Source organism: Paraburkholderia sp. J94 (assembly GCF_905220285.1).
GTDB classification, from domain to species: domain Bacteria; phylum Pseudomonadota; class Gammaproteobacteria; order Burkholderiales; family Burkholderiaceae; genus Paraburkholderia; species Paraburkholderia tropica_A.
The window spans coordinates 288,358-403,700 of record NZ_CAJMZH010000001.1 but is presented as its reverse complement, the minus strand read 5'-3'; the positions used below and the strand labels follow the sequence as shown (position 1 = coordinate 403,700).

The following is a 115,343-nucleotide window of genomic DNA, read 5'->3' as shown; positions in this document are numbered from 1 at the left end:
CCGGCTTCGGCCAGGCCTGCGTGGTGCTCTCGCTGCTGATGATGGCGACCAACGCGCTCGTGCCGCAGGAAGGGCCGTTCGCCTCGTCGCTCGTGAACATGCCGCGCGGCTTGAGCGAAGTGATCGGCGCGTGTTTGCTCACGCTGATGGCGCGTTTTCGCGGCCAGCTGCACGCGACGCGTCTGCTCGAAAGCGCCGGCACGCATCGCTTTTCGACCGTGCAGGCAACGGGCGGGCTCGATCCGCAGCATCTGCCGCCGCTGCTCGCCGATGGCGCGCAACGCGGCGCGGACAGTCTCGCGGGCTTCGCGCACGCCATCGACGTGCAGCGCGCCGTGATGGTCGTCAGCGACGACTATCTGCTGCTCGCGGGCGTCGCCACGCTGATTTTCGTCGTGCTGCTGGTGCTGCCCGAACGCACGTGGCCGCCGCGCATCGCACTCCTGAAGAAATAACGACGAGTCGAACCCGCTCGTTACACGCTACCGATTTGCTTATGAACGATATGACCCAACCCGCCGCCGCAGCCGCGGCCAAGCCGTCCGCACCGCAGCCCGTGCACAAAGCAACCCCGCCGAAAAAGAGCCGTGTGCCGCTCGTCATCGGCATCGCCGTCGTGGTGCTGTTTGCCGGTGTCGCCGGCTGGAAGATCTACGCGCCGAGCGCCAACGTCTGGACCGACGACGCGCGCATCACCGCGCACTACACGACGATCGCGCCGCGCGTGTCCGGTCAGATCGCGAGCGTGAACGTCGAAGATAACCAGACCGTGCACGCGGGCCAGTTGCTCGCGACGCTCGACGACCGCGATTACCGCACCGCCGTCGAGCGCGCGCAATCGCAACTCGACCGCGACCGCGCGCAGGTCGACGACGCGTCGGCATCGGTCGCGCGTCAGCCCGACGTGATCGCGCAGAACAGCGCGCAAGTCCAGCAGATCGAGGCGCGCCTCGCGCTCGCGCAATCGAATGCCACGCGTTACCGCAACCTCGCGGCGTTCGGCTCGGGCTCGAAGCAGGACACCGAAGCCGCCGACGCGACCTTGCGCGAACAAAGCGCGCAACTGGCGCAGGCACGCGCGGCCGTGAGCGCGGCGCAGCATCAACTCGATCTGCTCAAGGCGCAGCACGAAGCGGCCATCGCCACCGTGCACGCCGACGAAGCCGCGCTCGCGCAGGCGCAACTGAATCTGAGCTACACGCGCATCGTCGCGCCGATGGACGGCGTGGTGGGCGAGCGCGCCGTCGAGCCCGGCAATTACGTGAGCCCCGGCGCGGCGCTGATGGCGCTCGTGCCCGCGAAGGGCATGTACGTGGAGGCGCAGTATCGCGAGGTCGCGCTCAAGCATATGCAGCCGGGCCAGCACGTGCGCGTGCATGTCGATGCCTACGATATCGACCTCGATGGCGTGGTCGACAGCGTGCCGCCTTCGACGGGCGCCGTGTTCGCACCCATCGCGCCCGACAACGCCACCGGCAACTTCACGAAGATCGTGCAGCGTCTGCCCGTGAAGATCGTGTTCGCGGCGGATCAGCCGAAGGCGTCGCTGCTGCGTCTGGGCATGTCGGTGGAGACCACCGTGCTGACCGGTAACGCGGATGTCGTGGGCAAGCTGCGCGATACCTATCACGCAGGCAACGCGAGCAACGCGGGCAACGCGGACGGAGCGGGAGCATGAGCATGGCGTTCGACAAGCTCAAGACGCGCGCGCGGCCGATTGCGCGCGTGATGGGTGGGATCGGCATGATCGCGATGATCGGCGCGCTCGTCAGCGGCTGCACGGTCGGTCCGCGCTTCGAGCCGCCCAAACCGGCCACGCCCTCGCCCTCGGTCTGGCACGGCACGCCCGGCGACGGCACGAGCGACGTGACCACGGGCGCCATCGACGAAACCTGGTGGACGCGCTTCCAGGACCCCGAACTCGACAGCCTCGTGCAGCGTCTCGTCAAGCAGAACCTCGACCTCGCGAGCGCGAGCGAACGCGTGATCGAGGCGCAGGCAGCGCGGCGCGTGACGGCGTCGGCGGGCATGCCGAGCGTGGGCGCGTCGGTATCGCAGTCGCACGAGCGCATCAGTTCGACGGGCACCTCGACGCTCGTCACGCATCCGCCCGGCGCGCCGCTCGAATACGACGACTGGGGCGCGGGCCTCTCCGCGTCGTGGGAACTCGATCTGTTCGGCCGCGTGCGCCGCGCCGTGGAAGCCGCCGACGCGGGCACCGCCGCCGCCGAGGAAGCGCGACGCGGCGTGGCGCTCGATGCGCTCGCCGAACTCGCGTCCGACTACATGACGCTGCGCGGCGCGCAACAACGCGAAGCCATCGCGCGACGCAATCTCGACAGCGCCACGCACGCGCTCTCGCTGGTCGAAAACCAGTACGAGAACGGCATCGGCAACACGCTCGACGTGGCGCGCGCGAAAGCCACGCGCGAATCGATCGCCGCGCGTTTGCCCGATCTGCAAACCACCGAGCAGCAGAGCATCAACGCCATCGGCCTGCTGCTCGCGCAGCCGCCGCGCGCGTTGCAGGACGAACTCGCACCGGTCGCGGCCCTGCCGCTGCTGCCGCCGCAAGTGCCTGCGGGTTTGCCGTCGGCCTTGCTGCGCCGCCGCCCGGACATCCGCGAAGCCGAGGCGCGTCTGCATCAGGCGACCGCCGAAACGGGCGTGGCCGTCGCGTCGTTTTATCCCGATGTGAGCCTCACCGGCAGCGTGGGCACCGAAGGACTGCAATTCGGCAATCTGTTCAGCCTCGCGAGCCGCGCGTTCTCGATCGGACCGAGCGTCGATATTCCGATCTTCGAAGGCGGACGCCTGCGCGGCACGCTCAAGCTGCGCCGCGCGCAACAGCGCGAAGCCGCCATCGCGTATCAGAAGACCGTGCTGCAAGCATGGCGCGACGTCGATAACGCGATGACCGCCTACGGCAACACGCAGCGCCGCCGCAACGAACTCGCGCAGGCCGTCGATCACGAACGCGCCGCGCTCACGGCCGCGACGCAGCGTTATCAGCAAGGCAGTTCGAGCTATCTGCAAGTGGATACCGCGCAGGACGCGCTGCTCGGCGGCGAGGACGCGCTCGCGCAGGCCGATATGGCGCTGCGCGAGCAACTCGTGGCGCTGTACAAGGCGCTGGGCGGCGGGTGGTCGGCAGTGGGCTGACCCGTCAACCGACACTTCAAGCGAGACGAAAGACTTCACACACCCAGGTGTGATAGCCGAGGCGCCAGCCTCGTTTTCAGCCCCGGCGACCGGAACCCGCCGGGGCTTTTTTTTCGATGCCGTATCGATGCCTTATCGATGTCGTGGCGATGCCTTATCCATGCGATTCAGCTTTCAGGTAACGAATCGAAAGCATTATTTTCAAAAAAATCTGAATAATCTTTCAATGACGGGGTACATTCCCGAATTCACGCGCGTGCCCGAAAATAGCAGGCTGCTATGAATACGCGCGATGAATTCACGCTCATCGCATGCTCACTCTTTCTCTCTTCGTCACGCCAATCAACAAGAATGAAAGTGCTTCGACAATTCATGCCGCTGGCCCTTGTGGCAGCTTTCGCCGTTTCCGCCAGCCACCCCGCATTCGCTGAGGACAGCGCGGCAGCATCCAGCGCCGCCGATACGCAGGACGGCCCCGTGTACGGCTCCGAGCTTCAAGGCTTCGACTACCCTTATCCGGTCAAGACCTTCACGTTCACCTCGCAGCGCCAGACGCTCAATATGGCCTATATGGACGTGCCGCCCAACGCGGGCAAAGCCAATGGCCGCACCGCCGTCCTGCTGCATGGCAAGAACTATTGCGCGGCCACCTGGGCGCCGACCATCAAGGTGCTCAGCGAAGCGGGCTATCGCGTGATTGCCGTCGATCAGATCGGTTTCTGCAAATCGAGCAAGCCGCAGAGTTATCAATTCACGTTCCAGCAACTCGCGCTCAATACGCACGCGCTGCTGGAATCGCTGGGCATCGAACACGCGATCATGATCGGCCATTCCACGGGCGGCATGCTGGCGATCCGCTATGCGCTCACGTGGCCGAAACAGACGCAGCAACTCGTGCTCGTCGATCCGATCGGTCTCGAAGACTGGCGCGCGAAAGGCGTGCCGCCCGTTTCCGTCGATCAATGGTACGAGCGCGAATTGCATACCTCGGCCGCGCGCATTCGGAACTACGAGAAAAGCACCTATTTCGCGGGCCAATGGAAAGACGCTTACGAGCCTTCGGTGCAGATGCTCGCAGGCATGTATCGCGGCCCGCAACGCGCGGAAGTCGCGTGGGATTCGGCGCTGCTTTACGACATGATTCTCACGCAGCCTGTGGTTTACGAACTCTCGCAAATCCAGCCGCCTACGCTGCTGATGATCGGCGATAAGGACACCACGGCGATCGGCAAGGAATACGCGCCGGCGGAGATTCGTCCGACACTCGGCAATTACCCCGCGCTCGCGCATCACGCGGCGAGCGTAATTCCGCATGTTCAGCTCGTGGAATTTCCCGACGCCGGTCACGCGCCGCAAATGCAGATTCCCGATCGCTTTCACGCCGCCCTGTTGCGCGGACTCAGCGAAGCCAACGCAGCCAATTGATATCGATGATTTTCTGGCACCGGAAGTTGCGGTGCCAGCCTGAAATACACTGGATTCCCGTACGTCAATGAAATTCACCTTATTTGCCGCTATTTCCTCGGTGGCGGCTGTCGCGATCTATTCGAATGCCGCGTGCGCCACGCAAACCGGTACGCACACAAGCGATGCCATTTACGCCGTCGTTCACGTCGATATCGAACCGCCCAAGGTGCCTGAAGCGCTGCCCGCGCTCCGCGCTTTCGAAGCGCAGGCAAAACAGGACCCGGCCGTGGCAAGCATCGAAGTGCTCCAGCAGATCGGCGCGGAAAACCACTTCACGCTCGTGGAAGTGCTGAAGTCGAAAGCGGCTTATGATGCCTTCGTTTCGCGGCCTTACGTGCGCAGCCTGCGCGAAACGCTGCAACCGATTCTTGGCGGTCCGTTCGACGAGCGTCTGCATCATGCGATGCCGTGAGTTGCGCCATGCTCAGTGAGATCAAACGATGAACGCTTATCAAGCTGCTGGCTTAGTTCGTTCGCGCGCGCGTTTCAGATGGATCGGCGGCGCGTCGTTGATCGCCGGGCTACTCGGCTTCGGCAACACGATGGCCGTCGCGGCATCGGACAACGCGAGCGTTTGCCCGGCCGCCGCCAGCACATTGGCACCCGACGGCATCTTGCGCGCCTCGATCAACATCGGCAATCCGGTGCTCGCCTCGCTCGACGCGAGCACGCATGAACCGGTCGGCGTATCCGTCGATCTGGCGACCGAACTCGCGCGGCGTCTGGGCGCGCGCATGCAACTCGTCACGGCGACGAGCGCGGCGGCGTCGCTCGACAACGTCGTGAACGGACGCGCCAATCTGGGCTTCTTCGCCGTCGATCCCAAACGCGGCGAGGACGTCCGCTTCACCGCGCCCTACGTGCTGATCGAAGGCGCGTATGCGGTGCGCGACGGCTCGCCCATCGCGCGCCGCGACGACGTCGACCAACCCGGCGTGAGCATCGCGGTCAGCCGGGGCAGCGCCTACGACCTCTATCTCTCGCGCACGCTGAAGCACGCGACGCTCGTGCGCATCTCGCCTTCGTCAGCGGTCTTCGACGCGTTTCAGAAGCAGCATATCGACGTGCTCGCGGGCGTGAAGCCGCAACTCGCCCAACAAGCCTCGCCGGGCAGCGGACTGCATCTGCTCGACGGCCGCTTCATGGTCATCCGCCAGGCGATGGGCGTGCGCAAGAACGAAGGCGATACCGTCGCGAACTGCGTCGCGCAGTTCGCGGGCGAGATGATCCAGTCGGGTTTCGTGGCCGACGCGCTCGCGCGGCATCACATCGATGGCGCGATCGTCGCGCAGCCGGGCGACTAGGCGCATCGCGTCTTGTTTGCGTCCTGAGCGAGTTTTGAAGCAGCGCGAACGGCTAAAAACCGTCGCGCTGTTTTCTCATCGACGCACGCTCAATGGCCGAACACGTCGGCGTCGAGCATGTCGTTCTCGCCGCGCTTGAGCGCGCTCACCGCCGTCATTTCCTCGTCGCTCAGGCGGAAATCGAAGATGTCGAGATTCTGCGCCTGACGCGCCGGGTCCGCCGATTTCGGCACCGGCACGAAGCCGCGCTGCGTATGCCAGCGCAGCACGATCTGCGCAGGCGTGCGTCCATATTGCCGCGCGATGGAAACGATCGCCTCTTCGGCCAGCAGGTCGCCGCCTCGCCCGATCGGGCTCCACGTTTCCGTGACGATGCCGCGCTCCGCGTGGATCGCCACGACATCGTCGCGCGCGTGCCAGGGATCGAGCTGGATCTGATTCACGTGCGGCACGAAGCCCGCGTCGAACAGACGCTGCAAATGCTCGGGCTTGAAGTTCGAGGTGCCGATCGCGCGCACCTTGCCCGCCTCCAGCAGCCGCGCGAGTCCTTCGAACGCCTCCACATAGCGATTCTGATCAGGATTCGGCCAATGCACGAGCAGCAGGTCCAGATAGTCGAGCCCGAGCCGCTTGAGACTCGCCTCGCAGGCTTCGCGCGCGCCCTCCACGCTATGCCATTGGCGATTGAACTTGCTGGTGACGAAGATCGATTCGCGCGCGACGCCCGACGCGCGGATGCCCGCGCCCACGCCCGCTTCGTTGCCGTAGTTCTCCGCCGTATCGATGAGCCGATAGCCGGTTTGGAGCGCGCTCGCCACGGCTTGCGCCGCGCCGGCGTCGTCGAGCGGCCAGGTGCCGAGGCCGGTTTGCGGCATCTCCACGCCGTTGGCCAGTTTGATGAGAGGCGCCGGATTGACAGTCATGAAAGTTCCTCGAAATGTTCTGGGTAAAATACGCGCAGCCAGCCGCGCGGACCGCACGTCTCGCGTGCCGAAAACAAAACCGCTACCGTGATGCCCGATGGTATGCGGATACTAATCAGTATCTGCATACCGGTCCAACGAGCGAACCCGCGAAGGAATCCGCCCATGCCCCGCATGACCCGTGAAGCCAGCCAGGCGCAGACGCGCGAAAAGCTCATCGACGTCGCGCAGACGCTGTTCGCGCGCGACGGCTACGCCGCCACGTCGCTCGAACGCATCGCCGACGAAGCCGGCTTCAGCAAAGGCGCCGTCTACTCGAATTTCGACGGCAAGGAAGCCCTGTTTCTCGACGTGCTCGACGCGCACGGCAAGACCAGCCTCGCCACGATCCTCGCGGCGCTGCACGACGCGCAGAGCCTCGGCGACGCCATCGAGTGCCTCGCGCGCTGGTCCGACAAGCATTCGCGCACCGGCAACTGGCCCTCGCTGATCGTCGAATACGCGCGCCACGCCAAACCGGGCAGCGCCTTCCGCAAGGCTCAGGAAAAAGTGTTGCGGACGCAATGGCGCGCGCTCGGCGAACGTCTGCTCGCCCTCGTGCCCGACACTCCGGCCGCCACGCTCTCGCCCGAGACCGTCGGTGCGCTCGTGTTCGAGTTGACCTACGCGCCCGCGATGAGTTTCGTCAGCCAGCCCACCTCGGGCGATTTGCTGCGCGTGGCGCTGCAAGGCGTGTTCGGCGCAAGCGCCGCGCCCGCTCCGGCGCGCAAGCGCGCGAAGCGCTGAACGGTGGAACGCGGAACGCGGAACGCGCAGGCTAAACAGAAACTCAGGAAACGAGCGTCACGCCTCCGTCGACGGCAATCGTCTGGCCCGTCACGAAGTCGTTGCTCATGAGGAACAGATAGGCGGCGGCCACTTCCTCCACCTTCGCGGTGCGGCCGAGCGGAATCAGCGCATTGAAGCGCTGCTCGATCGCGTCCACATCGCTCGCGGGCATCGCGCGCCATAGCGGCGTGCGCGTCCACGTAGGCGCGACCGCATTCACGCGCGCACGCGGCGCGAGTTCCACCGCGAGCCCTTCGACCAGCGTGCGGATCGCATCGTTGCCGACGATCGCACCCGAAGCGTTATGCGGACGTCCGCCCGATCCCGCCGTGAACACGAGACTGCCGCCTTCGCGCACGTGAGGCGCGGCCTGCCGCGCGAGCCGCAGGTTGGCGAAAAACTTCTCTTCCACGGCCTGGCGAATGGTCTCGAGCGGCGCTTCGAGAAAGCCGCCGCCCATCGCGCCGCCCGCCATCGAGACGAGGTGATCGAACGGTCCGATGTGCGCGAAAAAGTCCGTTAGCGCGGCTTCGTCGGCGATATCGAGCGCGAGCGCGCTCACCGCGTTAGTCGTCACTTCGCCCGCCGCCTTATCCACCGCGCCGAGCGCGGCCAGCGCTGCGTCGCGCCGCTGCGCATCGCGGCCCGTGATGACGACTTGCGCGCCCGCGTCGCGCGCCATGCGCGCCACTTCGAAACCAAAGCCCGATGTGCCGCCGACGATCACCACCCGCCGGCCCTTGAGTTCCGCTGCCATATTCCACTCCCGATTCAGGCCGCGTGCCCGCATTGCGCGAGCACGCGTTCATTTCAGATTCCAATGAGTATCTGAATACTACACCGAATTCCAGAACCGGATCGGACGCCAAACCCGCGCAACGTTACGGCTCGACACCGCGTATCAGCTTGTCCAGCAGATGATCGAGCTGCTCGCGCTCGCGCACGCTCAGCGGCTTGAGCACGTCCTGCTCGTTGGCGATGTGATGCGGAAGAATCTCGTCGATCAGATCCGCGCCTTTCTGCGTCAGGCACACGTCCACGCTGCGCCGGTCTTTCGCCGACGCGCACCGCTCGATCAGCCCCGAGCGCTCCAGCCGGTCGAGCCGGCTCGTCATCGCGCCCGACGACAGCATCAGCGCCTCGTAGAGTTCGGTGGGCGTGAGCTGATACGGCGCACCGGCGCGGCGCAGCGCCGCGATCACGTCGAATTCGCCGGTCTGCAAGCCGAATTGCGCCGCCAGCGGCATCAGCCGCGTGCGCTCGATCAGATGCGTTGCTTCCAGCAGGCGGCCGACCGTGGCCATCACGTTCGCATCGATGTCCGGCCGCTCCTTGCGCCATTGTTCGGCCGCGCGTCGGGCTCGTCCCATGTCCTTGACTCCCTGATGAATTTTCTCGACGTCAAGATATCAGCTTGCGTCTGCACTCTAACCAGGCTAGTTTACTCGACATCAAGATACTTTGTATCGAGCTAAATTCCCCACCCACGTTCGACGCGAGAAACCTCAGATGGCTTATTACGTTCACGCACAACGCCGCAACTATTACGTCGAATTCGGCGCGGGCCGCCCGGTCGTGCTGCTGCACGGCATCGGCAACTCGGGCCGCGCCTGGTGTCCGCAGATCGCTCCGCTCGTCGCGGCCGGTTATCGTGTGATCGTGCCCGACCATGCGGGTCACGGCGCATCGGCGCGGATCAGCGCGCCGCTCGGCATTGCCGATCTCGCGCGCGACGTCGTCGCGCTGCTCGATCATCTCGACATCGAACGCGCCGATTTCGTGGGCCTGTCGCTGGGCGGTCTGATCGCGATCGAACTCGCGCTCGGCGCGAGCGCGCGGGTCGGGCGGCTCGTGCTCGCCCACAGTTTTCCCTCGACGGCCACCGATGCGTTCCGCGCCCTCGCCGATCAATGGGCCAGGACGTTTCGCTCCGAAGACGGTCCGGTCGTGCGTTTCGAAGGCGCCTGGCCGTTCAACGTGAGCGCGGCTTTTCGCGCGAGCGACGAAGGCATGCGCACGTGGCAGGCGTGGCACGCGATTGCGGCCATGTCGGATGGCGCGTCGCTCGCGTGGGTCGCGCAAGGTGTGGTGGGTTATGACGCGAGCGCCCGGCTCGCGGAGATCGCGCAGCCGACGCTGATCGTCGCGGGCAGCGAGGACCGTGTTTCGCCGCCCGCGCTCGGTCAGGCGATGTGCGCGCAGATTCGCGGCGCGCGATTCGTGGAGATTTCAGGCGCCGCGCATATCGGCAATGTCGATTCGGCGGCCGCTTTCAACGAGGCGTTGATGGGTTTTCTGGCCACCTGACGCGCGTTCTACGCCTCGCTCTGTGCGCGCGCATCGAAGGCCGCGCGCGCCACATCGACGGCTTCGAGGTTGTGCAGCGTCCACGCATAAAGCGCCCTGAACGGCCCTTGCAGCGAGCGCCCCAATTGCGTGATCTCGTACTCGACCGCAACGGGCGACACGGGAATCACCTTGCGCGACACGAGGCCATTGCGCTCCAGACGGCGCAGACATTGCGTCAGCGCCTTTTGCGTGACGCCTTCCAGATGACGCTTGATCGCGTTGAAGCGCATCGGGCCCGCGTCGAGCACGGTCAGGATCATCATCGACCACTTGTCCGCGATCTGATCGATCAGCAAGCGGCTCGGGCAATCGACGGAAAAATGTTGGCGGCAATCGAGCTTCGAAGGCAGGGGCATGGTTTCCTCGAGGATACCTAGGCGAAACAAAGTGCGTTCTTGACGCCAGGTATCCAGAATATACCATTCGGGTTCGGCGAAATTCAGCCGCGCGCTCACGGCGGTCGGTCCGGACTTCGGTCTGACACCCGGTCCGGCATTCGGATCGTCCTGAGCATGCCTTTGATTACTACGGAGCCCCACCCGATGTCTTCGTCTGCAACCGATATCCTGTTTCAACCTTTCTCGGTCGGCTCGCTGTCGCTGCCGAACCGCATCGTCATGGCGCCGATGACGCGCTCGTTCACGGCCGGCGGCATTCCCGGCGAGGCGAACGCGGCCTACTACCGCCGCCGCGCGGAAGGCGGCGTGGGCCTGATCCTCTCGGAAGGCACCGTCGTGAACCGGCCCGCGTCGCGCAACGATCCCGGCATTCCGTTCTTCCACGGCGAGGCGGCGCTGTCGGGCTGGCAGCACGTGATCGACGAAGTGCACGCAGCCGGCGGCCGCATGGGTCCGCAGCTCTGGCACACGGGCGCGGTCAAGAGCTTCCTCTCCGACTGGACGCCGGACGCGCCGGTCGAGAGCCCGTCGGGACTCGATGCGCCGGGCGTGGAACGCGGTGTCGCCATGACGGACGCCGATATCGCCGATACCATCGCCGCGTTCGCGCAGGCGGCCGCCGATGCCAAACGGCTCGGCTTCGACACGGTCGAACTGCATGGCGCGCACGGCTATCTGATCGACCAGTTCTTCTGGTCCGGCACGAACCGCCGCGACGACCGTTACGGCGGCCCGGGCATTGGCGAGCGCGCGCGCTTCGCGGCGGAGATCATCGCCGCCGTGCGCGCCGCCGTCGGCCCCGACTATCCGATCGTGATCCGCCTGAGCCAGTGGAAACAGCAGGACTACAAGGCGCGTCTCGCGCCGACGCCGCAGGAAATGGCGCTATGGCTCGAACCGCTTGTCGCGGCGGGCGCGAACGTGCTGCATTGCTCGCAGCGCCGCTTCTGGGAGCCGGAGTTTCCTGAAATCGACGGCGAAAACGGCCTGAATTTCGCGGGCTGGGCCAAGAAGCTCACGGGCGCGGCGACTATCAGCGTCGGCTCGGTCGGCCTCTCGGGCGACTTCATGGCAGCGTTCGGCGGCGAAGGTTCGACGAGCGTCGGACTCGACCGTCTGATCGAGCGGATGGAGCGCGACGAGTTCGATCTGATCGCCGTGGGCCGCGCGCTGATCACCGATGCGGCCTGGGCCGAGAAAGTGCGCTCGGGCGATAGCGACAGTCTGCGCGGTTTCGAACCGGCTTCGCTGCGCGAACTGGTTTAAGTCGCGGGTTTCAGTCCCAGCGATGAGCGTGCGTCCGCGTTGCCGAAATACGGGCGATTGCGGGCGCACGCCATCGGCATCACGCCCTTTCACAGATAGAACGCCGACGGCGCCATGCCGAAACGGCGCTTGAACATCGCGGCAAACGCGCTCTGGCTCGTTTAGCCGTGATCGAGCGCCACCGCGACGATCTTTTCGCCGCTCGCGAGACGCTCCAGCGCAAGAAAACACCGCGCATGCTGCCGCCAGCGTCGCGCGTTTAAAGCCCCGTTTTCAAAGCCCAACCCCCATCTGCGCGCGGCCCAGTTCGCTAAGATCGTCGAGCGTCGCGCGCCCGGCGAAATCCACTTCGAAATGGTCGGCCGGAAAATCGGGCGGACTCTTGCCGTCGATAAAGCTCGGCAATTGCCTCCGCAAATAGGCGTCGTTTTTCGCACACGCGGGCAGCGAGGCGATATACATGACGTTGCTGTAACCGTTGCCGCGATGCGCGTCCTCGACCGCGTGAATCACATCGCTGTGCCAGAACACCGTATCGCCCGGCTGCATCAACGGTATCGACGAGAGCGCCCGGAACAGCGGCGCGTGATACGCCTCCTTGATCGACAGCGCGCGACCCGGCATGGCGCCGCATAAGTCGTCGTCGGCGATATCGTCCTGCAGCGCGCGCAGCAGGATATACACCATCGCGTTGGCGATCGGCACGAGTTGCAGCGTGCCGTCGCCCGGACCTTGCTGTGTCAGCGCGGTCCAGCCCTGGAAGGTGCGGAACATCGAGCAGACCGCGGGCGAGCCGATTTCCTCGACCTCCGTGCGCCACGCCGCGTCGAACGGATCGTAGGCGCGCCAGTTGCCGGAAAACACCTCGCGGTAGACCTTGCGGAAATTCGCCTCGATCCAGCGCTCCACCGAGCCGCCATCGCAATGTGCCGACAGGCCGAGCGACGCCGAACCCGGCGGACGCCGCCGCAGACGATCCGCATAAACGGGCACGCGCTCGGGATCGAAATGCACGCGCCCTTCGCTTTCGCTGCGCCAGAGCCGGTTCAGAAACACGCGCGCCTGCGTGAGTTCCCGCGACTGGCGCGCGAGCACTTGCGGCTTCGACCAGTACACGCCGTAAATCTGAGGCTTGCTGGAATCCAGTTGTCCGAAGTATTTATCCTCGGCGCGGTTTTCGAGTTTCCGGTCGAGCCGGTTGCGCTCGACATAGTCGGCGATATCGCGGTCCCATTGCTCGACGCGCGCGCGATCGAACACGCTGCGGATCACGCACGCGCCACGCGCTTTCACGGCCGCGATCTGCTGCGCGCTCACGCGATTCGCCGCGATATCGTCGAAGCGGATTTCGGGGATCACCGGCTCGCCGCGCTCGCGCAGCGCCGCGATGTGCTCCGCCTGCGCGATCATGTCCGCCTCGACTTCCGCGCATATCTCGCGATAGTTGGGCAGCCGCTCGCGCAACTCGCGCTTCGCCGCGCGGATGGCGGCAGGAAGGTCGTCGATCTGCAGGGACATGCGCGTCTCCGTGTTGTGTCTTTGATCCCATCAGATTAGGCGAGGCGCGCGTGGCGCGAAAGTCCGCCACGGTCAGCGATCGGATGTCAGCAATCGTCCGCCCGCGCCATGCCGCGACGATCGTCGGCGTTCTCGCCGTTCGACTGCGCGCGCGGTAGGATCACGGACCGACGAAGTACCGCGAATCGGCGTCCGATGAGCGGCGCACTCAACGATGAGAGATAACATGACCACGACATTCGACGCGGCCACCACGGCGGCGATTGCCGCATTTGCCCAACTGGATATCTACACGGCCGTGCAGGCGATGCGCGCCGAGGCCGACTACGACCGCGAGCGCGACCAATGGATCACGCGCTACATCGACGAGCACGGCGGCGGCGCGGACGATGCCGAATACGACGCCTTGCACGCGCAGGCCCAGGCAAGCCCGGAGTACGCGCAGTTCATCGATGCGGTGCGCCAGGAACTCCAGGACTATTTCGGCGTGACCGGCGATCAGCTGGACGGGATCATCGTGCTGCGCGACGACGACAGCGACGAACTCTGGGCCGAGGTCAACCGCCAGCGCAACGCGCTGGGCACGGGCGAAGTGCGCGGCGATCTCTGAACCTCGCTGGCCTCCCCAAACGCGGCCGCATTGCACCCCACATCGCATCCCACATCGTGAAATAACATGCCCGCGCGGTAAATATCCTTTCTGGATTCCGATCTTGAATCGCGCGCAAACCCCTTCACGACGGGCGCTCCGCGTTCATCGCCATTCATCCAGATCGCAAAAAACACCTTATACAACAACGCCCTACCCCAACCTGGCCGTTTCCCTCAAGATCACCCGGCGATTCAGCAGACTTCATCGCGCCCGACTGCTCCGCCGTCCAACTCTTATATAAGACATAAGACATTTGACGATAGACGGCTCAAGGATTAGAATCGCGGTCAAAGTAGTGGTAGTGCCCGGAATAGCCTCGGCGTGTCTGGAACGCCTTCCCCTGAAACGCAATACAGCAGGTCCCCCATGCTTGAAAACTTTCGTGCTCACGTAGCCGCACGCGCCGCGCTCGGCATCCCCCCCCTGCCTCTCACGGCTCAGCAAACCGCCGAGCTGGTGGAACTGCTGACGAATCCGCCCGCAGGCGAAGAAGAGACGCTGGTCGATCTGATCACCAACCGCGTGCCGGCTGGCGTGGACGAAGCAGCGCGCGTGAAGGCCGGCTTCCTGGCCGCCGTCGCCAAGGGTGAAACCGCCTGCGCGCTGATCTCGCGCGAGCGCGCCACCGAACTGCTCGGCACGATGCTCGGCGGCTACAACATCGCCCCGCTGATCGAACTGCTGGCCGACGCCGCCGTGGGCACCGTCGCTGCCGACGCGCTCAAGAAAACCCTGCTGATGTTCGACCAGTTCCACGACGTCAAGGAACTCGCCGACAAGGGCAACGCCAACGCAAAGTCCGTCCTGCAAAGCTGGGCCGACGCCGAGTGGTTCACGAGCCGCCCGGAAGTCCCGCAAAGCCTGACCATCACGGTCTTCAAGGTCACGGGCGAAACCAACACCGACGACCTGTCGCCGGCTCCCGACGCCACCACGCGCCCGGACATCCCGCTGCACGCGCTCGCGATGCTCAAGAACGCGCGTCCCGGCATCACGCCGGAAGAAGACGGCAAGCGCGGCCCGGTCAAGTTCATCGAATCGCTGAAGGAAAAGGGTCACCTGGTCGCCTACGTCGGCGACGTGGTCGGCACGGGTTCGTCGCGTAAATCGGCCACCAACTCGGTGCTCTGGTTCACGGGCGAAGACATCCCCTTCATCCCGAACAAGCGCTTCGGCGGCGTGTGCCTCGGCGGCAAGATCGCTCCGATTTTCTACAACACGATGGAAGACGCCGGCGCGCTGCCGATCGAACTCGACGTGTCGCAGATGGAAATGGGCGACGTGGTCGAACTGCGTCCGTACGAAGGCAAGGCACTGAAGAACGGCGCCGTGATCGCCGAATTCCAGGTCAAGTCCGACGTGCTGTTCGACGAAGTGCGCGCCGGCGGCCGCATTCCGCTGATCATCGGCCGCGGCCTGACCGCCAAGGCGCGTGAAGCGCTCGGCCTCGCGCCGTCGACGCTGTTCCGCCTGCCGCAACAACCGGCCGACAGCGGCCGTGGCTTCTCGCTCGCGCAGAAGATGGTTGGCCGCGCGTGCGGTCTGCCGGAAGGCCAGGGCGTGCGCCCGGGCACGTACTGCGAACCGAAGATGACCTCGGTCGGCTCGCAGGACACCACGGGCCCGATGACCCGCGACGAACTGAAGGATCTGGCGTGCCTCGGCTTCTCGGCCGACCTCGTCATGCAATCGTTCTGCCACACGGCCGCTTATCCGAAGCCCGTCGACGTCAAGACGCACCAGACGCTGCCGAACTTCATCAGCACGCGCGGCGGTATCGCGCTGCGTCCGGGCGACGGCGTGATCCACTCGTGGCTGAACCGCATGCTGCTGCCCGACACCGTCGGCACCGGCGGCGACTCGCACACGCGTTTCCCGATCGGCATCAGCTTCCCGGCAGGTTCGGGTCTGGTCGCCTTCGCGGCCGCCACCGGCACGATGCCGCTGGACATGCCGGAATCGGTGCTGGTCCGCTTCAAGGGCAAGATGCAGCCGGGCGTCACGCTGCGCGACCTCGTCAACGCGATTCCGCTGTGGGCCATCAAGGAAGGCACGCTGACGGTCGCCAAGCAAGGCAAGAAGAACATTTTCTCGGGCCGTATCCTCGAAATCGAAGGCCTGCCCGACCTGAAGGTCGAGCAAGCGTTCGAACTGTCGGATGCGTCGGCTGAGCGTTCGGCTGCCGGTTGCACGGTGCACCTGAACAAGGAACCGATCATCGAGTACCTCAACAGCAACATCACGCTGCTGAAGTGGATGATCGCGCAAGGCTATCAAGACCCGCGCAGCCTCGAACGCCGTATCAAGGCGATGGAAGCCTGGCTGGCCGACCCGCAACTGCTCCAGCCGGACGCAGACGCGGAATACGCCGCCGTCATCGAAATCGATCTGGCCGACGTGCATGAGCCGATCGTGGCCTGCCCGAACGACCCGGACGACGTGAAGACGCTGTCGGACGTCGCCGGCGCGAAGATCGACGAAGTGTTCATCGGTTCGTGCATGACCAACATCGGTCACTTCCGCGCCGCATCGAAGCTGCTCGAAGGCAAGCGTGACATCCCCGTGAAGCTGTGGGTTGCGCCGCCGACCAAGATGGACCAGAAGCAGCTGACCGAAGAAGGCCACTACGGCGTGTTCGGCACGGCTGGCGCGCGTACCGAAATGCCGGGCTGCTCGCTGTGCATGGGTAACCAGGCACAGGTGCGCGAAGGCGCGACGGTCATGTCGACGTCGACGCGTAACTTCCCGAACCGTCTGGGCAAGAACACGAACGTGTATCTCGGCTCGGCGGAACTGGCGGCGATCTGCTCGCGTCTGGGCAAGATCCCGACCAAGGAAGAGTACATGGCCGACATGGGCGTGCTCACCGCCAACGGCGACAAGATCTATCAGTACATGAACTTCGACAAGATCGAAGACTTCAAGGAAGTCGCCGACAGCGTGCAGATCTAAGCGCGATGAGCGGAAACGGCGCGATCGCGGCAACGTAGATTCGCGCCGTTGTTCTGCTTCCAGCTTCGCGTTTTAGCGGCATGCCCATAGCGCCGCAGGCTCCATGCCTGCGGCGCTATTTTTTTATGCCTCGCGTCCATCAAGCGACGCATTACGCCCGTTCGCGCGCGACCGCCGCGTGCGCGTTCGCCGACGGCATCAGCAGCATCGCCACGACGAGCGAAATGAAGCATCCGGCCAGCACTTCCTCGATGCGCAAGCGCGCCAGCGGCACGATCGCGAAACCCAGTTGCCCATACACGAGGCCCACCAGCATCGTGATGAAAAACACGCCGCGCGCGTAGGCGTGAAGAATGTAATACGCCCAGCCGAACACCGATAAAGCCATCGCGGCCACGAGCAGCCAGGGCGCGTGCCCGCATGCGCCGATGAGCAGCACGCTCGCCGCCGCGCCCGTGAGCGTGCCCGCGATGCGCTTCATCACGCGCGCGCGCGTGCCCTGATGCGAGGTCGTGCCGAGAAACACCACGAACGTGCTGATGACCGCCCACATCGCGCGGTCCTCCGAGAGTTCGCTGCCCGCCAGCATCGCGAGCAGCGCCGCGACGGTTGCTACCAGCGCCGGACGCCACGCGAGCCGGTGCAGCCGATGCGCGAGCAATTCGCCGAGCGGCCGTTGCGAGGGCCGCCCGGTGACGATCACATCGGCGGCGAGACGCAGCGCAGCTTCGATCCGCGCTTGCACCGCCGCGACGCTCGCGGGCAAGCCGCGCACGAACGATGAGGTCGGCGACGAAGGCAACGGCCGCTCCCCGGCACGCTCCACCGGAAACACCACCCGCCCCACGAACGTCACGACGAGCGACGCCAGCGCCATGCCGCCCAGCATCTCGACGAGCCGCGCATCCACGGGATGCAGATACAAGCCGAGATAGAACGCCACCAGCGTGAGCAGCGCCGCGCCCACCGCGCGCGCGCCGAGCGTCTGGCACAACATCCCGAAGAACACGACGAGCAGCGAGCCCGCATCGCGCAGCATCGGCTGCGAAGCGACCGTCGCCGCGGCGGCGAAGGCCGCGCAGGCGCAGAACTCCAGCATCAGCAGCGACACCAGCCAGCCGGACAGGCCCGCCTCGCGCAGAAATAGCGGCGCAATCATCGCGAATAGCGCGGCGGGCACGGCGAGCGTTGCCGTCTGATGATGCTGGAGCGCCCACGGCACGCCGAGGCCGGCCGTGAGCAGGCTCGCGAGCGTCGAGCGCGCGGCGCCGCGCAGGCGCGCGAATTCGGGGTCGTGGAGCAGCGCGCGATTGAAGGCGCGTGAACAGGCGGCGGCGATCATGGTCGACGATATCCGTGCGTGTCGGCATCCGGCTTGTGGCCGTATCCGACGTCCGGGCGCGAAGCCCGGCAATGAGAGGACGCCGGATGCGCCGCCATGCCGGGATCTCCGGTCCAGCGTGCGCCCGGCGAGGCGTACGTCCGGGCCGCGTCAGCCAGCGTCGAGGGTACGACGCGCGGCGAACGGCCCGGGTTTTCCCGGATGATAGCTGGTCAAAATTACAGCGACGTCATTTCACGATGGCAGTGCGCCGCCGCCCACGGGACGCACACGGGACGCGCACGGGACGCGCACGGGACACACACGGGACGCATTTGCCGCAGCCCCATCCTTTAACCGACTTGCGCGAGATCATCGGGCAAGCGGCGCCGCCTTGCTATCTTGATAATTTCCCCGAGACAGCCGTAGCGCTCGCTTCGCCGCACTTCATGACCCCGCCCGTCGCGCCCACTCCCACGCTTTTGCCTCCCGAGCTGCAACTCGGCGAGCCCGTCACCGACGCCATGCACACCGAATTCGTGCGCCTGCTCGACCTCGCGCACGACGCGCCCGACCCTGAACTCGTCGCCGCGCTCGACGTCTGGATCGACCACACGCGCGAGCACTTTGCGCAGGAAGAACGCTGGATGGAGGCGCTCGATTTCGGGCCGCGCCATTGCCATGCGGGCCAGCATCGCCACGTGTTGCAGATCGCGGGCCTCGTGCGCGCGGAAATCGCCGACAACGCCCGCTTCGATCTCGGCCGCCGCCTGATCGGCGAATTGCGCGAGTGGTTCGCGTTTCACGTCAAGACGATGGATTCGATGATGATCGGCCATATGCGCGAGACCGGCGTCGCGCCGGTCGTCTGAAGCGCCGTTGCGCCCTCGTTGCCGGTTTCCCTTCCACGTTTTCCGCTCACTCCCTCCGCACAACAGGTCCATGAATCACGACGTCATCATCGTCGGGGGCGGCCCCGCCGGTCTGTGTCTCGCGCGTGCGCTCAGCGGGCGCGGCTTGCGCATCGCCCTCGTCGAGCAACAGCCGCTCGACGCCATCGCGGCGCCCGCGTTCGACGGCCGCGAAATCGCGCTCACGCAAAAATCCGTGCGCCTGCTGCGCGAACTCGGCCTGTGGGAGCGCATCGACGCCGACGCGCGCTCGCCGATGCGCGCCGCGAAAATCTTCAACGGCCTCTCCACGCATGCGCTCGAAATCGGCAGCGACTCGCGCGAGCACGCGGAACTGGGCTGGCTCGTCGCCAATCAGGTGATCCGCCAGGCGGCCTTCGACGCGCTCCAGGCGAGCATTGCCACGCACGGCGACGTCACGCTGATCGCGGGCGAAACGGTCGGCGCCGTGCAGACCGACGCCGAATCGGCGCGCGTGACGCTCGACAGCGGCGCGGTCTTGACGGGCGCGCTGGCCGTGGCCGCCGACAGCCGCTTTTCGCCGACGCGCCGCATGATGGGCATCGCCGCCGATCTGCACGACTTCGGCAAGACCATGCTCGTGTGCCGCATGACGCACGAGTTGCCGCATCGCGAGGCCGCGTGGGAATGGTTCGGCTACGGCCAGACGCTCGCGCTGCTGCCGATGAACGCGCATGCGCCGAGCGGCGCGCATCAGTCGTCGGTGGTGCTCACGCTGCCCGCGCACGAGATCGGCGCACTCGCGGCGCTGAGCCCGGAGGCGTTCGGCGTGAACCTCGAACGGCGTTTCTCGCGGCGGCTCGGCGCGATGCGGCTCGTGAGCACGCGGCATCTGTATCCGCTCGTTTCGGTGTACGCGGAGCGCTTCGCGGCGACGCGCTTCGCCACGGTCGGCGACGCCGCGGTGGGCATGCATCCGGTCACGGCGCACGGCTTCAACTTCGGCCTCGCAAGCGTCGAAACGCTGCGCGAGTGCATCATGGCCGCGCAGCGTCAGGGCGGCGATATCGGCGCGTTCGACGTCTTGCGCGGCTACGAGAACCGCCATCGGCGCGCGACGCGGCCACTCTTCATGGCGACGCGCCTGATCACCGAGATCTACACCAACGGCACGCTGCCCGCGCGGCTCGCGCGCAACGTCATGCTGCGCGCGGCCTCGCATCTCGCGCCATTCCGCAAGGCCGTCGCCGCGTCGCTGACCGGATAGGCTGAGCACTGGATAACAAAAAATTACCGGCGCTCACGCACGCGCCGGTTTCAAAACCGGCAATGGTCCGCGCGCATCAAAAGCGCAATGAAATCCATCAGAAACGCAATTGAAATATTTCAATCAATTAATAACAGAATTTTTACGATTTATTTCAGCATCGGATTAGTCAATTCGGACAGTTATATCAAAGAGTTAATTCCCGATCGAACGACCATCGTTCATCGAATCGTGTTTTTCACGCTGTAAACCCCGCCTCTCAAGCCTTCCGCCGCCTGCTTTCAATTCCCTGCGCCATGCCCGGCGCAAGCCACGCCCATTACCTTTATCGCGCGCAATAATCGCCGAAATCCGCCTACAGGATATTCGGAATTCTTTATAAAAGTTTCACACTCGAATGTTTCAATGCGGCCACTTTGACGGCGCCTCAAAGCATTTCGATTGCGATTATTGCAATTGACCCACTCTCTGCTTTCAACCCAATAAGACGAAGCGCCATACTAAAATCCAGGAGCGCGCGATATGCATCCCAGAAAAGCCTTGCTGTCCATTTCGTTCGCAGCGGCGGTCGCCACGATCGCGGCCTGCGGCAGCAGCAACAACACGCCGTCCAGCTCGACGACGGCCGCGTCGCCGCAAGATGCGCTTGCGACGGCCACGCCGATCAAGCACCTCGTGGTGATCTTCGGCGAGAACGAGTCCTTCGACCATTACTTCGGCACCTATCCGAACGCGCAGAACCCCGAAGGCGAGCCGACGTTCACCGCGGCGGCGGGCACGCCGACCGTCAACGGTCTGACGTCCGCCCTGCTGACGAACAACCCGACGGTGGCGAACACGAAGAACGCAACGGGCACCAACATCAACCCGTTCCGTCTCGACCGTTCGCAGGCCGCCACGGAAAGCCAGAACCACAACTACACGCCGGAACAGCTCGCCGCCGACGACGGCAAGATGGACCTGTATCCGCTGAACACCGGCAATAACGCGGTGGGTTCGGCGAACACGTTCGGCGAGCCGGGCCTCGTGATGGGCTATTTCGACGGCAACACCGTGACCGCGCTGTGGAACTACGCGCAGCACTTCGCGATGAGCGACAACGCCTACACGGACACCTACGGTCCGTCGACGCCGGGCGCGATCTCGGTGGTCTCGGGCCAGCACAACGGCGCCGTGGTGACGTCGAGCGGCGCGGTGGTCACGGGCAGCGCGACGACGAGCCCGTCGACCGACGTGGTGTACGACCTGCAAGGCGGCTGGACGCTGGTGGGCGACCTCGACCCGACCGGCGACGCCTGCACGCTCGCGGCCGGTTCGAGCACGACGGCGGCGATGACCTCGAAGAACATCGGCGATCTGCTGAATTCGAGCGGCGTCACGTGGGGCGGCTTCATGGGCGGCTTCAATCTGCAGACCGTGAACGCAAACGGCACGACGGGCTGCAGCCGCTCGACGTATTCGTCGGTGCTCGGCGCGAGCGAAAACGACTACGTGCAGCATCACGCCTGGTTCCAGTACTACACGACTACGCAGAACCTCGCGCATACGCGTCCGTCGTCGGTGGCGGCGATCGGCTACACCGATCCGCTCGACAACACGGCCACGCCGGTGCATCACCAGTACGACGTGAACGACTTCTTCACGGCGGTCAAGGCGGGCAACTTCCCGTCGGTGAGCTTCCTGAAGGCACCGGCGGTCGCCGACGCCCACCCGGGCAACTCCGATCCGCTCGACGAGCAGTCGTTCGTCACCAGCGTCGTGAACTTCCTCCAGCAGCAGCCCGACTGGAAGAACACCGCGGTCATCGTGACCTACGACGACTCGGACGGCTGGTACGACCACCAGTACATCGCGCCGACCACGTCCTCGTTCGACTCGACCTCGGCGGAAACGACGGGCCAGACGACCAAGACGGCCGTGACGGGCGCCGACCAGCTCAACGGCGCGGGCGTCTGCAACGCCACGGGCGCGGTGCAGGGCGCGGGCGTGAACGGCGGCGCCGTCAACGGCCGCTGCGGTCCGGGCACGCGCATTCCGTTCCTCGTGATCTCGCCGTACGCCAAGGCGAACTTCGTCGACGGCACCACCGTGGTCACGCAGTCCTCGGTCGTGCGCTTCATCGAGGACAACTGGCTCGGCGGCGCGCGTATCGGCCAGGGCTCGAACGACGCCAACGCGGGCAGCATCATGAACCTGTTCAACTTCGCGAGCACGTCGCCGATCGCGCCGCTGTATCTCGACTCGAACAAGGGCACGCAGCTCTCGTCGGCGCCCGCCGCCATCACGGGGCCGTCGCTCTAAGCGCGCAGCACGTCTTACCTCGCGCAACGTTCGACCATCGACGCGCGTCCCGGCATTCCTGCATCGCCTGAAGCAGCGTTGGGACGCGCTTGCGCATCGGTCCGGCCACGGTCGGACCGATGCTTTTTTACCCGATTCATCGCCCGGCTTTCGCTTCAACTCGCAGCAACTTGCAGCAACTCGCCGGGCCTCGCGGGCATCGCTCATCACTCGCCAATGTCGACGCAATCAACGCAACCGTACCGACCGTCCCCTTCCGCCGATTCCCCCGCGCCCAAGGGGCCGCCAGGAGCCAACCACTCGCGCGTGCGCCGACGCCTGCTGGCCGGCTGCGCGGTCGTGCTCGCCGCGACGGGCACGATCGCCGGTTATGCCCTCGCTTATCCCGAACGCATGCCCGCCGCCGTGGGCGACGCCGTGGAAGACCTCACCGGCGCCAATCCGCATCCCGTGCAACTCGTCTTGCCGCCGCAGGCGCCGCTGAGCGCGGTCGCGAAACTCGGCAAGCAGATCTTTTACGACACGTCGCTGTCCGCGTCGGGCAAGCAGTCGTGCGCGTCCTGCCATAGCGCGACGCGCGGCTATGGTCCGCCGAACGATCTCGACACGCAGCTCGGCGGCCCGAATCTCGATCGCCAGAGCTACCGTCCGCCGCCCTCGCTCGCCTATCTGTATCGCCAGGCGCCGTTCAGCATCGGTCCCGATGCCGCCGACGCCGCCGCGCCGCCCGACTTCAACGCGCTCGCGCAAGCCGCGAAGGGCACGCAGCGCGCCGACAAGGTCGCGGGCGCGACGCCCGCGACCGTCGCGATGGTGCCGGTGGGCGGCCTGTTCTGGGACGGCCGCGCGGATTCGTACCAGCGCCAGGCGCTCGGGCCGCTGCTCAATCCGACCGAAATGGCGAATCCCGATGCCGCCACGGTCGCCGACAAGCTCGCGCACGCGTCCTACTCGGACGTGTTCCGCAAGCTGTTCGGCCCGCGCATTTTCGACAATCCGAGCCTGCTGACCGCCGAAGCGATGTTCGCGGTCGGCCGCTACGAATTCGAGGAGCCGGACTTCCACGCCTTCACCAGCAAGTACGACGACTGGCTGCAAGGCAAGGCGCGCCTCACGCACGCCGAACTGCGCGGGCTGCGCCTGTTCAACGATCCGAAAAAGGCCAATTGCGCCGGCTGCCACCTGAGCCAGCCGACCTCCGACGGCCTGCCGCCGCTCTTTACCGACACGCAATACGAAGCGCTCGGCGTGCCGCGCAATCCGCGTCTGGAGGTCAATCGCGATCCGAAGTTCTTCGACCTCGGGCTGTGCGGGCCGATCCGCCAGGACCTCGCGAAGCAGACGCAATACTGCGGCATGTTCCTCACGCCGACGCTGCGCAACAGCGCGAATCGCCACGTGTACTTCCACAACGGCGTCTATCACGATCTCAAGCAGGTGATGGACTTCTACAACCTGCGCAATACCGATCCGGGCAAGATCTATCCGCGCGATGCGTCGGGCAAGGTGCAGGTCTACAACGACATTCCGAAGGCGTGGCAAGGCAACGTCGATTACGCCGATGCGCCGTTCGACCGCAAGCCCACCGATCCGCCCGCGATGTCCGATCAGGATATTCAGGACATCATCGCGTTCATCGGCACGCTCACGGACGGCTACAAGGCGAAGTAGACGCGGCAATTGCGTTTGGACGAGACGAAAAAAAACGCGCGGAGCGATCCGCGCGTTTTTCGTCGATGAGCGAGTTACCGCCTCACGATCATGCCGTTGCGTTCTCGGCGTTCAGCTTCGTGACCGTGCCCGTCGATGCGTCGTAGCGATAGCCCTGCGCCTCAAGCTGCGCGCTGATCGCCTCGACGATCACGCGCTGCTGGAACTCCTTGCGCAGCAGTTCGTGCTCGGGCTTGAACTGGCTGAGTTCGCCGGCAAGACGGCGGCTCAGCGACGCTTCGCCCACGCCGCGCGCGTGAATCAGCATCATCTGCTCGTTCGACTGGATCAGCTGCTGCTTCAGGCCGTTCGCGTAGTCGGCCCACTTCTTCAGGTTGTCGCGCGCTTCGTTGATCGCGGTGGCGTGCGTTTGCGCTTCCTGCGCGACCTGCGCCTTCAGCGTTTCGAGCGCCTCGACCGCTGCCGTGTCCTGCTGCGCCGCCGATGCGGCTTCCTGCACTTCCTGTTCGGCCTTGACGATCGCAGCCGCGTTGGCCGCCGCTTCGGCTGCCGCGGATTCCGCGAGCTGCGAGAGTTCGGCCGCGCGCTCTTGCGCTTCCGTCACGCTCGCCGACAGACGCGCGATTTCGGTCGCGCCCGCGTCGCGTTCTTCGGTCAGGCTCGCGACCTGCGTCTGCACGTTGTGCAGTTCGCTGGCGGCGGCATCGCGCTCGGCTTGTGCGCTGCTGACTTCGTCGCGGCGCGCGGCGTGCGCATCCTGCTCGGCTTGCAGCGCGGCGCGGATCGATTCGAGTTCGCTTTCCAGACGCGCGACCTTTTCCGCATGCTCCGCTTCCAGCGCCGCACGTTCGGCTTCGTGATCGACGGCGGGTTCGGCTGCGGCCTGTTCCGCTGCTTGCTCCGCTGCGGCCTGTTCGGCTGCGGCTTGCGCGGCGGCTTCTTCCGCTGCGGCCTGCTCGGCTGCTGCCTGCTCCGCTTCGGCCTGCGCCGCGGCTTGTTCCGCCGCCGCTTGCTCAGCTGCGGCCTGCTCAGCGGCTTGTTCGGCTGCCGCTTGTTCCGCTGCTGCCTGCTCGGCTGCGGCCTGTTCTGCCGCCGCCTGGTCCGCTGCGGCCTTTTCCGCTGCCTGTTCCGCCGCCGCTTGCGCCGCAGCCTGCTCAGCCGCCGCGCGTTCCGCTGCCGCTGCGTGTTCCGCCACGATCTGCTGCGCAGCGGCCGTAGCGGCTGCGGCGATCTCGGCCTGGCGCACGGCCTCGGCCTCGGCGGCTTCGCGCGCCGCGCGCTCCGCCGACAACTCCGAAACGGCCTGCTCCAGCTCGGCTTCGAGCGTCGTGACGCGCTCTGTCAGTTCCTGCACGCGCTTTTCGGCGGCATCGGTGCGTTGCACGGCCAGTGCGATGTCTTCGTCCAGACCGCTGCCGGCGTCGACCTTCGCTTCGTAGGCGCTCGTCATCCGATCCAGCTGGACTTGCAGCGAATCCAGTTCCTGCACGGTGTTCTGCAATTCGGCCAGCGCGTCGTCGCGCTCGCTGCACGCATCCTCGACGCGCTCGCGCATCGACACCAGACGGCGCGCCACCGCGCGCTCCGCTTCATCCTGCGCCGACGTCCACAGACGGTCGAGCGCGTCGCGCATCGTTTCGGTGACGGCATCGGGCAAGGTCGGACGCTCGCTGACCTGCGGCACGCGCGGCGCACGCGCCTCGCGCCACTTGCGCAGCGACGCGGCGACAGAGACCACCGAACCGGTATGCACTTCCGACCAGATGGCCACGGGCGACACCGTCTGGCCATCTTCAGCCATCCGGTCCGCGATTTCAGCGACGAGTTCGTCGGTGATCGCAATGCTGCTGCTAGACATATCCGCCTCGATAACGCTAAGAAAAGTTGACGATCGACGAAGACCGCTCGCCGATCGGTGGTGAGCCGAGCTCCCCGCAATATGAAAATTGTCGGCGCTCGACCCCAAAGTTAATTGGCGGAAAAGCCGGGGGAACGGGGACGTATTCACGCAATTGAATGACGTCGCCGCAGATAGTGGGGCCGCATTTTATAAAGCGCTCCCGCGATCTTCAAGGCGTAATTTCGACGCGTTTGACGTGCCGGCCGGCCCGCTTTTGTCTGCCGAATCGACGACAAAAACGCCATCCGGCGCGTGCCCGACTCGCTATCATGAATCATCGCTGCCCCGATTTTTACGCCCGCGTTATCCCGCTTTACCCCGCTTCCTCGCGCCTCGCCGCATTACTCCACTTCGCCGTGCCCTGCATGGCAGCGGCACGCAGGCCGGCGCGCGATCCCCGGAAGCATACCGGACTCACGCAGCCCATGAACTCGACCTTCGCGCGCAAACGGCCCGCGCCACCCGAACGGCCCGGGCTGCGCCAACGCGCGCCGCGCCTGCCGGGCGCCGTCGGCACCATCGCCATCGCGCAGCTGTTCGGCACCTCGCTGTGGTTCAGCGCGAACAGCACCGCGGCCGACCTCATGCGCATCTGGCATGCCACTGCCGCCGATATCGGCTGGCTCACGAGCGCGGTGCAGATCGGCTTCATCCTCGGCACGCTGACGATCTCCTCGACCGGCGCGGCCGACCGCTACCCCGCCAGCCGCATCTTCGTGCTGAGCGCGGTGGCCGGCGCGGGCTTCAATCTCGCGTTCGCGTGGCTCGCGGGCGGACTCCTGAGCGGCGGCGCGCTGCGCTTTTGCGTGGGCGTGTGCCTCGCGGGCATCTACCCGATGGGCATGAAGCTGATCGTGAGCTGGGCGCCCGACAAAACCGGCCAGGCGCTCGCGCAACTCGTCGCCATGCTGACGCTCGGCACGGCGCTGCCGCACGCGATGCGCCTCGTCGGCGCGGGCTTTCCGTGGCAGCTGGTGATCACGGCGTCGTCGGCGCTTGCGCTGCTCGGCGCGGCGCTCGTCGGCTCGCTCGGCGACGGGCCGCACACGCGCGTACGCGCACACGCTTCGTCCTCCCATGACCATGCGGCCCGCGCGCCTGTCGCTGCGAGCGCGTGGTCGATGTTCCGCATTCGCCCGTTTCGCGCGGCGACGTTCGGCTATTTCGGCCACATGTGGGAGCTTTACGCGTTCTGGACGACAGTGCCGCTGCTGGTCTCGCGCACCGCGCTCGCGGCGGCATTTCCCCGGCTCGGCGTGTCGGGCGTGGCGTTCTGCATCATCGGTATCGGGTCGATCGGCACGTTGATCGGCGGATCGTTATCGAGGCGCGCGGGCAGCGCGCGGATCGCCCTGGGCGCGCTCGCGATTTCGGGTTCGTGCGCGCTGACGTTCTCGCTCGCGTGGCGTCATCTGCCGCCCGCCGCGCTCGGCGCGCTGCTGCTGTTGTGGGGCGCGACGGTGGTAGCCGACTCGCCGCAGTTCTCGGCGCTCGCCGCGAAGGCGTGCCCGCCCGGCTCCGTGGGCGGCGCGCTGGCGATCCAGAATTCCATCGGCTTCGCGATCACGGTCGTGTCCATCGCGGCCACGACCGCGCTGTTCGGCCATATCGGACTCGACGCGACCTGGCTGCTCGTGCCCGGCCCCGTGCTGGGCCTGCTCGGTTATACGGCGACGATACGTGGAGGACGCGGCGAGCGCGGCTGATCGCAAGTCTTGCACGACACTCAGCATGGCTAAATAATTTCACGCGCCGCGACCGTCGCCGTTGCGCCGAAGGTTCGATTCCAACTGTAGACATCGACCGCGCCTTCGCGTTGTGTACGGCAACTCGTTGGCCGCAAGCGAAGGATTCTGTTCAAGATCCGCCAGCGTCACGACCGCGACAATTTTTTCGCGCGCTAGAGAAAATATTGCACGCACGCCTTCGCGCATTGCCTGCATTGCCTGCATTGCCTGCATTGCCTGCATTGCCTGCATCACCCGCGCCGCATTCGGGGATGCCATGCTTTCTGCTTATCCTGTCATCGATTGTCATGATCGGGCCGCCGAACCCGCGCCATCGAAACGAAAAAGATGCTAAGAACACGGTTCCGAAATCGCGGCGGGCCGTCCGCCGCGCCCGCTTTTTTTCCCGCTTTTTTCCCGTCTCTTTCGATGAACGCCATGTCCTTACCTTTACTTACCCGTCGCACGGCCGCGTTCGCCGTTGCGCTCGTCCTGCTCGCGGGGCTCGCGCTGCTGCGCGCGGCGCCCGCCCTCGCCGATCCCGGCACGGCATTGCCCGTCGTCGCGCCGGTGCTGAGCTGCGAAGCGCTCGCCCAAACGAAGCTCGATGCCGCGGTCGGCGCCGCCGTCGCGATCGAAACGAAACGCGTGAACACCGCGCAAGGCGAGTTCTGCGAAGTGAGCGGCACGATCGCGCCGTCGATCGGCTTCAAGCTCGACCTGCCGACGCAGAAGTGGACGCAACGCTATCTCCAGGCCGGCTGCGGCGGCCTGTGCGGCCAGATCAACGCGAGCATCGGCAATGCGGGCGATTGCCGCCCCGCGCTCGACGGCGAGTTCGCCGTCGCCGCCACCGACATGGGCCACACGGGCCGCATGGGTTCGCCCGACGAAAGCGCGTTCGCCGCCGATCCGCAAAAGCGCATCGATTTCGCTTATCGCGCGAATCACGTGACGGCGCTGGCGTCGAAAGCGCTGATGCGCGCGTTTTACGGCGTCGCGCCGCGTTATGCGTATTTCTCCGGCTGTTCCGATGGCGGCCGCGAAGCGCTGATGGAAGCGCAGCGTTATCCCGAGGACTTCGACGGCATTTCGGCGGGCGCGCCCGCGATGCTGTTCCAGATCCAGAATTCGTTCTTCCACGCGTGGACCGTGGCGGCCAATCGCGACCGCAACGGCAAGCCGATCCTGCTCGCGCCGAAGCTGCGCGTGCTGCACGACGCGGTGATCGCGCATTGCGACACGCTCGACGGTGTCAAGGACGGCCTGCTGAGCGATCCGCGCGCGTGCCGCGTTCAACAAAGCTGGGTCGCGTGCAAGAGCGGCGCGGCCGATACCGCGCACTGCCTCACGCCCGCCGAATGGTCGGTGGCCCAGAAGATCTACGCGGGACCGACCGACGCCGCCGGTCATCGCTTCCTGCCGGGCGGCCTCGAACCCGGCTCGGAACTCATGTGGGGCTCGTTCGTGCCGCGCGACGCCAACGCGCACGTGATGTCCGAAGCGCTCTACACGAGCATGGTGCCGGTGGTCAATCTCGCGCCCTCGCAGGCCGAATCGAGCGCCACGACCTTCCCGTTCACGACGGCGCAATTCACGCGCATGCAGGAACTGCATCCGCTCAACGACGCGACCAATCCCGATCTGCGGGCGTTCTCCGCGCGCGGCGGCAAGCTCATCATGTGGCACGGCTGGGCCGACTTCTCGATCGCGCCGATGATCTCCATCGCCTACTATCGCGCCGTGCAGGCCGAGCTGGGCACCGCCGCGACCGACCGTTTCCTGCGCCTCTTCATGATTCCGGGCGTGGGCCATTGCGGCGGCGGCGACGGCTTCGCGCAAGTCGATACGCTGAGCCCGCTGATGTCGTGGGTCGAGCGCGGCACCGCGCCCGCGAGTTTGCACGCGGATCGCATCGCGTCGAGCGCGGGCGGCTTCGGGCCGCCGCCGGGTGCCTCTGGTGCCTCTCGTGCCGCTGGTGCTGCCAGTGCGAGCGCCGCGCACGGCGCGCCGCCGATGGACGGCCCGCAAGGCGGCAGTGACGGACGCGGTAGCGGCATGGGTCCGCACGCGGCGCTGCCGCCCGTGGCGATCCCGAATCAGCCGGCGCTCGCGAGCCGCCCGATCTATCCGTTCCCGCAGATCGCGCACTATCTCGGCAAGGGCGATCCGAAGCTCGCGTCGAGCTACGGCCCGGCCGCGAGCCCCGTGAAGGAACCCGCGTCGATCGACTGGTACGGCGCGTTCATGCTGCGCCCCGGCTTCCAGAAACAATACGTCGTGCGCGACGACACGCTGTTCCCGTTGCCGCAGCAATAAAGCCATGACAGTACGCGACGTGCACGGCTTGCACGTCGCGCGACATCATTTATCCTCGAAGGAAAACATCACCATGACGCAACCCGCTTCCGCCACGCCCGCCTGGCGCGCCGATCCGCTCACCTGGGGCCACGGCCCGCGCGTGTTCGAAGTCTTTCTCGAACCGACCTGCCCGTATTCGGTGCGCGCATTCGGCAAGCTCGACGCCCTGCTCGAAGCGGCCGGCGCTGACAACATCACCGTCAAGATCCGCCTGCAATCGCAGCCGTGGCACATGTATTCGGGTGTGATCGTGCGCTGCATCCTGGCGGCGTCGACGCTGCCGGGCGGCAAGGAAAACGCGAAAGCCGTGCTGGCCGCAGTGGCCGCGCATCGCGAGGAATTCGAATTCGAGCGTCATTGCGGCGGCCCGAACATGGACGCGACGCCCAACGACATCATCGCGCGTATCGAACGCTATAGCGGCCTTGCGCTGCGCGAAGCGTTCGCGATTCCCGGACTCGACAGCGAAGTGAAATGGCACGCGAAATACGCGCGTCAGAACGGCATCCACGTGTCGCCGACTTTCATGATCGACGGGCTCGTCGATCCGAAGATCAGCAGCGGCGATGAGGTTGCCGCGTGGGCCGAGCGTCTGCGTTAAGGCGCTGAGGCTTCAACGCAATGTGAACATCGACCGCGCTCGCGGTCGATTTCGAACACACTGAAGGCACCGCTGTTGCTTGCCGTGCGTTCGGCAAACCTGTCGGTTGACGTCGGTTCCAATTGGGCAATGCTGGCCGCGCTAGGCAGTTAGTTGCAGATGTAGCGCAAAAAAATCGGCGACCGACTTGAATCGATCGCCGATCTTCGTGTCGCCCGTCACGGTGCACCGAGACGCGCGAGCTTCAGAAAGCGGTAATAGACGGTTTCGGCGTTATACACCGCGATCACGAGCCCCGCGCGGCCGTCGAGAAAACCCCGGCGCAGCAGATACGTGCGGACGAACGCCCACAGGCCACGCCCGAGCGCCTTGCTCACGCTGCTGCGCTTCGCGCTCGCGCGGCGCTGCTCCGCGCCGAGCGTCGAGTACAGATCCATCTTGCGCAGCACGGTCCCGACGTCGTCGTACGAGTAGTGCATCAGCTTGCCCGTGAGGCGGCGCGACGGTGCGTCGTAGACCACGCGCTCGTGCACGAGGTCGGTCGAAAAACGCGCCACGTCGCGCGGAAACAGGCGCGGAATCCAGTCGGGATACCAGCCCGAGTGATAGATCCACTGGCCGCAAAAACTCGATAGCCGGTCGACGGCATAGACCACTTGATCGGGCTGGGCGATCGCCTCGCGAATCGATTGCGCGAGTTCGGGCGACACCTCTTCATCGGCGTCGATGGACAAGATCCACGGCGTGGACAAGGCCTCGATCGCGCGATTCTTCTGCGCGCCGAAACCGGGCCAGTCGGTTTCGATCACGCGCGCGCCATACTGCCGCGCGATGTCCAGAGTGTCGTCGGTGCTGCCGCTGTCGAGCACGACGATTTCGTCGGCGAAGCGCACGGATTGCAGGCATTTCGCCAGATGCTTTCCGGCGTTCAGGGTGATGATCGCTACGCCTAGCTGCGATGCTTTCAAGTTGTCCTCAACATCCTGCGTGACTGCAACATCGGAGGATGCGCGCACGGCGAACCGCCACGTTTGCGTGGCCGGTTCGCCGTGCGCGCGTCAGGTCGATCAGGCGACGCGGTTCGCGTTCGGCACGACGATCGCGCCGTGCGGGCCACCACCGCCGCCAGGGCCGCCGCCGAAACCACCACCACCACCGCCACCAGGACCACCGCCAGGACCCCAGGCACCCGGGCCACAAAACGGCCACACGCAGCAACCGCCGAGCGCGGCCGCCACTGCAATCGCGCCTGCCAGCGCCAGCAACTTCTTCATGGAAACTCTCTTCATCAGGCAATCAAACAAAAACAACAAGCTGATTCCTATGCTTCCAGAATTCATCCGCAGCTTGTTTACGCAGCGTTACGGGTTCTTTCCGCATCTGACTCTGAAGATTTGTAATACCAGGGAAGTTATGGAAAGCATTCTCCTGAACGCGCATGCAGTCGCGCGCCGCGCACGCCGAAGCGGTACGGCTGGCCTGAAAACCCAGCCGCCGACCTCAAAACAATCGATAAGCATGCCGAATCATATTGAAGTCGATACCGCATTCATCATACGTATTGCAGCCCAACTCTCCGTTACACGAATCGCGCTTCGTCGAGATCGGCGATCAGCGTCGGGCCGACCGGCTGCCAGCCGAGCCGCGCGCGCGTGAGGGCACTCGACGCAGGCATGTCCATGCCGACGAACATCCCCATCCAGCCGAAATGCGCCGCCGCCTCGGCGGGCGCGATCGACACAGCCGGCAGTCCGAGCGCGCGCGACAGCGACTCGGCGATCGCGCGGCTCGTCACGCCCTCTTCGCCCACGGCGTGATAGCGCGCGCCCGGCGCGCCTTTTTCGAGCGCGAGCCGATACAGGCGCACCACGTCGGAAAGATGACCGGCCGGCCAGCGGTTCTGGCCCTCGCCCACATAGCCGCACACGCCCTTCTCGCGCGCCACGGCGACGAGCGGCGTGATGAGCCCTTGCCGATACGGGTTGTGAACCTGCGGCAGACGCAGCACGCGCACGTCGAGGCCCGCGTCGAGCAGTTCCTGCCCCGTCATTTCGGATGCGATGCGCGGATTCGGATGGCTCGTGTTGTAGACGTCCTCGCTGGCCGGCTCGCCATGATGACCGCCGCCGATGCCCGTGCCCGAGGTGATGATGAGCGGACGGTTCGAGCCCGCGAGCGCCGAGCCGAGCGCGCGGATCGCGAGACGATCCTTCTCGCAGTTCTCGACGAAGCGCGAAAAATCGTGATCGAACGCCGTGTGAATCACCGCGTCCGCATGCGCCGCGCCGTTGCGCAGGCTATCCAGATCCTCGAGCGTGCCGCGATGCACCTGCGCGCCCGCTTCGACGAGCGCTTGTGCGCCCGCATCGGAACGCGTCATGCCGAGCACGTCGTGGCCCGCGTCGATGAGTTCACGCGTGAGCGCCGAGCCGATGAAACCGGTCGCGCCGGTCAGAAAGATACGCATGTGCTACTCCTTGGTCGTGGAGCGCGTACTATCTGCCGTTTCGCTATACCGTTAAAGTAGTGAGATCATCATATTAAGATGATTAACAGGATAGCCCCCAAAGGATAGCCCCAGGATAGCCCGAATGCCTTCCACCGCTGCCTCGGTCGCCTCGCTCGGCGACTTTCTCAAGCGCTGCCGCACGCGGCTCGATCCCGCGAGCTTCGGCTTCAGCGGCCGCCGCCGCACGCCCGGCCTGCGCCGCGAGGAAGTCGCGCAGCGCGCCCATATCAGCCCCACCTGGTACACGTGGCTCGAACAAGGGCGCGGCGGCGCGCCTTCGCCCGAGGTGCTCGATCGCATCGCGGGCGCGCTGATGCTCACCGATCCCGAACGCGAACACCTCTTCATGCTCGGTCTCGGACGGCCGCCGGAAGTGCGTTACCGGCCCGTCGAGGGCGTCAATCCGCGCCTGCAACGGCTGCTCGATTCGCTGCAATACAGCCCGGCCATCATCAAGACGGCCACCTGGGACGTGGTCGCGTGGAACCGCGCCGCCGCCATCGTGCTGACCGATTACAGCAAGTTGCCGCCCGGCCAGCGCAACATCCTGCGCTTCCTGTTCTGCAATCCCGACGTGCGCGCCAAGCAGCACGACTGGGACGCGGTGGCGCGTTTCGTGGTCGGTGCGTTCCGGGCCGATGTCGCGCGCGCCGGGCTCGTCTCCGCCGTCGGCGAACTGGTTGACGAGCTTTGCAGCCTGAGCCCGGAATTCGACGCGCTGTGGCGCAGCCATGAAGTGCACGATCATGGCGAGGCACACGGCGTGAAGCGGCTGCATCATCCCACGCTCGGGCTGGTGGAACTGGAGCAGTCGGCGTTTTCCGTCGATGGCCGCCCGGACCTGCATATGCTCGTGTACAACCCGCTCGGCGCGGAAACGGCCGCGCGCATCCGGGTGCTGATCGAGGCGGCGGCGTCGGACGATTCAGCGGGCGGTTCAGTGGGCGATTCAGCGGACGATTCAGAGATTGAACGCGTCGCGCACGAGCCCGCCGTGCGATAAGCTAGGCCTATGGATATCCGGCAACTCAAGTACTTCGTCGCCATCGTCGATTGCGGCAGTCTCTCCAAAGCGGCCGAGCGGCTGTGCGTCGCGCAGCCGTCGCTGAGCCAGCAGGTCGCGAACCTCGAAGGCGAGCTCAAGAGCCAGTTGCTGCTGCGCAGCCATCAGGGCGTGCAGCCCACCGAGGCGGGCCGCGCGCTCTATCTGCGCGCGCGCGACGTGCTGCGCCAGGTCGAGGAAATCCCGCTCGCCGTGCAGGTGAAGGGCACCGAATCGGGCCAGGTCGCCATCGGCCTGCCGACCAGCGTCGCCGTGGTGTTCGCGCTGCCGCTCTACGACTACGTGCGGCGTCACTACCCGGGCATCCGCCTGCATATCGTCGAGGGCATGAGCGGCTATCTCGCCGAGCTGATGGCGAACGGCCGCCTCGACATGGCGATCCTGTTTCGCGAAGCCGAAACGCGCGGCATCGCCGTGCGGCCGTTATTCGAGGAAAACCTGTACGCGTTCGGTGACATCGAAGGCATCGACGCGGGCGCCGACGTGCCATTGCGGCGACTCGCCGACGTCCCGCTGGTGCTGCCGAGCGCCGCGAACGGCCTGCGCCTGCTGATCGAACGCGCCTTCGCGCGCGAAGGCATCGAGCCCAAAGTGGTCGCCGATATCGACTCGCTGCCCACCATGCTCGCCATCGCGCGCCAGGGCGGCGGCGTCACGCTGGTCTCGTCCGACGCGTTCGGCCATTCCGCCGACCAGCATCTGATCCACCGCCTCGTCGAGCCCGAGATCTCGCGGGCCGTGGCGCTGTGCGTGCCCAACGCGCTGCCGACCAGCGCGGCCTCGCTGGCGATCCAGAAAGTGGTCGAGCAACTCGTTGCCGAACTCGTGGAAAGCGGCGTCTGGGCGGGCGTGCTGCCCGGCCGTTCCTCCCCGCGCGCGCGGCGCTGAACGCGCCCCTGACAGAAACGCTATAGGTTCCACCTATACCCGATAGCCGCAATCGGTATTTCACGGCGCGCGCGCCGCCGGTTAGATTGTCTCCTTCGATTCGATAGAAAACGTCCGTGAGGCGTTCGAAGGAGACGCATGTACACCCAGATATTCGATCCGGTCGCGCATTCCGTCGCGGCTTCCGCCGCGTTCGCGGCCCTCCCGCTGCTCACCCTGTTCGTGCTGCTCGGCGTGCTGCGCCTGCCCGCGCGCTGGGCCGCGCTCGCCTCGCTGATCGTTTCGATGATCGTCGCCGCGTTCGTCTACGGCATGCCCGGCGGCCAGGTCGTGAGCGGCGCGCTCGAAGGCGCGGCCATCGGCTTCTTCCCGATCATCTGGATCGGCATCAACGCGATCTGGCTGTTCAAGCTCACCCAGGCGAGCGGCCACGCCGACGTGCTGCGCCGCGCGCTCGCCCATGTGAGCCCCGACCAGCGCGTGCAGGCCGTGCTGATCGCGTTCTGCTTCGGCGCACTGCTCGAAGCGCTCGCGGGCGGCGGCGCGCCGGTCGCGATCTGCGCCGTGCTGCTGATCTCGCTGGGCGTCGAGCCGATCAAGGCCGCTACCGTCTGCCTGCTCGCCGACACCAGCCCGGTCGCGTTCGGCGCGCTCGGCCTGCCGATCACCGTGCTCGCCAAAATCACGCGCCTGCCGGTGCACGACATCAGCGTGATGGTCGGACGCCAGGCGCCGCTGCTCTCGCTGTTCATTCCGCTCATGCTCGTGTTCATTCTCGACGGCCGGCGCGGACTCAAGGAAGTCTGGCCGCTCGCAGCAGTCGCCGGGTTCGCCTTTGCATTCGCACAGTTCGCGGGCTCGATGGTGCTGCCGGTGGAACTCGTCGATATCGTCGCGGCGCTGTTCTGTGCGGGCGCGTCGATTGCCTTTCTGCGCGCATGGTCGCCGGCCGTGCTGCGTAGCGATCTCGCTGCGGCCAGCGGCGGCGCACGCAACAAGTCTGACGCACGCGACGAAAACGCCGGCGGCGCAGGCCTGCAAGGCGGCGCGCTCGCGATGCCGATGACGGGCGGCGGCGCGTCGTTCGAAGCCGCCGCAAAGCGTGATGCGCGTGATGCGCGTGACGTACGTAACGCACAACGCCACGCCTTTACCGACACTCCGCGCGACTCCACCGCCGAAGTCCTGCGCGCGCTCGCCCCCTACGCCGCCGTGATTCTCGTCGTCGCGGCGACGCAGATCGGCTTCGTCGCGCACGCCATGGGCGCGCTGACCTCGGCGTTCGCGTGGCCGGGTCTGCATGTCGTCGATCCGAAGGGCGCGGCGGTGTCCGCCGTCAACGCGAAGTTCGAATGGCTGCTCTCCGCAGGCTCGATCGTGCTGATCGCGGGCGCACTCTCGGTGCCGCTGCTCAAGCTCGACGTGCGCACCGCCGCCCGCACTTACGTGAAGAATCTGCACGAACTGCGCTGGGCCGTATTCACGGTCTGCTGCGTGGTGGGCGTCGCGTACATCATGAATCTCTCCGGGCAAATCGTGACGCTCGGCATCTGGGCGGCGCGCGCGGGCACGGCCTTCGCGCCGGTCTCGCCGGTGCTCGGCTGGTTCGCGACGGCGCTCACGGGCTCCGACACCTCGGCCAACGCACTGTTCGGCATGCTGCAGTTGACGACCGCGCATCACACCGGCCTCTCCGACATTCTGCTGACCGCCGCCAACACCTCGGGCGGCGTGGTGGGCAAGGCGATCTCGCCGCAGAACCTCGCCGTGGGCGCGGTCGCGGTGGGCCTCGTGGGCCGCGAAGGCATGCTGTTCCGCCGCGTGGCGGGCTGGACTGTGCTGATGATCGCCGCACTCAGCCTGCTCGTCTGGGCGCAGTCCACGCCGCTGCTCGGCTGGATGGTGCCATAAGCAATGTTGTCCTAACTATTTTCTACCGCCGTAAAGTCAGACCCGTATTTCGCGTCGCGCGGCCCGCACGATTCATTCAAGTGCAGGCCGCCGCGCCGCAAACCCGCAAGGAAACCCGACGTCATGCACAACTCCGCTCTCCCGCTCGCCGACATCACGGTCGTCTCGATCGAACAGGCCATCGCCGCGCCGCTCGCCAGCCGTCATCTCGCCGACTGGGGCGCGCGCGTCATCAAGATCGAGCGGCCGGGCGCGGGCGACTTCGCGCGCGGCTACGACACGGCGATGGACGGCCTGTCGAGCCAGTTCGTCTGGACCAACCGATCGAAGGAGAGCCTCGCGCTCGACATCAAGGACGAGCAAAGCCAGGAAACGCTGGAAGCGCTGCTCGCGCGCGCCGACGTGTTTATCCAGAATCTCGCGCCGGGCGCCGCGAAGCGTCAGGGCCTCGACGCGAAGTCGCTGGTCGAGCGCTTCCCGCGCCTGATCGCCTGCGATATTTCGGGCTACGGCAGCGGCGGCCCGTACAGCGAGAAGAAGGCCTACGACCTGCTCGTGCAGTGCGAAACCGGCTTCCTCTCGATTAACGGCACGCCCGAGACGCCCTCGAAATGCGGCCTCGCGATCGCCGATATCGCCACGGGCATGTACACGCTCAACGGCATCCTGATGGGCCTGCACCAGCGCGCGCGCACGGGCCGCGGCATGGCGTTCGAAGTCTCGCTGTTCGACGCGATGACCGAGTGGATGAGCTATCCCGCCTACTACACGCGCGGACGCGGCGAACCCGTGCCGCGCAGCGGCGCGCGCCACGCGACCATCGCGCCGTATGGCCCGTTCGCGGCCGGCGACGGCAAGACGGTGTTCTTCGGCATACAGAACGAACGCGAATGGCGCAGTTTCTGCGAGGTCGTGCTCGGCGACGCCAGCGTGGCGACCGATCCGCGTTACGTGACGAACTCGCTGCGCCTCGCGAACCGCGACGCGCTCGAGCGCGGCATCACCGAGCGCTTCGCCGCGTGGACCAGCGACGAAGTGCTCGCGCGCCTCGACCGCGCCGCCATCGCCAACGGCAAGATGAACGATGTCGACGCGCTGCTCGAACACCCGCAACTCGTCGAGCGCGAGCGTTTTCGCAGCGTGGGCACCGAGCGCGGCGCGATGGACATGTTCCTGCCCGCCGTGACGATCGCGGGCGTGGAGCCGGTGATGGGGCCGGTGCCCGCCGTGGGTCAGCATACTGAATCGATTCTCGCGGAAATCGCCGAATACGCCGAACGTGCCGCGCAACGGAGCGAAGCATGAACGCGCCGCGCGTCACCCGCACTGTGCTCGCGGTGCCCGGGCATCGGGAAAACATGCTGCAATCGGCGGCCGCGAGCGAAGCGGATGCGGTGTTCATCGACCTCGAAGACGCCGTGCCGCTCGACAAGAAACGCGAAGCGCTCGACGGCGCCGTACACGCGCTCAACACGCTCGACTGGGGCGGCAAATGGGTGTCGGTGCGGATCAACACGTCGGCGCATGGCATCGCCGTGCATGAAGTGGAAACGCTCGTGCGCGACGCGGCACGGCTCGACGCCGTGCTCGTGCCGAAGGTGGAGAACATCGCGACGGTGCACGAAGTCGAGCGGCTGCTGCGCGCGCGGCCCGCGCAGCAGGCGCCCATCGCGATCGAAGCGCTGATCGAAACGGCACGCGGGCTCGTCTGCGTCGACGACATCGCTGCATCGAGCGAGCGACTCGTGGCGCTACATTTCGGCGTCGGCGATTTCGCGGCGTCGATCGGCGCGCGCACAGTGGAGATCGGCGGCACGCACGCCGGTTACGCACACACGCTCAAGAACGAAGTGGGCAACTACGACGCGAGCGCGCTCGACCTCTGGGCCTATCCGATGATGCGCTTGCTGGTGGCCGCACGTGCGTTCGGCCTGCGCGCCATCGACGGTCCGTGCGGAGCGTTCCGCGACGCCGTGCTCACGCGCGCGTGGGCGCTGAAGGCGGCGGCGATGGGTTACGACGGCAAGCAGGTCATTCACCCCTCGCAGATCGCGCCGACCCGCGCGGCCTTCTCGCCGACCGACAACGAAGTGCGCGACGCGCGGCGCACGATCGAGGCGCTGGAGGAGGCACAAGCCGCCGGACTCGCCGCTGTATCGCTCGACGGCAAGCTCGTCGATTTCGCCAATGTGCGCATGGCGCAGCGCGTGCTGGCGATGGCGGGCGCTTGATCAACGCTCCCGCTCCGCGCACTTTCACCACGCCACATCACTAGCTCACGCCGCCCGCGCCTCGCGCCGCACCGCTTGCGGCGGCACGCCGAAACCGCGCATGAACGCCTCGCGCATATGGCGCCGGTCGCGAAAGCCGGTTTCGCGCGCGATCACATCGAGCGGATGCGCGCTCTGCTCGATCATCAATCGCGCCGCTTCGAGCCGCAGCCCCTCGATCGCGCGCGCGGGCGACTGTCCCGTTTCCGCCGTAAACACGCGGCTAAACTGACGCGGACTCAGATGCACGGCCTCGGCCAGCGTCTCGACCGTGAGCGCCGTGCCGAGATTGCGCCGCGCATACTCCAGCGCGTTTTGAATGCGGTCCGACTTGGGCGCGAGATCGAGCATTTCCGAATGCTGCGACTGCCCGCCCGAACGGCGCTGATGCATCACGAGCTTGTGCGCGACCGAGCGCGCCACGTCCGCGCCCAGATCCTTCTCCACCATCGCGAGCGCGAGATCGAGCCCGGCGGTCATGCCCGCCGACGTCCACACCGGCCCATCGACGATATAGATGCGGTCCTCTTCCACGCGCACCGCCGGATGGCGCGCCTGCATCTCGCGCGCGACCGCCCAGTGCGTGGTGGCGCGCCGCCCGTCGAGCAGCCCCGCCTCGGCCAGCACGAAGCCGCCTGTGCAGATGCCCGCCACGCGCCGCGCGCGCGTGCTCGCGCGGCGCAGGTACGCCAGTTCCTCCTCCGATGCGGGCATGGCGACCGGATCGATCACGCCGGCCACCATCCACGTATCCATCTGCCGACGCGGCGGCGCCGGCAGCGTTCGCACGCTCATGCCGAACGACGAGCGCACTTCGCCGCCCGCGATCGAATAGTTTTCTAACGTGTAGAACGCGTCGCCGGCCGCTTCGTTGGCAAATTCGAAAACGGTCTGCGTCGCGATCGCCATCACCTGAAAACCGTCGCACAGCAGATAACCGATGCGATGCATGACGCGCTCCTTGCAAGTTATCCGACGAAAGGCCGTTTTCCGGCCTATGTCATGAATCACTACCCTATACGTCATTTCGGCCACGGTCAATCGGGACCAGAATGGCTCCACGCATTCAACGCATCCAACCGGATCGACGGATCAGCGGACTACACAAGGAGCCATCGTCATGAACACAGCAACGCAAGCCAGCGCCGAATACCGCGGTACGGCGCTCGTCACGGGCGCGTCGTCGGGCATCGGCGCGATCTACGCGCAGCGTCTCGCGCAACGCGGCTACGACCTCGTGCTGGTCGCCCGCGACCGCACGCGTCTGGACGCGCTCGCCGAACGCATCACCAACGAGACGCAGCGCAGCGTGGAAGTGCTCGACGCCGATCTCGGCGAACGCGCGTCGCTCGCCCGCGTCGAGACCAAACTGCGCGAGGACGCCAGCATCACGCTGCTGGTCAACAACGCGGGGATCGGCACGCATACGCCGCTGATCGCGAGCGACGTCGATCACATGACGCGCATGATCGACCTGAACGTGACCGCGCTCACGCGCCTGACCTATGCCGCCGTGCCCGGCTTCGTGGCGCGCGGACACGGCGCGGTCATCAATATCTCGTCGATCGTCGGCATCGCGCCGGAGATCCTCAACGGCGTCTACGGCGGCACCAAGGCCTTCGTGCTCGCGTTCAGCCAGTCGCTGCATCACGAACTCGCGAGCCAGGGCGTGCGCGTCCAGGCCGTGCTGCCGGGCGCGACCGCCACCGACTTCTGGGAAACGGGCGGCCTGCCGCTCGCGCAGCTCGACAGCGCAATCGTCATGTCGGCGCCCGACATGGTCGATGCAGCGCTCGCCGGTTTCGAGAACCGCGAACTCGTGACGATTCCCTCGCTGCACGACGTCGCGCAGTGGGACGCCTTCGAAAGCGCGCGCCGCGCGATGTCCTCGCATCTTTCCAGCAACACGCCTGCCGCGCGCTATCACGTGACGTCGCGTTAATACCTCGCCCATCAATCAGGAGTCTTGATCATGAAAACCACCGGCAACACGATCTTCATCACGGGCGGCACCTCGGGCATCGGACGCGGTCTCGCCGAAGCCTTCCATCGGCTCGGCAACCAGGTCATCATCGCGGGACGCCGCCAGGCGCTGCTCGACGACGTCGCGCGCGCGAATCCGGGCATCGACACCGTGCAACTCGATATCAACGACGCCGCGCAGATCCGCGCCGTGGCGCAGCAGGTGATCGCGCGCCATCCGTCGCTGAACGTGGTGATCAACAACGCGGGCATCATGCCGTTCGACGACGCAGGCGGCGCGCTCGACGACGCCCAGGCCGTGCGCATGATCGAAACCAATCTGCTCGGCCCGGTGCGCGTGAGCGCCGCCTTCGTCGAGCATCTGAAGCAGCAGCCCGAGGCGACGATCATCAACAACAGTTCGGTGCTCGCCTATGTGCCGCTCGCGGCCACCGCGCTCTATTCGGCGACCAAGGCGGCGATCCATTCGTACACGCTCTCGCAGCGCTTCGTGCTGCGCGACACCAGCGTGCGCGTGCTCGAAATCGCGCCGCCGTGGGTGGACACCGATCTGATCCGCAAGAGCGGCGACCCGCGCGCGATGCAGCTCGACGCCTTCATCGCCGAAACCCTGGCCGCGCTGCCCGGCGCGCAAACCGAAGTGCTGGTGGAGTCCGCGAAGGCGTTCCGCGCGAACCCCGGCGTGAACGAACACGGCTTCATCGCGCAGTTCAACCAGGCCGTGATCGACGATCCGCTGCCGGTCTGATCCCTTCCGTTCCGGGCTCCTCCCTCGCGCCGCGCAGCGCCCCGTCACCGCACGTGGCGCGCTGCGCGCAGCGCATCATTTCTCGCCGAAAGTCCGCCATTTTCGCGCGCCTTACCGCTTCTTTCCCCTTTGCCGCACCGCACCCCACGTTTCCCCCAGGGTGACACTTTCCGTACGACCGTACAAAAATGCTCCCGTCTGACATCCCTGAGGACGACGTTGCAAGCCCATCGGGTTACGGAGAGGCAATCGGTGAACGAGCAGCCGCATCAACCTGCATTCCGACACAGTTCCGCGCCGCGCCGACACAATCGCGCCCGCTCAACTGGCCTCGCCGACACGGCGTCCCTCCCCGCTTCACCGCAACAATCCCCGTGATGCCGTCCGCGTGACGCGTCGCCGGCGGCGCCCTCGCGGGCATTCACCGCCACCCGCATGGACAGCGCAGACGCGCCGCCTCCGTGTGCCCAGCCGTACCGCGAAGAAGTCGTTCGAATCCCGCTGTTTTGCCGCATTCAAAAACACATCCAGACAATCAGGATTCCAAAATGTCTAAACGCAATACGCTACGCAAAAATCTGCTTGCGACCGGGCTCGCGGCAACGGGTCTGCTGGGCATGACGGGCGCCGCGCAGGCGCAGAGCAGCGTGACGCTGTACGGTATCGTCGACGGCTCGCTGCTTTACACGAGCCACACGCTGAACACGACGACCGGGCAAAACATGGGGCACCAGTTCTCCTTCACCGACAGCGGCATGACGGGATCGAGCTTCGGCTTGCGCGGCTCGGAAGATCTGGGCGGCGGCATGCGCGCGATCTTCACGTTGGAAAGCGGCATCAGCGTGGCCAACGGCGGGTTCGACAATTCGAACGGCAACATGTTCGGCCGCCAGGCGTGGGTCGGCGTGAGCAGCGGCTACGGCACGGTCAAGGCCGGTCTGCAATTCTCGCCGTTCTTCCTCTCGCTCTACGACACCGACCCGCGCGGCATGTCGTATTTCGGCAGCGGTCTCGTGAGCTATGTGAACAACGTCTACGTCACGGGCCTCTTCAACAGCAATTCGCTCACCTACACGTCGCCGGAAATCTACGGCCTGCAAGCGGCCGGCATGCTCGCGCTCGGCGGCACGGCGGGCGACTTCCAGGCGGGCCGCCAGTATTCGGCGAGCCTGCGCTATCACCTCGGCGGCCTCACGCTGACCGGCGCGCTCTACAACGGCAACGCGGGCGGCAGCGCGGCCAGCACGCCGGTGCCCAGCACCGTCGAATTCGTGGGCCGCACGCTCGGCGCGAGCTATCGCTTCGACAACAGCCTGAGCCTGTTCGCCTCGTATGCGCTCTACAAGGTCGCGGGCTCGTTCAGCAATAGCGTGTATTCGGGCGGCGCCAGCTACTTCTTCACGCCGTATCTGAGCGTCAACGCGGGCGTCTGGTACACGCACGACGGCAACGAAGGTTCGAATCACTCGCTCCTCGCCGCGACCGGCGTGCAGTATTTCCTCTCGAAACGCACCACGCTCTACGGCCAGGTGGGCTACGTGAACAATCACGGCAACATGCACACGGGCCTGTCGATCAACAACGCGCTCAACGAAGTGACCGGCTCGACGCTGGGCACGAGCATCGGCATCCGCCATATGTTCTGATCGCGGCGCGCGCACCGCGACACGCAGGATCGTGGAGCGCGCAACGCCTGAGCACCGGCGCTCAGACCTTCATGCCGGGCAGATTCAGCGAAGCCGTGTTGCCGCCGTCGACGGGCAGCGCCTGGCCGGTGATATAGCTGGCGTCGTCGCTGGCGAGAAACGCGATCGCCGCGGCCACTTCTTCGGCGCGCCCCGGACGACGCAGCTCGCAACGGTAGCCGAGGCGATCGCTCTTGTTGAGCTCGCGCGCGCGTTCGAACACGGGCGCGGTCATGCCGGTCTCGATCAAGCCGGGGCAGACGGCGTTCACGCGGATCGCCCACGGCGCGAGATCGCAGGCGCTCGTCATCGTGAGGTTGATGACGGCGGCCTTCGAGGCGCTATAGGCGTTGCCGCCCGCGCCCGAACGCACGCCGGCCACCGACGCCACATTGACGATCGCCCCTTGCCCGCGCGCGATCATCGCCTGCGCGGCCCACTTGGTGAAATGCACGACGCCCATGAGATTCACGCCGATGATCTTTTGCCAGACCGCCGTATCCGTCTCGGCGACGATCGAATAGTCGCCGCCCGCGATGCCCGCGATATTGCACAGCGCGTCGATTTCGCCGAAGCGCTCGCGCACCTGCCCGACGCACGCGGCCACCTCGTCCTCGCGCGCGACGTCGAGCGCGCCGTGCCAGACGCGCGCCGCATCGAAGCGCGCGGCGGACTCGGCCAGCGCCTCGCGGTTCCAGTCGACGAGCGCGACGCGCGCGCCTTCGTCATACAGCCGTTGTGCCGTCGCGCGCCCGATACCGCTGGCCGCGCCGGTCACGAGGGCCACCTTGTCCTTGAATCGCATCGTCGTTTTCCTCTCGAAGTGAGCGTTGGCGGTTTGTGCTGTGTTGCTCGACATGCAGAATTGTTGTCTGCATTGCAGAATTTATAGAGATGAACCCTGAGCGTCAATCCGGCCTATTGCGCCTGTTTTTACGATGCCGCATCGCCGCATTTATCTATTAGAGATAGGAACATGGCGTATCGGCGCGCCAGGAACGTCGGTCTGGTAGTTTCCCCAGGCTGACTGCATTGCAGAATTCATTGCCAAATGAGCGCTCACGAAGCGCTAGCGATCGACGCACACGGAGGTCACGGTGGATCTGTTTTTGCAGCAGGTGCTCAACGGTTTGACGCTCGGAGGCATCTACAGCCTCGTCGCGCTGGGCCTCACGCTCGTGTACGGCATCATGGCCGTGCCGAACTTCGCGCACGGCGCGTTCTACATGGTCGGCGCGTTCGCGGCGTTCTACCTCACCACGCGCTTCGGCCTCGGCTACTGGAGCGCGATGGTGGCCGCCGCGATCTGCGTGGGCATCGTCGCCGTGCTCGCGGAACGCCTCGTGTTCCATCCGCTGCGCAACGCGCCCGAACTCGCGCCGATGATCGCCGCCATCGGCCTCATGCTGTTTCTCGAAGCGGCCGCGCAGGCGCTCTGGGGCACCGACTTCCACCGCATGTCGCCGCCGTGGTCCGGCGTGCTCGAATGGGGCGGCGTGATCGCCCCCATCCAGCGCCTGCTGATCATCGCGGGCGCATTCGGCCTCGTGCTCGCGCTACAACTGTTCCTGCATCACACCGTGGCCGGCTCGACGATTCTCGCCGTCGCGCAGAACCGCGAAGGCGCGGCGCTCATGGGCATCGACCCGCGCAAGGTGGGCATGGCGACCTTCGCGCTCTCGGGCGTGCTGGCCGCCGTGGCCGCCGCGCTCTACGCGCCCATCAACCTGATCTATCCGGCAATGGGTCAGTTAGTGATCCTGAAGGCCTTCGTCATCATCATTCTCGGCGGCATGGGCAGCGTGCCCGGTGCCGTCGTGGGCGGACTGATCATCGGCCTCGCCGAAAGCTTCGGCGCCTTCTACGTCTCGCCCGACTACCAGGACCTGATCGCCTTCGTCCTGCTCGTGGCGATCCTGTCGCTGCGCCCGCAAGGGCTTTTCTCAAGGGAGATGCGCGCATCATGATGCCAACGCGCCACCTGGGCTGGCTCGCGCTGTTCGTGATTGGCCTCGCCCTGCCGTTTCTCGTGCGCTCCGATTATTCGCTCACGGTGATGTCCACGGCCTTCATCTTCGCGCTGGCGACGATCGGCCTCAACCTGCTCACTGGCTACACCGGCCAGTTCAATCTCGCGCACGGCGGCTTCATGGCTGTGGGCGCGTACACGGTGGGCATCCTCACCGTGGACTACCAGGTGCCGTTCTGGATCGCGTTCGTGCTCGCGGGCGTGGTGAGCGTCGTGCTCGGTTTCTTCGTGGGCCTCGTTTCGCTGCGACTGAAGGGCAATTACTTCGCGATCTTCACGCTTTGTGTGGGCTACATCATCTTTCTCGGCATCGAGAAATGGGACAGCCTCACGCATGGCGTGGTGGGCATCATCGGCATCGCGGCGCCGCCTTCGATCGGCTCGATTTCGTTCGAGAATCCGCGCGCGCTCTATTACCTCACGTTCGCGTTTCTTGCCGCGGGCATGTGGATCATGCATCGCATCGTGAATTCGCTCGTCGGCCACACCTTCGTGGCGATCCGCAATAGCGAGCATCTCGCGCAGGCGCTCGGCATCGATCTCATGCGCAACAAGATGCTCGCGTTCCTGATCTCCACGTGCTATGCGGGCATCGCGGGCGGCCTCTACGCGGGCTTCGTGCGCTTTCTCGGACCCGATCTCGCGAACATCGGCCATACCTTCGACATGACGATGTACGTGGTGGTCGGCGGCATCGGCACGCTGGCCGGTCCGCTGCTCGGCGCGATTGCGCTGCCGTGGCTCACGCAGTCGCTGCAGTTCATGCAGGACTATCGCTTTCTCGTATTCGGCCCCTTGCTGATCGTGCTGCTGATCTTCCTGCCGCGCGGTCTGGTCGGCCTTTATCAGAGCCTGCGCAGCCGCGTGGGGACGCGCAATGTCGCGCCGCCGCCCACGCGCCGCGCCACGTCGAGCGGAGACGGCCATGCTTGAAATCGCCTCGCTCTCGAAACACTTCGGAGGCCTGACTGCTGTCAGCGACGTCAGCACGCGCATCGACGAAGCGCGCATCAACGCGATCATCGGTCCGAACGGCGCGGGCAAGACCACCTTCTTTAATCTGATCAGCGGCATGTATCGGCCCAGCACGGGCAGCATCAAGTTGCGCGGCCAGGACGTCACGGGGCTGCGCGCCGATCAGATGGCGCGGCTCGGCGTGGCGCGCACGTTTCAGGCCACGGCGCTGTTCGAAACGGCGTCGGTGCTGGAGAACCTGATCGTGGGTCATCGGCTGCGCACGCGCTCCGGTCTCTGGGACGCCCTGCTGCGCACCGCGCGCTGCAAGCACGAAGAACGCCTGTGCCGCGACAAGGCGCGCGAATCGCTCGATTTCGTGGGGCTCGCGCATCTGGAAGCGAAGCCCGCGGGTGGCATCACGCAGGAGGAACGCAAGCGCGTGGCGATCGCACTCGCGCTGGCGACCGACCCGACCGTGCTGCTGCTCGACGAACCGGCGGGCGGCGTGAATCCCGAGGAAACCGACGGGCTCGCCACGCTGATCCGCAAGATCGCGCGGCGCGGCATGACGGTGTGCCTCGTCGAACACAAGATGAGCATGATCATGAATCTCGCGGACAAGATCATGGTGCTCGACCACGGCGAAAAAATCGCCGAGGGCACGCCCGACGAAATCCGCAGGAACCAGGCGGTGATCGACGCCTATCTCGGGAGCGAACATGCTGACGTTCAATGACGTGAGCCTCGACTACGGCAGCTTTCGCGCGCTGCACGGCATCAACCTGCGCGCCGACGAAGGCGAGCTCGTGGTGCTGCTCGGCGCGAACGGCGCGGGCAAGAGTTCGATCTTTCGCGCGGCCAGCGCGCTCACGCGCGCGAGCGCCGGGCGCATCCGGCTCAAGGACGTCGATCTCGTCGGCAAGCGTCCCGCCGAGGTCGTGCGCGCGGGCGTGATCCATTGCCCCGAAGGCCGCAAGCTGTTTCCCGCGATGTCCGTGCTGAAAAATCTGATGCTCGGCGCGTACCCGCATCGGCGCGACCGCGCGGGCAACCGCACGCGGCTCGACGACGTGTTCGGCCTCTTTCCCGACCTCGTCAAACGCAAGGACGACCCCGCCGGTGCGTTGAGCGGCGGTCAGCAGCAGATGGTCGCGATCGGCCGCGCGCTGATGAGCCGGCCTCGCGTGCTGCTGCTCGACGAGCCGTCGCTCGGCCTCGCGCCGCTCGTCGTCAAGCAGACATTCGAGGTGATCCAGCGCATCAATCGCGCGGGCACCACGGTGCTGCTCGCGGAGCAGAACGCGCACGCCGCGCTAAAGATCGCGCATCGCGCCTATGTCGTGGAGTCGGGGCGCATCGTGCTCGAAGGCGACTACGACAGCCTCGCGGGCAACGAAGCCGTGCGCCGCGCCTATGTCGGCGGTTGAGGTCGCGCTGCACGCGCGCTCACCCCACGCAATCCATGCAAGCCACTCCATCAAGGACACGTTCATGATCGTCAAGAAGCTGTGCCTCGCGCTTTCCGCAGCCTTTGCCTCCTCGCTGATCGCCGCCTCGCCCGTCATGGCGCAGGAGAACGCCGTGCATATCGGCTTTTCCGGGCCGCTCAGCGGCGGCGCCGCGAAATACGGCCAGAACGTGCTCGAAGGCATGCAGATGGCCGTGGCCGAAATCAATCAGGCCGGGCTCGTGGTGGGCGGCAAGCCCCTTAAGCTCGACGTGGTCGCGCTCGACGATCAGTACAACCCGAGCGAAACGGCCATCAACGCGCGCCGTCTCTCGCAGGAGTACAAGGCGCCCATCGTGCTGGTGCCGCACTCAGGAGGTTGCTACGCAGTCCAGACGATCAACGCCCAGCAGAATCTCTTGCTGCTCGCCTACACGAGCGTGCCGCAGCTCGCCGCGCGCGGCAATCCGCTCACGATCCGCATTCCGCCGGAATTCACCTCGTACACGCCTGCGTTCGTGAAGTACGAGATGAGCAAGTACGGCAAGGAAGTGGCCATCGCGAGCACCGACACCGACTACGGCAAAGCCTGGACCGCCGCGTTCAAACCCGCGTGGCAGGCTGCGGGCGGCACCGTGGTCGCCGACACGCCGCTCTCGTACAACCGCGCCACCGACTTCTATAGCGGCGTGAGCCGCGTGCTCGCCGCGAAGCCGAAGGTCATCTTCGTAGGCGGCCCGTCCGAACCCACGGGCCTCATCATTCGCCAGGCGCGCGAACTGGGCTTCAAGGGCGGCTTCGCGGTGATGGATCAGGCCAAGCTCGACGAAGTCGCGAAGATCGCAGGCGGTTATGGCGCGCTCGAAGGCTCGATTGGCGTGATGCCGATCGGCGACGATCCCTCGCCCGACGCCAAATCCTTCGTCGCGCGCTTCACGAAGACGCACGCGGGCCGCCTGCCGACCCAGGAAGCGTCGCTGAACTACACCGCCGTGTGGGCGACCGCGCAAGCCATGAAGATCGCCGGCACGACGACCGACGCCGCCGCGATCCGCAAGGCCTACGATCAGGCCTTGAAAGCGCTCTCGCCGCAGAACAATCCGCATGGCCTGACCGGGGTCGATGCGCGCGGCGGCATCACAATGGGCCGCGCCGTGGTGGCCGTGGTCGAGAACGGCAATATCAAGGCGCTGCCCGATTCGGTCGCTTCCGCGAAGTGATCGCATCGCATCGGGTTGAATCGACTCGATCGGCATGAAGCAACGGCGTCGCGCTAGCGCGGCGCAGGTTTTTTTCCTCGCGAGGATGGCATGACGCAAGCAAGAACGCCCGAAGTATTCGTCGAAGGTCTGTGCTTTGCCGAGGCGCCGCGCTGGCACGCGGGCAAGCTCTGGTTCTCCGATTTCTTTCGCCACGAAGTGCTGTGCGCCGATGCGAGCGGCAAGCTCGAAACCGTCGCGCACGTGCCGCATTCTCCAAGCGGACTCGGCTGGCTGCCGGACGGCACGATGCTGGCCGTATCGATGCACGACTGCACGGTACTCGCGATCGGGAACGGGAACGAAAGCGGGAACGGGAACGGCGCGCCGCGCGTCTACGCCGACCTCTCCCGGCACGTGCCGGGACCGTGCAACGACATGCTCGTCGATACGGCCGGGCGCGCGTATGTCGGCAATTTCGGCTTCAATCTCTATGCGGACGAGCCGGAGCGCGCGACCGATCTGCTCTGCGTGCTGCCCGATGGCCGCGTGCGCGTGGCGGCGCGCGAATTGCGCTTCCCGAACGGCATGGCGCTCACGCCCGATGGCCGCACGCTGATCGTCGCGGAGACGTTCGGGCAGCGCATCACGGCATTCGATGTCGATGCGGGAGGCGACGGCGCGCTGTCACGTCGTCGTGTGTTCGCGGATCTCGCGGGCAGCTATCCCGACGGCCTCTGTCTCGATGCCGAAGGCGCGGTCTGGGTCGCGGACGCGCGCGGCAATCGCGTGCTGCGCGTGAAGGAAGGCGCGGGCATCGTCGACAGCATCGCCATGGGCGACGAACAAGGCTACGCGTGCATGCTCGGCGGCGACGATGGCCGTACGCTGTTTCTGTGCGCCGCGCCCGGCATTGGCGCCGATAACGGCGCGCGCCGCGCGGGCCGCATCCTCGCCGTGCGCGTGGAGGTGCCGCACGCCGGTTTGCCCTGAACCCCTGCAACGATCCGGGCATTCGACGCCTTGCGGCACGCAATCGCTCAAGCCGCAGACGGCCTGAACGCGTCGCGCAATTCGCGCTTGAGCACCTTGCCGATCGCGCTGCGCGGCAAGGCTTCGACCACCACGACTTCAGCGAGCCGCTGCATTTTACCGAGGCGCTCGTTGGCCCAGTCCGCGATGGCGTGCGCCGTTTCATCGCGGCCCGAACGCACCGTGACGAAGGCCACCGGCGTCTCGCCCCAGCGCTCCGAATTCACGCCGACCACCGCCGCTTCCGCCACTGCGGGATGCCCGAGCAGCACCTGCTCCAGATCGCTCGGATAGATATTGAAGCCGCCCGAAATGATCATGTCCTTCTTGCGGTCCATGAGCACGAGAAAACCCTCTTCATCGAAGCGGCCAATGTCGCCCGTGCGGATGAAGCGCTGGCCGTCGCGGTCGTGCCACTCGGCTTCGGCGGTCTTCTCAGGCTGACGATAGTAGCCCGTCATCATGGTCGGCGAACGCCCGACGATTTCGCCGATGCTGCCGGGCGGCAGCTCCTCGCCCGCCGCGTCGATCAAACGCATTTCATGCCCAGGCATGGGCTTGCCGACCGTATGCAGCTTGGCGGGAAACTCATCGGCGCACAGTTCGCACGACGCGCCGCCCTCGGTCATGCCGTAGAACTCCGTGAGGCTGCCGGGCCAGCGGCGCACCACATCGGCCTTCAACGCGGCATTGAACGGCGCACTCGTGCAGGACTTCGAAATAAAGCTCGACAGATCGTAACGATCGAAATCCGGATCCGCGAGCAGACGCTGATACTGAACCGGCACCAGCATCGTATGCGTGGCGCGATGCTGCTGCGCGAGTTCGAGATAGCGCTTCGTGTCGAACTTCGGCATCAGCACGACGGTGCCGCCGAGCGCGAAGGTCGGAAAGAAACTCACGAGCGTGGTGTTCGAATAGAGCGGCGTGGAGATCAGCGTGACCGCTTCGGGGCCGTAGCCGCGCGAGACGCTGCGCAGCGCATAGGCGAAGCGCATCGCGTGCGACTGCACGATGCCTTTGGGCATGCCCGTCGTGCCCGACGAATAGATGATATTGAACGCCCACTGCGGCTCGATGCGCACCTCGCGCGGCGCCACGCCACGCGGCGCGAGCCAGGCGTCGAGGCCCGTGAATGGCGCGGTGCCGGCCTGAGTCGTTTCCTGTGCATCGAGACGCACGCGGCGCACGGCGGGCGCGTGCGCCGCGCCGTCCAGCGCGCGCTGCACCGGCTCATCGAGAAACAGCACGCGCGCGCCCGCGTTGCCGATCATACCCGCGAGGCTGTCGGCATGCGAAGCCGGCGAGAGCGGCGCGACCGCCGCGCCCGCGCGCAACGCGCCGAGAAACACCGCCGCGTACCACGGCGACGCGCCCGCGCAAATCGCCACCACGTCTTCGGGCATCACGCCGTCGCGCTGCAAGGCGCTCGCGCACTGGTCGATCATCGCGTCGAATTCGGCGTAGCTGTAGACCGTGCCGTCGCAAACGAGCGCCGCATGATCGCCCTGCTCGCGCGCCCATTTGCGGATCTGCTCGCCGATGCTTTCGAATGGCGGCAGGTCGAGCGCTGCTGTGGAAGTCATGTCGTCGTGCTCCGCTGATCAGAGATAGCTCGCGAGTTCCATCTTGGCGATGGCGTTGCGATGCACTTCGTCCGGGCCGTCCGCGAGACGGATCGTGCGCGCGCTCGCATACGCGCGCGCGAGGCCGAAATCGTCGCTCACGCCCCCGCCGCCATGCGCCTGAATCGCCCAGTCGATCACCTGGCAGGCCATCGCGGGCGCGGCCACCTTGATCATCGCAATCTCCTTGCGCGCCGCCTTGTTGCCGACGGAATCCATTTTCCATGCCGCGTGCAGCACGAGGAAACGCGCCTGATCGATCAGAATGCGCGCGTTGGCGATGCGTTCGCGCGTGACGCCCTGATCCGCAATCGCACGGCCGAACGCGGTGCGTTTCGTGGTGCGTCGGCACATCGCTTCGAGCGCGCGTTCGGCGCGGCCGATCAAGCGCATGCAGTGGTGAATGCGGCCCGGCCCGAGACGCCCTTGCGCGATCTCGAAGCCGCGCCCTTCGCCGAGCAGCACGTTCGTGACCGGCACGCGCACGTTTTCGAACAGCACTTCGGCATGACCGTGCGGCGCGTCGTCGTAACCGAACACGGGCAGATGGCGCAGCACCGTGACGCCCGGCGTGTCGAGCGGCACCAGCACCATCGACTGGCGCTGATGACGATTCTCGCCGTGCGGATCGGTTTTACCCATGAAAACGAGTATCTTGCAGCGCGGATCGTTCGCGCCCGAGGTCCACCATTTGCGCGCATTGATAACGTAATGATCGCCGTCGCGCTCGATACGCGCCTCGATATTGGTCGCATCCGACGACGCCACGGCAGGCTCGGTCATCGCGAAGGCCGAACGGATCGTGCCGTCGAGCAGCGGCGCGAGCCACTCGCGCTTCTGCGCCTCGCTGCCGTAGCGCAGCAGCGTTTCCATATTGCCGGTGTCGGGCGCCGAGCAATTGAACGGCTCCGCACCGATCGCCGAGCGCCCCATGATTTCGCACAGCGGCGCGTATTCCAGATTCGTAAGACCGTCCTGCGATTCGTGCGCGGGCAGAAACAGATTCCACAGTCCCGCGCCGCGCGCCTTGTCCTTGAGCTTTTCCATCACGGGCGCGGGCTGCCACGGATTGCCCGCGCGCCGCGCCGCGTCCATTTCGGCGGCGAACTGTTCCTCCGCCGGATACACATGCTGATCCATGAATGCCGTGAGCCGCGCCTGCAGATCCTTCACCTTGCTCGAATGTTCGAAGTTCATTAGCTGATTTCCGCTGAATTGACCGGTTGAATGTCGCGTGGCGCGAGTGGCGCGTGGCCCGCAGCGCGCTAGCGCATCGCGTCCACTTCGCGCGCGAGCGCCCACGCCTGCTCCGCGAGCGGACGCGTGCGCTTGCCCGTTTCGAGCGCGAGCGCGCTCGACGCGTTGCCTTGCAGCGCGCGTGCCATCACGCCCTGCAAAATACCCACGAGCCGGAACATGTTGAAGACGAGGTAATAGCCCCAATCGACTTCGGACACGTCGTCGCGCGAAGCGCGCGCGACTCGCTGCAAATAGCGCTGCAAATAAGCCCTTTCGCCGGGAATGCCGAGTGCGTCGAGATCGAGTCCGACCAGGCCGCGACGCGCGCCCGCCTGCATATGCCAGATCATGCAGTGATAAGCGAAGTCGACAAGCGGATGGCCGAGCGTGGACAACTCCCAATCGAGCACGGCGAGAATGCGCGGTTCGCGCGCGTCGAAAATCACGTTGTCGAGCCGGTAATCGCCATGCACGATGCGGCGTTCGTCGCCGGCCGGCAGATGCTTCGGGAGCCAGTCGATCAGTTGGTCGGCAGCTTCGATGCGCTCCGTTTCCGACGCGCGATATTGTTTGGTCCAGCGCGCCACCTGACGCTCGATGTAATTGCCCGCGCGGCCGTAATCGCCGAGACCGATCGCATCGGGATCGACTGAATGCAAGGCGGCAATCACGCGATTCATCTCGTCGTAGATGTCGCCGCGCGCCTCGGGCGTCATGCCCGGCAGCGCCGCGTCCCAGAAGATGCGCCCCTCCACATACTCCATCAGATAGAACGGCGAGCCGATCACCGCCGCGTCCTCGCAGAGCGCGTAGGCTTTCGCGACCGGCACATCGGTCTGTGCGAGCGCGCGAATCACGCGATATTCGCGGTCCACTGCATGCGCCGACGGCAGCAGCACGCCCGGCGGCTTGCGGCGCAACACGTATCGCGCGCCGCCCGCATCGAGCAGAAAGGTGGGATTCGACTGGCCGCCCTTGAATTGCTCGACGTGCACGCCGCCCGCGAAATCGTGCAGATGCTCGCGCATCCACGCGGCGAGACGCGCGATGTCGAAGGCATGCGCGTCGGCGACGGGACGCGTGCCGCTGAAGCTCGACTGGAGATCGATACTCATGGATTCGGGCAGCCTCCATTGACGGCGCGTGGGCACGCGAATGCGCCCGATTTACGCCGCTAGAATATTCTGCAAAGCAGGTGTGAATTCTGCATTGCAGAAATGCTAGCGTGTGCAGGGGACGCGTGTAAAGGTCTATAAAGCGCGATGAGATTGGGACAAACCCCAGTGGAAAGCCCCTGATTCCGGCGCGATGCTGATGCTTGATTGACCAAACAAAGGCGTTCAGGCAATTCGTCCTGCATTGAATTTCGCTGCAAATGATGTCTGCCGTGCAGGCGTTCCATTTGGTGCGAATCGGTCGCTTGCCGTGAAGATAATCCGCGCCCTTTTAGTCAGGATGTCGAATTATCCAGACGAAAAAAAACGCAGGCCGCTGACCGCGCCTGCGTTTTTCCTGCCGACTGCGCCGCCTTTATCGCCCCGCCACGGCCGCCTCAATCTGCCCGATCATCTGCAACAGACGCGGTTTCACTTCATTGAGCAGAAATTCGGGCGTCAGCGAAAACGACGGCCCGCCCACGTTGATCGCCATGACCGGCAAGCCGCCGCCCGGTTCGAACGCGCGCGCGATGCCATTCACGTCCTTCTGCCACTCGCCGAACGAACACGTGACGCCGAGCGTGGCGTGATCGCGCACGCCCTGCTCGATGCCACGGCGCACGTTCGGCCACGCCACGTCGTCGAGTTCGCGGATCTGCTCCATCACGTCGTCGCGTTCGCGCGGCGCGACGGCCGCGAGCCACGCGCGTCCGATCGCCGAGGTCGCCAGCGGAATGCGCGAGCCCACGTCGAGCGTGAGCGCCAACGCCGCCGTGCTGCGGCAGCTTTCGATATAGAGCATCGAGAGCCGGTCGCGCACGCCGAGCGAGACCGTGCCGCCCGAGAACTCCGAAAGCTCCTGCATCATCGGCCGCGCGATCTTGCGCACGTCGAGGCGCGCGAGCATCGAACTGCCGAGCGCGAGACAGGCGGTGCCGAGGCGGTAGCGCCCGGTGTCTTCGAGGTGGATCAGGTAGCCGATCTTCGTGAGCGTCATGGTCAGACGCGAGACCGTCGAGCGCGGCAGCTTGCAGCGTTGGGCGATTTCCTGATTGGTCAGCGTCGTGTCGCCGCCGCGAAAGCAGGCGAGGACCTCGAGCCCCCGGGCCAGCGCGGTCACGAAATGGCGATCTTCCTTGTGGGCGCTTTTGCGAGCCGGCTTCGGCGCGGTATCAGACATTGCGATAAGGGTGAAGTTGACGCGAGTGCCGCGAGCACGGGCACGATTTTGGGTTCGCGGAATTATATGCTGTATCGCAGGATCGACGCCGCGCGTCAATGGGTGGGGAACCCTGGCGGACAACGGCCCGGTCGGTGTGGCCGGGCCGCCGCGCGGGATGGCGAGACGGGCGCGCAAGTTTCTTGCCGCGCCCCGCGAGGATAAACCGTGCCGGATAATTAGTTAGCGATCCTAGTTATTGAGCCGGTTTCAGCACGACGCGAAAGCGCGCCTTGCCGCTCATCATGCGTTCGTAAGCTTCGGCGGCACGTTCCAGCGGATACTCCTCGATCATCGGCTTGACGCCGGAAAGTGCGCTGAATGCGAGCGTTTCCTGCGAATCCGCTGCCGTGCCCGACGGCCAGCCCTGCACCGAATGACGTCCCATGATGAACTGCGTAATCGGCACTTCGACGGGTTCCTCGGACACACCCACCATGATCAGCTTGCCGTTCAGACCGAGGCCGCCGAGCGCCGCGCTCATCGCCTTGCCGCTCGTGACCGTCGCGAGTATCACGCGCGCGCCGCCGAGCGCGAGCAAGGCTTCGGCGACGTTCTGCGCCTGACTGTCGATGTAATGATGCGCGCCCAGTTGCTTCGCGAGCGGCGCCTTGTCCTGCCCACGCGCGATGGCGACGGTCACGAAACCCATCTTGCGCGCGAACTGCACGCCCAGATGACCGAGGCCGCCGATACCGAGAATCGCGACCACGTCGCCCGCGCGCGCGCCGCTATTGCGTAGCGCGTTGAAGGTGGTGATGCCCGCGCACAGCAGCGGCGCGGCATCGACGTCGGAGAGATCGTCGGGCATGCGCGCGAGCGCCTCCTGCGGCGCGACCATGTATTGCGCGTAGCCGCCGTCGTAGCTGATGCCCGGCACCTGGGCGGCCGCGCACAGCACGAAGTCGCCGTGGCGGCAGCGCTCGCAATGGCCGCAATGCCCGCCGTGCCAGCCCACGCCCACGCGCTGCCCCGCTTGCCAGCCGTCCACGCCCGCGCCGAGCGTGTCGATCACGCCCGCGATCTCGTGACCCGGCACGCGCGGATAAGCGAGCCCCGGCCACAGGCCGTCTTTCGTCATCGAATCGCTATGGCAGATGCCGCACGCCTGCACCTTGATCAGCACATGGCCCTCGGGCGGCTCGGGAACCTCGCGCTCGACGAGTTCGAGTGGACCGCCCGCTTTCGTCACCTGCACTGCCTGCATCGTTCGCATACGTTGCTCCTCGATCGGGAAGGAATGGGCCGATGTGCCGCGATGGCGTTGTGCCTGATCGGCAAGTGTTCGAGGATACGCGGGTCGTGTGGCACAGGCTGCGCGCGTGGCCGCGACGACGGTGTTTTTGGCGTCCGGGCGGAGGATGGCGGCGGATTCGCACACGGATTAACGCCAAATTTGGCGAATATCTCCACGTGGAGAATGGAATGGGGCGCGATCAAAGCGGCCTCGGCGCAAGCCGCGAGGCCATCGATAATCATCAGGATTCCGATCTATTTATCAGGGATCGCGCGGCGGGATCTCTATAGCGTTGAAGCGCGTGTTCGTCGAATAAGCGGTTAGATGCGGCCTCCGCGACCGCATCCGTCAATGCATCGAAGCGAGCCCTACGCCAGCGCCTCCTCCGACACCTCGTCCGCGAACTCCGCCGCCTCGCTCGCACGCCGATCCGCCCACCGGTCCGCCTGCGCATTCGCCGCGCCGTCCGTGCGCAAACGGAACGTCGCCACCGCGTCGGCCATCAGATTCGCCTGCTGTTCCAGCGAACCGGCCGCCGCGGCCGCCTCTTCCACGAGCGCCGCATTCTGCTGCGTGACCTGATCCATCTGGCTCACGGCCTGCTCGACCTGCTCGATGCCCGCGCTCTGCTCGACGGTCGCCGACGCGATCTCCTTCATCAGCCCCGACACGCGCTCGATCGACGACACCACTTCCGCCATCGTCGCGCCCGCCTCGGTCACACGCGCGCGGCCGCCGCGCACGTCCTCGACCGATTCGTCGATCAGCGACTTGATTTCGCGCGCCGCCGCCGCGCTGCGCTGCGCGAGGTTGCGCACTTCGCCCGCGACCACGGCGAAGCCGCGCCCCTGCTCGCCCGCGCGCGCCGCTTCCACCGACGCGTTGAGCGCGAGAATATTGGTCTGAAACGCGATGCCGTCGATGATGCCGGTGATATCGGCGATCTTGCCCGAACTGCGCGTGATCGCTTCCATCGTCTCCATTGCTTCTTCGACGACGCGTCCGCCGCGCTGCGCGACCTCGGCCGAGCGCGCCGCCAGCGTGCTCGCCTCGTTCGCGTGTTCCGCGTTCTGGCGCACCGTCGCGGTCAGTTGCTCGGTGCTCGCCGCCGTCTGTTCGAGCGACGCCGATTGCTGCTCGGTGCGGCTCGACAGATCGAGATTGCCCGCCGCGATTTCGCGCGCGCCCGTGTTGATCGCATCGCAGCACGCGCGCACGTTGCCCACAGTCAGCGTCAGGCCGTCCTGCATGCGGCGCATCGCGTCGAGCAACTGGCCGATTTCGTTGCGCCCGCCCGTGGCGATCGGCACCGCGAGATCGTTGGCCGCGATCTGGTTGAGCGCGCTCACCGCGACCGCCAGCGGCGCGGTCACGAGACGGCGCAGCGCGAGATGCGTGACGACGACGAGCGCGAGCGCGCCCGTGAGCCCGACCGCCACCATCGCCATGACCCAGTCGTGTTCGCGCTCGCCTTGCGCGAGCGTGGCGCTCACGGCGGCATCCTTGTCGGCGTGGAAGGCGGCGATGCTCGCGGCGAGCTGCGTGCCGGTCTGCGCCATCTCGCCGGTCGCGAGCGTGGCGTAGGCGGCCGTGTCGCCGTTCTGCAGCGCGTCGGCGGCGCGCGTGAGCACGGCGTTCATCGCGGCCTGCGCGTCGAGCACGGCGGCGCGGCGCGACGGTTGGGCGTTCGCGGCGGTGTCCGATGCCGTATTCGATGCCGTATTCGATGCAGAATCCGACGCAGAATTTGCTAAGGAATCCGACGCAGTATTCGATACCGAATTGGACACCGCGCTCGCAGATTCATCCGCGCGCAGCGTGTCGGCGTCGTGCGCCGCCTGCGTCGTGAGATCACGGGCTGCGCCGAGCGCGGCATCGCGCGACGACGCATCGTTTTGCTCCTTGAGCGCCGCGTAGGCACGCGCCAAAGTCGCCTGCGCGCGCGCCGAATGGGCGCCGATCGCATCGGCCAGCGCGCCCGCGCCCGCCGCTTCGTGTACGCGGCGCGCGGCGTCGTCGGCGCGGCCGATCATGCCGACGCCCACCACCGCGCCGATCACCAGCATCGCCGCGAACGTGCAGAGCACCGCGAGCAGGCCGGCGCGTATCGTCAGATTGCGCATGACGTCTCCTTCAATGCGACGCCGCGGCATTGCCGCCGAGCCGGTTCAACAGCACGTTGCTCTGTTCGAGCAGCGTGGCGCGATAGTCGCCGGGCAGCACGGCGTTGTCGGCCACGGCCAGCGCCTCGCCGATCAGCATGCGGAACGCTTCGACAGTGCGCTCGACCTGTTGCGTGGACAGTTGCGGCAGCACGGCTTCCGCGAACTTGCTCATCACGACCACACTCGCGCCGAAGCGCGAAATGGCCTTGCCATGCGAACTGACGAGCGCCGTCATCGAGCGCAGCAGCATCTCATCGTTGGTGGTCACGGTCATTCTCCAATCAAAAATTGCGCCTAAACGAGGCATGAGCGGCATCGATCACGCCGGCAGTGCACGCGGCATCCGCGCGGCCGGCGCGGGGCGCGCGAGCAGAAAACCCTGTGCGCGCTCGCAGCCGATCTCGCGCAGAAAGCGCAACTGGTTCGGCGTTTCCACGCCCTCGGCGACAACCGACACGCCCAGCGACTTCGCCATCGCCACGATCGCGCGCACGATCGAGCCGTTGCCCTCGTCGCTCATGAGCGGAATGTTGTCGCCGACATGCGCGAGAAACGAGCGGTCGACCTTGAGCGTGTCGACGGGCAGCGACTGCAAATAGCGGAACGACGAATAGCCGGTGCCGAAGTCGTCGATCGCGAGACTGATTCCGCGCGCCGCAAGTTCGTGCAGCAGCGCCTCGGTGCCGCCGTGGCTGGAGGTCATCGCCATGCTCTCGACGAGTTCGAGTTGCAGCCGGTTCACGGGCAAGCCGGTCTCGCCGAGAATATTGGCGAGCTGCGCGAGAAAGCCGTCGTGCAGGCATTGGCGCGCGGACAGATTCACGCAGATGCGCCCGAATTCGAAGCCTTCGTCGAGCCACGCGCGCGCCTGGCGGCACGCTTCGCGCAGGACCCAGGCGCCGATCGGCACGATCAACGCGGATTCCTCGGCAATCGGTATGAACTGGTCGGGCGGCACGAGCCCGCGCTGAGGATGCTGCCAGCGGATCAGCGCCTCGACGTTCGAGAGGCGGCCGCTGCGCACGTCGAATTCGGGCTGGTAATGCAGCAGGAATTCGTTGCTGTCGAGCGCGCGATGCAATTCCGATTCGAGCTGAATGCGCTCCATCGCGCTCGACGTCATCGGCGCGGCGAAAAACTGGAAGTTGTTCTTGCCCGCGCTTTTCGCTTCGTACATCGCGCGGTCGGCCTGCATCAGCAGACGGCCGGAGTCCTGCGCGTCGTCGGGAAACATGCTGATGCCGATGCTCGGCGTGACGAACAGCGTCTGCTCGCCCGTGCGGATCGGCGCGCCCACGCCAAGGAGCAGCGTTTCGGCGATGCGGCCCACGTGGCGGATGTCGTCGATATCCTCGATCAGCAGCGTGAATTCGTCGCCGCCGAGCCGCGCCACCGTGTCGGTCTCGCGCACCGATTCGCGCAGACGCCGCGCAATCACCGCGAGCGCTTCGTCGCCGACGCCGTGGCCCATCGTGTCGTTGATGAGCTTGAAGCGGTCGAGGTCGAGAAACATCACCGCAACGCGCTTGCTCGAACGGCGCGCGCGCGCGAGCGCCAATGCGATGCGCTCGGTGAACAGCGTGCGATTGGGTAGACCCGTGAGCGCATCGTGCGTCGCGAGATAACTTAGGCGTGCTTCGTTTTCCCGGCGCTGCGTAATGTCGGCGAAAATCGCGGCGTAATGCGTGCAGCCGCCTTTCGCGTCGCGGATGCTGGAGATCGTCAGGTATTCGAGGTAGAGCGTGCCGTCCTTGCGGCGATTCCAGATTTCGCCCTTCCAGTGGCCCGTGGTTTCGATGCTCTCCCACAGCGCCGCGTAAAACGCCGCGCCCTGACGGCCCGAACTGAGCAGGCGCGCGTTGCGGCCGAGCGCGTCGGCTTCGGTGTAGCCGGTCAGGCGCGTGAAGGCCGGATTGATGCGCTCGATCGTGCCTTGCAGATCGGTGATCATCACGCCGTCGAGCGTGGACTCCACCACTTGATCGGCGAGACGCAGATTCGCGCGCGAAGCGAGCAGCGCGTCGTCGCGTTCTCGCAGCGCCGCCTGCAATTCGCGCACGTATTCGTGCTCCATGTCGCGCAGGATATCGGCGAGACCGAGCAGGCCGCTGAGTTCGCCCGCGTCGTCGAGCACGCCAACGTGGCGCATGCGGTTGTCGAGCAGATATTGGCGCGCCGAATAGAGGCTGCGCGTGTGCGGCAGCGAGCGCAGCGGCCAGCTTGCGAAGGTGCCCGCCGTGGCGCCGTCCTCACGCGCGCCTTCGCCGAGCGCGCGCACTACATCACGTTCGGTGAGGATGCCGAGGCTGCCGTCGGCGGCGCGCACGACAATCGCGCTCAGCCGCTCCGCGCGCATGCGCGCGAGCGCCTGTGCGAACGGCGCGGCGGCGTCGATGGTCTGCACCTTCGATGGCTTCGCGCAGCCGAGCGTGCGCAGTTGCAGAAAGCACTCGGGGCCCTGGCTCATGACCAGATCGGTCTGCGTGACGAGACCGAGCGCGTGGCCGTCTTCGTCGTCGATCACGAGACCGTGGCGGATGCCCTCGCGCACGAAGTACGCCGCCGCTTCGCGCGCGGGCGTGCGCGCGGAGAGCGTGCGCACGGGCTGGCTCATGACGGTGCGGATCGGTCGGTTCGCGGGTTCGTCGCCGGGTCCGCCGGCCGGCTCAGGCAGCGGTTCGTCGATCAGTTCGTTGATGAGGCGCGCGTCGGCCGAATGCGCGCGATGCGCAATGCTCGCGAGCGCGTCGTGCTCGGTCCAGATGCCGATCGGCAGCCCGCGTTCCATCACGACGATCGCGCTGCAACGGTGCTCGGCCATGCGGCGCGCGGCTTCGCGGATCGGCACGTCGGGGCCGCAAGCGAGCAGCGGCCCGGAAAGAAGACGCCCGATTTCGACGTCCAGCGTGTGGTGTTGCATGTCGCGCCCCGTACCGCGTTTGGTTTGTTTGTTGTCTTTTTAAGATGTACTGCGACCGTAGCAGGCGGGCGGGGGAATTGACTTGACCTGGATCAAAGTCGCGGGGTTGAGCGAAGATTAGGACGGTCGTGCGGGAAGGATGGGCGCCGGGTGTTGATGGACCCAGCGCCCCGCTGAAGCGCTGAAGCGCCGAAGCGCTGATGCGCTGATGCGCTGATGCGCTGATGCGCTGATGCGCTGATGCAATCAAGCATCCCCGCGCCGGAAACTTCCCATCGGCCGTGTATCAGCGCGCGAAGCGAATATCGAGCGAACGCAAATACGTCTGCAGCCCCGCATCCTGAAGCGGAATCACATACGCGGGCGAATCCGATTCATTGAAATGAGCATGCCAATAACCGGGCGGCGTCACGAAGGCCATGCCCGGCGTCCAGTCGACGCGCACGGGATCGACAATCTGCCCCTGCGCGTCGATCTCGGTGCCGACGAGCGTATAGACGCCCGGCTCGCACGCCGGAATGAAGTCGAGCGCAATCGACTGATGACGATGCGGCTTCTGCACGCTGTGCGGCGCGATCGTGCCGAACATCGCCCACATCGAATGCGTAACGGTGCGCGTCTGCGGGAAATGGCGATTGCCGAGCAGCACGCTCACGCGATTGCGCTGTGCCGCGCCCGGCGCATTCGCCACTTTCGCGAGTTCGGCCTGGGCCTGCGCAGCCGGATAAAGCGTCGGCGCAAAGCGGGCCGTGCCGATCTTCGCGCCGAGATAATCGAGCAGCGGCGCATCGTTCACGTAGTAAATGCGCGCCGTCGCCTGCGCCGACAACACGGCCTCGCCGCCGCCCGGCAGCGAAAAGAAATCGCCTTGTCCAAATGAAAAGACCGTGCCGTTTTGCGCAACGCTCCCCGCGCCTTCGAGCACGTAAAACACCTGCGAAGTCGCATTCGGATCGACCGCAATCGTGTCGCCCGCCACGATGCGCAGAAAACTCGCCATCAAACCCGGACCCGTCGCCGGATAATCGCAGCCCAATTCCGCCGATAAATCGAGCGGCACGCTGCGCGTCGGACCGTCGTCATAGAGCGAAGCGGGAAACGAGCGATACGGCACGCGCGAAATCAGCTTCGCGCCGATGGGATTCGCGGACGAGGTGTATTCGAAATATTGCGCATCGCGCGTGACGACGTCGTCGTCGAGTGCGAGCGAAGAATGCGCGGTTTTATCCAGCATGATGCGGCTCCTGAAAATGACGCTCGCCCGGCGGGCAAGTCGCGCCATCGCGATCGACGATCCTGCGTCGATCGCTGGCGTCGAATGGACTGTAGGCGCCGGGGCCGCACGCCGGAATTGCGCGCACGGGAAATGAGCTTTGCAGAAAAGGGATCACTGATGCGCGAGGCGCCGCCGCGTTTTCTCGTACACTGCACGACAACGCCCGCATTCACGCCATCGACACGCCTGCTCGCTTATGGATTATTTCGGCGCGATCCGCGCATTCCTTTCGTCCGCCGAACTCGGTAGTTTCAGCAAGGCGGCGGCCCGCATCGAAGTCAAAACCTCGACGGTATCGCGCTATATCACCGAACTCGAACGCGATCTCGGCATTGCGCTATTCAATCGCTCGACGCGCGGCCTTGTGCTCACCGAAGGCGGCCGCGTATTTCGCGAGCACGCGATCGGCGTAATCCGCCATCTCGACGAAGCGCGCGACGTGGCATCGTCGCTGAATCATTCGCCGCGCGGATTGCTGCGCGTGACGATGCCGCGCTCGTTCGGCCGGCGTCATATCGTGCGCCATTTGCCGGAATTCATGGACCGCTATCCGAAGATCGACGTCGATATCGTCATGACCGACGCCGTGCTCAATATCATCGACACGGGTATCGATCTCGCGATTCGCATCGGCGCATTACCGGACTCGCAATTGATGGCGCGCCAGTTGACGACGCATCGGCGCATTGTCTGCGCGAGCCCCGCTTATCTCGCGCAATGCGGCGCGCCCGTCATTCCAGAGGATCTTGCGGCGCACACGGCACTGCGATTTTCACTCGCGGCGGACGATCGCTGGCTGTTCGTGAAGCACGAACCGGCGTCAATAAAGGCAACGAGTGAGCGTGAAGAAGCGGTGACGGTGGCATTGCGCGGCAGGCTGCGCGTGGACGACACGGAAGCGCTGCTCGATCTCGCGATTGCGGGACGCGGCATTGCCTTGCTGCCGACGTGGGCCGTAGGCGACGCGTTGCGCGACGGAAAACTGATTCGTCTGTTGCCGGAATGGGAAGCGCAGCCGACGAAACACGCGCCGGCGGTCTGGGCGGTCTATCCGCGCAAACGCACAGTGTCTTCGAAAGTGCGCGCCTTTATCGACTTTTATTCGGCCATTTTCAATCGCGAAGGCGACTGGGACAGCCAGGTTGGGGACGCCAAACCACGCGCTGCGCCGCGCGATTAAGCGAATGGTCGCGATACGTTAGCGTTTGATCCCTTTGCGCTTGCGCGATTCGATCTTTTTACAAAGATCGGTCAAAAGCCAGCGAGCGATTTGCTCGGGCCGATTCGCACCGTGCGGCGCGAATTTGATTTCATTGGCGAAATAGACAATGACCGAGCCGGTCATTACGCGCCACCTACCGGTGTAATCAACACCATCCACATTCACGCTCATCGCGTGCGAGATTTCATAGTCTGCGGAAGCCAAGGGTGAAACGAAGAATGTCTAAAGTATGACAATATCGTCTCAATCGTGTGTCAGTCAATGAAATATGCGTTTTGTTTCATATTTCCGATGCGCGCCTTCATGCGGCGCGAAATGCGGGCGCCATTTGCCTGCAATTCGCTCTGCAATTCGCCCGCCATCCACTAGACAAATCGACTCGAATCGGCAGATGAAACCCGTATAGCCGTATGCGTAAATCCGGTACTTGTCAGTGGCGTTATTCGATTCATCGCGCGTTCACCCACCGCGCCGCTCCACGCATTGACCCAACGCCGCGCCATCATGCGGTCGATGTCGTCGTGCGCGTGAATGAGCCGCTGCATCGCGCGCGTCAGGCGGCGCATGGCGTAGTGCTTACGGCGTGTTTCCCTGTCATCACGCGGATTCATACGATTCTCCCGTCACCGGATTTCAGTGTAGAACGGTCCGCGCATTAAGGCATGAACGAAAATGCCGCAGTACCAGGGAGACTATCGAGAGCGCGATTGCCGTCGCGGCGAGCCTCCGTCTCGCCGTCGAATGAATTTTCACTATAAGCAATGAGCTTGAAGCCACTGCCCGCCGACCTGGGTACCGTAATGCCCCAATGCCAGCCTCCTTCCTGCTCGAATACATGCAGCCTGGGCGACGCTTCCAGCGTTGCCGAGTGTGACGTGATCATTCCACGCCCTCCTTTCGAAAACTTCCGAATCCATAGGCGGTCTTGCTCAGTGTAGGCAGCATTTTGCTGCGCTGCAATAAGCATTAACCTTTATTTCGCCTAATGTAAAAGGGACAGTTTTCGAATTAGTGCGGCATGGTACTGTGCGTACACACGGAAATGCGCCGCATTGCAGCAAATGTAATGCCTCTTTATTGGATGATCAATTACATCAATTAACGGTACCGACCATTACATGACGTAAGAAGCGAGTAAAAGGGCAAAAAAGGCGAACGGCGCGCGAATTCCGGCTTGCGCGCGCCGGCTCGTCATTGTCAGTCGAAGAGTTTCATCACGTCGCGATAGAGCGCGCCAGGAATGCGCACGCCATGGCGTTCGCTGCGCTCGCGCGCCTCGAAACGGCGTTGCGAAGGCAAGCGCGCGCCCTGCTCGACCACGGCCGCGAACAGCCGCTCGGCGCGCGCCTCGCCCGCCGCGTGATCGGCGCCCAGAAAACGGCGCGGATCGATCGCGATCACCAGTTCGCCGTGGCAAGGGCTCGCGCCCGCGCCGTCGTCAAAGGTCTGCGACTCCATGCTCGTGAGGTCGCCGATCAGCGCGCCCGCGAGCAGTTCGACCATCGCCGCGAGCGCCGACCCCTTGTGGCCGCCGAACGTCTGCATCGCGCCGTCGAGCGCCGCGCGTGCGTCCGTGGTCGGCTGGCCCGCGCTGTCGATGGCCCAATGATCGGGAATCGGCTTGCCCTCGCGCGCGTGCAGCTCGATATCGCCACGCGCGATCGCGCTGGTCGCGAAGTCGAACACGAACGGATGCCCTTCCGCGCGCGGCCACGCGAACGCAATCGGATTGGTGCCGAACACGCCGCGCGTGCCGCCCGCGGGCGCGACCCAGCTATGGCTCGGATTCATCGCGAGCCCGACGAGCCCATGCGCGGCAATCGCCTCCACCTCGGGCCACAACGCCGAAAAATGGAAACAGCGATTGATCGCCATCGCGGCGAGACCCTGCGTGCGCGCTTTTTCCGCGAGCACGGGCAGGCCCGTTTCGAAGGCCAGCAGCGAAAAACCATAATGCGCATCGACGGCGAGCACGCCGGGCGCCACATCGCGCAAGGTCGGCTCCGCGCGCGGATCGACCTTGCCGCTTTTCACCGAGCGCACGCAGCCGAGCAGGCGATAGATGCCGTGCGAATGGCACTCGTCGCGCTGACCTTGCATGATCACGCGCGCGATGGCGTCCGCATGCGCTTCGGACACGCCGTGGTGCATCAGCGCCTTGCGCGCGAGCGAAAAGAGCGCGTCGAGCGACAGTACGACTTCGTCGTGTTGATCAGTCATCCTGATGTTCCTCGCGATGAAGGGTGCCGTCGATACGCCGCGCGAGCGCCAGCGGATTGCCGTCGCGCAGTGCGTCGGGCAGCAGATCGTCGGGCAGATCCTGATACGAAACCGGCCGCAGGAAGCGCTCGATCGCGCGGCTGCCGACCGAGGTCGTGCGCGCATCCGAAGTCGCCGGGAACGGTCCGCCATGCACCATCGCAGAACCGACTTCCACGCCCGTGCCGAAACCGTTGGCCAGTATACGGCCTGCCTTGCGTTCGAGCGTCGGCAGCAGCGCGCGGCAGGCGGCGCGGTCGTCGTCGTGCAGATGCACGGCCACCGTCAGCTGTCCTTCGAGCGATTTCAGCACGCCATGCAAGGCGTCGAGATTGCGGCAACGCACGATCAGCGAGGCCGAGCCGAACACTTCCTCGCGCAATGCGGGATCGGCGAGGAACGCTTGCGCCGTGGTCGCGAACAACGCGGCCTGCGCGTCGAACGGACCGCCCGTCTTGCCGCTCGCGAGCCGCTCGACGTCGGCGTGCGCCGCGAGCCGCTCGACGCCCTTCACGTAATTCGCGTGAATGCCGGGCGTGAGCATCGTCGATGCGGGAGCTTGCGCGAGCGCGTCGCTGGCCGCGCGTTCGAAGGCGCGCAACGCGTCGCCCTCCACGGCGAGCACGAGGCCGGGATTCGTGCAGAACTGTCCCGCGCCCAAGGTCAGCGATGCCGCGAACTGTTGTGCAATCGTTTCACCACGCGCGGCCAGCGCGTGCGGCAGCAACACGACCGGATTAATCGAACTCATCTCCGCATAGACGGGCACCGGCTCCGCGCGTGCGTTCGCGATTTTCATGAGCGCCACACCACCCGCGCGCGAACCCGTGAAGCCGACTGCCTTGATGCGCGCGTCGGCCACGAGCGCCTGGCCAATCGAAAGACCGCTGTCGAACAGCAGCGAGAACACGCCTTCGGGCAGCGCGCACTGCTGCACCGCCTGCTGAATCGCACGGCCCACGAGTTCCGAGGTGCCAGGATGCGCGCCGTGCGCCTTCACGATCACGGGACAACCGGCCGCAAGCGCCGACGCCGTATCGCCGCCCGCCACCGAAAACGCCAGCGGAAAATTCGACGCGCCGAATACCGCGGCCGGCCCGATCGCCACGTTACGCAGACGCAGGTCCACGCGCGGCATCGGCTTGCGATCCGATTGCGCGGGATCGATGCGCGCATCGACGAATTCGCCATTACGCAGCACGTTGGCAAACAGACGCAACTGACCGACCGTGCGCGCGCGCTCGCCTTCGAGCCGCGCGCGCGGCAAGCCGGTTTCGGCCATGCAGCGTTCGATCAGCGCGTCGCCGATCGCCATGATCTGTTCGCCGATGGTTTCCAGAAAACGCGCGCGCGTGTCGAGCGGTGTTTCGCGGAAGGTGTCGAAGGCCGCTTCCGCGAGCGCACACGCGCGTTCGAGATCGTCTTGCGTCGCGCCGCCGAATGCGGGTTCGAGCGCCGCGCCCGTGCGAGCATCGACGCCATGCAACACGCCGTGCGTGCCGCGCACGCTCGTCGCGCCGATCAGCGACTGGCCGGTAATCGTCATCTTGGTCCCTGCAAAAAAACAACCGGGCCGGCATGGCCCGGTTTTGAATCGATGGAAATGGCGCGTTGCCTGTGCATACGCACAGGCGCACGCTTATTCACGCGTATTCACGCTTATTGATCGTCGGCGTCGAGCCGCAGCTTGTGGCCCGGCACGCCCGTATTCGCGCCCCAGTAGTAAATGCCGAGACTCGCGAGCGCCACGGCCAGCGTGTCATACGGATGCGCGAGCGTGCCCGTGCCGCCGAAACTGCCTTGCCACGACAGCACGATCATCACGGCATAAAACGCGATCAGCCACGCCGACGAACGCACCTGCTCGCGCAGGCTCAATTCGCGCGTCGGCACGAAACGCCCTGCTGCGAGATAGATCACGAACATCACGATCTGCAAACCGAGCAGCCAGGACACCGTGCTCCAGCCCGACCAGTAGACAATCAGCGCGGCGATCACGAACGACACCGGCCCGACGAGGCCGAAGCGGCTCACGCGGAACGGACGCGGCATATCGGGTGCATTGCGGCGCAGCGCGGCGACGGAAATTGGCGCGACTGCGTAGCTCAACACCAGCGCCGCCGATACGACGTTGATCAGCGCTTCCCACGACGGAAACGGCAGCGTCCAGAACACCGCGAGCGCGAACGTGAGCCACAAGCCCGCACGCGGAATGCCCGAGGCTTCGTCCACGCGCGTGAACACGCGGAAGAACGTGCCGGTTTTCGCCCACGCATAGACCACGCGCGGCGTCGCGTTCATATAGATATTGCCGCAGCCGCTCGGCGAAATAGCCGCGTCCGCGACCACCATGTAGGCGAGCCAGCCCACACCCAGCGCGAGCGCGATATCGCGGTAAGGTAGCGAAAACGCCTTGCTCACGCCATCCCAGCCGCTCTTGAGCATCTCGGTCGGAATGCTGCCGATAAACGCCAGTTGCAGCAGCACGTAAATCAGCGTGGAAAGCAGCACCGAAAGAATCAGCGCGATGGGAATCGTGCGTTGCGGATTGCGTACTTCGCTCGCGACCGAAATGATCGGCGTGAGACCGAGATACGCGAAAATGATGCCGCCCGCCGACACCGCCATTTCAATACCCGACATACCGAACGGCGCGAAGCCATGCACGCTCAGATTGGCCGGTTTGAAAAACGTGAACAGCACGCCAATCACCGCAAGCGGCACGATGAATTTGAAAATGCTGATGAGATTATTCGCGCGCGCAAAGGTCTTCACGCTTTTGTAATTGAGCCGGAAAAACAGGCCCAACAGCGCGAGTTGCACGAGCCAGCCGATCGTGGTCGGATTGCCCGAACCCGGTTGACTCAGCATCGGAAACCACGCAGCCGCATATTGGCGCGCGGCCACCACTTCGATGGCAATCAGGCTTGAAAACGCGATCAGCGTGACGAAACCCATCAAATAGCCGAGCAGCGGGCCGTGCGAGAACACCGGATAACGCACCACGCCGCCCGCGCGCGGCAAGGCCGCGCCGAGTTCGCAATAGACGATGCCGAGCAGCAAGACCGCGAAGCCGCCGATGAGCCAGGAAACGATGCCCGCCGGTCCCGCGATCGCCGAGACGTGACTCGCGGCGAACAGCCAGCCCGAGCCGAAGATGGCACCAAGGCCGATAAACGTGAGGTCAGTGAGCGAAAGCTGCTTCTTGAAGCGCCCTTCGCCGGTTTGCTCGCGCGTTGCGTCGCTCATGGGCAGCGCGCCGCGCAGCTTGCCTTGAGTGGACATAGCCGTGTCTCCTTCTTAAGGGATGAGGCGCAGCGCCGGCGTGCCATTCTTCTTGTGTGGGCACGGCGGCGCGGTCGGTGCCGCGCGCGCGGGACTCGCGATCTGCATCGAAACCAGGCAATCCGAAATAATCGGATTCGATCGGATCACGAGTGGCGCGCGGGAAAAGAAAGCGCGCCCACGCGGCGCGCAAGGGGATTTACAGACCGACGTCCGGCAGTTGCGGACGCGTGGCGAGCGCCTGTTGCATGACGGCCTTCACGTGCGCGAGCGCATCGCCTTCGAGCGCGAGGCGCGGAGGACGCGTGAGCGCGCTGCCGCGATCGACGAGTTCCTCGCACAGCTTGATGCATTGCACGAGATCGGGGCGCGCGTCGAGGTGCAGCAGCGGCATGAACCAGCGATAGAGCGCGAGCGCTTCGTCGAAACGCTTTTGCTTCGCGAGGCGGAACAGCGTCTCGCCTTCTTTCGGGAACACGTTCGACATGCCCGAGACCCAGCCTTCCGCGCCCACGGCCACGCTTTCGACCACCACGTCGTCGAGGCCCGCGAACAGCACGAAGCGGTCGCCCACGGCGTTGCGCAGATCGATGAAGCGGCGCGTGTCGCCCGACGAATCCTTGAAGCAGACGATGTTCTCGCAATCCTGCAGCGCGATCAGCACATCGGGCGTGACGTCGTTCTTGTAGATCGGCGGATTGTTGTAGACCATCACCGGCAGGTCGGTGCTCGACGCCACGGCGCGGAAATGCGCGGCCGTTTCATGCGGCTTCGCCGAGTAGACCAGCGCGGGCATCACCATCACGCCGTCCACGCCCACGCGCTGCGCTTCGCGCACGGTCTGACGCGCGAACTCGGTGGTGAATTCGGCCACGCCCGCGATCACGGGCACCTTGCCGCCGGCGGCATCGCGCGCGGCTTCGATCACGGCCAGTTTCTCGGACGTGCTGAGCGAGGTGTTTTCGCCGACCGTGCCGCACACCACGAGGCCCGAGACGCCGTCCTTCACGAGGTTGCTCACCACGCGGTGCGTCGCTTCGATATCGACGGAGAAGTCCGCCTTGAATTGCGTGCTGACGGCGGGAAACACACCGCTCCATTGGATAGCGTTACGGCTCACAGTGACAATCTCCTTCGTTTGAAAAATCGCGCCAACCCGTGTGGCGATGCGAAGAAGTATCGCTATCCAGAATGATCGAGGCTTGAGACCTTTCGCGACTCAAAGAGACGAAATCGGCACAATCGCTTTTTTGTGCAAAGGCGCCTCATTCAGGTGCATTCGCGCTATCCGGGACTACCCGTAGATTTTCGCGCGAGCGCCTTTTACCAATGCGAGGTTTGCTAATTTTTTTATGTATTTCGCGCGATGCCGGGATCGACCTTTTCGCCTAGTCGGCCGCTTCAGTTTGCGTCGCTTGCGGATGCAGCAGCGCGCGATACTGGCTCGGTGTAAGGCCCACGGTGGCCTTGAATTGACGCGTAAACGCACTGTGATCGTTATAGCCGCAACGCGTGGCGATATCGGTGATGCTCAGGTCGCTCGCGAGCAATTCGGAAGCCGCGTCGAGCCGCGTTTTCAGCAGCATCTGGCGCGGCGTGAGATGGAAAATCTTGTGGAAATAACGCTCGATCTGCGCCACCGACATATTGATAAGCGTGGCCAGATGCGAGAGTTTGAGCGGCTGCGCATAATTGTCCTGAATGTATTTCGCAGCAATCGCCAGGCGCTGATAAGCCGGATGCGTGCCTTCGGCCGCCTGCAGATCGCGCGAAATACCGGCCACGCCCAGCACGCGGCCCTGCGCATCGTGCAGCGGCACCTTCGAGGTGAGGCACCAGCCCGGTTGACGGCCCGGATAAAGATGCAATTCGAGTTGATCGATAAAGCGGCTGTTCAGGCGCACCACAGCCTCGTCCTGCGCCGTGTAGCTGTTGCCGAAACGCGCGGGAAACACCTGCGCCGCCGTCTTGCCGAGCAACGAGCGTTTGTCCTTGAAACCGCAGCGCGCGGCGAGCGTGGCGTTGGCGATCACATAGCGTGCGTCGTGGTCCTTCACGAAGAAGACCACGTCGGGCATGGCATCGAACAGCGGTTCGAGCAGCGCGAAATGCGCCACCATCTGCGGCAGCGTCGTGTTTTCGAGGGCGGCGGGCAGAACGAGTTCGGGCATTGCGATGAGCGGCGAGTCGTGATCCGCACGATTATGCCCTTCTCATGCACGCTTGCGCATCTGAAACGAAAATCGGGCGGCGCTGGTGCGTGCGCCGCCCGTCAAACCCCATCGCGTCGAATGGCGATTTACGCCTGCGACGGCACTTCCAGCAAGGTGCCGATGCGCGCGGGCGAAAACGGCGGACGTTGGCCGTTGCGCGGCCAGCCGAGGCAGAACGCCGCCGCTTCGCCGCAGATCTTGCCCTGACACGGTCCCATGCCGCAACGCGTGTGCAATTTCGCGTCGCGCCACGAACGATGCTGCGCGGCTTCGCCGAACCTCACGTCCTCGCAGCGGCACAGCACGGTGTCGGGCGTCGCGAGCGTGCGCAGATGCGGCGCGAGCGCGAACGCTTCGTGAAGTCGCGCGGCGAACGCGCGATAGCGCGCGCGCTCGCCGAACAATGCACGCGCCTTGTCACGCTCGCCCACGGCCACATGCGCCGCGATGCGCCCTTCGAGCGCCGCGAGTTCCATACCGCCCACGCCCGTGCATTCGCCCGCCGCGTAGACATCGGGCAGCGAGGTCGCCTGCCAGTCGTCGACGGTGAGCGCGGCCATGCCATGCGCGTCTTCGGTCGCGCAACCGAGCGCCGCGCCCACGTGCGTGTTCGGCACGAGGCCGTATGCGCAGGCGAGCCGGTCGCAATCGATCGACATTTCCTTGCCGCCGTGCTGGATGCGCACGCGCGTCAGCATCGTATCGCCGATCGCTTCGATCACGTGTGCGCCGCATAAATACGGCGTCGCGCGCAGGTCGAAACGCATGCGCAACGCCTGCACGAGTTTCGCGGGCGTCTGCACGAGTCCCGCCGCGAAGCGCCTGACCGAAGTCGGCGGCGCCTGCTCGACGATCGCCACCACGCGCGCGCCCTGCTCGCGCGCCGTGACGGCAGCGGCCCACAACAGCGGCCCCGTGCCCGCGATCACGATGCGCTCGCCGCGTATCGGCAAGCCGCCCTTCACGAGCGCCTGCAAGCCGCCCGCGCCGGTCACGCCCGGCAGCGTCCAGCCCGGATACGGCAGGAAGCGCTCGCGCGCGCCGGTCGCGACGATCAGCTTGCCGTAGGTGATCGTGTAGCCGCGTTGCGCGTCTTCCACCAGCAACTGCCGCTCGCCGAGCGCCTGCACGACGCGCGTGCCGCTCAGGCGCGCGATGCTGCCGCGCTGCACGAAAGTCTCGACCGCATCGATGGCCGCGCGCGCCTCACCCGTCGGCGGATGCTCGGGGCCTTGACGCCAGATCTGGCCGCCAGGCCGCGCGTTATCGTCGACGATGCCCACGCGCTGGCCCGCCTCGGCGGCCACGCGCGCAGCGTGCAAACCAGCCGGTCCCGCGCCAATAATCAGGATATCGAAATTCATTGCGCGCCTCTCGCCGTCACCACGTTCATTCCCTCAGCGCAGACGGTCTGACACGCGAGCCGATGCGCGACGCCGTCGATCGTCACGCGGCATTCCTGGCACACGCCCATGCCGCACAACGGCCCGCGCAGCGCGCCGGTCACCGAGCGGCGCGTCGCGAGACCCGCGTCGCCCGTGGCATGCGCGATCGCCGCGACCACCGAGCTGCCCGCCGCCACACGCACGCTGCGGCCATCCACTTCGAGCACGACGAAATCAGGCATGTGCGGCTCCTTGCGTCGCGCAACGCGCGGGCCAATACGGTGCAGCGTCGATCGGCAACGGATCGCGCGAGGCGAGCATCTGCGCGGCGATCAGCTTGCCGGTCGCGAGCGCCGTGGTCACGCCGAGCCCTTCGTGACCGGTTGCCAGCCATGTTTGCGGATGACCGTCGGCGCGCGCGAACGGACCCGCCGGGCCGATCAGCGGCAAGCCATCGAGCGTCGCGGGGCGGAAACCGGTCCACGCGCGAATCGCGTTCAGCGACGGTAATTGCGGCAGATATTCGGCGGCGCGGCGCAACATGCGCGCGAGTATCGCCGGTTCGATCGCGGGATCTTCGCTGTCGAATTGGCGCGACGAGCCGATCAGCAATTGCCCGGTCGGGCGCGGCTGCACATTGAACGCCACCGACGTGCCGGTCGCGTTGTGCGCGCTCTTGATATAGCCGAGTTCGAGAATCTGGTGACGCACGGTGCCGGGATAACGATCGGTGATCAGCAGATGGCCCTTCTTCGCCTGCATCGGCAAACCGGGCAGCAGTTCGGCCGCTTGCAGACCGTTGGCGAGCAGCACCGCGCCGGTGGCGATCACTTCGCCGTCCGCGAGCACCACGCCCTGGCGGTTGACCTGCGCCACGCGCGTATCGAGGCGGCACGTGATGCGCCCTTTCACGGGCTGCGCGAGCAGCCAGGCGGCGGCGGACGGCGCGTAGACCACGGCGTCGTCGGGGACCATCATGCCGCCGCGCAAGCCTTCGCGCAGCGCGGGTTCGGCTTCGCGCACCTGCTGCGCGTCGAGCATGTGGCAGGCCACGCCTTGTTGCATCAGCGTCTGCTGGCGCGACTGGGCTAGTTCGTATTCCTCATCGTCAGTGGCGACCCAGAGCGTGCCGCAACGCACGAACGCCTGGCGCGCATCGAGACGCGGCGCGAGGTCGAGCCACAACTGGCGCGACCACCTGGAGAGCGCGAACTCGGCGGGCGTATCGTCCATCACGACCAGATGGCCCATGCCCGCCGCCGTCACGCCGCCGCCGATGCCCGCGCGGTCGAGCACGAGCACGTTCGCGCCTTGCTGCGCGAGTTCGTGCGCGCACGCAGCGCCGACGATGCCCGCGCCGACCACGATCACATCGGGACGCGATGCTGCCATGTTCATCACGCGCGAATGCCCCATGCGAACGGATCGTCGTCGGCGAAGATGAGCTGCGCCTGCGCGCTCACGTGCGCCGTGCCGCGAATGCTCGGACGCACGTAGCCGGGCGCGAGATCGCCGCCGGTTTCGTAGCTCGCTTCGAACACGCTGCCGACGATACTTTCCTGCTTCCACACCGCGCCCGGCGCGAGCGTCGCGTCGGCGGCGAGGCACGCGATCTTCGCGCTCGTGCCCGTGCCGCACGGCGAGCGGTCGTAGGCCTTGCCCGGACACAGCACGAAGTTGCGGCTGTCGAGGCCCGGCGTGGTCGAGTCGGCGAACAGTTCGATATGGTCGATCAGCGCGCCGCCCTCGCCCGTGATGCCGTTCGCTTCGAGCGCCTGGCGGATCGCCCACGAGACGTTGGTCAGCGTTTCGACGTTGGCGAATTCGAGCGACTGGCCGTGGTCCGCAACGAGGAAGAACCAGTTGCCGCCCCACGCGATATCGCCGTGAATGCGGCCGAGGCCCGGCACGTCGACGGGCACGTTCGTGCGATAGCGATACGCGGGCACGTTGCGCACGGTGACGCTGCCGTCCGCGTGCAGTTCGGCTTCCACGTTGCCCACCGGCGTTTCGATGCGATGCACGCCGGGCGCGATGCGGCCCATATGCGCGAGCGACACGATCAGGCCGATCGTGCCGTGTCCGCACATGCCGAGGAAGCCCACGTTATTAAAGAAGATCACGCCCGCCGAACAGGCCGGATCGTGCGGCTCGCACAGCAGCGCGCCGACCATCACGTCGGAGCCGCGCGGCTCGCAGACGATGCCCGCGCGCAGGCGGTCGAAGTCGCGGCGGAAGATGTCGAGCCGCTCGGCGAGCGGTCCGCGGCCCAGTTCGGGGCCGCCTTCGGTCACGAGCCGCGTGGGCTCGCCGCCGGTATGGGAATCGATGACGGAGAGGGTTTTCATGCCGACAATCGTAGGTGCCGCCCGCGTGGCCGTCTTGTCGCAACGGACCCTCGGCAATGACGATTTCGGCATAGCGCGCGGCGGCGGATCGGGCGCCGCGCGGCGCACACGCGGTCAAGCCAGGCACAACCCTGGCGCTATCCACACGCGATCCGGCCACCAGGCAGGCGCACGCCTCAGCGCGCGCCGGGCCGTTCAGCGCCGCTTCAAACGCCCGCGCGCGCCCGCGAGCCGCGCCCGAACATCTGGCGCAGCCACGCCTGGCTGTTCACGACCAGCAGGCCGGTCAGCACGAGCATCGAACCCGCGACGAAAGCCGCGTCCACGTGTTCGTGCAGCACCACCACGCCGAGCACGACGCCGAACAGCGGCGTCATGAACGACAGCACGCCGAGCCGCGCGGCGAAGTAGCGGCGCAGCAGCCAGAACCACGTGAGATAGCTCGCGAAGGTGACGACCACGGTCTGGAAGCCGAGGCTCGCGAGCGCGAACGGCGTGCCATGAAACGCGGTCTGCCCGGTGAGCAGCGCGAACGGCATCAGCAGCACGAACGCATAAGCCAGCTGATAAAACAGCGTCTGCGAGGCGGGCGCCTCGCTCAGCCGCGTGGTGCGCACGCCCACCGTGGTCATGCCCCACGCCGCGCCGCCGAGCAGGCCCATCAGATCGCCGAGCAGCCAGTCGGGATTGGTCGGCGTGCCTGGCGCGGACAGTCCGCCGCCCAGCAGCGCCGGGCCGAGAAACGCGATGGCGATGCCCGCGAACGCGAGCGCGATGCCGGCCCACTGAAGCGGCGCGAGCCGTTCGTCGGGCAGCTTGAGATGCAGGCCGATGGCCGCGAACATCGGCGCGGTGTAAAGCAGCACGGCGATATGCGAGGCGTTGGTCAGGCGCAGCCCTTCGGCGACGCACAAAAATTCGAACGCGAACAGCAGGCCGACCACGAGACCCGAGCGCAGCGCCACGCCGGGCAGCCAGCGCTCGCGCAGCACGAAGCGGTTGAACAGCCACACCAGCGCCGCCGCGCCGCCCGAGCGCACGCCCACTTGCATCATCGGCGCGATGTCGCCGGCCACGGCCTTGATCGCGACCTGTTGCGTGCCCCAGATGAAGCACAGCGTCACCATGATGGCGACGGCCGCCCCATCGACATGCTTTCTCATTCCTGTCTCGTCCATGCATTATTTTTCCGACGCGCGTATCTTAACGCGCCGGGTCATACGCACATAGAGCCAGTGGCCGCGCAAAGCAGCAGGCCACCCGCGACGCAGCCGGTACGTCCGGTTGCGTGGCGGGTGGCCTGGGGTTGCGATGGCGAGGTGCCGCCGCTATCCAATCAAGGCGATGAACCCGATGGGCGCGATCAGAAGTCGATCTTCGCGTTCAGGCTGACCGTGCGCGGGTCGCCCGGCGCAATGTAGCTGTCGTACTGGAACATCCAGTAGCGGCGGTTCGTGATGTTGTCGATCGCCGCGCGGAACGTGACGTCGTGGCCGCCGATGCGGGTCGCGTAGTTCGCGCCCAGATTCACGAGCATATAGCCGCCCGTTTCCAGATCGCCGGCCGGGCGCACTTCGGTGTTGCCCGTGTACTTCGCATCGACGCCCAGTTGCAGGCCCGGCACGTACGGCACGTCGTAGGTCACGCGCGCGGCGGCCGTGAATTGCGGCGCGCCGGCAACGCGCTTGCCGTTATACGTCTGGCCCTTTGCGTACCACGTATCGAGCAGCATGATGTCGCCCGCGACTTGCCAGCTACGGCCCAGACGCACGCTGCCGCCCGCTTCGAGACCTTCGTAGATCGAGTTGCCGTCCTGCAGCAGCACGTTCTGGTCGTTCGCATACGACGCGCCGCGCTCGATGCGGAACAGCGCCGCGTTCGCGCTCCAGCGCGCATGCTCGCTCTTGATGCCCAGTTCATACTGGCGCGAGCGCAGCGGATTGAGCACCGATCCGCCATTTGCATAGATGTCCGAAACAACCTGACCCGCTTCGAGCGATTCCACATAGCTCGCGTACAGCGTGGTCTCCGGTTCGAGCTTGTACATCAGCGCGAAGGTCGGCGTGACGACGCCGTTCTTGCCGTAAGACGACGACGTAGCGCCCGATTCCGAGAAGCTTTCCTGATCGTAGTTCGTGTAGCGCAGGCCCGCGAGCAGCGACCAGCGGCTCGTGATCTGCATCGTGTCGCTCAGGAACAGCGCCTTCTGGTTGATCTCGCTCGCGCGGTATTTGTCGAGCCCGCTGCCCGAGTAGAACGCATACGGGTTCTGCACGTACAGATTGCCCGTGCCGAGCGTGCCGCCCGCCGTGCCCGCCGCCGTGCTGTAATCGTTGGTCTGATGCTGGATCGACGCGCCCGCCACGATCTGATGCGTGAACGGTCCGGTCTTCACCTTGCCTTCGAACGTGCCTTGCCAGTAGATGTCCTGGTGGCCTTCGTCGCCGTTCCAGCGATAGTCGGAATAGTCGCCCGCCTGGTTGAGCAGCGTGAGCGTGCTCTCGTTACGGTCGCGCGCCGACTTGCTGTAGCTCGCCGAGGTATTGAAGCTCCAGTCCGGCGTGATCTGATACTTCGCGCCCGCCGTGTAGAGCTGCAGATTCGTGTTCAGATGCTGACCGGCGCTGTTCAGCAGATTCGAGCCGCCGCTGATGGTCGCGGGCAGACTCGTGCCCACATAGCTGCTCGGAATGTAGATCGCCGGCGTCTGACCGCTCGAACGGCTCGTCTGGTAGATCGCGTTGAAGTAGACGTCGAGGTCGCGCGTGAGCTGACCGTCGAGCGCGAGCGCCACCGAATTGCGGTTGATATCGCCCGCGTTATAGGTCTTGCCCGCTTCGTGCGTGTAGTTGATGCGCGCGCCGAACATGCCGTCCGGGCCGAAGCGGCGGCTCAGGTCGGCGTGCTGGCTGAGCACGCCGTCCATGCGATAGCCGACGTCGAAACTCGTCACCGGATCCGTGCCCGGCTTCTTGGTCACGTAGTTGACCACGCCGCCCGGCTGCGCGAAACCGTACATGAAACCGCCCGCGCCCTTGAGCAGTTCGACGCGTTCGAGGTTTTCATACGGCATCGTGATGCCATACGAAATGAACGGATTGCCGTCGATCTTGAAACCGTTCTGCCAGTCGATCGGCAGGCCGCGCACCGTGATGTAGGTCGCCCACGCGCTATAGGCGTTGCTGTTGTCGGTGACCGAGGCGTCGCCCGCGAACACGTCGCCGAGCTTGTTGGCCTGGCGGTCGGCGAGATCCTCGCCCGTCACGACCGTCGTCGAGAACGGCGTGTCGAGCTGCGAACGCGTGCCGAGCGCGCCGTTCGAAACCGGCGTGGCCAGATGCAGCGGCGAGTCGCTCACGGTGGACGCGCTCACGTTCACGGCCGGCAGCGCCTTGTCGGCGGCGGTCGTGGACGCGGCAGCGCCGCTGGCCGCGGTGGCCGGCGCGGCAGCGCTGTCCCCGGCGGTCGTAGCGGTCTGGGCGAATGCGGATTGCGCAGCGGCGGCAAACGTCAGCCAGGCGGCGATCTGCAAAGGACGGGGGAGCTTTTGCCCCTTACGGCGTGCGGTTTCGTGATTGTTCATATCGGCCAGTGGTCGAGGCGCCTCCCGCCCCGGTTCAATTATTTGAACGTCAATGAGACTTATTCTCATTTCATAAGGGGCGCATCTTAGCAAAGCCTTTTTGCTTTTGAAAGTTCTTTACGAAAAACCAACACTTGCGCTTGGCTGTAATGCGTTTTGCATGTAAACGCGCGTGGATCTTGCGTGTTTTGTGCGTATTGCTCAGCGTTTACCCTTAGGCCACCTCTCTAAAAATCGCGCGCGCACGCCGCCAGCGCGCACGCGGGTGCCCGCGCGCTCCCGACTGCCACATCGGCGCCGTTGCGGCGCAATCCCCCAATCGGCTCAGGGTTTTCGGCCCCGCGAATTTTGGCGAAAAGCGCGGGACGGCATGACCTCATCGCGCATTTTTTTCACCCTGCGCGTTTCGCGTGGCATCCCGTTAGCTCTCCGATGCAGCCGGACTTTGCCGCGATTCGCGCCTCGCAGCGTTTCATGCAGGCTGGATCGGCGAATTAGTTTGTCATCCTGAGCAATACGTTTTCCACCCTTGCCATGTGCGAACGAGTTTCCTATGATCCACCAAACGCGAATCACTCTCATTCGCACATCACCGCGCAAACGATCCACATTGAATCGCTGGCGCTTGCCACAGCGAGCGCATCAGTCATGCGCGGTGACAGATGTGTCAGCTTCGTGACCATCCACCCGTTTTCGTCCATCGATGAGGTCTCAACATGGTCCTGCCGGCCAAAGAGGAAGCTCAATCATGAGTACAACTAACATCCATTCCGATTCGGGAACGCGTCTTGCACGCGCGGCGTCGAGCCACGAGGTGCTCGACTTCGTCGCGATCGGTCTCGGTCCGTTCAATCTGAGCCTCGCGTGTCTCGCCGATCCGATCCGCGATCTGCGCGGCCTCTTTCTCGAACGCAACGAGGACTTCGACTGGCATCCGGGCATGCTGATCGACGACACCACGCTGCAAAACCCGTTTCTCGCGGACCTCGTGAGTCTCGCCGATCCGAAAAGCAAGTTCAGCTTCCTGAACTATTGCAAGCAGGAAGGCAAGCTCTACGCGTATTACATTCGTGAACGTTTCTATCTGAGCCGCGCCGAATACAACCGCTACTGCAAGTGGGCGATCAAGCAGCTATCGAGCATTGCGTTCGGCTCCCACGTGGAGCGCGTGGACTACGATGCCGACGCCGGCCACTACGTCATCAGCGGACGCCACGTGCGCACGGGCCAGTCATTCACGCATCGCGCGGCGCGCCTTGTGATCGGCGTGGGCTCGGTGCCGCAACTGCCGTCGTGCTGCGACGAAGTGCGCGAGCATTGCCTGCACAGCGCGCAATACGTCGCCAACAAATCCGCCTTGCAGCAGAAGCGTTCGATCGCCGTGATCGGCAGCGGCCAGAGCGCCGCCGAGATCTTCTACGACCTGCTCAAGGAAAGCGACGAGCACGACTACGCGCTCACGTGGATCACGCGCTCGCCGCGATTCTTCCAGATGGAGAACACCAAGCTCACGCTGGAAATGATCTCGCCCGATTACATCGATTACTTCTACAACCTGCCGGACAGCGTGCGCGAGGGCATCATCGCGAAGCAGGACAGCCTCTATAAAGGCGTGAACGCCTCGCTGATCAACCAGATCTACGATCTGCTCGACGACCGCCGCAGCCGGGGCGGCAACAACGCGCGGCTCATCACCAATTCGGAACTCACGGGCTGTCACCACGACCGCATCGACGACCGCTTCCATCTGCGTTTCGTGCAGCGCGACGAAGGCGTGCAGTACACGCACGTCACCGACGGCGCGATCTTCGCGACCGGCTACGGCCAGAACGTGCCCGCCTTCATCGACGGCATCCGCGAGCGCATCAGCTGGGACGCGCGGGGCCGCTACAAACTCTCGCGAAACTATGCGATCGACGTGAACGGCGGCGAAGTGTTCGTGCAGAACGCGGGCCTCTACAGTCACGGCCTCACCAATCCCGACCTCGGCATGAGCTGCTATCGCAACTCGTGCATCCTGCGCGAACTGACCGGCGTGGAGCACTACAAGATCGAGCGGCGCATCGCGCTGCAAGACTTCTCGGTGCCCGACACGGAGGCGTTCGTGAAGGCGCCGCTGGAGGCGCAATGAATCTGCGCAACACCATCATCACGATGACGACCTTTGCCGTCATCAGCGATGCGATCCTGATTCCGTTCTATCCGCAGTTCTTCGCGGCGCGCTACGGCGTGACGAGTCCCGTGCACGCGGGCGCTTACGTGGCGTTCATCTCCATCGTCGTGATGCTCACGCTGCCGTTGTGGGCGCGCGTCGCGAAGCGGCTCGACGCCATGCATCTGCTCGTCTACACGCAGTGCGCGGCGGGCCTGCTCTCGGTCGCGAGTTATTTCGCGCCCACGGTGCCGCTGTTCTGGGTGCTGTCGCTCGCGATGTTCATGTGCAAGAGCAGCTATCTGCTGATGTATCCGTACATGATGCGGCTCGAACCGAAGGAGTCGCACGCGCATACGATCGGGGTGCTTTCGGTGGTCGTGCACTTCGGCGCGATCGCAGGCGCCGTGGCGGGCGGTCTCGTGATGCAGGTGTGGAATGCGCACGACTGCATCTTCGCGATGGCCGCGGGCGACTTCATCCAGATGGCGATCTGCATGAGCCTGATCCGTACGCATCGCATCGCGCGGCGCTGCCGTTTCGCCGACGAACATCAGGCGCAGACGGTCCGCCCAAGCCTGCGTCAGCGCTTGCCGATCCTGCGCCTCGCACTGCTGATGCTCGCATTCGACTTCTGCGTGTATCTGATCCGTCCGTTCATGTCGTCGTACTGGCAGGACGTGAGCGGCTCGCCGAGCGAGCTAGTCTCCGGCCTCGTGTTTGCGATTCCGGGCATGGTCGCGCTGGCCGCGCTGCGCATCAACAAGCGTCTCGCCGGACAAGGCAAAAAGCTGCCCGATCACACCGTCGCGAACCTGCTGCTGTGCACCGCGGGCATGCTGCTGCAAGGCGTGGAAGCGCCGCTGTGGATCGTGGTGGGCCGCGTGATGTTCGGCTGGGCGCTGTTCCAGATCGTCGTGAAGCTCGACGTGACGATGTTCTCGCTGAGCACGCCCGCTTCGTATGCCGCCGATTACAGCGTGATCAACTTCTTCCAGAACCTCGGCGTGCTGCTCGCCTCGTTCGCGGCCGGGGCGATCGTCGATGTGACCGGACTGCGTGCGCCCTTCTTCATCGCCGCTGCCGGGCTCGTGCTGACCGCGCTCTTGAGCGTGTGGCTGCTCGACCGTTCGCGCCGCGCCGCCAGCGCCCCGGCAAACGATGCGCTGCTCGAAACCGATCTTGCCAAAACAGGAGTCACCGCCCGTGCGAACTGATATTGCCGCCGACGAAATCGCCTTGCGTCATCGCGGTGCGCCGCCCGCGCTGCAACGCGAGACGCTCGCCGCCACGCTCGGCGGCTTCCATATCCGCCAGCTCGATGTGCCGCGCGACGCGCCCACGCTGCACGGCTGGTTCGTCGAGGAGCGCGCCGCGTTCTGGAACATGCGCGACTGGAGCGTGGCGCAGGTGGCCGCGTTCTATCAGGCCATCGAGGATTCCGGGCACGCGCAATCCTGGCTCGCCTCGCAGCATGGCGCGCCCGCGTTCCTGATCGAGACCTACGATCCCGCGCACGAGGAAGCGGGCGAGCATTACGACGTGCAGCCCGGCGATCTGGGCATGCATCTCTTCGTGGGACCGGCGGCCACGCCGCAACCCGGCTATACGCGCCACGTGTTCAAGACGCTCATGACCTTCCTGTTCGAACGTCTGGACGCCGCGCGCATCGTCGTCGAACCGGATGCGCGCAACACGCGCATTCACGCACTGAACCGCGCGATGGGCTTCGTCTATGCGAAGGACGTCGCGTTCCGCGAGAAAACCGCGTCGCTCGCGTTTTGCAACCGAGCCGATTTTTACGCCGCTATTCAGCAGGATAACTAAGGAACTCATCATCATGAACTCGATCGATTTCAACGCCATCGCCCCGCAATCGATGCAGCACACGCTGCTCTCCCCGCCCGAAGCCGCCGCGCATCTCACGCCTGAAATCTGGCAGCGCGCGAACCGGATGCTGGTGCGCAAGGCGATTGCCGAATACGCGCACGAGCTGATCGTCGAACCGCAACGCCTCGGCGACGCCGCGCCCGACGCGGCCGGCAACGCGTTCGCGCGCTACGAACTGAAATCCGACGACGGCTCGCGCGCCTACACGTTCGAAGCGCGCCTGCTCGCGCTGCGCCACTGGAGCATTCGCCCCGAGTCGATCGTCTGCACGCAGGACGGCGTGGAGCAGCCGCTCGACGCGCTCTCGTTCATTCTCGATGTGAAGGCGCGCCTCGGCATCAAGGAAGAAATGCTGCCGATCTATCTCGACGAAATCAGCAGCACGCTCTATGGCGCCGCGTATAAATCGGTCAAGCAAGGACCGGACACGCCCGATCTGCTGACCGCCGATTTCCAGGCCGTGGAAACGGCGATGAGCGAAGGCCATCCGGGCTTCGTCGCCAACAACGGGCGGCTCGGTTTCGACGCGGGCGACTATCGCGCCTTCGCGCCGGAAGCGGCCTCGGTCATCCAGGTCGTCTGGCTCGCGGTGCACAAGGACAACGCCGCCTTCCATCACGCCGACGACCTCGACTACGACCGTCTGATGGACGAGGAACTGGGCGCGGCCGCGATCGCCCGCTTCAAGGCCGTCGTCGAAGCGCGCGGCTGCAACTTCGACGACTACCGCCTGATGCCCGCGCATCCGTGGCAATGGTTCAACAAGCTGTCGATCGCGTTCGCCGCCTACGTGGCCACGAACCGCATCATCTGCGTCGGCTACGGCGACGACCGCTATCTCGCGCAGCAATCGATCCGCACGTTCTTCAATGTCTCGGACCGCTCGAAGCGCTATGTGAAAACCTCGCTGTCGATCCTCAACATGGGCTTCATGCGCGGGCTCTCGCCGTACTACATGTCGGGCACGCCCGCCATCAACGACTTCATCAAGGGACTGGTCGCGAGCGATCCGTATCTGCGCGACAAGGGCTTCACGATCCTGCGCGAAGTGGCGTCGATGGGTTTCCGCAACCGCTATTACGAAGCCGCCGTGCAAGCGGATACGCCGTACAAGAAGATGTTTTCCGCGCTGTGGCGCGAGAATCCGCTCTCGCTCGCGGGTGACGGTCAGCGCCTCATGACGATGGCCGCGCTGCTGCACACCGACCGTCATGGCCGCGCGCTGCTGCCCGCGCTGATCGAGGCGTCGGGCCTGAGCACGCAGGCGTGGCTCGAACGCTATATGGAAGCGTATCTCGCGCCGCTCGTGCACTGCTTCTACACGCACGATCTCGTCTTCATGCCGCACGGCGAGAACCTGATTCTCGTGCTGGAAAATCACGTGCCGGTGCGCGCGATCATGAAGGACATCGCCGAGGAATCGGCGATTCTCAACAAGGACGCGCAGCTGCCCGAGAACGTCAAGCGACTCGCCGTGGATGTGCCCGAGCGCGTGAAGCTGCTGGCGATTTTCATCGACGTGTTCGACGGGTTCTTCCGCTACGTGAACCAGATTCTGGTCGAGCACGGCTGCGCGACCGAGGATCTGTTCTGGAACACCGTGGCGCGTTGCGTCGCGCGCTATCAGGCCGAGCACCCGGAACTCGCCGACAAGTTCGCGCAATACGATATGTTCGCGCCGGAGTTCCTGCACTCGTGCCTGAACCGTCTGCAACTGGGCAACAACCTGCAGATGGTCAATCTCGCCGATCCCGCGGGCAACCTCAAGATGGCGGGCAATCTGCAGAACCCGCTTGCGGGTCGGCGCGAGGCTTATCGCGACGATGCGGGTCGTACGGCCGGCACGGTCGATCGCGCGCGCGCGGAAACCGTCGAGGCCTGAGCATGGCGGCGAACCGCACGCTGGAAGATCTGCTGCGGCTCGCCGCGCGTCTCGTGCCTGGGTTGAATGGCGTGGTCGCCTCGCAGGAAGCGCAAGCAGCGCAGGAAACGCACGGCGCCCACAGCATGCCCGCGCATGTGCGTCCCGCGCCTGAAGCAAGCCGCAACCGCGCCGCGCTCGACGCCCTGCTCGCGCACTGGACCGGCAACTGGCCGGAAGCCGGGCGGCCGTACTGGGCCGCGCGCTGCTGGGGCATCCTGATCTGGCAGCCGCTCTATCTGAGCGTGATCGGCGTGCATGCGTCGCGTGTGTCGATCTCGCTCGAACGCATCGTGCAGCCGGTCGCGAACGGCTGGACGACCGAAGTGCGGCTCGCCGATCACGCGCCCGCGCAAGGCGATACCGACGCGCTCATCGCGCACGCCGCGCGCGAGATCCGCGCGTGCTGCGCGCAGATGCACGACGAGCTGCTGCCGGTGATCCGCCTGAATCCGGCCGCCGTGCGCGGCACCCAGGCCGACGTCGTGCTCGCGGCGCTGCTCGCCGCGCGCAAGGCCCGGCCCGACTGGCGCGACGAACAGGTGCAGGCGCTCGGCGAGCAATGGCTCGCGGCGCTCGGTCTGCAAGGCGACGGCGGCTACTTCGCATTCGCGCGCACGGACGGCGCGTGCGCGCTCGCGCTCGAACGTCGGACCTGCTGCTACCACTATCGCCGCCGCGACGGCGAGTTGTGCAGCACCTGCCCGCGCCTCGCGAAACACGAACGCATCGTGCGTCTGAACACGGAACGGGACGCCGCGCTCGAAGCATGACGCTCGAAGCGCGGCGCCCAACCGAAAGGAATCGATCGATGAACGACATCAGCAACCTGACGCATCTGGCGCTGCCCGCCGATGCGCAGGACGCGCAATTTCAGCTGCCCGCCAGCGCGTATTTCGACGACGTGCTGTTCGAGCGCGAGATGACGCGCATCTTCGCGCACTCGGCGCGCTACGTGGGCCACGAGCAGTCGGTGCCCGAGCCCGGCGACTGGCGGCGTCTGCCGCAGGACGAAGGCGGACGCGTGCTGGTGCGCAACGCCGAAGGCGTGCAGTTGCTCTCGAACGTGTGCCGCCATCGCCAGGCGCTGATGCTCGGCGGCGAAGCGGGCAACGTCGGCGCCGTGGATCACGGTCATGCCGGTGGAGAGACGAAGACCATCGCGCTCACGCGCGGCAATCTCGCGGCCACGGGCGGCAATATCGTCTGTCCGCTGCATCGCTGGACTTACGACGGCCAGGGCGAACTGATCGGCGCGCCCGAGTTCGACAAGAAGCCCTGCCGCAATCTCGAACGTTTTCCGCTGCGCCATTGCCACGGCCTGCTTTACGAAGGCCCGCGCGAACCGGCGCAGGACATGGCGAGCGTGTTCGCGCGGCCCGAGTTCGATTTTTCCGGCTACGTGCTCGATCACGTCGAAACGCACACGTGCCATTACAACTGGAAGACCTTTATCGAGGTCTATCTGGAGGATTATCACGTGGCGCCGTTCCATCCGGGGCTCGGGCGTTTCGTGAGCTGCGAGGACCTCGACTGGGAATTCGCGCAGACCTACAGCATGCAGCGCGTGGGCGTGAATAACGCGCTCGCGCAGGCGGGTTCGGAGATCTATCGCGCGTGGCACGATCGTCTGCTCGATTATCGCGGCGGCGATGCGCCCGACTTCGGCGCGATCTGGCTCGCGTATTTCCCGACGCAGATGATCGAGCTGTATCCGCACGTGCTGGTGGTGTCCACGCTGTATCCGAAAGGGCCGCAGGAAACGCTCAACGTGGTGGAGTTTTATTACCCCGAGGAAATCGCGGCGTTCGAGCGCGAGTTCATCGAGGCGCAGCGCGCCGCGTATCTGGAAACCATGATCGAGGACGACGAGATCGCCGAGCGCATGGATGCGGGACGCTTGCGGCTGCATCGTCGCGGGGTGAGCGATGCCGGGCCGTATCAAACGCCGCTTGAAGATGGCATGCGGCACTTTCATGCGTGGTATCGGCGCGCGCTTGCGGGTGGGATGGGGCAGGGAGAGCCGCTCGCGTGTGCGGTGATGGATAGCGTTTGTTGAGCGCGATGTTCGCTCAGACGACGAATGCGAAAACGCCCGGCACAGGCCGGGCGTTTTTCATCTGCAATCCGCATCGAGCGAAGGATGCGTCGATCAGAACGTTTCCCAGTCGTCATCCGACTTCGCGGCGACGGCGACCGGCTCCGCGCGCGGCGCGCTTTGACGCGGCGCGGCCTCACTCATCGGCGCACTCATCGGCGCACTTGCCGGCGCGCTAACCGGCGCACTCGCCGCCGCACGCGGCGCGGGCGTCGCGCGGCGCTTCGCGGCATTCGCGCTCGCGGACTTCGACGCGGACGCGACCACGGCCGCCGTCCGCATCGGCACCGAAGAAACCGACGAAACCGAAGAACCCACAGAACCCGACGACGACACCTTGAACACCGACACCAGTTCGCGCAACGCGCCGGCCTGCGTCGACAGCGACTGCGCCGCCGCCGAAGCTTCCTCGACGAGCGCCGCGTTCTGCTGCGTGACTTCGTCCATCTGCGAGACGGCCTGGCTGACCTGCTCGATGCCCGTGCGCTGCTCGCCCGATGCGGCGGTGATCTCGCCCATCAGGTCGGCCACGCGGCGCACCGATTGCACGATCTCGCCCATCGTGCGGCCCGCGTCGTCGACGAGCGCCGTGCCGTTGTTCACGCGCTCGACCGACGTCGCGATCAGATCCTTGATCTCCTTCGCCGCCGTCGCGCTGCGCTGCGCGAGCGTGCGGACCTCGCCCGCGACCACCGCGAAGCCGCGGCCCTGCTCGCCCGCGCGCGCGGCTTCGACCGCCGCGTTCAGCGCGAGGATGTTGGTCTGGAACGCGATGCCCTCGATCACCGAAATGATCTGCGCGACCTGTTCCGAGCTCTGCGAAATCTCGCGCATCGTGTCGACCACGCGGCCCACGACTTCGCCGCCGCGCGTGGCCGTGCTCGACGCCTGGCCCGCCAGCGTGTTGCCCTGGGTGGCGTTGTCGGCGTTCTGCTTCACCGTCGCCGTGAGCTGCTCCATGCTCGCCGCCGTTTCTTCGAGCGACGCGGCCTGTTCCTCGGTGCGCTGGCTCAGATCGGTGTTGCCCGCCGCGATCTGCGCGGCCGCCGTCGCGATGCCTTCGCTGCCCGTGCGCACGCGGCCCACGAGATCGACGAGGCGCTCATTCATATGACGCAGCGCGCCCAGCAACTGGCTCGCCTCGTCGCTGCCCGTGACCTCGATGCGCGCCGTGAGATCGCCGCGCGCCACCGTTTCCGCCACGCCCACCGCGCGCGCGAGCGGCGCCGTGATCGAACGCGTGATGGAGAGTGCGATGACCACGCCCAGCGCGATCGCCACCGCGAGCAGCCCGAGCGTCCACGCGAACGCACCCGCGTAGGCCGACTTGGCGCGCTCGACTTCGGCCTCGGCGCCGTCGTGATTGAGCTTGATATCGTCGTTGATCAGCGATTGCGCGGCCGCGAAGGTTTTCGCGGACGGGCCGGACGCCAGCGCGCGCGCGTCGTTGAGGCCGGCGTCGCCTGCGTCGGCGAGCGTCTGCAATTGCTTGTCGTGATCGAGATAGGCCGTCCACGCGGCGCTGATCTGATCGTAGAAACGGCGTTCGTCGGCGGACGAAACCAGCTTCGAATAGGCGTCGAGCGTCGTGGCGAAATCCGTGACGAATTGCGCGTGCTGCGTGCGCAACGCGTCCTTGTCGGCGGCATCGGTCGCGAGCAGCGAGCGCAGCGAGGTGCGGCGCACGTCATCGGCGACGGCGCGCAGCTTGCCGAGCATTTGCACGCTCGGCAGCCAGTCGCCGCCGAGCGCGTGCGTGCCGTCATAGATGCGCGACGCCTGAAGCAATCCAATGCCGCCGACGGCGGCGAGCAGCAACAGCACAACCGCGAAGCCCGCCGCGAGACGCGGGCCGATTTTCAGATGAGAGAGAAATGACATATCAAGCCGATTGGGGAAACCGACTGTATTTCGACCCTCTTACGCAATAATTAAGCCCTTGTTGCAAAAATAACCGGAAACAAACAATTGGCTTTCGGTAGCGGGCGAGAAAAATTCACGGTTTTCGGCAAAAATCGGCGGAAATCGGCCTTCGGTGAGACGCGCGGTCAAGCCCGCGCGTGTGCATCCGCCAAGCTGCCTGCAGTCCCGCGCCGAACGGCGCGGGGTGCAAGAACGGGGGACGCTTCGGCGTTCGCGCCCAAGCGATGCGAAGGCGGACCGCCACGTCCGCGCCGGCCTGACAGGGGAGCCGGCGCGGCAATGCCGGTCGCCGCGCCGGCTTGAGCGTCGCGCGTCACGACAACACCACCGAGGGCCTTGACCGGCGAGCCGCAGCGGCTCGACCGGCGGACGCGCAACCTCGCCGGCCGCCGCCCAGGCGGCGCGAGCGCTCCGGGGCGTCCTCCTGTTCGCATTCACTGCCCGCGAAGCTGCGACTTTTACGAGTTCGCGTCGCCGGCCTCCCGGCACGGCCAGACGCGTGCGCGCGGCTTCGGCGTATCGGCTTCCTCGGCCACCTCGCGCCACCAGCGCTCGCCGCGCTGCGGATCGGCGAGATCCAGACGCTCGCCCATGCGCGGCGTCGCCAGCATCACGCCGCGCGCGGCCGCCAGTCCCATCACACGCTCGAACGGCTCCTGCCAGCGATGCATCGCGAGGTCGAAGGTGCCGTTGTGGATCGGCACGAGCCAGCGCCCGCGCACGTCCAGGTGCGCCTGCACGGTTTCCTCGGGCTGCATGTGGACATACGGCCAATTCGGGTCGTACGCGCCCGTTTCGATCAGCGTGACGTCGAACGGTCCCATGCGCTCGCCGATCTCGCGGAAGCCGTCGAAGTAACCCGTATCGCCGCTGAAGAACACGCGCAGATCGTCGGTCGCGATCGACCACGAACACCACAGCGTGGTGTTGCCGTCGAACAGGCTGCGCCCCGAAAAATGCTGCGCGGGCGTCGACGTGAAAGCCACGCCCGCGATGCTCGCGCTTTGCCACCAGTCGAGCTGGCGCACCTTCGCGGCGTCGATGCCCCACTCGATCAGACGGTCGCCGACGCCCAGCGGCGTGAGAAACACGCCCGTCGTCGCGGCCAGCGCGAGCACGGTTTCGCGGTCGAGATGGTCGTAGTGATCGTGCGAGAGGATCACGCCGCGCAACGGCGGCAGGTCGGCGAGCGCGATGGGCGGCGCGTGAAAGCGCTTCGGGCCGAGCCGTTTGAACGGCGAGGCGCGTTCGCCGAACACCGGATCGGTCAGCCAGAATTCGCCGCGCAATTTCATCAGCATCGTGGAGTGGCCGAGACGCCAGAGGCTGCCCTCGGGCGCGGCGTGCAGATCGGCTGCGCTCAGGGCGTCGACGGGCAGCGCCGCCGACGGCACCGTGCCGCGCGGCTTGCGGAACAGCACGTTCCAGATGATGCGCAGACTCTTCGCGAGACCTTCCTGCGGACGCGGACGCACATTGCGAAAGCGCGCGCCGTCGTGCTGCGTGGAAGCGTTCGCGAGCGTGCGCGAACGCTTCGCGGCGGCGAAGCCCAGCGTGCGGCCGAGAAAATCGGGGATCGAAGCCATGTCGGCGTCCTGAGACAAAAGTAGACTGGCTAGTGTAGTTTATTCGGGAGAAAAGTAAACTACACGGTGTAAAATTAGCGGATGAGCACCGCCGACACCCCGCAACGCCTGACCGACCGGAAACGCGCCGCCATTCTGGAAGCGGCCATCGAGGAATTTCTCGCCGCCGGTTACGACGCCACCAGCATGGACCGCATCGCCGCGCGCGCGAGCGTCTCGAAGCGCACCGTCTACAACCATTTCCCGAGCAAGGAAGCGCTGTTCGCGGCCATCCTGCATCGGCTCTGGGACGCCGCGCTGACCGGCTCCGCGCCTGCCTATCGCGCCGACGCGCCCTTGCGCGCACAATTGCTCGACCTGCTGCAACGCAAGCTGCGCCTGATGAGCGACGAGTCGTTTCTCGCGCTCGCGCGCGTGGCGATCGCGGCGGGCATCCACTCGCCGGAGCGCGCGCGGGACATGGTCGCGCGCATCGGCGAGCGCGAGGAGGACGTGACGGTCTGGATACGCGCGGCGGCCGCCGATGGGCGTCTGGCCGATGCGAACGGCACAAACGGCGCGAACGACGCGCCCTTCGATCCGCTGTTCGCCGCGCATCAGCTACATGCGCTGGTGAAGGCGTTCGCGTTCTGGCCGCAGGTGACGATGGGCCAGCCGACACTCAGCGAGGCCGAACAACACAACGTCGCGCAAAGTGCCGCCGATATGTTTCTCGCGCGCTATGCGCGTGGCGAGCGCGACTGACCGGTGCGCAGAATGGTGCGCACAGGCACGCGGCATCGTCATCGGCCATCGACGGCGACGGGCAAACGTCCGCTCGCCACATGCCCGTGCGCCGGATCGCGCCAGAAGCGCCACGCAAGCAGGCCCGCAATCGCCTGCGCCGCCACCACGAACGCCACGCAGCCCGCCCAGCCCCACTGCCGCCACGCGGGCACCGGCAGGATCGAGCCGAGACTGCCGCCGAGGTAATAGCACGACAGATACACGCCGATGGCCGTCGAGCGCGCCGCGCCTGCGGTCTGCGAAATGAAGGCGTTCGCGGCGGCCTGCTCGACGAACACCGCCGTCGAGCCGAGCGCGAGGCCGCAAAGGATCGGCAGCAAGCCGTGCGCGAGCGTGAGTCCCGCGCCCGGCAGCGCGAGCAGTGCCGCGTAGACGGCGAGTTCGCGCGGCGAGCGATGGCGCGCGAAGCGGCCCGCGAGCGGTGTGACCACCACGGCGAGCAGGAACACCGCGTAGATCGCGCCGATCTGCGCCGTGCCGAAATCGTAAGGCGGCTGCGCGAGCCGCAAGCCGACGAACGTGAACGTCGCGACTTGCGAAGCGAGCACGCAGGCGCCGAAACCGAACGCGGCAAGTAGCGGACGGCGCGTGAGCATGGCGAGGCGCGAAGTGTCGCCATCCGCGTCATGGGTGCGAGTCGTAGCGTTCACATGCCTGCTTACCGGAACGCGCGGCAAACAGAGAAAGATCGCCACGCCCACGCACAAACTCAGCGCCGCCACGACATCGAGCGCGTGACGCCAACCGAGCGCCGCCGCGCACGCATTGGTGACGAAGCGCCCCGCGAAGCCGCCGAGCGTGGTGCCCGCGACGAACAGCGCGCTCACTTCCGCCGATTGCTCGCGCGTGAACAACTCGCCGATGAACGTCACCGAGATCGCGAACACAAACGGCATCAACATGCCCACCGCGAAGCGCGCCGCGAGAAACGACGCGAAGCTGTCCGCGTGCGCGGCCCACAGCGCGGGCAGCATCGAAGCGACCGCCGCGAACCCGATCGCCGTGCGACGCGCGAACGGCGCGGCAATGGTCCCGACGAATGGCGCGATAATGGCGACGGCCAGCGTGGTCGCGCTCACGCCCTGCCCCGCGCGCTCGGCGCTTACGCCGAACGTCGCGGCGAGTTCGCGCAGGATGCCCTGGGTCGCGTAGAGATTGAGGAAGGCCGCGCAGCCGCAGAGAAAAAACGCCGCGCGCAAGGACTTGCCGTGTGGGCCATTCATGGACGACGACCGCTCCCGCGTGAAAAAGAGAGCGTTCAGTCTCGCAAGCCCGCGCCGCGCACACCAATACCGATTTCGTCTTGATTGATACCGGAAGATTCAGCATGCTCGATCTGCGCCGCCTGCGCTACTTCGTGACCGTCGCCGACGAACTGCATTTCGGACGCGCCGCCGAGCGTCTGCATATCGCCCAGCCGCCGCTCACGCGGCACATCGCTTCGCTCGAAAGCGAGTTGGGCATGCGCCTGTTCGAACGCTCGACGCGTGCGGTCACGCTCACGCCCGAGGGCGCGCAATTTCTCGACCACGCGCGTCAGGTGATCGATGCCGCCGACCACGCCGAAGCGTCCGCGCAGCGGCTCGCGCAAGGCACGGCGGGGCGCCTGGCGATCGGCTATACGAGTTCGATTCCGATGTCGCCCGCGTTCAGCGCCCTCGTGCGCGGCTTCAGCGGCGAAGCGCCCGAGGTGGCGCTCACGTTCCGCGAAGTGGCGGGCACGGCGCAGCCTGGTCAGATCGCGGCGGGCGTGCTCGATATCGCGTTTGGCTGGGCCGCGCCCGATCATGCCGATGACGTCGATAACGCCGATGACACCGATAACGCGATCGCGCAATGGACCGTGGCACGCGAGCCGCTGGTCGCCGCCGTGCCCGCCTCCAGCGAGCACGCCGCGCGCGCGGCCATCGCGTTCGAATCCATCGCGCACGAATGCTTTATCGCCTGGCCGACGGGTCAGGGCTCCGCGCTCAACACGGCCTTGCATCGGCTGTGCGCCCAGGCGGGCGTCGAGCCGCGCCTCGGTCCGCGCGCGAGCCAGGTCGCCGCGCTCGTGGCGCTGGTCGCGGCGGGCCAGGGCGTGGCGATCGTGCCTGCGTTCGCGGCGTCGTTGCGGATGGCCGACGTGGCCTATGTGCCGTTGATCGATGCGCCCGTGCTCGAACAGACCATCACGTGGCGTACGCAAGATCCTTCGCGTTGCGCGCTGCGTTTCGCGGCGTTCGCACGCACGGCGACGGGTGTGTCGCCGGATATCCGCATCGGCAATATTATTTCGTGATCCATAGCGATTTCGCGGATCACCGTGGCGCGCCTCACGACGCGCGCCGCGCCTCCGAAGGCCGCATACCGAACATGCGGCGGTAATCGGTCGCGAACTGGCTCAGATGCCAGAAGCCCCACGCGGCCGCCACGTCCTGCACCGAACCGGCCTCGCGTCCGCACAAATCGCGGCGCGCACCGTTCAAACGCACCGCGCGCAGATACGTCGCGGGCGCCATCCCCAGCACATCCTGGAAGCAGTATTGCAGCGTGCGGCGGCTCACGAGCAGTTGCTCGCACAGCTCGGGCACGCCCACCGGACGCGAGCGGTGCGCGAGCACATACTCGCGCGCCTGCGCGACGATCCAGCGTCGCCGCGACGCCTGTTCCGGCGTCTGGCGCGCGCTCTCGCCATCGCGGTCGTTGCCGTGCTGCACGCAGGCGTCGAACAGCGCGGCGAGCATTTCGGCCTGCACGTCGTTGCGTTCGGCGTCGGAGAGCGGCGAACGGGCGCTGCGCGCGACTTCGCCGTCGACGTGATCGTCGTCATCGTCGTCGAGACGCTGTTCGAGCACGCCGCACAGATGCGCGAGGCGCGCCGCGCCCGCGCGCACGATCGGCGTCTGCGGCAAACGCGCGTCGAGCGCGACGCCTTCCACGGTCTGCGCGTAGTGGCGCAGCACTTCGCCGCGCACCACCACGCCGTAGATCGAGAACTGCGCGGGCGTGAGCAATTCGAATTCGACGTTGCCGGGCCGCATCGCGAAGGCCTCGGCGCCGAACGGCTGCGCGTCGATGCGCGCTTCCTGTCCGCGCGTGGCCGGGATGCCGAACCAGTACGCGTCGCCGCGCACTTCGCAGGCCTGGCGCAGCGTGTGGCTCGTGGTCTCGCAGAAGACCTTCATGGTGTCGAGCGGAATCTCGGTGAGCGTGCCGACGAAACGGCCCGCCGCGAGCTGATCGTAGGTCTGCCGCCAGCCGACCAGGTTGCGCGCCTGCTCGTCGGCGTCGTGCGCGACGCTCACGACCGCGCGCCCCGCGGGCGCGTCGGCGCCTTGCGCGGAGCAGCGCGTGTCTTCTGCCGTCTGTTCGGCTGTGTGTTCGGCGGATTGCATTGCGGTGTGCTGCGCTCGTGGCTCGTGCCCGGCTGCGTCGAGCCGCTCGGTTCGCGTGGCCGCGTGGTTCATGGGTGCCTCCTTGCGCGCACTGTCTGTCAAAACGATCGGCTAACCATGCAAAACCCGCGCCAGATAATCGGCGACGTGTGGATGCGCGTCGGCACGCGCCGCGCGGGCGCCCGACCGATCCGCCGGGATGGGAAAGAAAGCGCGCATGTAGGCCGCACGTAAGCCGCGCGTATGCGCGAATGGACCGCGCCTGCGCCCAGGCGGCACACCGCGCGCTTGGCCTTGTTCATCGATTGTTCATTATTGGCACGGCGGGCGACATGCACCAACCAGGTGCAACCACGAGCGGACGCACGATTCTGGCCAGTTCCAGCGCGTGCTCGCGTATCGACAAAACGCGATCGATCAAGCCCTCACGCCGATTCAATCCGCCCCGCCTCGTCGGCTTCGGGCAGCAGCGCGTCGCTATCGTCCTTGAGACCGACGCCCGTGAGTTGCAGGCGGCGCGCGTGCGTCATCAGATAGTGGAGCTTGTGCGCGGCGGCCGCGTGCGGCAGCCCTTCGGGCCGCACATTGGAGATGCAGTTGCGCTGCGCGTCGTGGCAGCCCACCTTCGGCGCCCACGTGAGATACACGCCGAGGCTGTCCGGCGAACTGAGGCCGGGCCGCTCGCCGATCAGCATCGCCACGAGTTTCGCGCCGAGCAATTCGCCGATTTCGTCGCCGAGCGCGACGCGCGCCTGGCTCGCCACCACCACGGGCCCGATGGTCCAGCCGCGCGCGGCGTCGCGGTCCGCGTCGAGACGCGCGCGCATCGCGTTGAGCAACGGCAGCGCCTGCTTCGCCGCCGCGAACGCCGAGAGCCCGTCGCCGACCACGAACACGACGTCGGGTTTTTCAGTGTCATCGCTGCCCGCCTGCGCGAGCGTGGCGCGGCTCTCGTCGGACAGCCGCCGACCGAGATCGGGCCGCCGCAAATAATGCTGACGATCGGGCGCCGCGCTCGCCGCGCCGAGCGTCGCAAAGCCCGCCGCTTCGAGTTCGCGGCGCAGCGCGTCGGCGTCGAGCGGCTGATGCACCGCGTCGCGCGCCTGCGCATGCGAGAGATTGAACGCGAGCAGCGGCGCCGTCGGTAGCGCATTGCCCGCGCGGCCGAGCGCGATGCGCGCGTTCGTGAACGCCTTCAGACCGCTCCACGGATTCTTTTCGACGGCGTCGCTCATGCGCCCAGCTCCGTGCCCGCACCGATCCATTCGTGCGCGCCCGCCAGCAGCGGCACGCGCGCCGACGCGGGCAGCAACGCGCCCTTCGCATCGGCGATTTCCATCGTTTCGAGCCACTCCTCGAACTCGGGCGCGCGGCGCAGACCGAGCAGATCGCGCACGTAAAGCGCGTCATGAAACGAGGTGCTCTGATAGTTGAGCATCACGTCGTCGGCGCCCGGAATGCCCATGATGAAGTTGATGCCCGCCGCGCCCAGCAGCGTGAGCAGCGCGTCCATGTCGTCCTGATCGGCTTCCGCGTGATTCGTGTAGCAGATATCGCAACCCATTGGGACGCCTAACAACTTGCCGCAGAAATGATCTTCGAGACCCGCGCGGATGATCTGCTTGCCGTCGTAGAGATATTCGGGGCCGATGAAACCCACCACCGTATTCACGAGGAACGGATCGAAGCGGCGCGCGACCGCATACGCGCGCACCTCGCAGGTCTGCTGATCGACGCCGAAATGCGCATTCGCGGAAAGCGCGCTGCCCTGGCCCGTCTCGAAGTACATCAGGTTGTTGCCGACCGTGCCGCGCTTGAGCGAGAGCGCCGCCTCGCGCGCCTCGCCGAGCAGCGCGAGCGAAATGCCGAAACTCGCGTTGGCCTTTTCGGTGCCCGCGATCGACTGAAACACGAGATCGACGGGCGCGCCCTTTTCGATCGCCGCGATCGTGTTGGTGACGTGCGTGAGCACGCACGATTGCGTCGGCACGCGATAGCGCTCGCGAAAGCCGTCGATCATCGTGAGCAGCTTGACGATGGCCGCGAGGCTGTCGGTGGCGGGATTAATGCCGATCATCGCATCGCCGCAGCCGTACATCAGGCCGTCGAGCATCGAAGCGGCGATGCCCTTCACGTCATCGGTCGGATGATTGGGCTGCAGACGCACCGACATGCGCCCAGGCAGGCCCACCGTGTTGCGAAAGCGCGTGATCACGGGACGCTTCTTCGCGACCGCGATCAGGTCCTGATTGCGCATCAGCTTCGAGACCGCCGCCACCATCTCCGGCGTGAGTCCCGGGCCGATGCGTTCGAGCGCCGCGCTATCGGCTTCGCGCGAGAGCAGCCAGTTGCGGAAGTCGCCGACACTCAGGTGCGAGACAGGCGCGAACGCCTGCGCATCGTGCGTATCGACGATCAGGCGCGTGACCTCGTCGCTCTCGTAGGGAATCAGCGCCTCGTTCAGGAAGGTCTTGAGCGGCACGTTCGCGAGCGCCATCTTCGCGGCCACGCGCTCCTCCTCGCTCGCCGCCGCCACGCCGGCGAGCTGGTCGCCGCTGCGTAGCGGACTCGCCTTGGCGAGCAGGGTCTTGAGATCCGCGAACCGATACGTGCGCGGACCGATCGTCTCCGTGTACGACATCTGCGTGATTCCTCCGCTGTCACTCTTCGAGCAGCGCGCCCGACGCTTCGGTTTCCATCGCCGGACCCGCTTCCGACGCCGCCGCGCGCTGCGCCCCGGTCATCAGGAAATAAGCATAGCCCAACGCGAGGAACACGACGAACACGAGTGCCACGAGCTGGTTGTAATAGACCATCGCGCCGAGGCAGACGAGCGCCGCGAGCAGCGCGAACGCCGGGAAGAACGGATACAGCGGCGCACGGAACGGACGCGCCATGCGCGGCTGCTGACGGCGCAGCTTGAACAGCGCGGCCATGCTGATGATATACATGACGATCGCGCCGAACACCGACATCGTGACGATATTGGCCGTGAGCGTCTGGCCCGCGAACTGGATCAGCTCGTCGCTGTAGATGGCCGCGATGCCGATCACGCCACCCGCGATGATCGCGCGATACGGCGTCTTGAAGCGCGGATGCACCTTGGCGAGCCACGCGGGCAGATAGCCTTCGCGAGCCAGCGCGAAAATCTGCCGCGAATAGCCGAGGATGATGCCGTGGAACGACGCGACGAGGCCGAACAGGCCGAGCCACACGAGCATATGCATCCAGCCGCTATGTTCGCCGACGATGTATTTCATCGCTTGCGGCAGCGGGTCGTTGATGTTCGAGAGCTTGGTCCAGTCGCCCGCGCCGCCCGCGAACACCATCACGCCGATGGCGAGCGCGACGAGCGTGAGAATGCCGGCCACGTAGGCGATCGGAATCGAGCGCTTGGGATTTTTCGCTTCTTCGGCGGCCATCGCCACGCCTTCGATGGCGAGGAAGAACCAGATCGCGAACGGGATCGCCGCGAACATGCCGTGGAAGGAACCCATCGAGAAATGATCGGCGCCCGACCAGCCGCCCTTCAGGAAGTGATCCCACGAGAAGCCCGGCGACACCACGCCCATGAACACGAGCAGTTCGAAAATCGCGAGCAGCGTGACGACGAGTTCGAAGGTCGCCGCGATCTGCACGCCGACGATATTGAGCGCCATGAAGACGAGATACGCGCCCATGGCCGCGTGCTTCGGTTCGAGCCCCGGAAACTGCACGTGCAGATAGGCGCCGATGGCGAGCGCGATGGCCGGCGGCGCGAACACGAACTCGACCAGCGTGGCCGCGCCCGCCAGGAAGCCGCCCGCCGGGCCGAAGGCGCGGCGCGCGTAGGCGAACGGGCCGCCCGCGTGCGGAATCGAGGTGGTCAGCTCGGTGAAGCTGAAGATGAAGGTGGTGTACATCGCCGCGACGAACAGCGCGGTGACGACGAAGCCGAGCGTGCCGGCGCTGGCCCAGCCGTAGCTCCATCCGAAATACTCGCCGGAGATCACGAGCCCGACCGCGATCCCCCAAAGCTGCCAGGTGCCGAGCGTCTGCTTGAGCGCGGGCGCGCCCGCACTGCTTTTCGACTCTGCCTGCATGGTGTTTTCTCCTCGTGAAGGCCGGGCGGGCGCGCCCGCGACCGGCAAAGCAGGCCGCCCGTGCGACCTGATTCGAGCCATGCTAGAGAGTCATAAATCGACGTGTTATCGAAATTCGGCAATCTGGCCGGATTGCAGCAATCCTTTCACCGGCTAGTCAGCGCGTTGCTAACCATTTCACGCAACCTTGATCTTCGTGACCTCCAAGTCGCTTTAGCGCGATTTCGCGCGCTCGACAGCGACCTAAAATTCCGTCTTGCCTCTGTCGCACCCCAATAATCACGCTTGCCGCGAGGCGCCAGGCCAATCTTGCGGTATGCATATCTTATGCATATAATGACCCAGACCTGTATTGTGTGGGACGAAGCCAAGCGTCTCAAGAATCTCGCCGACCACGGTGTGGATTTTGTCGATGTCGACGACACGTTTTTCATGGACGATCGCGCCATCACGCTGGAAGACAAAGACCACCATGAACAGCGCTTTGTTTCGGTGGCAATGAACGGCTTCGGATCGATTCTTTTCGTTTGCTATGCGTATGAGCCGAATGGCGACATCGGCCTGATCCATGCGCGTGAAGCCGACGCGAAGCAAAAGAAGCAATACAGCAAGGGCAAGCTATGACCGACACTCACGATTTTTCGGAAGCAAAGCGCGGGCCGATTGTTGATTCCAAGGGAAAAACGCGCATCACCATCATGCTTGACGACGATATTCTTCAGGCGTTCCGTGAGCGTGCGCGAGTCGAAGGCAAGGGCTATCAAACGCTGATCAACGATGCGCTCAGAAACGCACTGAAGGCGAAACAGGAGCCCGAAATTCTTGCCGCCCTGAAACAGATTTCCGACTCGTTTGCACACGAGCAGGCGCTTCGGGAAAAAGAAAATCGGGTATTCATGAGCTCGATTGCCGACGCGTCCGAGGCATTCGACAAAGCGCTCCTCGCCGTCGAGCACAGCAATGCAAAAGCGAGCCTGCCCCCCAAAGAACTGGACAAGATCCGTCATGCCGTGAATGTGGTCGATGTCGTCAAAGGCATCATGGAAGCCACTCACAAAAGCCCGGGCGTCACCCGCTTCAGCTAAGTACACCAAGCCGCCGCCAGGCGGCTTCCCCCCCTTAAGGCCCCCCTAAGGGTTTCCCCTCCAGAATCCCTCCATCCTGCCGCGCCACCGCCTCATGGCGCGCCGCATCCCGAACACCCGCACCGCTCGCCACTGGCGACGCGACCGCGACGATTCCCCGAGAACCCCATGCCGTCTCGCCCGCCATTCCGCGCAACGCCGCTGCGCACGAGTTGTCTGTTTGCCGTTGCCGCGCTGTGCGCGGGCGCGCTGGGCGGCTGCACCTTCTATCACGCTCAGCCGCTGCCCACGGCAAGCGCCCTGACGACGCAGGACTCGCTCGCCCGCATCCAGATCGACCCGGCGAAGATGCCGCTGCCCGAACTGGCCGCGCATCGCTTCGATCCGTCCGATGGCTTCGACATGGAAGAAGTCGCGATGCTCGCCGTCGCGAACAATCCCGATCTGAAGCTCGCGCGCGACGATCTCGGCATCGCGCAGGCGCAGGCTTTTTCCGCAGGACTGCTGCCCGATCCGCAGGTCGCGGTGTCGAGCGACTATCCGGGCGCGCTCGGTCTGTCGCGCGCGTTCAGCTACGGCCTGAGCATGGACGTGATGGCGATCGTCACGCGCGGCGCCAACAAAAAATCCGCCGACGCCACCGTCCGCAAAACCGACCTCGGCCTGCTCTGGCAGGAATGGCAGGTGATCGCGCAGGCGAAGCAGCTTTACGTGAAAACGCGCTTCCAGGACGAGGCCCTGCCGCTGCTCGCGCAGCAAGCCGAAATCACGCGCACGCGTTACGAACGCACCGCGCACGCCGCGAGCGAGCACAACGTGACGGCCGATAGCGCCACCGCCGCGCTCACCGCCTACGAGGACGCGCGCAAGCAATACGCCGATCTGCTGCACGCGCGCGAGCAGACGCATCACGATCTGAACGCGCTGCTCGGCCTCGCGCCCGGCGTCACGCTGCCGCTCGCCGATGCCACGCGCGACAGCGCCATCGAACCGCTCGCCGACGCCACGCTCGACGACGCCGTCGCCGCGCTGCCGCAGCGCCGCCCCGATCTCATCGCGCTGCAAGCCGGTTACGAAGCGCAGGAGCAAAAGTACCGCGCGGCGATCCTCAATCAGTTTCCGAGCCTTTCCGTGGGCTTCACGCGTCAGCGCGATACTTCGGAGATCTACACGAGCGGCTTCGCGATCAATCTCACGCTGCCCGTGTTCAATCGCAATCGCGGCAATATCGCCATCGAGCAGGCCACGCGTCAGCGTCTCGCCGACGAATACCAGACGCGCCTGAACACCGCGTCCGCCGACATCGCGCATCTGCGTGCCGACGATGCGATCGCCGCGCAACAACTCGCGCAGGACGAAGCCGCGCTGCCCGAACTCGACCGCGCCGCCGCGCACGCGCACGACGCCTACGCGCGCCGCGACATCGCGCTCGGCCAGTACGTCGATGCGCAGAGCGCAGCGCTCACGCGGCGTCTCGATGCCGCCACCGCGCGCGAAGCGCTCGCCGAACAGCGCATCGGGCTTCAGGCGCTGCTCGGCAGCGCGATTCCCGATCCGTACGGCGCACAGGCGTCGACGCAAGCGCAGACACAAGCGCAAACACGCGCGCAAACACAACGCGCCGCGCAGCAAACCGGCAGTGCCCCGACCACCCTCACCGTTGCCCGTTGATCCTCATGGCCGACCGTCGATTTTTCTCCCGCACGCCGCTGCGTGCCGCCGTTCCCGCGTGCTGCGCCGTTGCCGTGCTGGCCGCTGCCGCCGCGCTGTTCGCCGCCCACGCCGCTCACGCCGGTAACACCGCCGCCAGCGACACGCCCGCGCCCTCCGCCGCCGTGCAGACCGTGCGCGTCTCGCGCGGCGCGGTCTCGCAAACGCTCGTCGCCTACGGCACGGTCGCCTCAGCGGCCGCGAACGCCACCACGGTCAGCCTGCCGTATCTCGCGCGCGTGACGCGCGTGCTGGTGCAGCCCGGCCAGACGGTCGCGCGCGGCGCGCCGCTGTTCGTCGTGCAGGCCGATCCGAACGCGGTGATCGCGTACACGCAGGCGCAAAGCTCGGCCACGCTCGCGCGCGGCGAACTCGCGCGCACGCAATCGCTCTATCGCGACGGCCTCGCCACGCAATCGCAACTGGCCGCCGCGCAAAAAGCGCTCGACGACGCGCAACAGGCACTCGCCGCGCAGCACGCCACGGGCATCGCCGCGGGCGCGAACACGGTGACGGCGCCGGTCGCCGGCGTCGTCGCGCAACTCACTGCGGCGCCAGGCGATCAGGTGCAGGTGGGCACGGCGCTCGCGCAACTCGTCGCCGACAACACGGCCAACGCGCACGCGGCGAACGTCTCGCTCGGCATCGAACCCGCCGACGCGCTCACGCTGCACGCGGGCGACCGCGTCGTGCTGCATCCGCTCGCGCCCGCGCTCGACGGCTTGCAGGCGCAGGGGCGCATCGTGCTCGTAGGCGCGGCCGTCGACGCACAAAGCCAGCTCGTCAACGTCGGCGCCAACGTGCCGCTCGCGGGCACCGCGTTCCTGCCCGGCACGCGCGTGCGCGCCGATATCGACACGCAAACCGGCATCTGGTGGAACGTGCCACGCACGGCCGTGCTTCAGGACGATCGCGGCCACTACGTCTATCAGATCGCGCCCGGCAACAAGGCGCAGCGCGTGAATGTGACGGTCAAGGTCGAACACGGCAACGCCTACGGCGTGGACGGCGCGCTCGACGCCACGCGCCCGCTCGTCGTGAGCGGCAACGACGAACTCGAAGACGGCATGGCCGTGCGCCTCGCCCCGGCGAAGCAAGGCGGCGCGCAATGACGTTCAGCCAATGGATGCAGCGGCATCGCCGCTCGCTGCTGTTCGTGATCGCGCTCGCTGCGGTCGCTGGCGCGCTGACCGCGCTGCGTCTGCCGATCTCGCTGTTCCCCAACGTGTCGTTTCCGCGTGCCGTGATTTCGCTCGATGCGGGCGACCGCCCCGCCGAGCAGATGGCGACGCTCGTGACGATGCCCGTCGAAGAAGCGCTGCGACGCGTGCCCAATGTGCGCGACGTCGAATCGCGCACGAGTCGCGGCGCGGCCGAAATCTCGCTGAATTTCGACTGGGGCACCGACATGGCGCAGGCCACGCTGCAGGCGCAGTCGGCCATCGCCGAAATTCTCGCGACGCTGCCGCCCGGCACCTCCATGCAGGTGCGCCGCATGGACCCGACCGTGTTTCCGGTGCTCGCGTACAGCCTCACTTCGCACAAGCAGACGCTCGCGCAGCTCTACGATCTCGCGCAGTTCCAGTTGCGTCCGCTGCTGTCGTCGGTGGCGGGCGTGGCGCGCGTGGACGTGACGGGCGGCGCGCGCGACGAGCTCGAAGTGGCCGTCGATCCGCAGCGCCTCGCGGCCTACAAGCTCTCGGTCGCCGACGTCTCGCGCGCCATCGGCGCAGGCAACGTGCTGATGGCCACGGGCCGTATCGAGGATCACGACAAGCTCTATCTCGTGGTCGCCAATTCGGCGCTCGGCGGACTCGACGCGCTGAAGAACGTCGTGGTGTCCACGAGCGGCGCGAACCAGATCCGTCTCGGCGATATCGCCACGGTCACACAAGGCACCGTACCGCAATGGATCCGCGTGACCGCCGATGGTCAGGATGCCGTACTAGTCAACGTCTATCAGCAACCGGGCGCGAACAGCGTGGCGATGGCACAGTCGATCCGCGACCGGCTCGCGTCGTTCGACAAGCAGATGCCCGCTGGCGTGAAGCTCGCGAACTGGTACGACCAGAGCGAACTCGTGATCGCCTCGGCCACCAGCGTGCGCGACGCGATCATGATCGGCGTGGTGCTTGCCGCGCTCACACTGTTCGTATTCCTGCGCAATGTGAAGATCACGCTGATCGCCGTGGCGCTCGTGCCGATCGTGATGGCCGCGACCATCCTGCTGCTCGACGTGTTCGGCATGGGCTTCAACATCATGACGCTCGGCGGCATGGCGGCGGCCGTCGGTCTCGTGATCGACGACGCCATTGTGATGATCGAGCACATCGCGCGGCGCATGCGCGAAGCGGGCGCGCACGCGTTCCATGGCCGCGTGATGAGCGCCGCGCTCGAATTCACGCGTCCGCTCGCGGGCTCGTCGGCGGCCACGCTCATTATCTTCGTGCCGCTCGCGTTTCTCTCGGGCGTGACGGGCGCCTTTTTCAAGGCCCTTTCGGTGACGATGGCGAGCGCCCTCTTCATCTCCTTCCTCGTCACGTGGCTCGCGATTCCGATTCTGTGCGACCGCTGGCTCACCGCGAAAGACGCTGAAGAACATCGCGAGACGCGTTTCGCCGCGTGGCTCAACCGCGTGTATGCGCGCCTCGTCGCGCGCGTGAGCCTGCGTCCGGTCTGGGTGCTCGCGCTGATCGTGCCGCTCGCGGCCATGTCCGCGCTCGCGTTCACGCGCGTCGGCAGCGGCTTCATGCCGTCGATGGACGAAGGCGGCTTCGTGCTCGACTACCACACGCGCCCCGGCACTTCGATCACCGAAACCGACCGCCTGATGCAGCAGATCGAGGCGATCATCCGCGCGAATCCGAACGTGGCGACTTATTCGCGGCGCACGGGCGCGGGCCTCGGCGGCGACCTCAACGAGCCGAACAAGGGCGACTTTTTCGTGCGCCTGAAGTCGGGCAATCGCGAGCCGATCGACACGGTGATGGAGGAAATCCGCTCGAAGATCGAAACCCAGGTGCCGGGCGTGAGCGTCGAACTCGCGCAATTGATGGAAGATCTGATCGGCGACCTGACCGCTGTGCCGCAGCCCGTGCAGATCAAGATCTATTCCGACGACCAGACCGTGCTCGACGCCACCGCGCAAAAAGTGGCCGCGCGCATCGGCAAGATCAGCGGCATCGTCGATGTGAACGACGGCATCAATCCGGCCGGCGACGCGCTCGATCTGCGCATTCGGCCCGACGCGGCCGCCGCGCAGGGCATGGACCCGCAGGCCGTCGCGCAGCAGGTCGCCGACCTGCTCGACGGCAACGTGGCCACGCAGTACCAGAACGGGCCGAAGACCATCGGCGTGCGCGTGCGGGCGCGAGGCGCGCTGCACATGACCGACACCGAACTCGCACGCCTGCCGCTGCGCGCGCCGGACGGCCATATGTTCGCGCTCTCGCGCGTCGCCGCGCCCGTGCACGTGAGCGGCCAGCCCGAAATCAGCCGCGACAATCTCAAGCGCATGGTGGCCGTGACGGCGCGTATCGACGGCCGCGATCTCGGCTCGACCATCGCCGACGTGCAGCACGCGCTCGCCGATTCCGCGCTGCTGCCGCAAGGCGTCTATTACGAACTCGGCGGCCTGTATCAGCAGCAGCAGATCGCGTTCAAGGGACTCATGGCCGTGTTCGGCGCGGCCGTCGCGCTGGTGTTCGGGCTGCTGCTGTTCCTCTACGAGCGCTTTCGCGTGGCGCTGGCCGTGATGGCGATGCCGCTGCTCGCGACCGGCGCGGTGTTCGTCGGCCTGTGGATCACGGGCATCGAACTCAATATTTCGGCGATGATGGGCATGACGATGATCATCGGCATCGTGACCGAAGTGGCGATCTTCTATGTCTCCGAGTTCCAGGGCCTCTTGCGCGACGAAGGCCTGCCGCTCGACGAGGCATTGCAAGCCGCCGGACGCAACCGCCTGCGCCCGATCGCGATGACGACCATCGCCGCGATTCTCGCGCTGCTGCCGCTCGCCTTCGCGCTCGGCCAGGGTTCCGCGATGCAGCAACCGCTGGCCGTCGCGATCATTTCGGGGCTGATCGTGCAGATGCCGCTCGTGCTGCTGGTGCTGCCCGCGCTGCTGCGCCTGCTGCTCGGCGGCGGCAAGGCCGATGGCAAAGCGGGCGGCGCGAACATCGGCATGAAGCCTGGGCGCGAATGAGCGGCGAATGAGCGACAATTGCACATCGCGTGGCACGACACCTCGCGCCACTCACCGTACCCTGATGCGAACTGGAGCCCCACGATGCGTCTGCTACTGATCGAAGACGACGAAATGATCGGCGAACCCGTGTTCGACACGCTGCGGCGCGAAGGCCACGCCGTCGACTGGGCGAAGGACGGCCGCGAGGCCGAGCTTTCGCTCGCCAACGATGTCTACGACCTCGTGCTGCTCGACCTCGGCTTGCCGAAGAAGGACGGCGTGACCGTGCTCGCCGCCTACCGCAAGCGCGGCGGCGAAGCGCCCGTGCTGATCCTCACCGCGCGCGACAGCGTGACCGACCGCGTGGCCGGACTCGACGCGGGCGCCGACGACTACCTCGTCAAGCCCTTCGATCTCGACGAACTCGCCGCCCGCGTGCGCGCGCTGCTGCGCCGGCGCACCGGACGCAAGCAGCCGGTCTACGCGCACGGCGATCTCTCGCTCGACCCCGCCGCGCACGAAGTCACGCAGGCCGGCCAGCCGGTCGCGCTCGTGCCGCGCGAATTCGCGCTGCTGCACGTGCTGATCGAAGAACCCGCGCGCGTGTTCACCAAGGCCGAACTCGAAGAACGCATGTACGGCTGGGGCGAGGAAGTGGGCAGCAACACCATCGAAGTGCATGTGCACAGTTTGCGCCGCAAGATCGGCGCTGAGCAGATCGTGACGGTGCGCGGCGTCGGCTATCGCCTCAAGAGGGCTGAATGAGATCGATCCGGCGGCGGCTGCTGGGCTGGCTGATCTGCGGTTTCGCCGCGGCGTCGGCAATCGCCGGGCTCGCCATCTTCCACACGGCGCGCAACGAGGCCAGCGAACTGTTCGACTACGAATTGCGCGCGGTCGCGCTCTCGCTGCCGCTGAACCTGCATTCGGGCCGCGGCGCCGAGCCGAGCCAGCAGCCCGACATGCAGGGCATCGCCGACGACCGCATCCTGATCGACATCTGGGACCGCAACGGCGCGCCCATCTATCACTCGACGCAAGACCCGCCGCTGCCGCGCAACCCCGTCGGCTTCCACGTGTTCGAGCGCGCCGAAACGCACTGGCGCACCTTCGGCGTGCAGCAGGCCGACCGTTTCGTGCAGGTCGCGCAGCCGATCTCAGTGCGCGAGCAGCTCGCGCTGCAACTGGCGCTGCATACGCTGTGGCCGCTCGCACTGCTGGTGCCGGTGGCGATCGTGCTTGTGCTGCTCGTGGTCGCGCGCGGACTCGCACCGGTCGGCGCGCTGTCCGCGCTGCTGAGCGCGCGTTCGTCGACCATGCTCGGGCCGCTCAAGCTCGACGGTTCGGTGCCGATCGAATTGCGCCCGCTCGTGGAAGCGCTCAACGATCTGCTCGCGCGCCTGAACACGGCCTCGCAGGCACAGCGCACCTTCATCGCCGATGCCGCGCACGAACTGCGCTCGCCGCTCGCGGCGCTCAAGCTGCAACTCCAGGCCGCGCTGCGCGACGGCACGCTCACGGGCGAGCCGCACACGACCGAGCGCATCGAAACGCGTCTGAACCGCCTGATCCGCCTCGTGCAGCAATTGCTCACGCTCGCGCGCGAGGACGCGCAGCCGGAACTGGCGGTGGCGTCCGTGAGCCTGCGCCGCCTGAGCGAGCAGGCGATCGGCGACTTCTCGCTGCTCGCCGAGGACAAGCAGATCGATCTCGGGCTCGAAGTGCGCGCGCCCGTAACCGAGGACGACGCCTGCAACGTCGCCGCCGATTCGCACGGCCTCGCCACGCTGCTGAACAATCTCATCGACAATGCGATCCGCTACACGCCGCCCGGCGGGCGCATCGACCTCGTGCTCACACGCACGGGCGAGCGCGTGGGCTTCGAGGTCATCGACAACGGGCCGGGCATTCCCGAGGAACATCTGGGCCGCGTGCTCGACCGCTTCTATCGCGGCAATCACGTGCCCGGCACCGGCAGCGGACTCGGCCTCTCGATCGCGATGCGCATCGCGCAGCGTCACGACCTGACGCTCGTGCTGCGCAACAACTCCGGCGGCCGCGGCCTGACTGCCGCCGTCGAGGGCTTGCGCGCGCAGGAGCGCGAGGCCGCTGCGCGCGCGTAGTGCGTGCGTAATGCGTGCGTCGTCCGTGCGTAGTGCTGATGTAGCACGACGCGCGCGCGTCAGAAGGTCGAGCGCAATCCCACCATCACGCTGCGCCCGCCTTCCGGCGCGATGTCGCGCACGACCGAACTCGCGTAACGCACCTCCTGATTAGTCAGGTTGTCGCCGCGCACATAGGCGAGCCAGTTCGTCGGACCGACGCGGAACTTGTACGTGAAGATCAGCCCGAGCGTCGTGTAGCCGTCGGTCGGCAGATCGTCCTCGGGCACGCGATGCTGCGCCCACGCATGCACGAGTTCCGCGCGCGCGTCGAACGGACCGTAGCCGTAATCGGCCGCCAGCGTCGCGCGCAGCGGCGCGATGCGCGGCAGCGGCTCGCCCGTATCGACGTTGCGCGCGTGCGTGTAGTCGCCAGTGAACGACACGTCCACGCGATGCGCGCCCTTCGCGAACACGCGCCACTTGCCGTCCAGCTCCACGCCGTAGAACTCCGCGCGCACGCCGCGATAGACGGCTTCGTTGAGCGCGTCGTCGGTGCCGGCGGGCACGACTTCGTCGTCATCGTTGACGAGACGGCCCGTGTTGTACTCGGTCAGATAGTTGCGGAAGCGGCTGTAGAACACGCCCGCGCTCGCCTTGTTCGGGCCGCGCTCGAAACGCAGCGACAGATCCGTCGAGACCGCCTTCTCCTTCTGCGCATCGGGATTGCCGATCAGATACTGGCCGGTCGCGTCGTGCGGCCCGTTCGCGTAAAGCTCGTAAAACGTGGGCGCGCGCTCCGTATACGCGACGTTGCCCGCCAGCGACCACGCCGGCGCGAGCTTGTAGAGCGCGCCCGCCGAGACGCTGCCCGCGTTGAAATCGCGGCCCTGCGCGCTGGCGAACTTGTCGTTGCCGTCAGGCGTGGGATCGAGCTTCACGTGCTCGAGACGCGCGCCCGCGCTCAGTTTCAGGCGCGGCGTCACGTTCCATTCCTCCAGACCGAACAGTGCGATGTTGGTGGTCTGCGTGGTCGGCACGAGCGCTTCGTCGCCGAGCGCCGAGAACGTGTTCTGGCTCACCTGCACGCCAATCGAGCCTTCGAACGGGCCGATTTTCTTGTGGCGCGCTTCGAGCCGCGCTTCGTAGCCGTGATTGCGGAACGTCGTGCCCACTTCGCCGTTGTCGATCTCGCGATGCTCGTAATCGGTGTAGCCGAAGTCGAACTTGAGCTGGCTGAACGGCCCGCTCAGATTGCGGATTTCCGAGGCGACGGCGACGTGATCCTGATGCATTTTCAGACGCACGTCGTCTTCGGCAACCGAGCCGTAATCGCTCTGGAAACCGTTGTACGAGATGCCAGCGTAGCCGTCGGCCCACGTGTACGAGGTGCCGACCGCGCCGCCGTGCCAGCGGCCGTCGCTGTTCGGGATGCTGCCGTAGGGCTCGTCGGCGCCGCCGTCGGCCGCGCGCTGAGCCGCCGAATGCGCGTAACCGGGAATGCGCTGATTGCTGGTGTCGCGGTCGAAGGCATCGACGTGGAACGCGAACTGGCCGTTGCCGCCCTCGACCTGCGCCGCGCCCGCGCGCGCGTCGTTGGCGCCGCCGTAGCTCGCATCGACGGCGCCGGTCACGCCCTGGATCGGCTCGCGCGGAATGCGGTTGTCGATGGTGTTGACGACGCCGCCGATCGCGTTGCCGCCGTACAGCAGCGCCGCCGGGCCGCGCACGATTTCCACGCGCTCGATCGAGAGCGGGTCCTGCGGCACGGCGTGATCGTACGAGAGCGACGAAGCGTCGTAAGCGGCGACGCCGTTTTGCAGCAGACGGATGCGGTCGCCATCCATGCCGCGGATGATCGGGCGGCCGACCATCGGTCCGTAGGTGGTCGTCGAGACACCGGGCAGACCGTTGAGCGTTTCGCCGAGCGAGTTGGCCGCGCGCAGCGTGAGATCGTCGCCGCCGACCGAGGTCGCAGGCGAAATCAGGTCGCTGTCGCCGAGCGGATTGGCAGTGACGAACACCGGCGCGAGCGTGCTCGTGGACGTGACAGGCGTGGTCGAAGCGGCTGACGCAGCGGCATCGCCGCTCGACGACTGCGCGTGGACGAGCGCGCTCACGAGCGCCAGCGAAAGCGGCGTGAGGCGGGTGAAGTGCGTCAGCTGCGTGAAATTCGTGAAATGCGCGAAGCCGGCGAAGCGGCGCAGACGCGCGAGGCGCGCAAGCCGCTCGGCGAGCGGTTCCACGCGCAAGGGGCAGGCGAAAGCGCCGCGAGGCTGGGCGCGCAGGCGCGCCGAACGCGGCTTCGAGGGCGAGTCGGACTGGATGATGGTGGCCACGATGGTTCTTGTTTGCGTCGTTGTCGGGTCGTTGAAATTGGGCGCTGGATCCGGCGCGGAATGAGGCTGATTCGGTGGTTGATTCAGATGCAGATTCGGAATCCGATACGCGCCGGATGCGGATGCGGAACCCCGTGGTCCGCATCCGCCGCACCGCGAAGACAATCGGAAGTACGGTGAAAGTCGATGCGAATGTTACGTTATAACATTGCCGATTGTGAAGAAATATTTCGACAGGCGGGCGAAAGACAGGCGCGGATTCATGCCGTGCGCATCGGCACGATTACTGCATAAATGCGCGATCAAGCAGTGACGATGGGAGACGATACGAGACGTTCGCAACATGAACACAAGCTTGCAAGGACGTTGTCACGCGCGCATAGTGGCGCCAGCGGGCCGCCGACGCGCCCGAGGAGACCGCCATGAACCATCGCGACCGCCTGCGCTACCTGCGTATCGCGTTGCTCGTCACGGGTGCGTTTGCGATATTCGCCTTCTATCCGCTGATGATCGTCTGGCCCGCCGGTTGGGCCTGGCACTCGGGGCATTCCGACTATCCGGCGATGATCGTCGGCATTTACGCGACGCTCGGCGTGTTCCTCGTGCGCGCCGCGCGCGATCCGCTCGCGCATCTGAGCCTGATCTGGTTCACCGTGTGGTCGAGCGTGGTGCATGGCGCGATCATGACCGCGCAGTCGCTGATGGCGCCGGAACATCGGGGGCATCTGCTCGGCGACGTGCCCGCGCTGTTCGTCGTCGCTGCCGTGCTGGCCTGGCTGACGCCGCGCGCCACGCCGTCCGGCACGCGTGGCGCGGCCGGCGAACCGGTTTGAAGCGCGCCGCTGCCCGCGACGCGCAAGACGAGCGCTGCGAATTGCCGCAGCGCTCAACTTTCGAGCCGCCCTGCCGACAAACAGATAGATGCCGTTCCAGCGCTGCTTGGCAGCGCGCGGCCTCTCGCGCCGCCGCGCATCGAGTCGCCAGGGCGCGCATCGTCCGATCGTTTCCGAACATGTCCCGCTTTTTTTGCCTTCGGTCCGCGCTGGGTTTTGGCCTCGCGATTGGCTGCGCTTTGCTTGCTTCTGGTAGTGGTGCTGAGCCTGTTCCGGCTTCCAGTATGGTCGTGAGCCTTGTCGTGCAGCAGAGTTGCCTGGTTACTGCGAGCGAGGGCGTGAGTGCTGTTGCGCCTGCTGTCAGTTGTTTGCATGGCGAGCCGTATCTTGTCTCGCAGTCCGAAGCGCAGTCCATGCAGATGACGTCGGCGGTGCAGTTTGATTCGCAGCGGACGTCGCGGGGGTTTTGGACGGTGACTTTTTAGGTTGTGGGGGTGCAGGGCGGTGAATCAGCGGAGTGAGCAACCTCCCCGTCCACCGCACTCGAACCCTCAGAAATAAATCGTCGCCGTAATCGTGTCGCTATAACTCCCCGGCGCGGGCGTGGTCTGCGAAGGCACGCGTCCATACACCGTGAACACCTGTTGAAGGCCGGAGCCCGTGCCCGTCGCCGTCGAGGTCCCTCGCGTTCCGTCACCCCACGCGCTGCTGTAGCCCGAATCCAGATAGAGCTGATAGCTCACCGACCCGCCGCCGCCCGAGCGCGCCATCGTGCGCGCGGAGACGTTGCCGCTCGCACCGCTATTGAGCTCGATCTTGAAGGCGTCGCCGTTCGTGCATCGCGCGGTGATCGAACCGCTCGAACTCAACGCCGAACTGAGCACGGACGTCGAACCGAACGCCACGTTCGTCGCGGTGATATCGCAATTGTTGATGACGGTGGCCGTCGACGAAAACGCAAACGTGCCTTGCGTCGAGGTCAGCGAGGCGCAGGTCGGCGCAATCAGCGTATAGAAACCGTAGTTGATCGACGTCGTATTGCCGCCGAAGCTCTGCGTATAAACGGTGCTCACATTGTTGACGGTCGGCACCGTGGGCTGCGCGGCCGCGATCTGCCCGTACACAGTCACGGTCGCACTCAACGACGTGCCGCTCGGTTTAGCCATCGTGAGCGAGATCGGTGTGCCGTTCGAATAAATCGATCCCCAGATCTGCGTATGCCCGGCATCGCGATAGAGATCGTAGTTCATCGAATTCGAGCCGTTCGTCATCGTCCGCGGACTCGTGCCGCCGAGATTGAGGCACACGAGCACATCGGGCGTGAGCGTGATGGCCGACCACGTGCACGTCACGCTGATGGTGCTGGTCGTCGTGAAGGTCGTGCCCGCGATCGGGCTCACGTTGCCGAACGACACCGGCGTGGCCGTCGCCGTGCACGCTTCCGCGTGTGCGCCGCGCGCCGCGAAACACAGCGTCAGACACAGCGCGAGCATGAACAGCACGCGCCTCATGGCGGCGTTCCTCCACCCGACGCGGGCGACAGCGGGCACACCAGCGGCCCGATGGTTTGCAGCGTATCGCCATTCCCAGGATGCCACGCGAACGATATTTCGCAATGCTTATCACCACTTCGAATCTGCAGATGGTTTTGCGGCGCGAGTCCGTCGACGAACGTGATGCCGTCGTAGCCCACGATCGTGTCGTGACCGCTTTCCACGTGATGCACGCGCGCGCCCGCGGCCAGCGGCTTGCCGTTGGCGTCGTGAACGATGATCGACGCCGCGCGATAACGCGTCACCGCGAAATGCGCGAGCACGCCCGACTGCGATTGCGGCACGATGTCCTTCGAGGTATCGGCGATCCGCGCATCGGCGGGCAGATTCATCGTGTCGATTGCAAGCTGGTTGTGCTGATACGCGTTGAGATCGGGAATCAGCAGATGGCCGCCGCCGTCCGTCATGCCGATCACGCGATTCTCGTGCAGCACCGGAATGCCCGCGACGCCATCGGTCGACACGAGCGCGAAGCCGTCGTCGATACGGCGCGCGGGCTGCACCGTGCCGTCCATCAGCACGAGCGAGCCGGTCAGATCGAGCGAGCCGATGGTCTGGCCGCCCACCTGCTGCACGGCGGCCGTGGCCTCGCCGTAACGGCCGAGATATTGCAGCTGGCCCTGGTGGAATTGCGTCGGGCCCGTGCCGCCTGCCTGCACGCCCCAGCCCCAGCCGCCGCTGTAATCGGGCGGCCGCAGCGCGTTGACGTTCCAGGTGGACTGGCCGTCCTGGCGTCCCACGGTCGCGTTGATCGAGGTGTTGTGACCGAGGCCGATGCTCGCGGAGAGCAGCACGCCGCGCGATTCGCGCTGGCGAAAATCCTGGTACGCGCTCAGGTTCAGCGACACCAGATTGCCGAAGTTGAAGGTCCACGATACCGAGCCGATCTGCGAAACCGGCGCCGAGGGAATCTTGTAGCCGATATAGCTCAGCGAAAACGTCTGGTTGCGCAGAAACGGAATCGCGAGCGTCACGCGGTCGGTCGTCGTGGGAATCGGCGTGCCGTCGCGCGCGGCCAGATCGCCGTAATTGCCGAACGCGCGTATCGATTGCGCGTCGATCGAAAAGCGCGGCGAGACGAACTGATAGCCGATGCTCAACTGCGTGCCCGTGAGCTTGCCAACGCTGCCCGACACCGAGCCGTTGATCACGCCTGCCGTGCCGAGTCCGAACAACACGCCGCCGCCCGCGTTGAAGAGGCCCGGCGTGGTTTCGCCGTGCGCTTCGAGCGTGAGGCGATCGTTCACGCCGTGCCGCCACGACGCGCTCACGGCGGGCCGCGAGTCGTAGTCGAACGAATCGAGCCCGTAATTGCGGCGTAAAAAGCCCGCTTCGAACGAATAGCTCGACAGGCCCGTCGCCATCAGCCGCGTATCGACATAGAGCGGCACCGAGGCGGCGATCGTGCGCCCGAGCGCATCGTGCGTGATGACCGTCGCCTGGCCCGCGCCCGTGATGCCCGGCACGTCGTTGATGATGAACGGCCCGCTCGGCACGCTGCCCGAATACTGGCGCACGCTGTTGATGTACAGATCGACCGAGGTCGGCACCACGGCGCTGCCCGGCAGCGCGGGAATCGGAAACGTCACGAGGTCGGGGCGCAGCGCGAAGTTGCTGCGCCACTGAAAACCCGCCATGCGGATCGAGCGCGTCCACGCGAGCGACGAGTTGATCGTATCGCCGATCTGCGTGGTGCTCAGGTTCGCCGGATTCGACATGCTCCACGAGGTGTCGTAGCGCACGTACTCGTCGCGGTCGTGATAGAAGTACGCGACGCCGGTGTTGCTGAACACGCCATGCGGATCGAAGTAGCGTTCTTCGCTCCAGAGCGCGAACTCGTTGGCCGAGCCGCTCTGCGCGAAGGCGTCGTAGTTGAACACGAGGCCGCGCGACGAGGTGGCGTTCGGCGTCGCCACGACTTCGCGTGTGTCGAATTCGAAGGGCTTGCGGATGGCGTCGGGAATCTGCAGATCGAGGCTCTGGCGCGCGGGATCGTAGCGGTAACGCAGGCCGGGCAGCGTGT

95 protein-coding genes and 1 pseudogene (2 of these 96 only partly in view) are annotated in these 115,343 nt (G+C 65.9%); 49 read left to right on the top strand and 47 right to left on the bottom strand.

Features of this window, described 5'->3' with window-relative positions; translation table 11 throughout:
* The 6 genes from U4Y88_RS01760 to U4Y88_RS01735 form a co-directional block, all read left to right on the top strand.
* Positions 1-455: the final stretch of an MFS transporter gene (locus U4Y88_RS01760; RefSeq protein WP_321781797.1), read on the top strand. It extends 1,048 nt beyond the left edge of the window; only the last 455 of its 1,503 coding nucleotides appear in the window; the start codon falls outside the window, past its left edge; its stop codon occupies positions 453-455.
* Between the two features lie 41 nt (positions 456-496).
* Positions 497-1,678 (top strand): HlyD family secretion protein, encoded by a 1,182-nt coding sequence (locus tag U4Y88_RS01755; protein ID WP_321781795.1) that lies wholly within the window; start codon positions 497-499, stop codon positions 1,676-1,678.
* On the top strand, positions 1,675-3,162 hold the full coding sequence (locus tag U4Y88_RS01750) for an efflux transporter outer membrane subunit (RefSeq protein WP_321781793.1): 1,488 nt from the start codon (positions 1,675-1,677) through the stop codon (positions 3,160-3,162). The genes U4Y88_RS01755 and U4Y88_RS01750 overlap by 4 nt, the downstream gene beginning before the upstream one ends.
* A gap of 372 nt (positions 3,163-3,534) precedes the next feature.
* On the top strand, positions 3,535-4,587 hold the full coding sequence (locus U4Y88_RS01745) for an alpha/beta hydrolase (RefSeq protein ID WP_321781791.1): 1,053 nt from the start codon (positions 3,535-3,537) through the stop codon (positions 4,585-4,587).
* 67 nt (positions 4,588-4,654) lie between these two features.
* A complete protein-coding gene (locus U4Y88_RS01740; RefSeq protein ID WP_321781789.1) occupies positions 4,655-5,041 on the top strand; it encodes a putative quinol monooxygenase in 387 nt (128 codons plus the stop codon).
* A gap of 28 nt (positions 5,042-5,069) precedes the next feature.
* Positions 5,070-5,933, top strand: coding sequence for a transporter substrate-binding domain-containing protein (locus U4Y88_RS01735; protein WP_321781787.1), 864 nt, complete (start codon positions 5,070-5,072; stop codon positions 5,931-5,933).
* Positions 5,934-6,022: 89 nt separating this feature from the next.
* On the opposite strand, the gene U4Y88_RS01730 is transcribed toward U4Y88_RS01735, so the two are convergent.
* Positions 6,023-6,856, bottom strand: coding sequence for an aldo/keto reductase (locus tag U4Y88_RS01730; RefSeq protein WP_321781785.1), 834 nt, complete (start codon positions 6,854-6,856; stop codon positions 6,023-6,025).
* A 165-nt stretch (positions 6,857-7,021) separates the two neighbouring features.
* On the opposite strand from U4Y88_RS01730, the gene U4Y88_RS01725 reads away from it, so the two are divergent.
* Entirely contained in the window at positions 7,022-7,642 is a 621-nt protein-coding gene (locus U4Y88_RS01725; protein ID WP_321781783.1) for a TetR/AcrR family transcriptional regulator, read from the top strand.
* A 43-nt stretch (positions 7,643-7,685) separates the two neighbouring features.
* Here the strand turns inward: U4Y88_RS01725 and U4Y88_RS01720 are convergent, their stop codons facing one another.
* Both U4Y88_RS01720 and U4Y88_RS01715 read right to left on the bottom strand, forming a co-directional pair.
* The gene (locus U4Y88_RS01720; protein WP_321781781.1) at positions 7,686-8,441 is read right to left on the bottom strand and encodes an SDR family oxidoreductase; all 756 of its coding nucleotides are present in this window, start codon (positions 8,439-8,441) and stop codon (positions 7,686-7,688) included.
* A gap of 124 nt (positions 8,442-8,565) precedes the next feature.
* Entirely contained in the window at positions 8,566-9,054 is a 489-nt protein-coding gene (locus U4Y88_RS01715) for a MarR family transcriptional regulator (protein WP_321781779.1), read from the bottom strand.
* Positions 9,055-9,193: 139 nt separating this feature from the next.
* Here U4Y88_RS01715 and U4Y88_RS01710 point away from each other — a divergent pair, with 139 nt between their 5' ends.
* On the top strand, positions 9,194-9,991 hold the full coding sequence (locus U4Y88_RS01710) for an alpha/beta fold hydrolase (protein WP_321781778.1): 798 nt from the start codon (positions 9,194-9,196) through the stop codon (positions 9,989-9,991).
* Between the two features lie 8 nt (positions 9,992-9,999).
* Here U4Y88_RS01710 and U4Y88_RS01705 read toward each other — a convergent pair whose 3' ends face one another.
* Positions 10,000-10,389, bottom strand: a complete 390-nt coding sequence (locus tag U4Y88_RS01705) for a winged helix-turn-helix transcriptional regulator (protein WP_224005767.1) — start codon at positions 10,387-10,389, stop codon at positions 10,000-10,002.
* Positions 10,390-10,575: 186 nt separating this feature from the next.
* Here U4Y88_RS01705 and U4Y88_RS01700 point away from each other — a divergent pair, with 186 nt between their 5' ends.
* Positions 10,576-11,697 carry an NADH:flavin oxidoreductase gene (locus U4Y88_RS01700; RefSeq protein ID WP_321781776.1) on the top strand — a complete coding sequence of 374 codons (1,122 nt, stop codon included), beginning with the start codon at positions 10,576-10,578 and terminating at the stop codon, positions 11,695-11,697.
* 89 nt (positions 11,698-11,786) lie between these two features.
* Here U4Y88_RS01700 and U4Y88_RS01695 read toward each other — a convergent pair.
* Positions 11,787-11,951 (bottom strand): annotated as a pseudogene (locus U4Y88_RS01695) (helix-turn-helix domain-containing protein); the annotation flags it as partial.
* Between the two features lie 19 nt (positions 11,952-11,970).
* On the bottom strand, positions 11,971-13,215 hold the full coding sequence (locus U4Y88_RS01690) for a DUF1479 domain-containing protein (RefSeq protein ID WP_321781774.1): 1,245 nt from the start codon (positions 13,213-13,215) through the stop codon (positions 11,971-11,973).
* A gap of 226 nt (positions 13,216-13,441) precedes the next feature.
* On the opposite strand from U4Y88_RS01690, the gene U4Y88_RS01685 reads away from it, so the two are divergent.
* Positions 13,442-13,825, top strand: coding sequence for an ATP-dependent protease (locus U4Y88_RS01685; RefSeq protein WP_224005758.1), 384 nt, complete (start codon positions 13,442-13,444; stop codon positions 13,823-13,825).
* 408 nt (positions 13,826-14,233) lie between these two features.
* Positions 14,234-16,819, top strand: coding sequence for a bifunctional aconitate hydratase 2/2-methylisocitrate dehydratase (gene acnB, locus U4Y88_RS01680; protein WP_224005755.1), 2,586 nt, complete (start codon positions 14,234-14,236; stop codon positions 16,817-16,819).
* A gap of 151 nt (positions 16,820-16,970) precedes the next feature.
* Here the strand turns inward: acnB and U4Y88_RS01675 are convergent, their stop codons facing one another.
* Positions 16,971-18,161 (bottom strand): FUSC family protein, encoded by a 1,191-nt coding sequence (locus tag U4Y88_RS01675; RefSeq protein ID WP_321781773.1) that lies wholly within the window; start codon positions 18,159-18,161, stop codon positions 16,971-16,973.
* A 428-nt stretch (positions 18,162-18,589) separates the two neighbouring features.
* Here U4Y88_RS01675 and U4Y88_RS01670 point away from each other — a divergent pair, with 428 nt between their 5' ends.
* From U4Y88_RS01670 to U4Y88_RS01655, 4 genes are all read left to right on the top strand, one after another.
* Complete coding sequence (locus U4Y88_RS01670; protein WP_321781771.1) at positions 18,590-19,012, top strand: hemerythrin domain-containing protein; 423 nt, start codon at positions 18,590-18,592, stop codon at positions 19,010-19,012.
* Between the two features lie 70 nt (positions 19,013-19,082).
* Entirely contained in the window at positions 19,083-20,279 is a 1,197-nt protein-coding gene (ubiM, locus tag U4Y88_RS01665) for a 5-demethoxyubiquinol-8 5-hydroxylase UbiM (RefSeq protein ID WP_321781769.1), read from the top strand.
* Between the two features lie 522 nt (positions 20,280-20,801).
* Positions 20,802-22,580: an alkaline phosphatase family protein gene (locus U4Y88_RS01660; protein WP_321781767.1), complete on the top strand. Its 1,779-nt coding sequence runs from the start codon at positions 20,802-20,804 to the stop codon at positions 22,578-22,580.
* 216 nt (positions 22,581-22,796) lie between these two features.
* Entirely contained in the window at positions 22,797-24,251 is a 1,455-nt protein-coding gene (locus tag U4Y88_RS01655) for a cytochrome-c peroxidase (RefSeq protein WP_415774378.1), read from the top strand.
* Positions 24,252-24,339: 88 nt separating this feature from the next.
* Here the strand turns inward: U4Y88_RS01655 and U4Y88_RS01650 are convergent, their stop codons facing one another.
* Complete coding sequence (locus tag U4Y88_RS01650) at positions 24,340-26,109, bottom strand: DNA-binding protein (protein WP_321781765.1); 1,770 nt, start codon at positions 26,107-26,109, stop codon at positions 24,340-24,342.
* A 467-nt stretch (positions 26,110-26,576) separates the two neighbouring features.
* On the opposite strand from U4Y88_RS01650, the gene U4Y88_RS01645 reads away from it, so the two are divergent.
* Entirely contained in the window at positions 26,577-27,857 is a 1,281-nt protein-coding gene (locus tag U4Y88_RS01645) for an MFS transporter (RefSeq protein WP_321781763.1), read from the top strand.
* Positions 27,858-27,896: 39 nt separating this feature from the next.
* Here U4Y88_RS01645 and U4Y88_RS01640 read toward each other — a convergent pair whose 3' ends face one another.
* Positions 27,897-28,157 (bottom strand): hypothetical protein, encoded by a 261-nt coding sequence (locus U4Y88_RS01640; protein WP_321781761.1) that lies wholly within the window; start codon positions 28,155-28,157, stop codon positions 27,897-27,899.
* 159 nt (positions 28,158-28,316) lie between these two features.
* Here U4Y88_RS01640 and U4Y88_RS01635 point away from each other — a divergent pair, with 159 nt between their 5' ends.
* Together U4Y88_RS01635 and U4Y88_RS01630 are read left to right on the top strand one after the other, a co-directional pair.
* The gene (locus U4Y88_RS01635) at positions 28,317-30,197 is read left to right on the top strand and encodes a tannase/feruloyl esterase family alpha/beta hydrolase (RefSeq protein ID WP_321781759.1); all 1,881 of its coding nucleotides are present in this window, start codon (positions 28,317-28,319) and stop codon (positions 30,195-30,197) included.
* A 73-nt stretch (positions 30,198-30,270) separates the two neighbouring features.
* A complete protein-coding gene (locus U4Y88_RS01630; protein ID WP_310631545.1) occupies positions 30,271-30,840 on the top strand; it encodes a thioredoxin in 570 nt (189 codons plus the stop codon).
* 218 nt (positions 30,841-31,058) lie between these two features.
* On the opposite strand, the gene U4Y88_RS01625 is transcribed toward U4Y88_RS01630, so the two are convergent.
* From U4Y88_RS01625 to U4Y88_RS01615, 3 genes are all read right to left on the bottom strand, one after another.
* Positions 31,059-31,808: a glycosyltransferase family 2 protein gene (locus U4Y88_RS01625; RefSeq protein WP_224005695.1), complete on the bottom strand. Its 750-nt coding sequence runs from the start codon at positions 31,806-31,808 to the stop codon at positions 31,059-31,061.
* A gap of 99 nt (positions 31,809-31,907) precedes the next feature.
* Positions 31,908-32,180: a hypothetical protein gene (locus U4Y88_RS01620; protein WP_321781757.1), complete on the bottom strand. Its 273-nt coding sequence runs from the start codon at positions 32,178-32,180 to the stop codon at positions 31,908-31,910.
* A gap of 239 nt (positions 32,181-32,419) precedes the next feature.
* Complete coding sequence (locus tag U4Y88_RS01615; protein ID WP_321781755.1) at positions 32,420-33,307, bottom strand: SDR family oxidoreductase; 888 nt, start codon at positions 33,305-33,307, stop codon at positions 32,420-32,422.
* Positions 33,308-33,431: 124 nt separating this feature from the next.
* Here U4Y88_RS01615 and U4Y88_RS01610 point away from each other — a divergent pair, with 124 nt between their 5' ends.
* The 5 genes from U4Y88_RS01610 (at position 33,432) to U4Y88_RS01590 (ending at position 39,442) form a co-directional block, all read left to right on the top strand.
* Positions 33,432-34,352: a helix-turn-helix transcriptional regulator gene (locus tag U4Y88_RS01610; RefSeq protein WP_321781753.1), complete on the top strand. Its 921-nt coding sequence runs from the start codon at positions 33,432-33,434 to the stop codon at positions 34,350-34,352.
* A 9-nt stretch (positions 34,353-34,361) separates the two neighbouring features.
* Positions 34,362-35,300 carry a LysR substrate-binding domain-containing protein gene (locus U4Y88_RS01605; RefSeq protein ID WP_310631540.1) on the top strand — a complete coding sequence of 313 codons (939 nt, stop codon included), beginning with the start codon at positions 34,362-34,364 and terminating at the stop codon, positions 35,298-35,300.
* 138 nt (positions 35,301-35,438) lie between these two features.
* Positions 35,439-37,211, top strand: coding sequence for an L-lactate permease (locus U4Y88_RS01600; RefSeq protein ID WP_321781751.1), 1,773 nt, complete (start codon positions 35,439-35,441; stop codon positions 37,209-37,211).
* 123 nt (positions 37,212-37,334) lie between these two features.
* Positions 37,335-38,516 carry a CaiB/BaiF CoA-transferase family protein gene (locus tag U4Y88_RS01595; RefSeq protein ID WP_321781749.1) on the top strand — a complete coding sequence of 394 codons (1,182 nt, stop codon included), beginning with the start codon at positions 37,335-37,337 and terminating at the stop codon, positions 38,514-38,516.
* Positions 38,513-39,442, top strand: coding sequence for a CoA ester lyase (locus U4Y88_RS01590; protein WP_321781747.1), 930 nt, complete (start codon positions 38,513-38,515; stop codon positions 39,440-39,442). The genes U4Y88_RS01595 and U4Y88_RS01590 overlap by 4 nt, the downstream gene beginning before the upstream one ends.
* Before the next feature lie 45 nt (positions 39,443-39,487).
* Here the strand turns inward: U4Y88_RS01590 and U4Y88_RS01585 are convergent, their stop codons facing one another.
* Complete coding sequence (locus U4Y88_RS01585) at positions 39,488-40,432, bottom strand: GlxA family transcriptional regulator (protein ID WP_321781744.1); 945 nt, start codon at positions 40,430-40,432, stop codon at positions 39,488-39,490.
* Between the two features lie 169 nt (positions 40,433-40,601).
* On the opposite strand from U4Y88_RS01585, the gene U4Y88_RS01580 reads away from it, so the two are divergent.
* The 3 genes from U4Y88_RS01580 (at position 40,602) to U4Y88_RS01570 (ending at position 43,858) form a co-directional block, all read left to right on the top strand.
* Entirely contained in the window at positions 40,602-41,423 is an 822-nt protein-coding gene (locus tag U4Y88_RS01580) for an SDR family NAD(P)-dependent oxidoreductase (RefSeq protein ID WP_224005672.1), read from the top strand.
* A gap of 30 nt (positions 41,424-41,453) precedes the next feature.
* Positions 41,454-42,212, top strand: a complete 759-nt coding sequence (locus U4Y88_RS01575; RefSeq protein ID WP_310631534.1) for an SDR family oxidoreductase — start codon at positions 41,454-41,456, stop codon at positions 42,210-42,212.
* A 548-nt stretch (positions 42,213-42,760) separates the two neighbouring features.
* Positions 42,761-43,858, top strand: coding sequence for a porin (locus U4Y88_RS01570; RefSeq protein WP_224005666.1), 1,098 nt, complete (start codon positions 42,761-42,763; stop codon positions 43,856-43,858).
* A gap of 61 nt (positions 43,859-43,919) precedes the next feature.
* Here the strand turns inward: U4Y88_RS01570 and U4Y88_RS01565 are convergent, their stop codons facing one another.
* On the bottom strand, positions 43,920-44,702 hold the full coding sequence (locus U4Y88_RS01565) for an SDR family NAD(P)-dependent oxidoreductase (protein WP_310631533.1): 783 nt from the start codon (positions 44,700-44,702) through the stop codon (positions 43,920-43,922).
* A gap of 292 nt (positions 44,703-44,994) precedes the next feature.
* On the opposite strand from U4Y88_RS01565, the gene U4Y88_RS01560 reads away from it, so the two are divergent.
* The 6 genes from U4Y88_RS01560 (at position 44,995) to U4Y88_RS01535 (ending at position 50,522) form a co-directional block, all read left to right on the top strand.
* A complete protein-coding gene (locus U4Y88_RS01560) occupies positions 44,995-45,864 on the top strand; it encodes a branched-chain amino acid ABC transporter permease (protein WP_224005660.1) in 870 nt (289 codons plus the stop codon).
* Complete coding sequence (locus U4Y88_RS01555) at positions 45,861-46,859, top strand: branched-chain amino acid ABC transporter permease (protein ID WP_321781742.1); 999 nt, start codon at positions 45,861-45,863, stop codon at positions 46,857-46,859. Before U4Y88_RS01560 ends, U4Y88_RS01555 begins: the two co-directional genes overlap by 4 nt.
* Entirely contained in the window at positions 46,852-47,619 is a 768-nt protein-coding gene (locus U4Y88_RS01550) for an ABC transporter ATP-binding protein (RefSeq protein WP_224005641.1), read from the top strand. The genes U4Y88_RS01555 and U4Y88_RS01550 overlap by 8 nt, the downstream gene beginning before the upstream one ends.
* Positions 47,603-48,310: an ABC transporter ATP-binding protein gene (locus U4Y88_RS01545; RefSeq protein WP_321781740.1), complete on the top strand. Its 708-nt coding sequence runs from the start codon at positions 47,603-47,605 to the stop codon at positions 48,308-48,310. Before U4Y88_RS01550 ends, U4Y88_RS01545 begins: the two co-directional genes overlap by 17 nt.
* 64 nt (positions 48,311-48,374) lie before the next feature.
* On the top strand, positions 48,375-49,550 hold the full coding sequence (locus U4Y88_RS01540) for an ABC transporter substrate-binding protein (RefSeq protein WP_224005635.1): 1,176 nt from the start codon (positions 48,375-48,377) through the stop codon (positions 49,548-49,550).
* Between the two features lie 90 nt (positions 49,551-49,640).
* Entirely contained in the window at positions 49,641-50,522 is an 882-nt protein-coding gene (locus tag U4Y88_RS01535; RefSeq protein ID WP_321781738.1) for an SMP-30/gluconolactonase/LRE family protein, read from the top strand.
* A gap of 47 nt (positions 50,523-50,569) precedes the next feature.
* On the opposite strand, the gene U4Y88_RS01530 is transcribed toward U4Y88_RS01535, so the two are convergent.
* The 9 genes from U4Y88_RS01530 to U4Y88_RS01490 form a co-directional block, all read right to left on the bottom strand.
* A complete protein-coding gene (locus tag U4Y88_RS01530) occupies positions 50,570-52,147 on the bottom strand; it encodes a class I adenylate-forming enzyme family protein (protein ID WP_321781737.1) in 1,578 nt (525 codons plus the stop codon).
* An 18-nt stretch (positions 52,148-52,165) separates the two neighbouring features.
* On the bottom strand, positions 52,166-53,383 hold the full coding sequence (locus tag U4Y88_RS01525; protein WP_224005627.1) for an acyl-CoA dehydrogenase family protein: 1,218 nt from the start codon (positions 53,381-53,383) through the stop codon (positions 52,166-52,168).
* Between the two features lie 68 nt (positions 53,384-53,451).
* Positions 53,452-54,540: a phosphotransferase gene (locus U4Y88_RS01520; protein ID WP_321781735.1), complete on the bottom strand. Its 1,089-nt coding sequence runs from the start codon at positions 54,538-54,540 to the stop codon at positions 53,452-53,454.
* A 415-nt stretch (positions 54,541-54,955) separates the two neighbouring features.
* Positions 54,956-55,762, bottom strand: a complete 807-nt coding sequence (locus tag U4Y88_RS01515; RefSeq protein ID WP_224005621.1) for an IclR family transcriptional regulator — start codon at positions 55,760-55,762, stop codon at positions 54,956-54,958.
* A gap of 235 nt (positions 55,763-55,997) precedes the next feature.
* Positions 55,998-57,017: an alcohol dehydrogenase gene (locus U4Y88_RS01510; protein WP_321781733.1), complete on the bottom strand. Its 1,020-nt coding sequence runs from the start codon at positions 57,015-57,017 to the stop codon at positions 55,998-56,000.
* Positions 57,018-57,406: 389 nt separating this feature from the next.
* Positions 57,407-59,161, bottom strand: a complete 1,755-nt coding sequence (locus tag U4Y88_RS01505) for a methyl-accepting chemotaxis protein (protein WP_321781731.1) — start codon at positions 59,159-59,161, stop codon at positions 57,407-57,409.
* Positions 59,162-59,171: 10 nt separating this feature from the next.
* Positions 59,172-59,471, bottom strand: coding sequence for a hypothetical protein (locus U4Y88_RS01500; protein WP_224005612.1), 300 nt, complete (start codon positions 59,469-59,471; stop codon positions 59,172-59,174).
* Positions 59,472-59,522: 51 nt separating this feature from the next.
* Positions 59,523-62,123: an EAL domain-containing protein gene (locus tag U4Y88_RS01495; RefSeq protein ID WP_321781729.1), complete on the bottom strand. Its 2,601-nt coding sequence runs from the start codon at positions 62,121-62,123 to the stop codon at positions 59,523-59,525.
* Positions 62,124-62,409: 286 nt separating this feature from the next.
* Positions 62,410-63,357 carry a cupin domain-containing protein gene (locus U4Y88_RS01490; RefSeq protein ID WP_321781728.1) on the bottom strand — a complete coding sequence of 316 codons (948 nt, stop codon included), beginning with the start codon at positions 63,355-63,357 and terminating at the stop codon, positions 62,410-62,412.
* Between the two features lie 238 nt (positions 63,358-63,595).
* On the opposite strand from U4Y88_RS01490, the gene U4Y88_RS01485 reads away from it, so the two are divergent.
* Complete coding sequence (locus U4Y88_RS01485; protein ID WP_321781726.1) at positions 63,596-64,579, top strand: LysR family transcriptional regulator; 984 nt, start codon at positions 63,596-63,598, stop codon at positions 64,577-64,579.
* A gap of 18 nt (positions 64,580-64,597) precedes the next feature.
* Here U4Y88_RS01485 and U4Y88_RS01480 read toward each other — a convergent pair whose 3' ends face one another.
* From U4Y88_RS01480 to U4Y88_RS01415, 14 genes are all read right to left on the bottom strand, one after another.
* Positions 64,598-64,825 carry a hypothetical protein gene (locus U4Y88_RS01480; RefSeq protein WP_224005600.1) on the bottom strand — a complete coding sequence of 76 codons (228 nt, stop codon included), beginning with the start codon at positions 64,823-64,825 and terminating at the stop codon, positions 64,598-64,600.
* A 161-nt stretch (positions 64,826-64,986) separates the two neighbouring features.
* Positions 64,987-65,232, bottom strand: a complete 246-nt coding sequence (locus tag U4Y88_RS01475; protein WP_321781724.1) for a hypothetical protein — start codon at positions 65,230-65,232, stop codon at positions 64,987-64,989.
* Positions 65,233-65,276: 44 nt separating this feature from the next.
* Positions 65,277-65,504, bottom strand: a complete 228-nt coding sequence (locus U4Y88_RS01470) for a hypothetical protein (protein ID WP_224005594.1) — start codon at positions 65,502-65,504, stop codon at positions 65,277-65,279.
* Positions 65,505-65,818: 314 nt separating this feature from the next.
* Positions 65,819-66,841: an Ldh family oxidoreductase gene (locus U4Y88_RS01465; RefSeq protein WP_321781722.1), complete on the bottom strand. Its 1,023-nt coding sequence runs from the start codon at positions 66,839-66,841 to the stop codon at positions 65,819-65,821.
* A complete protein-coding gene (locus U4Y88_RS01460) occupies positions 66,834-68,426 on the bottom strand; it encodes an aldehyde dehydrogenase (NADP(+)) (RefSeq protein WP_321781720.1) in 1,593 nt (530 codons plus the stop codon). The genes U4Y88_RS01465 and U4Y88_RS01460 overlap by 8 nt, the downstream gene beginning before the upstream one ends.
* A gap of 113 nt (positions 68,427-68,539) precedes the next feature.
* Entirely contained in the window at positions 68,540-70,129 is a 1,590-nt protein-coding gene (locus U4Y88_RS01455; RefSeq protein ID WP_224006253.1) for an APC family permease, read from the bottom strand.
* Positions 70,130-70,364: 235 nt separating this feature from the next.
* A complete protein-coding gene (locus U4Y88_RS01450) occupies positions 70,365-71,285 on the bottom strand; it encodes a dihydrodipicolinate synthase family protein (protein WP_224005585.1) in 921 nt (306 codons plus the stop codon).
* A 268-nt stretch (positions 71,286-71,553) separates the two neighbouring features.
* On the bottom strand, positions 71,554-72,336 hold the full coding sequence (locus tag U4Y88_RS01445) for an AraC family transcriptional regulator (protein WP_321781718.1): 783 nt from the start codon (positions 72,334-72,336) through the stop codon (positions 71,554-71,556).
* A gap of 128 nt (positions 72,337-72,464) precedes the next feature.
* Positions 72,465-73,742 (bottom strand): FAD-dependent oxidoreductase, encoded by a 1,278-nt coding sequence (locus tag U4Y88_RS01440; protein ID WP_321781716.1) that lies wholly within the window; start codon positions 73,740-73,742, stop codon positions 72,465-72,467.
* Positions 73,739-74,005, bottom strand: coding sequence for a 2Fe-2S iron-sulfur cluster-binding protein (locus tag U4Y88_RS01435; protein ID WP_321781714.1), 267 nt, complete (start codon positions 74,003-74,005; stop codon positions 73,739-73,741). The genes U4Y88_RS01440 and U4Y88_RS01435 overlap by 4 nt, the downstream gene beginning before the upstream one ends.
* Entirely contained in the window at positions 73,998-75,155 is a 1,158-nt protein-coding gene (locus U4Y88_RS01430; RefSeq protein WP_321781713.1) for an FAD-dependent oxidoreductase, read from the bottom strand. The genes U4Y88_RS01435 and U4Y88_RS01430 overlap by 8 nt, the downstream gene beginning before the upstream one ends.
* Before the next feature lie 5 nt (positions 75,156-75,160).
* Positions 75,161-76,120 carry a 4-hydroxyproline epimerase gene (locus tag U4Y88_RS01425; RefSeq protein WP_321782237.1) on the bottom strand — a complete coding sequence of 320 codons (960 nt, stop codon included), beginning with the start codon at positions 76,118-76,120 and terminating at the stop codon, positions 75,161-75,163.
* A 197-nt stretch (positions 76,121-76,317) separates the two neighbouring features.
* Positions 76,318-77,274 (bottom strand): DMT family transporter, encoded by a 957-nt coding sequence (locus U4Y88_RS01420; RefSeq protein ID WP_321781711.1) that lies wholly within the window; start codon positions 77,272-77,274, stop codon positions 76,318-76,320.
* Between the two features lie 200 nt (positions 77,275-77,474).
* Complete coding sequence (locus U4Y88_RS01415) at positions 77,475-79,694, bottom strand: TonB-dependent receptor (RefSeq protein WP_321781709.1); 2,220 nt, start codon at positions 79,692-79,694, stop codon at positions 77,475-77,477.
* A gap of 748 nt (positions 79,695-80,442) precedes the next feature.
* Here U4Y88_RS01415 and U4Y88_RS01410 point away from each other — a divergent pair.
* From U4Y88_RS01410 to U4Y88_RS01385, 6 genes are read left to right on the top strand one after another with little or no spacing between them, the layout of a single operon-like run.
* Complete coding sequence (locus U4Y88_RS01410; protein WP_321781708.1) at positions 80,443-81,825, top strand: lysine N(6)-hydroxylase/L-ornithine N(5)-oxygenase family protein; 1,383 nt, start codon at positions 80,443-80,445, stop codon at positions 81,823-81,825.
* Positions 81,822-83,063, top strand: a complete 1,242-nt coding sequence (locus tag U4Y88_RS01405; protein ID WP_224005549.1) for an MFS transporter — start codon at positions 81,822-81,824, stop codon at positions 83,061-83,063. The genes U4Y88_RS01410 and U4Y88_RS01405 overlap by 4 nt, the downstream gene beginning before the upstream one ends.
* Complete coding sequence (locus U4Y88_RS01400; RefSeq protein WP_321781706.1) at positions 83,053-83,673, top strand: GNAT family N-acetyltransferase; 621 nt, start codon at positions 83,053-83,055, stop codon at positions 83,671-83,673. The genes U4Y88_RS01405 and U4Y88_RS01400 overlap by 11 nt, the downstream gene beginning before the upstream one ends.
* A 13-nt stretch (positions 83,674-83,686) precedes the next feature.
* Positions 83,687-85,618: an IucA/IucC family protein gene (locus U4Y88_RS01395; RefSeq protein WP_405044993.1), complete on the top strand. Its 1,932-nt coding sequence runs from the start codon at positions 83,687-83,689 to the stop codon at positions 85,616-85,618.
* 2 nt (positions 85,619-85,620) lie between these two features.
* Positions 85,621-86,430 carry a siderophore ferric iron reductase gene (locus U4Y88_RS01390; protein WP_321781704.1) on the top strand — a complete coding sequence of 270 codons (810 nt, stop codon included), beginning with the start codon at positions 85,621-85,623 and terminating at the stop codon, positions 86,428-86,430.
* Positions 86,431-86,468: 38 nt separating this feature from the next.
* Complete coding sequence (locus tag U4Y88_RS01385) at positions 86,469-87,716, top strand: aromatic ring-hydroxylating oxygenase subunit alpha (RefSeq protein ID WP_224005541.1); 1,248 nt, start codon at positions 86,469-86,471, stop codon at positions 87,714-87,716.
* Between the two features lie 93 nt (positions 87,717-87,809).
* Here the strand turns inward: U4Y88_RS01385 and U4Y88_RS01380 are convergent, their stop codons facing one another.
* Together U4Y88_RS01380 and U4Y88_RS01375 are read right to left on the bottom strand one after the other, a co-directional pair.
* Positions 87,810-89,636 carry a methyl-accepting chemotaxis protein gene (locus U4Y88_RS01380; RefSeq protein WP_321781702.1) on the bottom strand — a complete coding sequence of 609 codons (1,827 nt, stop codon included), beginning with the start codon at positions 89,634-89,636 and terminating at the stop codon, positions 87,810-87,812.
* 500 nt (positions 89,637-90,136) lie between these two features.
* Positions 90,137-91,264, bottom strand: coding sequence for an MBL fold metallo-hydrolase (locus U4Y88_RS01375; RefSeq protein ID WP_321781701.1), 1,128 nt, complete (start codon positions 91,262-91,264; stop codon positions 90,137-90,139).
* Between the two features lie 81 nt (positions 91,265-91,345).
* Here U4Y88_RS01375 and U4Y88_RS01370 point away from each other — a divergent pair, with 81 nt between their 5' ends.
* On the top strand, positions 91,346-92,008 hold the full coding sequence (locus tag U4Y88_RS01370) for a TetR/AcrR family transcriptional regulator (RefSeq protein WP_321781699.1): 663 nt from the start codon (positions 91,346-91,348) through the stop codon (positions 92,006-92,008).
* 38 nt (positions 92,009-92,046) lie between these two features.
* On the opposite strand, the gene U4Y88_RS01365 is transcribed toward U4Y88_RS01370, so the two are convergent.
* On the bottom strand, positions 92,047-93,273 hold the full coding sequence (locus tag U4Y88_RS01365) for an MFS transporter (RefSeq protein WP_321781697.1): 1,227 nt from the start codon (positions 93,271-93,273) through the stop codon (positions 92,047-92,049).
* Between the two features lie 104 nt (positions 93,274-93,377).
* Between U4Y88_RS01365 and U4Y88_RS01360 the strand changes: the two genes are divergently transcribed.
* Positions 93,378-94,331 carry a LysR substrate-binding domain-containing protein gene (locus U4Y88_RS01360; RefSeq protein ID WP_321781695.1) on the top strand — a complete coding sequence of 318 codons (954 nt, stop codon included), beginning with the start codon at positions 93,378-93,380 and terminating at the stop codon, positions 94,329-94,331.
* A 34-nt stretch (positions 94,332-94,365) separates the two neighbouring features.
* Here U4Y88_RS01360 and U4Y88_RS01355 read toward each other — a convergent pair whose 3' ends face one another.
* The 4 genes from U4Y88_RS01355 to eat all read right to left on the bottom strand — a co-directional run bounded on the left by U4Y88_RS01355 (position 94,366) and on the right by eat (position 99,509).
* Positions 94,366-95,427: a helix-turn-helix domain-containing protein gene (locus tag U4Y88_RS01355; protein WP_321782235.1), complete on the bottom strand. Its 1,062-nt coding sequence runs from the start codon at positions 95,425-95,427 to the stop codon at positions 94,366-94,368.
* Positions 95,428-95,852: 425 nt separating this feature from the next.
* The gene (eutC, locus tag U4Y88_RS01350) at positions 95,853-96,662 is read right to left on the bottom strand and encodes an ethanolamine ammonia-lyase subunit EutC (RefSeq protein ID WP_321781693.1); all 810 of its coding nucleotides are present in this window, start codon (positions 96,660-96,662) and stop codon (positions 95,853-95,855) included.
* Positions 96,659-98,068 (bottom strand): ethanolamine ammonia-lyase subunit EutB, encoded by a 1,410-nt coding sequence (locus tag U4Y88_RS01345; RefSeq protein WP_224005519.1) that lies wholly within the window; start codon positions 98,066-98,068, stop codon positions 96,659-96,661. Before U4Y88_RS01345 ends, eutC begins: the two co-directional genes overlap by 4 nt.
* Positions 98,069-98,087: 19 nt before the next feature.
* Positions 98,088-99,509, bottom strand: a complete 1,422-nt coding sequence (eat, locus tag U4Y88_RS01340; protein ID WP_224005516.1) for an ethanolamine permease — start codon at positions 99,507-99,509, stop codon at positions 98,088-98,090.
* 336 nt (positions 99,510-99,845) lie between these two features.
* Here eat and U4Y88_RS01335 point away from each other — a divergent pair, with 336 nt between their 5' ends.
* From U4Y88_RS01335 to U4Y88_RS01305, 7 genes are all read left to right on the top strand, one after another.
* Complete coding sequence (locus U4Y88_RS01335; RefSeq protein WP_321781691.1) at positions 99,846-100,133, top strand: BrnT family toxin; 288 nt, start codon at positions 99,846-99,848, stop codon at positions 100,131-100,133.
* Entirely contained in the window at positions 100,130-100,594 is a 465-nt protein-coding gene (locus tag U4Y88_RS01330; RefSeq protein ID WP_321781689.1) for a BrnA antitoxin family protein, read from the top strand. Before U4Y88_RS01335 ends, U4Y88_RS01330 begins: the two co-directional genes overlap by 4 nt.
* A gap of 168 nt (positions 100,595-100,762) precedes the next feature.
* Positions 100,763-102,265 (top strand): TolC family protein, encoded by a 1,503-nt coding sequence (locus U4Y88_RS01325; RefSeq protein WP_321781687.1) that lies wholly within the window; start codon positions 100,763-100,765, stop codon positions 102,263-102,265.
* Between the two features lie 5 nt (positions 102,266-102,270).
* Positions 102,271-103,416, top strand: a complete 1,146-nt coding sequence (locus tag U4Y88_RS01320; protein ID WP_321781685.1) for an efflux RND transporter periplasmic adaptor subunit — start codon at positions 102,271-102,273, stop codon at positions 103,414-103,416.
* Positions 103,413-106,511, top strand: coding sequence for an efflux RND transporter permease subunit (locus U4Y88_RS01315; RefSeq protein ID WP_321781683.1), 3,099 nt, complete (start codon positions 103,413-103,415; stop codon positions 106,509-106,511). Before U4Y88_RS01320 ends, U4Y88_RS01315 begins: the two co-directional genes overlap by 4 nt.
* Positions 106,512-106,595: 84 nt before the next feature.
* A complete protein-coding gene (locus tag U4Y88_RS01310; protein ID WP_224005505.1) occupies positions 106,596-107,258 on the top strand; it encodes a response regulator in 663 nt (220 codons plus the stop codon).
* Entirely contained in the window at positions 107,255-108,616 is a 1,362-nt protein-coding gene (locus U4Y88_RS01305) for an ATP-binding protein (protein WP_224005502.1), read from the top strand. The genes U4Y88_RS01310 and U4Y88_RS01305 overlap by 4 nt, the downstream gene beginning before the upstream one ends.
* A gap of 59 nt (positions 108,617-108,675) precedes the next feature.
* Here the strand turns inward: U4Y88_RS01305 and U4Y88_RS01300 are convergent, their stop codons facing one another.
* Entirely contained in the window at positions 108,676-110,757 is a 2,082-nt protein-coding gene (locus U4Y88_RS01300; protein ID WP_405044995.1) for a TonB-dependent receptor, read from the bottom strand.
* A gap of 599 nt (positions 110,758-111,356) precedes the next feature.
* Between U4Y88_RS01300 and U4Y88_RS01295 the strand changes: the two genes are divergently transcribed.
* Positions 111,357-111,767 (top strand): DUF6632 domain-containing protein, encoded by a 411-nt coding sequence (locus U4Y88_RS01295; RefSeq protein ID WP_310631055.1) that lies wholly within the window; start codon positions 111,357-111,359, stop codon positions 111,765-111,767.
* Between the two features lie 551 nt (positions 111,768-112,318).
* On the opposite strand, the gene U4Y88_RS01290 is transcribed toward U4Y88_RS01295, so the two are convergent.
* Positions 112,319-113,278, bottom strand: a complete 960-nt coding sequence (locus tag U4Y88_RS01290) for a spore coat U domain-containing protein (RefSeq protein ID WP_321781681.1) — start codon at positions 113,276-113,278, stop codon at positions 112,319-112,321.
* Positions 113,275-115,343: the 3' portion of a fimbria/pilus outer membrane usher protein gene (locus U4Y88_RS01285; protein WP_321781679.1), read on the bottom strand. It continues 301 nt past the right edge of the window; only the last 2,069 of its 2,370 coding nucleotides appear in the window; the start codon falls outside the window, past its right edge; it ends in the stop codon at positions 113,275-113,277. Before U4Y88_RS01285 ends, U4Y88_RS01290 begins: the two co-directional genes overlap by 4 nt.

Bases quoted from the DNA above. Each gene is read 5' to 3' on its own strand.
- U4Y88_RS01325 (WP_321781687.1), top strand. From the start codon at position 100,763: ATGCCGTCTCGCCCGCCATTCCGCGCAACGCCGCTGCGCACGAGTTGT.
- U4Y88_RS01610 (WP_321781753.1), top strand. From the start codon at position 33,432: ATGCCTTCCACCGCTGCCTCGGTCGCCTCGCTCGGCGACTTTCTCAAG.
- U4Y88_RS01670 (WP_321781771.1), top strand. From the start codon at position 18,590: ATGACCCCGCCCGTCGCGCCCACTCCCACGCTTTTGCCTCCCGAGCTG.
- U4Y88_RS01330 (WP_321781689.1), top strand. From the start codon at position 100,130: ATGACCGACACTCACGATTTTTCGGAAGCAAAGCGCGGGCCGATTGTT.
- U4Y88_RS01720 (WP_321781781.1), bottom strand. From the start codon at position 8,441: ATGGCAGCGGAACTCAAGGGCCGGCGGGTGGTGATCGTCGGCGGCACA.
- U4Y88_RS01540 (WP_224005635.1), top strand. From the start codon at position 48,375: ATGATCGTCAAGAAGCTGTGCCTCGCGCTTTCCGCAGCCTTTGCCTCC.
- U4Y88_RS01505 (WP_321781731.1), bottom strand. From the start codon at position 59,161: ATGCGCAATCTGACGATACGCGCCGGCCTGCTCGCGGTGCTCTGCACG.
- U4Y88_RS01705 (WP_224005767.1), bottom strand. From the start codon at position 10,389: ATGCCCCTGCCTTCGAAGCTCGATTGCCGCCAACATTTTTCCGTCGAT.
- U4Y88_RS01520 (WP_321781735.1), bottom strand. From the start codon at position 54,540: ATGAGTATCGATCTCCAGTCGAGCTTCAGCGGCACGCGTCCCGTCGCC.
- U4Y88_RS01295 (WP_310631055.1), top strand. From the start codon at position 111,357: ATGAACCATCGCGACCGCCTGCGCTACCTGCGTATCGCGTTGCTCGTC.
- U4Y88_RS01585 (WP_321781744.1), bottom strand. From the start codon at position 40,432: ATGCATCGCATCGGTTATCTGCTGTGCGACGGTTTTCAGGTGATGGCG.
- U4Y88_RS01305 (WP_224005502.1), top strand. From the start codon at position 107,255: ATGAGATCGATCCGGCGGCGGCTGCTGGGCTGGCTGATCTGCGGTTTC.
- U4Y88_RS01725 (WP_321781783.1), top strand. From the start codon at position 7,022: ATGCCCCGCATGACCCGTGAAGCCAGCCAGGCGCAGACGCGCGAAAAG.
- U4Y88_RS01485 (WP_321781726.1), top strand. From the start codon at position 63,596: ATGGATTATTTCGGCGCGATCCGCGCATTCCTTTCGTCCGCCGAACTC.
- U4Y88_RS01460 (WP_321781720.1), bottom strand. From the start codon at position 68,426: ATGACGATTACCGGCCAGTCGCTGATCGGCGCGACGAGCGTGCGCGGC.
- U4Y88_RS01385 (WP_224005541.1), top strand. From the start codon at position 86,469: ATGAACGACATCAGCAACCTGACGCATCTGGCGCTGCCCGCCGATGCG.
- U4Y88_RS01615 (WP_321781755.1), bottom strand. From the start codon at position 33,307: ATGCGTATCTTTCTGACCGGCGCGACCGGTTTCATCGGCTCGGCGCTC.
- U4Y88_RS01685 (WP_224005758.1), top strand. From the start codon at position 13,442: ATGACCACGACATTCGACGCGGCCACCACGGCGGCGATTGCCGCATTT.
- U4Y88_RS01535 (WP_321781738.1), top strand. From the start codon at position 49,641: ATGACGCAAGCAAGAACGCCCGAAGTATTCGTCGAAGGTCTGTGCTTT.
- U4Y88_RS01455 (WP_224006253.1), bottom strand. From the start codon at position 70,129: ATGAGCGACGCAACGCGCGAGCAAACCGGCGAAGGGCGCTTCAAGAAG.
- U4Y88_RS01365 (WP_321781697.1), bottom strand. From the start codon at position 93,273: ATGAATGGCCCACACGGCAAGTCCTTGCGCGCGGCGTTTTTTCTCTGC.
- ubiM (WP_321781769.1), top strand. From the start codon at position 19,083: ATGAATCACGACGTCATCATCGTCGGGGGCGGCCCCGCCGGTCTGTGT.
- U4Y88_RS01740 (WP_321781789.1), top strand. From the start codon at position 4,655: ATGAAATTCACCTTATTTGCCGCTATTTCCTCGGTGGCGGCTGTCGCG.
- U4Y88_RS01675 (WP_321781773.1), bottom strand. From the start codon at position 18,161: ATGATCGCCGCCGCCTGTTCACGCGCCTTCAATCGCGCGCTGCTCCAC.
- U4Y88_RS01515 (WP_224005621.1), bottom strand. From the start codon at position 55,762: ATGTCTGATACCGCGCCGAAGCCGGCTCGCAAAAGCGCCCACAAGGAA.
- U4Y88_RS01620 (WP_321781757.1), bottom strand. From the start codon at position 32,180: ATGAATTCTGGAAGCATAGGAATCAGCTTGTTGTTTTTGTTTGATTGC.
- U4Y88_RS01595 (WP_321781749.1), top strand. From the start codon at position 37,335: ATGCACAACTCCGCTCTCCCGCTCGCCGACATCACGGTCGTCTCGATC.
- U4Y88_RS01310 (WP_224005505.1), top strand. From the start codon at position 106,596: ATGCGTCTGCTACTGATCGAAGACGACGAAATGATCGGCGAACCCGTG.
- U4Y88_RS01320 (WP_321781685.1), top strand. From the start codon at position 102,271: ATGGCCGACCGTCGATTTTTCTCCCGCACGCCGCTGCGTGCCGCCGTT.
- U4Y88_RS01735 (WP_321781787.1), top strand. From the start codon at position 5,070: ATGAACGCTTATCAAGCTGCTGGCTTAGTTCGTTCGCGCGCGCGTTTC.
- U4Y88_RS01710 (WP_321781778.1), top strand. From the start codon at position 9,194: ATGGCTTATTACGTTCACGCACAACGCCGCAACTATTACGTCGAATTC.
- acnB (WP_224005755.1), top strand. From the start codon at position 14,234: ATGCTTGAAAACTTTCGTGCTCACGTAGCCGCACGCGCCGCGCTCGGC.
- U4Y88_RS01490 (WP_321781728.1), bottom strand. From the start codon at position 63,357: ATGCTGGATAAAACCGCGCATTCTTCGCTCGCACTCGACGACGACGTC.
- U4Y88_RS01360 (WP_321781695.1), top strand. From the start codon at position 93,378: ATGCTCGATCTGCGCCGCCTGCGCTACTTCGTGACCGTCGCCGACGAA.
- U4Y88_RS01395 (WP_405044993.1), top strand. From the start codon at position 83,687: ATGAACTCGATCGATTTCAACGCCATCGCCCCGCAATCGATGCAGCAC.
- eat (WP_224005516.1), bottom strand. From the start codon at position 99,509: ATGCAGGCAGAGTCGAAAAGCAGTGCGGGCGCGCCCGCGCTCAAGCAG.
- U4Y88_RS01510 (WP_321781733.1), bottom strand. From the start codon at position 57,017: ATGCGAACGATGCAGGCAGTGCAGGTGACGAAAGCGGGCGGTCCACTC.
- U4Y88_RS01405 (WP_224005549.1), top strand. From the start codon at position 81,822: ATGAATCTGCGCAACACCATCATCACGATGACGACCTTTGCCGTCATC.
- U4Y88_RS01345 (WP_224005519.1), bottom strand. From the start codon at position 98,068: ATGTCGTACACGGAGACGATCGGTCCGCGCACGTATCGGTTCGCGGAT.
- U4Y88_RS01435 (WP_321781714.1), bottom strand. From the start codon at position 74,005: ATGCCTGATTTCGTCGTGCTCGAAGTGGATGGCCGCAGCGTGCGTGTG.
- U4Y88_RS01640 (WP_321781761.1), bottom strand. From the start codon at position 28,157: ATGGCATCCCCGAATGCGGCGCGGGTGATGCAGGCAATGCAGGCAATG.
- U4Y88_RS01315 (WP_321781683.1), top strand. From the start codon at position 103,413: ATGACGTTCAGCCAATGGATGCAGCGGCATCGCCGCTCGCTGCTGTTC.
- U4Y88_RS01635 (WP_321781759.1), top strand. From the start codon at position 28,317: ATGTCCTTACCTTTACTTACCCGTCGCACGGCCGCGTTCGCCGTTGCG.
- U4Y88_RS01475 (WP_321781724.1), bottom strand. From the start codon at position 65,232: ATGAATCCGCGTGATGACAGGGAAACACGCCGTAAGCACTACGCCATG.
- U4Y88_RS01445 (WP_321781718.1), bottom strand. From the start codon at position 72,336: ATGCCCGAACTCGTTCTGCCCGCCGCCCTCGAAAACACGACGCTGCCG.
- U4Y88_RS01600 (WP_321781751.1), top strand. From the start codon at position 35,439: ATGTACACCCAGATATTCGATCCGGTCGCGCATTCCGTCGCGGCTTCC.
- U4Y88_RS01650 (WP_321781765.1), bottom strand. From the start codon at position 26,109: ATGTCTAGCAGCAGCATTGCGATCACCGACGAACTCGTCGCTGAAATC.
- U4Y88_RS01745 (WP_321781791.1), top strand. From the start codon at position 3,535: ATGCCGCTGGCCCTTGTGGCAGCTTTCGCCGTTTCCGCCAGCCACCCC.
- U4Y88_RS01575 (WP_310631534.1), top strand. From the start codon at position 41,454: ATGAAAACCACCGGCAACACGATCTTCATCACGGGCGGCACCTCGGGC.
- U4Y88_RS01440 (WP_321781716.1), bottom strand. From the start codon at position 73,742: ATGAATTTCGATATCCTGATTATTGGCGCGGGACCGGCTGGTTTGCAC.
- U4Y88_RS01730 (WP_321781785.1), bottom strand. From the start codon at position 6,856: ATGACTGTCAATCCGGCGCCTCTCATCAAACTGGCCAACGGCGTGGAG.
- U4Y88_RS01580 (WP_224005672.1), top strand. From the start codon at position 40,602: ATGAACACAGCAACGCAAGCCAGCGCCGAATACCGCGGTACGGCGCTC.
- U4Y88_RS01465 (WP_321781722.1), bottom strand. From the start codon at position 66,841: ATGACTGATCAACACGACGAAGTCGTACTGTCGCTCGACGCGCTCTTT.
- U4Y88_RS01550 (WP_224005641.1), top strand. From the start codon at position 46,852: ATGCTTGAAATCGCCTCGCTCTCGAAACACTTCGGAGGCCTGACTGCT.
- U4Y88_RS01530 (WP_321781737.1), bottom strand. From the start codon at position 52,147: ATGACTTCCACAGCAGCGCTCGACCTGCCGCCATTCGAAAGCATCGGC.
- U4Y88_RS01420 (WP_321781711.1), bottom strand. From the start codon at position 77,274: ATGAGAAAGCATGTCGATGGGGCGGCCGTCGCCATCATGGTGACGCTG.
- U4Y88_RS01555 (WP_321781742.1), top strand. From the start codon at position 45,861: ATGATGCCAACGCGCCACCTGGGCTGGCTCGCGCTGTTCGTGATTGGC.
- U4Y88_RS01290 (WP_321781681.1), bottom strand. From the start codon at position 113,278: ATGAGGCGCGTGCTGTTCATGCTCGCGCTGTGTCTGACGCTGTGTTTC.
- U4Y88_RS01410 (WP_321781708.1), top strand. From the start codon at position 80,443: ATGAGTACAACTAACATCCATTCCGATTCGGGAACGCGTCTTGCACGC.
- U4Y88_RS01390 (WP_321781704.1), top strand. From the start codon at position 85,621: ATGGCGGCGAACCGCACGCTGGAAGATCTGCTGCGGCTCGCCGCGCGT.
- U4Y88_RS01690 (WP_321781774.1), bottom strand. From the start codon at position 13,215: ATGTCCCTGCAGATCGACGACCTTCCTGCCGCCATCCGCGCGGCGAAG.
- U4Y88_RS01355 (WP_321782235.1), bottom strand. From the start codon at position 95,427: ATGCAATCCGCCGAACACACAGCCGAACAGACGGCAGAAGACACGCGC.
- U4Y88_RS01335 (WP_321781691.1), top strand. From the start codon at position 99,846: ATGACCCAGACCTGTATTGTGTGGGACGAAGCCAAGCGTCTCAAGAAT.
- U4Y88_RS01700 (WP_321781776.1), top strand. From the start codon at position 10,576: ATGTCTTCGTCTGCAACCGATATCCTGTTTCAACCTTTCTCGGTCGGC.
- U4Y88_RS01375 (WP_321781701.1), bottom strand. From the start codon at position 91,264: ATGGCTTCGATCCCCGATTTTCTCGGCCGCACGCTGGGCTTCGCCGCC.
- U4Y88_RS01645 (WP_321781763.1), top strand. From the start codon at position 26,577: ATGAACTCGACCTTCGCGCGCAAACGGCCCGCGCCACCCGAACGGCCC.
- U4Y88_RS01750 (WP_321781793.1), top strand. From the start codon at position 1,675: ATGAGCATGGCGTTCGACAAGCTCAAGACGCGCGCGCGGCCGATTGCG.
- U4Y88_RS01565 (WP_310631533.1), bottom strand. From the start codon at position 44,702: ATGCGATTCAAGGACAAGGTGGCCCTCGTGACCGGCGCGGCCAGCGGT.
- U4Y88_RS01370 (WP_321781699.1), top strand. From the start codon at position 91,346: ATGAGCACCGCCGACACCCCGCAACGCCTGACCGACCGGAAACGCGCC.
- U4Y88_RS01660 (WP_321781767.1), top strand. From the start codon at position 20,802: ATGCATCCCAGAAAAGCCTTGCTGTCCATTTCGTTCGCAGCGGCGGTC.
- U4Y88_RS01545 (WP_321781740.1), top strand. From the start codon at position 47,603: ATGCTGACGTTCAATGACGTGAGCCTCGACTACGGCAGCTTTCGCGCG.
- U4Y88_RS01430 (WP_321781713.1), bottom strand. From the start codon at position 75,155: ATGGCAGCATCGCGTCCCGATGTGATCGTGGTCGGCGCGGGCATCGTC.
- U4Y88_RS01655 (WP_415774378.1), top strand. From the start codon at position 22,797: ATGTCGACGCAATCAACGCAACCGTACCGACCGTCCCCTTCCGCCGAT.
- U4Y88_RS01415 (WP_321781709.1), bottom strand. From the start codon at position 79,694: ATGAACAATCACGAAACCGCACGCCGTAAGGGGCAAAAGCTCCCCCGT.
- U4Y88_RS01630 (WP_310631545.1), top strand. From the start codon at position 30,271: ATGACGCAACCCGCTTCCGCCACGCCCGCCTGGCGCGCCGATCCGCTC.
- U4Y88_RS01525 (WP_224005627.1), bottom strand. From the start codon at position 53,383: ATGAACTTCGAACATTCGAGCAAGGTGAAGGATCTGCAGGCGCGGCTC.
- U4Y88_RS01755 (WP_321781795.1), top strand. From the start codon at position 497: ATGAACGATATGACCCAACCCGCCGCCGCAGCCGCGGCCAAGCCGTCC.
- U4Y88_RS01470 (WP_224005594.1), bottom strand. From the start codon at position 65,504: ATGATCACGTCACACTCGGCAACGCTGGAAGCGTCGCCCAGGCTGCAT.
- U4Y88_RS01570 (WP_224005666.1), top strand. From the start codon at position 42,761: ATGTCTAAACGCAATACGCTACGCAAAAATCTGCTTGCGACCGGGCTC.
- U4Y88_RS01715 (WP_321781779.1), bottom strand. From the start codon at position 9,054: ATGGGACGAGCCCGACGCGCGGCCGAACAATGGCGCAAGGAGCGGCCG.
- U4Y88_RS01380 (WP_321781702.1), bottom strand. From the start codon at position 89,636: ATGTCATTTCTCTCTCATCTGAAAATCGGCCCGCGTCTCGCGGCGGGC.
- U4Y88_RS01495 (WP_321781729.1), bottom strand. From the start codon at position 62,123: ATGCAACACCACACGCTGGACGTCGAAATCGGGCGTCTTCTTTCCGGG.
- U4Y88_RS01590 (WP_321781747.1), top strand. From the start codon at position 38,513: ATGAACGCGCCGCGCGTCACCCGCACTGTGCTCGCGGTGCCCGGGCAT.
- U4Y88_RS01605 (WP_310631540.1), top strand. From the start codon at position 34,362: ATGGATATCCGGCAACTCAAGTACTTCGTCGCCATCGTCGATTGCGGC.
- eutC (WP_321781693.1), bottom strand. From the start codon at position 96,662: ATGAGCGACGCCGTCGAAAAGAATCCGTGGAGCGGTCTGAAGGCGTTC.